The organism is Yersinia fenwicki (assembly GCF_043099325.1).
GTDB lineage: Bacteria > Pseudomonadota > Gammaproteobacteria > Enterobacterales > Enterobacteriaceae > Yersinia.
In genome coordinates this window covers 3,054,373-3,169,715 of the sequence record NZ_CP170755.1, presented here as the reverse complement: position 1 = coordinate 3,169,715, position 115,343 = coordinate 3,054,373, and the positions used below count along the sequence as shown (strand labels likewise).

Genomic DNA, 115,343 nt, shown 5'->3' with positions numbered 1-115,343 from the left:
ACGACGGGTGTAAAACCTGATCAGTTCCACTCTCAAACACGCGAGTATTTCCGTCGCCTGGCGAAGGATCCCTCTCGTTATAACTCATCCATCAGCGATCCTGAAAATGATGCCAAGCAAGTTAAGGTGTTGCAGTTAATCAACGCCTTCCGCTTCCGCGGTCATCAACATGCCAATCTTGATCCACTCGGTTTGTGGAAGCAGGAGTCTGTTCCTGACCTTGACCCTGCCTATCACCATCTGACTGAAGCCGATTTCCAGAACACCTTCAATGTTGGTTCTTTTGCTATCGGCAAAGAAACCATGAAGCTGTCTGACCTATATGCAGCCCTGAAACAAACCTACTGTGGTTCGATTGGCGCTGAATATATGCACATCACCAACACCGAAGAAAAACGTTGGCTTCAGCAGCGTATTGAGTCGGTAGTTGGGAAACCCACTTTCAGCGATGAAGAGAAGCGCCGCTTCCTGAGCGAACTGACTGCCGCTGAAGGTTTGGAACGTTATTTAGGGGCTAAATTCCCTGGTGCCAAGCGTTTCTCACTGGAGGGCGGCGATTCGCTGGTCACCATGTTGAAAGAAATGATTCGCCATGCCGGTAAAAATGGTACACGTGAAGTGGTTCTGGGTATGGCGCACCGTGGCCGCCTGAACGTATTGATAAACGTGTTAGGTAAGAAACCGGAAGATTTGTTCGATGAATTTGCCGGTAAGCATAAAGAGCATTTGGGTACCGGTGACGTTAAATATCACCAAGGTTTCTCTTCTGATGTAGAAACCGAAGGCGGCCTGGTTCACCTGGCGTTAGCCTTTAACCCATCGCATCTGGAAATTGTTAGCCCAGTGGTTATCGGTTCTGTGCGAGCACGTCGTGACCGCCTGGATGAAGCGCGCAGCAATATGGTACTGCCAATCACCATTCATGGTGATGCGGCGATTGCCGGGCAGGGCGTAGTGCAAGAGACGTTGAATATGTCTCAAGCCCGTGGCTATGAAGTGGGCGGGACGGTGCGCATTGTTATCAACAACCAGATTGGTTTCACCACCTCGAACCCACTGGATGCGCGCTCTACCCAATACTGTACTGATATCGCCAAAATGGTACAGGCTCCTATTTTCCACGTGAATGCTGATGATCCGGAGGCTGTGGCGTTTGTAACCCGTCTGGCGTTGGATTTCCGTAACACCTTTAAACGTGACGTGATGATCGATCTGGTTTGCTACCGTCGCCATGGGCATAACGAAGCCGATGAGCCAAGTGCAACACAGCCAGTGATGTATCAGAAGATCAAAAAACACCCGACGCCGCGCAAGATCTATGCTGACAAGCTGACCGAGCAAAATATCGCCAGCCTGGAAGATGCCACGGAAATGGTCAACCTGTATCGCGATGCCTTGGATCGCGGTGACTGTGTGGTGGAAGAGTGGCGTCCGATGAATCTGCAATCCTTTACCTGGTCACCGTATCTGAACCACGAATGGGATGAAGAGTATCCAAGCAAAGTTGATATGAAACGCCTGCAAGACTTAGCGCGCCGTATCAGTCATGCGCCAGATGCCATTGAAATGCAATCCCGTGTAGCCAAGATCTATGGTGATCGTGCCTTGATGGCAAGCGGCGAAAAGCCATTTGACTGGGGCGGCGCTGAGACACTGGCTTATGCCACACTGGTAGATGAAGGAATCCCCATTCGCCTATCAGGTGAAGATGCCGGGCGCGGGACTTTCTTCCATCGTCATGCTGTGATTCATAACCAGAAAAATGGCTCTGTCTATGTGCCACTGGCAAATATTCACAGTGGGCAGGGCGAATTCCAGGTATGGGATTCGGTACTGTCGGAAGAAGCTGTTTTGGCCTTTGAATATGGTTACGCCACTGCAGAACCGCGCACTCTGACTATCTGGGAAGCGCAGTTTGGTGACTTTGCCAACGGTGCTCAAGTGGTTATCGACCAATTCATCAGCTCCGGCGAGCAGAAATGGGGCCGCATGTGTGGTCTGGTTATGCTGCTACCGCACGGTTATGAAGGTCAAGGCCCAGAACACTCCTCCGCTCGGTTGGAGCGCTATCTGCAACTTTGTGCTGAACAAAACATGCAGGTGTGTATTCCGTCAACGCCAGCACAGGTTTACCACATGATTCGCCGTCAGGCATTACGTGGTATGCGCCGCCCTCTGGTGGTGATGTCACCTAAGTCATTGTTGCGTCATCCATTAGCCATATCGTCACTGGATGAATTGGCAAATGGCAGCTTCTTGCCAGCCATTGGTGAAATTGATGAGCTGGACCCGAAAGGCGTCAAACGTGTCGTGATGTGTTCAGGCAAAGTTTATTATGACCTGCTGGAACAGCGTCGCAAAAATGGACAAACCGATGTCGCCATTGTGCGTATCGAGCAGCTTTATCCATTCCCACACCAAGCGGTACAAGCGGTGTTGGAACCATTTGCGCATGTTCATGATTTCGTGTGGTGTCAGGAAGAGCCGCTCAACCAAGGTGCCTGGTATTGCAGCCAACACAACTTCCGTGAAGTGATCCCATTTGGTGCTTCCTTGCGTTACGCAGGCCGCCCAGCTTCAGCTTCACCGGCAGTGGGATACATTTCCGTACACCAGAAACAACAACAAGCTCTGGTTAATGACGCGCTGACTGTTGAATAGCGACCGGTTAACACATAAAGGATAGAGAATGAGTAGCGTAGATATTAATGTTCCTGACCTCCCTGAGTCTGTCGCCGATGGCTCAGTAGCAACCTGGCACAAAAAACCGGGGGATAGCGTCAAACGTGATGAAGTGCTGGTTGAGATTGAAACAGATAAAGTGATTCTGGAAGTTCCGGCCAGCCAAGACGGTATTTTGGATGCCATCTTGGAAGACGAAGGTGCCACTGTGACTTCGCGTCAAGTGTTGGGCCGTATTCGCCCAAGTGACAGCTCTGGCCTGCCGACCGAAGAAAAAAGCCAAAACACCGAGTCCACTCCTGCTCAGCGTCAAACCGCCAGCCTGGAAGAAGAAAGCAACGATACTCTCAGCCCGGCGATCCGTCGTCTGATTGCAGAACACTCTCTTGATGCTTCCGCCATTAAAGGCAGTGGTGTGGGTGGTCGTATTACGCGTGAAGATATTGATAACCATTTGGCAACGCGTAAATCAGCACCTGCAGCCGTGGAAAACAAAGTTGAAGCTGCCGCACCGGTTGCTGCACTTGCTGGCCGCAGCGAAAAACGTGTTCCGATGACTCGCCTGCGCAAACGTGTTGCTGAACGCCTGCTGGAAGCTAAAAACAGCACCGCAATGTTGACTACGTTTAACGAAATCAACATGAAGCCAATCATGGATCTGCGCAAGCAGTACGGTGAGGCTTTTGAGAAGCGTCACGGTGTACGCTTGGGCTTTATGTCCTTCTATATCAAGGCCGTGGTTGAAGCGCTGAAACGCTATCCAGAAGTGAATGCTTCTATCGATGGCGAAGATGTGGTTTACCATAATTACTTTGATGTCAGCATTGCCGTTTCTACCCCACGCGGCCTGGTTACTCCAGTATTACGTGATGTAGATACTATGGGTATGGCTGATATTGAGAAGAAAATCAAAGAACTGGCCGTAAAAGGCCGTGACGGCAAACTGAAGGTTGAAGAACTGACCGGCGGTAATTTCACTATTACCAATGGCGGCGTATTCGGCTCATTGATGTCGACTCCGATCATTAACCCGCCACAAAGCGCGATCCTTGGTATGCATGCTATCAAAGACAGACCAATGGCGGTCAATGGTCAGGTAGTGATTCTGCCAATGATGTATCTGGCACTGTCCTACGACCACCGGTTGATCGATGGCCGCGAATCTGTTGGCTATCTGGTGACGGTAAAAGAGATGCTGGAAGACCCAGCTCGCTTACTGCTGGATGTATAAAAAAGATAAATAACAAGGCCAGCCTGATTGCAAGGTGTTGATAACCTGCCTCCGCGCAATCAGGCTACCTGGTAGGCTTCGGCCCAACTCAGACCTTATATGGATAGAACATCATGAATTTACACGAATATCAGGCAAAACAACTGTTTGCTCGGTATGGCATGCCAGCACCAACTGGCTACGCTTGTACCACACCGCGTGAAGCAGAAGAAGCCGCATCTAAAATCGGTGCTGGCCCGTGGGTGGTTAAATGTCAGGTACATGCTGGTGGTCGCGGTAAAGCGGGTGGCGTGAAACTGGTTAACAGCAAAGAAGATATTCGTGCTTTCGCTGAACAGTGGTTGGGTAAAAAGCTGGTCACTTACCAGACTGATGCGCATGGTCAGCCGGTTCACCAAATTTTGGTTGAAGCAGCGACAGATATCGATAAAGAGCTGTATCTGGGTGCGGTTATTGACCGTAGCTCCCGTCGTGTGGTGTTTATGGCATCCACTGAAGGCGGTGTTGAAATTGAAAAAGTAGCCGAAGAAACACCCGAACTGATCCATAAGGTTGCATTGGATCCATTGACTGGCCCGCAGCCTTATCAAGGCCGCGAGTTGGCATTCAAACTGGGTCTAACTGGCAAGCAAGTAGCTCAGTTCACCAAAATCTTTATGGGCCTGGCGACTCTGTTCTTGGAACGTGATTTGGCGATGGTTGAGATAAACCCGCTGGTTATCACCAAACAGGGTGATCTGGTTTGTTTGGATGGCAAACTGGGTGCCGATGGTAACGCCTTGTTCCGTCAGCCAGAACTGCGTGAAATGCGTGATAAATCTCAGGAAGATGAGCGCGAAGCACAGGCAGCACAATGGGAACTGAACTATGTCGCCTTGGATGGCAATATTGGTTGCATGGTAAACGGTGCTGGTTTGGCAATGGGTACTATGGACATCGTGAAACTGCACGGTGGTGAACCGGCTAACTTCCTTGACGTGGGGGGCGGTGCCACTAAAGAGCGCGTGACTGAAGCCTTCAAAATCATTTTGTCTGATGACAAAGTGAAAGCAGTTTTCGTTAATATCTTCGGCGGGATTGTGCGTTGTGACCTGATTGCTGACGGCATTATTGGTGCAGTTGAAGAAGTGGGTGTCAACGTGCCAGTTGTAGTGCGTCTGGAAGGGAATAACGCCGAGCTGGGTGCCAAGAAACTGGCAGACAGCGGTTTGAATATCATTGCTGCGACCAGTCTGACAGATGCGGCTCAGCAAGTTGTAGCGGCAGTGGGGGCTAAATAATGTCTATTTTAATTGATAAAAACACCAAAGTTATTTGCCAGGGTTTTACCGGTAGCCAAGGGACTTTCCACTCCGAACAAGCTATTGCTTATGGTACCAAAATGGTTGGCGGTGTGACGCCAGGTAAAGGCGGAACCCAGCATTTGGGCCTGCCAGTGTTCAATACCGTGCGCGAAGCAGTAGAAACGACCGGTGCGACCGCGTCTGTTATCTACGTTCCTGCGCCGTTCTGTAAAGACTCAATTCTGGAAGCTATCGACGCAGGTATCAAATTGATTATCTGTATTACCGAAGGCATCCCGACTCTGGATATGCTGGTGGTTAAAGTCAAACTGGAACAGTCTGATGCGCGGATGATCGGTCCGAACTGCCCAGGTGTTATCACCCCAGGTGAGTGCAAGATTGGTATCATGCCAGGTCACATCCACTTGCCTGGCAAAGTGGGTATTGTTTCCCGCTCCGGCACACTGACCTATGAAGCAGTAAAACAAACTACTGATATCGGTTTCGGTCAGTCAACTTGTGTTGGTATAGGTGGTGATCCGATCCCGGGGTCTAACTTTATCGATATCTTGAAGTTGTTCCAGGAAGATCCACAAACTGAAGTCATCGTAATGATCGGTGAGATCGGTGGTAACGCAGAAGAAGAAGCGGCTGCTTATATTAAAGAGCACGTAACCAAACCTGTGGTGGGTTATATCGCCGGTGTAACTGCACCAAAAGGTAAGCGTATGGGCCACGCAGGTGCCATTATTGCCGGTGGTAAAGGAACGGCGGATGATAAATTTGCTGCGCTGGAAGCTGCTGGCGTGAAAACTGTCCGTAGCCTGGCTGAAATTGGTAATGCCGTGAAAGCTGTTTACTAAAGTAATAAATAACATCGAGTGCACTGGTTTCAGTGTTAGTTCGACACCTGAGGCCACCTTGCGGTGGCCTTTTTAATATCTAATCAGAACTTATTTAACGCGGTAATTAATACGATATCAGTCTGAGCCTGTTGTTTGGCCTGTTCACTGTTTGCTGCGGTGACTTGCTGTTGCAATGTTGCTAAAGCGGTCTGGTAGCTGGCTTTATCTTTAAATATCTTATCAGTGACATTGATAGACGCGATGTTGGTATAGCGGCCATCAGCCGTCGCGGGCACAGCAAGGGTGCCGTTATTAATCAGCTGTTTAACAATCTGCCGCTCTTTCTCGTAGCCTTCTAATCCCACTAAATGCCAGCGCTGTTGCGGTTTACCCTCATATTTACCCGCTTTAACATCAGTCAGATAACGAATAGTCAAATTACGGATAGTGCCAGCTTCCTCTCCATATTGAGCTTTACTGTCTGACAGCACTGGGAATGTTTGTCCTTCGAGCACGCCACCTTTTTGCGTCAGATGCCCCATTCGATAGCTGTTCATGCCCAGATGAATAGGCGTGGTATCTGTAACGGGTGTGCCGTCATTGAGGCGCAGATCGGTGATACGTGAGCCGACTGGCTGACGTAAATCAATGGTGTAAGTCACACCGTCAAAGAAATCATTGGTGGAATATTTAGAGGCACGGCGCTGCGGGTTGAAGCTGTAGGTCACATCGCCTGGTTTAACCTGATTAAAGTAATCAGCCGACCATTCCATATATTGCTTCAGTTCTTTGCCCGTCAGTGCATAAACGGTAATTTCCCCACCGGCATATTGATAGTTAAATGCAATGTCTTTAGCCGTGATATTACCTACATCCATTTTGGGCCTGTCATTATCAATTTGTAAGGCAATGATTTGCGCCAGAGGCGCGTAATAATGGGCTGCTTCTTGATACAGTGCGCTGATGCCCGTGTCTTGCACATGGACTTGCGGAATACCTTTAATTTCATCTGGCGGGACTAAATTCGTGCCGCTCAGTGTCGCAATCACACGATTAGCATTGGCGCGTAAAATATCGTGGTAAGGCTGGTAGAGTGCTTCCAGTGACTTATCGGACTCAATACCCTTGATGGGATAGGTGTAACTGTCTTTCTCTATCAGATGATATTTGCCGTCGCGTTGTTCAAATTTCAGGTCAATACGTGACAGTGCGCGGCCATACTTATCTGGTTCAGTGATAATGACACCATTAACCACTGCCTTATCAATCTTCACGTGCATATGACCTGCGACGATGGCGGCAAGCTCGGGATTAGCTTGGGCGATATCACCAACACCGGTTCCAGGGCGCTGATTTTCATTATCGATCCCCATGTGCGCGACCAGAACAATGGCATCGACCTGCGGCTGGATCTGCTGAATGACCTTTTTCACTTCCTGTACCGGATCAGTGAAATGCAGACCATTGATGCGATCCGTACCTTGGGCAAATTCGGCAGTCATGGGCGTGTCCATCCCGATAATGCCGATTTTAACCCCTTGGCGTTCAATAATTTTATAAGAGGGGAGGTAGGGTTTGCCTGAATCCCAGAAGATATTACCTGCCAGCGCAGCACCATCAAATTGTTTGAGCGAGGTAGAAAGGGCTTTTAAGCCAAAATCAAATTCGTGATTACCCATCACCCATGCATCATATTTTAAGGCATTGAAGCCCAGAATCATCGGGCTAATAGGTTCATTTTTGAAAGTTTCGACAAAGTTACCCTGAATGGTATCGCCAGCATCGACTAAAATAATATTCGGCTGTTCGGCGCGGATTTTATGCACTTTGGTGGCAATTTGGCTCAAGCTGCCAGCCAAATTTTCACTGTCACTGGCGTAGTCCCACGGCACAAAAGTGCCGTGCAGATCAGAGGTTCCCAAGATGGTGATATCAACTTGTTGAGAGGCGAGAGTGGGGGTACTGATACAGAGTAAAGTGGTGAGTGCTATTTTTTTCATTGTAGAGGATTCAATCTTTTATAATGTCATAGCACTTCATCATGCAACAAAATGGCAACACTTGCGAACGCTTCCCTCAGGATGAACTACTATATGAATTACTATATTGATATAAAACTTGGAAATGTGATTTAACTCACTCTGAAAATAATAACTTTAAACGTTAACCTAGATCGCATAATAACGATGTAATAAAGCATTAACTAAACCATAAAATTACATTTTATTAACAGCAATGGATTATATAAAAACAATCGAACTTTTAATTAACATGAAAAAGAATTAATTGTTCTAAATCAACTTTTGAATATGGCAATAATGTTCATATGGGCTTAAATTGTTCTGGATCAAATTACGGCATGATAGGTAAATGGCCTATTTATTGACCTGTATCCAGAACTCGAAGCTGGGTCACGTAAAATCCTATTTATTGTGTGGGATTAGAAGCGTACTATTACCGCGGTGTAATACTGGGTAGTTGATATTGTTATTTTTGTTGTGTTTTTTTGGGCATTCACTGCGGGTAATTACTAAACTTCCAATATAGCGGAGGTCGAGTTGCCGCAAGTCGGAGTCTTCCTGCGAGGAGCAAGGAGTCAAGATGTTTGATATTGTCGAACTGTCACGGTTACAGTTTGCCTTAACGGCAATGTACCATTTCTTATTTGTCCCACTAACGCTGGGTATGGCGTTTATGTTGGCAATTATGGAATCGGTTTATGTGCTGTCTGGCAAACAAATCTATAAAGATATGACCAAGTTCTGGGGTAAGTTATTCGCGATTAACTTTGCCCTGGGTGTTGCCACTGGTCTGACTATGGAGTTCCAATTCGGGACTAACTGGTCATATTTCTCTCATTACGTCGGTGATATCTTCGGTGCCCCTCTGGCAATCGAAGGTTTAATGGCGTTCTTCTTAGAATCTACTTTCGTTGGTCTCTTCTTCTTCGGTTGGGATCGTCTGAGTAAACACCAGCATTTGGCCGTAACCTGGCTGGTGGCGTTAGGCTCTAACTTCTCTGCGCTGTGGATCTTGGTTGCGAACGGTTGGATGCAAAACCCAATTGCATCTGACTTCAACTTTGAAACCATGCGTATGGAAATGCTGAGCTTCTCAGAGTTGGTGCTAAACCCAGTTGCTCAGGTGAAATTTGTTCACACAGTAGCAGCAGGTTATGTCACTGGCGCAATGTTTGTTCTGGGTATCAGTTCTTACTATCTGTTGAAAGGCCGTGATATTCCGTTCGCCAAACGTTCCTTTGCTATTGCTGCAAGCTTTGGTTTGGCTGCTGTCTTATCTGTTATCGTGCTGGGTGATGAATCCGGCTATGAAATGGGTGACGTGCAGAAAACGAAACTGGCTGCAATTGAAGCTGAATGGGAAACTCAACCACCTCCAGCCGCATTTACGCTGTTTGCCATCCCAAATCAGGAAACTATGGAGAACCGGTTTGCGGTTCAGATTCCATTCGCTTTGGGAATAATTGCGACGCGTTCACTGGATACACCTGTTACCGGCTTGCGTGACTTAATGTCTCAGCACGAAGTCCGTATCCGTAATGGTATCCAGGCATACAGTCTGCTGGAAAAATTACGTTCAGGTAATACTGATCCAGCCGTGCGCGAAGCATTCAGTAAGACCAAGCAAGATTTGGGCTACGGTCTGTTGTTGAAGCGTTATACGCAAAACGTAACGGATGCTACTGAAGAGCAAATTCAGTTAGCCGCCAAAGACTCTATTCCACGTGTGCTGCCGCTGTATTTCGCCTTCCGCATCATGGTCGCTTGTGGCTTCCTGATGTTACTGATCATCGGCCTGTCGTTCTATAACGTGGTTCGTGGTCGGATTGGTCAGAAGAAATGGCTATTACGCGCTGCCTTGTTCGGTATTCCATTACCGTGGATTGCAGTGGAAGCAGGTTGGTTTGTGGCGGAGTATGGCCGCCAACCATGGGCCATCGGTGAAGTGCTACCAACAGCAATTGCAAACTCATCGGTTACCGCTGGGGATATTCTATTCTCCATGGGGTTGATTTGTGGTTTGTACACGCTGTTCCTGGTGGCAGAAATGTACCTGATGTTCAAATTCGCGCGCCTTGGGCCTAGCAGCCTGAAAACTGGCCGCTATCATTTTGAACAGCCGACTGCACCAGTGCAGGAAGCACGGTAAACAGGAGTCCACTTATGTTTGATTATGAAGTATTACGATTTATCTGGTGGCTGCTGATCGGTGTGCTGCTGATTGGTTTCGCAGTCACCGATGGTTTTGATATGGGTGTCGGTATCCTGCTGCGTATCATCGGTAAGAATGATACAGAACGTCGTATTATGATTAACTCGATTGCCCCCCACTGGGATGGTAATCAGGTTTGGCTGATAACTGCGGGCGGGGCGCTGTTTGCAGCCTGGCCAATGGTGTATGCAGCGGCATTCTCCGGCTTCTATGTTGCGATGATTCTGGTATTGGCTGCGTTGTTCTTCCGCCCGGTCGGTTTCGATTACCGCTCTAAGTTGGAGAACAACCGCTGGCGCAACATGTGGGACTGGGGCATTTTTGTCGGTAGCTTCGTGCCTGCAGTGGTGTTCGGTGTGGCATTCGGTAACTTGTTGCAAGGTGTGCCGTTCCATATGGACAGCTATATGCGCCTGTTCTACACCGGTAATTTCTTCCAGTTGCTGAACCCGTTTGGCTTACTGGCAGGTGTGGTCAGCTTAACCATGCTGGTGACTCAAGGTGCAACTTATCTGCAAATGCGTACCCGCGGTGAGCTGCACTTACGCTCTCGTGCTGCCGCGCAGATTTCTGCTTTGGTGATGGGCGTTGCCTTCCTGCTAGCCGGTATCTGGTTAGTTAAAGGTATTGATGGTTTTGTTGTGACTTCAGTACTGGATACAGCAGCTGAATCTAACCCGATGCGTAAAGAAGTTGCTCATCAGGCAGGTGCATGGTTGATTAATTTCAACAAGTATCCAAGCCTGTGGGCGCTGCCAGCACTTGGCGTGATTCTGCCACTGTTCACCATCTTATTGTCGCGCTTTGAAAAAGGGGCTTGGGCCTTCGTATTCTCATCACTGACTATTGCCTGTGTGATTCTGACTGCTGGTGTAACGATGTTCCCATTCGTCATGCCGTCAAGCACCGTGCCAAATGTCAGCCTGACAATGTGGGATGCGACATCTAGCCTGTTAACGCTGAAAGTGATGACCGTTGTTGCGATAATCTTTGTTCCTCTCATCCTTATTTACACCAGTTGGTGTTACTACAAGATGTTCGGGCGTATTGATAAAGACTTTATCGAAAACAACAAGCACTCACTGTACTAAGGAGCATAAAGCATGTGGTATTTTGCCTGGATTCTAGGGACACTTCTGGCCTGCTCCTTTGGTATCATTACTGCTCTGGCACTGGAGCAGAGTGAAGCCAATGCAGCAGCGAAAGCCGCTAATAATGGCAAAGATGATGTTGTCCGATAAGCTCTACGATCTCATGGACAAGGGCCCGTTACGGGCCCTTTCATTGGTACTCGCATTTGCTGTGGCTTTCTGTGTGTTCTGGGACCCTTCGCGTTTTGCGGCGGCGACCAGCTCACTTGAAGTCTGGCAAGAGGTCTTTATTGTGTGGGCCGTGTGTACCGGTGTGATTCATGGCGTAGGCTTTCGCCCAAAACGGATGTGGTTGCGTGCTTTTTTCTCACCACTTCCAGCAATTGTGATCTTGGGCGCGGGATTATTTTACTTTTTTATCTAATCTGGTCATGTTTCGCCTAATCTGAACACAATCTCTCCTTATGGGCCGCCTGGCCCATAATTATTTTCGTTCTATTCTCGCAAGTGATTCCAAAGCTTAACGCTCTTCAGTATAGTGTGTCCGTTAACTGCATTACTGGGAAGTAGAGTGAGTAATACGTTGTTTCGATGGCCGGTTCGTGTCTACTTTGAAGACACTGATGCAGGTGGCGTGGTTTACCATGCACGCTACGTTGCCTTTTACGAAAGGGCGCGCACTGAAATGTTGCGCCAACGCAATTTTCACCAGCAGCAATTGCTCAGTGAGCATGTCGCTTTCGCTGTCCGCCGCATGACGGTAGAATACCTGGCGCCTGCACGTCTAGATGATATGCTGGAAGTTCAGAGTGAAATTACCGCAATGCGTGGGGCTTCTCTCACGTTTGCTCAACGAATTCTCGACTCACATGGCAATCTTCTGAGTAGTGCAGAAGTATTGATCGCATGTATCGATCCACACCAAATGAAGCCAAGAGCGCTTCCTAAGTCTATTGTCGCGGAGTTTAAGTAGTGGCTGACATGAACATTCTGGATTTATTCCTGCAGGCAAGCCTATTTGTTAAGCTTATCATGCTGGTATTGATGGGCTTTTCTATTGCTTCATGGGCGATCATCATTCAGCGAACGCGTATTCTGAATGCTGCAACCCGCGATGCAGAAGCTTTCGAAGACAAATTTTGGTCCGGCATCGAGCTGTCTCGCCTGTATCAAGAAAGTCAGGCTCGCCGTGATACGCTGGGTGGCTCCGAGCAAATCTTCCATTCTGGGTTTAAAGAGTTTGCACGTTTACATCGCGCAAACAGCCATGCGCCTGAAGCCGTGATTGATGGTGCTTCCCGTGCTATGCGCATCTCTATGAACCGTGAATTAGAAGCGCTGGAAACTCATATTCCTTTCCTTGGTACTGTTGGTTCCATCAGCCCGTATATCGGCTTGTTTGGTACAGTATGGGGGATTATGCATGCCTTCATTTCTCTGGGTGCAGTCAAACAGGCGACATTGCAAATGGTCGCACCGGGTATTGCTGAAGCACTGATTGCCACGGCAATCGGTCTGTTCGCAGCTATCCCTGCTGTTATGGCTTATAACCGCCTGAATCAGCGTGTGAATAAACTTGAACAAAACTATGACAACTTCATGGAAGAGTTCATTGCTATTCTGCATCGCCAGGCTTTTGCCAGCGCCGAGAGCAAATAAGTAGGGGGTTGTATGGCGCGAGTACGTGGTCGTAAACGGCGCGAGCTTAAGTCTGAAATTAATATTGTTCCCTTGCTTGATGTGCTGCTGGTGCTATTGCTGATTTTTATGGCGACAGCGCCGATTATCACGCAAAGCGTTGAGGTGGACTTACCTGACGCGACGGATTCCAAAACGGTTTCCAGCGATGATAATCCTCCGGTGATTGTCGAAGTATCCGGCGTCGGTCAATATTCGTTGGTTATTGACCATCAGCGGATGGAGCAACTGCCTTCAGAACAAGTAGTGGCAGAGGCTCAGGCAAGGTTGAAATCGAATCCGAAAACTGTATTTCTGATCGGCGGCGCGAAAGAGGTTCCTTATGATGAAATCATTAAGGCCCTTAATATGCTGCATCAGGCTGGAGTGACATCGGTGGGCTTAATGACTCAACCGATATAAATTTGCGTTGATATTGGTTGGACTACTAATCAGTCTGGCCAGTAGATACCCTGTTTTTGGCAGTTCCGTTTTTTAGCAATAGATCGCGGACATCGAGTGTGGAAATCGAGCGTGGGTAAGGCAACCGAGCAAAATGATAAGCTGAATCGCGCTGTTATAGTGTCGGTGGTTCTGCACATCGTATTGATTGCCCTGTTGATTTGGGGCTCTCTGACGCAGACGACTGAAATGGGCGGTGGCGGTGCTGGCGGTGAAGTTATTGACGCCGTCATGGTCGATCCGGGCGCAGTGACAGAACAATATAACCGTCAGCAACAGCAGCAGACGGACGCTAAACGCGCGGAGCAGCAACGCCAGAAGAAAGCAGAACAGCAAGCTGAAGAATTACAGCAAAAGCAGGCAGCAGAACAACAACGCTTGAAAGAATTGGAAAAAGAGCGTCTACAAGCACAGGAAGATGCGAAGCAGGCGGCTGAAGAACAGAAAAAACAAGCAGCTGAACAGCAGAAAGAGGCCGCTGAGCAACAGAAAGCTGCCGCTGCCGCCGCTGCAAAAGCGAAAGAAGAGCAGAAGCAGGCCGAGGCTGCTGCAGCACAAGCTAAAGCAGAAGCGGATAAGTTGGTGAAAGCACAGGCAGAAGCACAGAAAAAAGCTGAAGCCGAGGCCAAAAAAGAGGCTGCTGTAGCCGCAGCTGCGAAGAAACAAGCTGATGCAGATGCGAAGAAAGCCGCAGCTGATGCTGAGAAGAAAGCTGCCGCAGAAGCTAAAAAAGCTGCTGCCGCTGAGGCCAAGAAGAAGGCTGCTGCAGAAGCCTCAGCAGCAACAGATGTCGATGATTTATTTGGTGGCTTGGCAAATTCCAAAAATGCACCAAAAAGTGGTTCCGGTGCAGGCGCTGCTGCTGCAGGTAAAGGTGGCGGCAAGAAGAGTGGGGCGTCAGCAGGTGATATCAGCGGCTATTTAGGCCAAGTCACTGCTGCAATCCAAAGTAAATTTTATGATGCCGATCTTTACAAGGGTCGCACCTGTAATCTGCGAATTAAACTGGCACCAGATGGTCTATTAATTGATGTTACACAGGAAGGGGGCGATCCGGCATTGTGCCAGGCGGCTATCGCTGCGGCGAAACTCGCTAAAATACCTAAACCGCCAAGTCAGGACGTGTATGAGGTGTTTAAGAATGCTCCGCTTGTATTTAATCCTCAATAAGGTTTGATTGACAGGGTATAATTCTGTTAATCAACCGTGGATTATGTAGTTTTGTTTGCGTTGGTTTGTTAAAATTCTGCTAATTATCGCGGGCATCCCGCTCGGATAAGGGAGATAAAATGAAGCAGGCATTTCGAGTTGCGCTAGGCTTTTTAGTATTATGGGCTTCTGTTTTACACGCAGAAGTTCGAATTGAGATTACCCAAGGGGTAGACTCTGCTCGTCCAATTGGCGTTGTTCCATTTAAATGGATGGGGCCAGGTACACCACCGGAAGAGATTGGTGCGATCGTTGGAGCAGATTTGCGCAATAGCGGCAAATTTAACCCAATTGATGCGGCGCGTATGCCACAACAACCTTCTACAGCAGCTGAAGTTACTCCTGCAGCCTGGACTGCGCTGGGTATTGATGCCGTGGTGGTGGGTCAGGTTCAGCCGAGTGCTGATGGCAGCTATGTGGTGTCTTACCAGTTAGTTGATACTTCTGGTGCTGCCGGTAGCGTTTTGGCGCAAAATCAGTATAAAGTGACCAAGCAATGGTTACGTTATGCCGCGCATACAGCCAGTGATGAAGTCTTTGAAAAACTGACTGGGATTAAAGGCGCTTTCCGTACCCGAATTGCATATGTTGTGCAAACCAATGGCGGCAAGTTCCCACACGAATTGCGGGTTTCTGATTACGATGGCTATAACCAATTTGTGGTTCATCGTTCTCCAGAGCCTTTGATGTCACCAGCCTGGTCTCCAGATGGCAGCAAAATTGCTTATGTCACTTTTGAGAGTGGCAAATCAGCCCTGGTTATTCAGACGCTGGCAAATGGTGCAATCAGACAAGTGGCTTCATTCCCTCGTCATAACGGTGCACCAGCGTTCTCACCTGACGGTACCAAATTGGCCTTCGCTTTGTCTAAAAGCGGTAGCTTGAACTTGTATGTTATGGACTTAGGTTCTGGTCAAATTAGCCAGGTAACTGATGGTCGTAGCAATAACACTGAACCAAGCTGGTTCCCGGATAGCCAAAATCTGGCCTACACCTCGGATCAGGGCGGTCGTCCACAAGTGTATAAAGTGAATATTAATGGCGGTGCGCCACAGCGAATCACGTGGGAAGGTTCTCAGAACCAGAACGCAGATGTGAGTCCTGATGGTAAATTCCTGGTATTGGTTAGTTCCAATGGTGGAGCACAACACATCGCCAAACAGGATCTGGTAACGGGAGCCGTTCAAGTATTAACGGACACGTTCCTGGATGAAACGCCTAGTATCGCGCCTAACGGCACCATGGTTATCTATAGCTCGACACAAGGGCTGGGAGCCGTGTTACAGCTGGTCTCGACTGATGGGCGTTTCAAAGCGCGTCTTCCGGCAACTGATGGACAGGTCAAATTTCCTGCCTGGTCGCCGTATCTGTGATGCATGTGTAAATACGTATGTATGGCAACTATAAAAAAGGATCAAAGAGATGCAACTGAACAAAGTGCTAAAAGGGCTAATGTTGGCTTTGCCAGTTCTGGCTGTAGCGGCTTGTAGTTCCAACAAAAGCGCAAATAATGACCAATCTGGCATGGGCGCTGGCACTGGTACAGAAAACGGCAGCAACCTGTCTTCCGAAGAGCAAGCGCGTCTTCAGATGCAAGAACTGCAAAAGAACAATATCGTTTACTTCGGCTTCGATAAATACGATATCGGTTCTGACTTCGCTCAAATGCTGGATGCACATGCTGCATTCCTGCGTAGCAACCCATCTTACAAAGTTGTTGTTGAAGGCCACGCGGATGAACGCGGTACGCCAGAATACAACATCGCGTTGGGCGAGCGTCGTGCAAACGCAGTGAAAATGTATCTGCAAGGTAAAGGCGTTTCTGCTGACCAAATCTCTATCGTTTCTTACGGTAAAGAGAAACCAGCAGTATTGGGCCATGACGAAGCCGCATTTGCTAAAAACCGTCGTGCAGTTCTGGTTTACTAAGAGAATCGCATGAACAGTAACTTCAGACGTCACTTAGTGGGTCTGTCGTTACTGGTTGGCGTAGCGGTCCCATGGGCCGCTACTGCCCAAGCGCCAATCAGTAATGTCGGCTCCGGCTCGGTAGAAGATCGAGTCACTCAACTTGAGCGAATTTCCAACGCTCACAGCCAACTATTAACTCAACTTCAGCAACAACTGTCAGATTCGCAACGCGATGTAGATAGTTTACGCGGTCAGATCCAAGAAAATCAGTATCAGCTCAATCAAATTGTTGAGCGGCAAAAACAGATCTACCAGCAGATGGATAGTCTGAGCGGTGGTCAGGGGGCGTCTACTTCAACGCCTGCGGCTGCTGGTGCTGCGACAGATAATGCAGCGACTGGAAGTTCTGATACTGCCGCCGCAGGCGCAGCAGCAGCTACAGCGGCACCTGCAGCCAGTACTGGTGATGAAAACAGCGATTATAATGCGGCCGTTTCTCTGGCTCTTGAAAAAAAGCAATACGATCAAGCGATCACTGCTTTCCAAGGTTTTGTGAAACAGTACCCAAAGTCGACTTACCAACCTAACGCCAATTATTGGTTAGGACAGTTGTATTACAACAAAGGTAAGAAAGACGATGCTGCGTATTATTATGCTGTTGTAGTAAAGAATTATCCAAAGTCTCCAAAAAGTTCAGAAGCAATGTTTAAAGTTGGGGTGATCATGCAGGATAAAGGCCAAAGCGATAAAGCGAAGGCAGTTTATCAACAAGTGATCAAGCAATATCCCAACACTGATGCTGCTAAACAGGCACAGAAACGTTTATCTGCTCTTTAGCCTTTTTCGAGCCCAGGAGTCGGTCTTATTGACTAATTTCTGGGCTTTGGCGAACGAAGAACAAGCAGTTAGACGTCTTTACAGAAATTTAAGTTGCACTGTGAAGAGAAATTAGTAATATATGCCGCCGTTGCCAAGACAACTTGTAAAACGTTAAAGCAACAGGACATTATAGTCCGCGGTAAACATAATGGGTCGTTAGCTCAGTTGGTAGAGCAGTTGACTTTTAATCAATTGGTCGCAGGTTCGAATCCCGCACGACCCACCATTATGTCTAGTTAGCAGGGTATCAAATCGTAGCGATGAGAACCGCAAAAGGTTCGAGCGAAGCGAGACAGCAACGCGGTAGCGTTGACCCTAAGGGCGAGTCCGCAGGACGCGTCATCCCGCACGACGCACCAGTATGTTTTACAGTAAAGAGTAAGTAGTTCCGCATGACAGCGGGTCGTTAGCTCAGTTGGTAGAGCAGTTGACTTTTAATCAATTGGTCGCAGGTTCGAATCCCGCACGACCCACCATTATGTCTAGTTAGCAGGGTACCAAATCGTAGGAATGAGAACCGCAAAAGGTTCGAGCCAAGCGAAGCGAGACAGCAACGCGATAGCGTTGACCCGCAGGACGCGTCATCCCGCACGACGCATCAGTATGTTTTACAGTAAAGAGTAAGTAGTGCCGCATGACAGCGGGTCGTTAGCTCAGTTGGTAGAGCAGTTGACTTTTAATCAATTGGTCGCAGGTTCGAATCCCGCACGACCCACCATTATGTCTAGTTAGCAGGGTATCAAATCGTAGGGATGAGAACCGTAAAAGGTTCGAGCCGAGCGAAGCGAGACAGCAACGCGGCAGCGTTGACCCGAAGGGCGAGTCATCCCGCACGACCCTACAGTAAAGAGTAAGTAGTGCCGCATGACAGCGGGTCGTTAGCTCAGTTGGTAGAGCAGTTGACTTTTAATCAATTGGTCGCAGGTTCGAGCCGAGCGAAGCGAGACAGCAACGCGGTAGCGTTGACCCGAAGGGCGAGTCCGCAAGACGAGTCATCCCGCACGACCCACCATTATCTTCTTCTCCTTCTTCCTGTTACACCTTCCAGGCAATATCATTTATACTTCTCATACCATAACCCCAAACAGATCTCTATAATTCACTACTGCCCTTTCTATCACTCAATTCCGTCCTATATTTAACTCTATTAAACATTTTTGCCATTTTGAGACAATATTTGACGACTTTTCGCAAAATATTGAGTATTTTGTTTAGGATAAAAAACAAATCAATCTGACTGGCAGCCTGAGAGATACTGTGGCTCCGGAATCACTGGCAATAGAGATGTGAGCGATGAGCGAAACTTTTGATGTAAATGCTGCGATTTATCCTTTCCCTGCGCGGCCTGTCCCGCTGGATGTGGACCAAAAAGCCTTTTATCGTGAGAAAATTAAAACACTACTGAAGCAACGTGATGCCGTGTTAGTCGCTCACTATTATACCGACCCCGAAATTCAGGCCTTGGCCGAAGAGACCGGCGGTTGTGTTGCTGATTCCCTGGAGATGGCGAGATTTGGTAACAACCATCCTGCGTCAACTTTGCTGGTCGCCGGTGTTCGTTTTATGGGTGAAACGGCTAAAATACTCAATCCCGAAAAGCAAGTATTAATGCCAACCCTCAATGCGGAATGTTCGCTGGATTTAGGCTGTCCGGCTGATGAATTTGCCGCATTCTGCGATAGCCATCCCGACCGTACAGTCGTGGTATATGCCAATACCTCAGCGGCGGTCAAAGCCCGGGCTGATTGGGTGGTCACTTCCAGTATCGCCGTTGAGTTAATCGAACACCTCGATAGCCTGGGCGAGAAAATAATCTGGGCACCGGATAAGCATCTTGGAAACTACGTACAAAAAAAGAGTGGTGCAGATGTGCTGTGTTGGCAGGGGGCTTGTATCGTCCATGACGAGTTTAAAACTCAGGCACTGTCCCAGATGAAAGCATTACATCCCGATGCCGCGGTGTTAGTTCACCCGGAGTCACCACAAGCTGTTGTCGATATGGCGGATGCGGTAGGTTCAACCAGCCAATTGATCATGGCGGCAAAAACACTGCCCCAGAAAAAACTGATTGTCGCAACGGACCGGGGTATTTTCTATAAAATGCAGCAGGCTTGTCCGGATAAAGAGCTATTCGAAGCGCCCACTGCTGGTGAAGGTGCAACATGCAGAAGCTGTGCGCATTGTCCGTGGATGGCGATGAATGGTCTTAAAGCGATTGCTGAGGGGCTGGAGCAAGGGGGAGTGATGCATGAGATACATGTCGATGAGCAATTGCGTCAGCAGGCGCTGATACCGCTAAATCGTATGTTGGATTTTGCTAATCAGTTGAAGTTACAGATCAAAGGCAACGCCTAAACATTTTATACTGACGACAAAGCCAAATGAAGGGGAATCGTGCCGTTCGGGTCGTAGCGACGTTAGTCGCCGGAGTGCCCGTAGGTGCGGTAACCCCTTCACTCCACAAGCTAGAAAACAGATATATTAACAGCAAAAGGATAGCCAGATGGATTTCTTTAGTACCAGTAACATATTGGTTCATATTCCGCTGGGTACAGGCGGGTATGATCTTTCATGGATTGAAGCAATAGGTACGCTGTTTGGGTTGCTGTGCATCTGGTTTGCCAGCAAAGAGAAAATCATTAACTACTTGTTTGGGTTGATAAACGTAACGTTGTTCGCGGTGATTTTATTCCAGATCCAACTCTATGCCAGCTTGTTGCTACAGCTGTTCTTCTTTGTAGCCAATATTTATGGTTGGTATGCCTGGAGCAAACAAACTCCTGATAACCAAGCAGAATTGAAAATTCGTTGGCTATCTTTGCCCAAAGCATTGGCTTGGGGCGTGGCTTGTGTGGCGGGTATTGCGTTGATGACGTTGCATATTGATACAGTATTTGCCTGGCTGACCCGCGCGGCAGTTACTGTTATGCAAGGCTTGGGGGCGAATGTCCAAATGCCTGAGTTGCAGCCAGACGCTTTCCCATTCTGGGACTCCACTATGATGGTCTTATCCATTGTGGCGATGATCTTGATGACCCGGAAGTATGTTGAAAACTGGCTGATTTGGGTGGTTATTGATGTCATCAGTGTAGCAATTTTCGCCTACCAGGGCGTTTACGCCATGGCGCTGGAATACGTGATACTGACGTTGATTGCATTAAATGGGTCTTGGCTGTGGATTAAGAGTGCGGCACGAAACCATTCGCGCCCACTGTCTACCCAGAGAGATTAATATTTCGGTCCATGACTGCTGCTGGAAATGTCAGTCAGGCGGGGTGCCCTGAGCCTTCGCCTGACTGATGGCATCAATGATGGTGATGATGGTGCTCTTCTGCACTGGCGGCTTGATTAATATCGCAATCTGGCGCCTTACAGTGCTGGTACTCCATCTGAATGGTGGCATGACCAATATGGTAATGATGCAGTAAATGCTGCTGAATTCGTTGCAGTAATTCATCATTATCTTGCGGTGGGATCACTTGAACATGCAGTGTCATCAGGCGTTGGTCACCGACTTGCCATAAGTGAACGTGATGGACGTCCCGCACTTCATAGATGCTGGCACAGAGATCTTTGCGTAACTTATTGATATCAATCTCCTGCGGTGCGCCCTCCAATAGTTCGTGAAAACTTTCTTTCAGCAACCGCCAGGCACTGCGTAACACCAATACAGAGACCAATACCGACAAAATGGGATCTATGGGTGTCCAGCCAGTGGTCAGGATCACTACGGCTGCCACGATAGCCCCGACGGAGCCTAATAAGTCACCCATAACATGCAAGGCTGCGGCCCGCACATTGATATTCTTTTCTTCCTCGCCACGATGAAGTATCCAGAAGCAGAAAATATTCGCACATAATCCCGCTATGGCGATGATTAACATCGGTACTCCCATCACCTCATGTGGGGTAAAGAAACGCCGAACCGCTTCCCAAAAAATCAGTACGACAATCAACAATAAAGCTGCGGCGTTAACAAAAGCGGCCAGCGTGGTGAGACGTAGATAGCCAAAGGTATGGCGAGAATCCGGCTTCCTCCGTGAGAAATGTACTGCCATTAGTGCGATAAATAATGCGGCAGAATCGGTCAGCATATGCCCGGCATCAGCCAGCAGTGCCAGCGAGCCAGATAACCACCCGCCAATTGCTTCTACCACCATAAACAGAGTGGTCACAGCGAAAGCTATCAACAGGCGCTTGCTGTTGCCGTCTTGTGGAAAAAATGATGATGCAGACATATTTATCCTTCAATGGTAAAAACTGAGCATAGAACGAGAGCTATCTATGTTATCTCTGATAGGATTTCATTCAATAATTGATGCTTATTATAGATAATAGCGATGTTGTTGTTTATCTGTACTGCTCTTCTAATGCGATAAAGTAGATTTACAGCATCTAATTCACCAGTTAGATTGGTTCAACTAGATTAATACAGACAGATGTTGTGCGATGATCGTCACAAGACTTAATGGAAGAGCTATGAATTACCTGAATGATGACTTACGGATTAAAGAAATTAAGGAACTCCTACCTCCAGTCGCCCTACTAGAGAAGTTTCCGGCCAGCGCTAATGCAGCAGAAATTGTCGCTAAGACCCGCACTGCGATTCACAACATTTTGCGCGCTCAGGACGATCGCTTGTTGGTAGTGATTGGCCCGTGCTCCATTCACGATACTCAGGCGGCGAAAGAATATGCGGCCCGCTTACTGACATTGCGTGAAGAGCTGCAAGGTGAGCTTGAAGTGGTGATGCGGGTGTATTTTGAAAAACCGCGTACTACGGTAGGTTGGAAAGGTCTGATTAACGATCCGCATATGGATGGTAGCTACAACATCAATGATGGTCTGCGTATCGCACGTAAGTTGCTATTGGATATTAATGAGAGCGGCTTACCGGCTGCCGGTGAGTTTTTGGATATGATTACCCCGCAATACCTGGCTGATCTGATGAGCTGGGGGGCGATTGGTGCTCGTACCACGGAATCTCAGGTTCACCGTGAGCTGGCTTCTGGCCTGTCTTGTCCGGTTGGTTTCAAAAATGGCACCGATGGTACTATCAAAGTTGCTATTGATGCTATCAATGCAGCCAGTGCGCCACATTGTTTCCTCTCGGTAACTAAATGGGGTCACTCAGCGATTGTAAATACTGCCGGAAACGATGATTGCCATATCATTCTGCGTGGCGGAAAAGAGCCGAATTACAGCAGCGCCCATGTTGCTGCGGTGAAAGAGGGGCTAAGCAAAGCTGGCCTGGAACCACAAATCATGATTGATTTCAGCCATGCTAACAGCTGTAAGCAATTCAAAAAGCAAATGGAAGTAGGAACGGATGTTTGCCGTCAGATTGCTCAGGGCGAAAAATCCATCATGGGCGTGATGATTGAAAGCCATTTGGTTGAAGGTAGTCAGAGTCTGGAAAGTGGCGAACCCTTAACTTACGGCAAAAGTGTCACCGATGCCTGTATTGGTTGGGAAGATACAGAAGCGTTGCTGCGTCAGTTATCAAATGCAGTCAAAGCTCGCCGCCAGTAGGCTATCGTACTTGCCATTTTGAATTTGGGCAGTGCTCACAATCCTCACGTACTTGTGTACGTTCCGGTTGTTGCGCGCTGTCCGCGTCCAAACTGCCTGCGATGATAACGCCGACTGGTAAAATATGGCTATCGTACTTGTCATTTTGCATTCGGGCCAATAGCTGATCAATAAAAACCCCCGCCATCTGAGATGTACGGGGGTTTTTTAATGCGACTAATCAGGAATGATTACTTCGCTTTACCCTGATTGGCAACCGCAGCAGCTTTAGCCGCGATTTCATCAGCGTTGCCCAGATAGTAGTGTTTGATTGGTTTAAAGTTTTCGTCAAACTCATACACCAATGGCACACCTGTTGGGATATTCAGCTCAAGAATTTCTTCTTCGTTCAGATTATCCAGATATTTAACCAGTGCACGCAGAGAGTTACCGTGAGCGGCGATGATAACGCGTTCGCCACTGGCGATACGTGGTTTGATCACTTCTTCCCAGTAAGGGATAACGCGATCGATAGTCAGAGCCAAGCTTTCAGTCGTTGGCAGTTCGGCATCGGTTAATTTTGCATAACGTGGGTCATGGCCAGGGAAGCGCTCATCACTTTTATCCAGTGCTGGAGGGGTGATAGCAAAGCCGCGACGCCACAGTTTAACTTGATCATCACCGTATTTAGCCGCAGTTTCAGATTTATCCAGACCTTGCAATGCGCCGTAATGACGCTCATTCAGTTTCCAGGTTTTTTCCGTTGGAAGCCAAGCCTGATCCAGTTCGTCCAGGATGCTCCACAAGGTATGGATAGCGCGTTTTAATACTGAGGTGTAGGCGAAATCAAAAGTAAAACCTTCATCTTTCAACAGCTTGCCAGCTGCTTTTGCTTCGGTACGGCCTTTCTCAGACAAATCAACGTCATACCAACCGGTAAAGCGGTTTTCGTTGTTCCATTGACTTTCGCCGTGACGTACCAGAACCAGCTTTGTTACTGCCATAGTTCGAACTCCTCAGATGACTAATTTATACCGATTACAACTTCAAGCTGCATATATGTTAACTGCCTTGCTGCAACTCGAATTATTCAGGGTATATTCAATGATAACTATTATCATTATATTGCGGGATGACCGCAGACAGCAATCGATAGTGTTTAACCATAACCAATTTTTTATCAGAAGGTAAGGCCGCAGGTTGAATCGATTCCGCTGTATCTATAATCAATTAATCTATGGGGTATTAAATACCCCATAGGACTGAGGAGATTAAGCGGCTTTCTTCAGGCAGGTGCTCATAAAGGTTTTACGCGCGTCACCTTTTAACTCTTTAGTTGCTGCCTCGGCATTACAGCTTTTCATTTTCTGCTGTTGTGGAGTCAGGGCTTTTTCATCAGGATGAACTTGTGCTTTTAGACACTGACTCATAAATTTCTTCCGATCATCACCTTTCAGTGATTGGGTTGTCGCTTGTTGGTTACAATCGGTCATTTTTTTCTGCTGCGCGGCTTGAGCCGGTGAGGGGGTTTTTGCTGTTTCCGCCGCCATCGCATTCACACTGAGTAGTAATCCGGCTGAAAGTAACCATAGTGTAGTTAGACGCATAAGAGTTCCCTTTATTTGAGCACTGTTTATTCAGTAACGTTAGGGTCTGAAAGGGCGAGCAAGGTGCCAGTATAGCCGCCTGACAGATGTCTTAAGCGTAGATGCTGTTTATCAATAAGGGTAGGTTTCGGTTATATCTTATGTCATTAGCATTGCCGCCGTAGCGGCAATCCGCTATAGAGCGATAAAGTGATAAACGGTGGTTGCTCGGTAGGTTTTCCCCGGTTTTAGCCAGCAATCAGGTTGTGGCCATTCAGGGTGGTTAGGGCTATCAGGCATAAATTCACTCTCCAGAGCGACGCCAGTGTAGCTGGCATAGGTTCCGCCATTGCGCGCAGGTGTTCCACCGAGGAAATTACCGCTGTAAAGCTGCAATGCGGGTGCTGTGGTATAAACGCTCATTTGAACTTGATTATCAGAAGACCACAGGTGCGCCGCAGGGCTTTCGGTAGCGCCACAAGTGCGATGCAGAAGATAGGCATGGTCATAACCTTTCACGCGTTGTTGACCACGGTCTTGCAGGAAGTCGCGTGCCAGTGTTTTCGCTTGACGGAAATCCATGCCAGTTTTTTCAACACTTTCGAGTCCACCGGTGGGTATCCCATCACTACCGATAGGCAAATAGCGGTCAGCAAACAGCTGTAACCGATGCGCCCGTACGTCTTTCCCTTCGCCATCGAGATTAAAGTAAGCATGATTGGTCAGATTTACCGGGCAGGTTTTATCAACCTGCGCCTGATAGTGAATCTCCAGCCGATTATCCTCGGTCAGCAGATACTGCACCTCGGCGGTTAGATTACCGGGAAAGCCCTGATCACCGTCAGGAGAGTGTAACTGATAAGTGACCTGCTTCTCATCTTGCTTAACCTTTTTCCAGCGCCGGTTATGGAACCCTTCCGGCCCACCATGCAGTTGGTTCTCGCCTTGATTGGGTATCAGATGGAGGATTTCGCCCTCTACTGTGATTTGCGCTTTCGCAATGCGGTTGGCGTAGCGACCTACTGTCGCGCCGAGATAAGCTGCTTGATGCAGATAATCAGCCGGAGTTTGGCAGCCCAGCAGCAACTCGCGTTTTTCACCCCCTTTTAGTGGCAATATTGCTGATAACCAGGTAGCGCCCCAATCCATCAGCGTCACGCTCATGCCGGTTTTATTATGTAACTCGGTCAATTCAAAGGGGTGACCATCCGGTGCTAACTGGTCAACACTGCTTGATGATGCAGCGTCGTTTTTCAGCATAAACCCGCTCCTTGTGAAGCCTGACAAACGTAAAAGGTTTCAGTTCTGCCGCCACTGTATGCCGGATATTGCTGCGCTACAGCCGTACGAACTTGCTCGACGAGCGAGGTTGGCATTAGCGCGACAATACAGCCGCCAAAACCACCGCCAGTCATACGAACACCACCTTGCTCCCCAATAACGGATTTCACAATATCTACCAGGCTGTCGATGGGCGGAACTGTGATCTCGAAATCATCGCGCATTGAAATATGAGACTCGTGCATCAATTGCCCCATCAATTTCAAATCGCCAGCCGCCAATGCATCAGCCGCTGCCAAGGTGCGCTCATTTTCAGTAATCACATGGCGAGCGCGCTTAGCAACCACCGGATCTAACTCATCCTGAATAGAGAAGAATAGGTTAGGGTCGACATCGCGCAGGGCCTTAACCCCAAAGAAACGCGCAGCGGTTTCACATTGCTGGCGACGAGTGTTGTATTCGCTATCAACTAAGCCCCGTTTCACGTTGGAATTGATTATCACCACCGCGACATTTTCTGGCATGGGGACGGCGCGAGTTTCAAGTGTGCGGCAGTCGATCAGTAGCGCTTGGTCTTGCTGGCCGAGTGCTGAAATCAGCTGATCCATGATGCCGCAGTTACAACCGACAAACTGGTTTTCAGCTTCCTGGCCATTGAGTGCCAGTTCTATCCCACTCAGAGGTAACTGATAGAGTGATTGTAGCGCCTGGCCGACGGCGACTTCTAAAGAAGCCGAAGAGCTCAAGCCCGCGCCTTGTGGGACATTGCCGCTGATAACCAGTGAGGCACCGCCAAAATCGGCATGACGCAGTTGTAAGTGTTTTATCACACCGCGCACATAGTCGGCCCAACGGTATTGCGCATGTGGAACAATTGGTTCATCCAGAGAGAATATATCTTGCTGATTGTCATAATCAGCCGCAATAACATGTATCTGGCGATCATCACGTTTACTGCAACTGATGACGGTTTCATAATCAATGGCGCAGGGCAGCACAAAGCCATCGTTATAATCCGTATGCTCGCCGATAAGATTGACGCGGCCCGGAGCTTTGATAGTGATGTCAGGTTCTTGGCTAAATTGTTGGTGGAAAATGGCCTGGGTATGCTGTTTTAAACTCATTATTTGACTCCGGCTTCTCGATAATGGACATCACTTACTGCCCGCAGGTGTTCAGCCGCCTGTTCCGCTGTAAGGTCTCGCTGGGTTTCGGCTAGCATTTCATAACCCACCATAAATTTACGTACAGATGCAGAGCGCAGTAATGGCGGATAAAAATGTGCATGTAACTGCCAGTGTGTGTTGTCATCCGCGTTATAAGGCGCGCCGTGCCATCCCATTGAATAAGGGAAAGAACATGAGAATAAATTGTCGTAGCGGCTGGTCAGTTTTTTCAGTGCAATAGCCAGATCGCGGCGCTGTTCATCCGATAAATCTTCTAAGCGCAAAACATGAGCTTTTGGCAGCAGCAAGGTTTCAAACGGCCACGCCGCCCAGTAGGGCACCACGGCTAGCCAGTGCTCAGTTTCAACCACTGTTCTGCTGCCATCACGCTGTTCGCGTCCGGCATAATCGAGCAGCATCGGCGATTGATGCTGTTGAAAATATTGCTGTTGCAGGCGGTCTTCCCGTGCGGCTTCATTGGGCAGGAAGCTATTAGCCCAAATTTGCCCATGTGGATGGGGGTTCGAGCAGCCCATAGCCGCGCCTTTATTCTCAAACACTTGTACCCAAGGGTATGTTTTGCCCAACTCGGCACTTTGCTGTTGCCAGGTCTGGATGACATCTTCCAGCGCTGCCAGTGTTAGCTGAGGCAATGTCTTACTGTGATCCGGTGAGAAGCAAATAACCCTGCTGGTGCCGCGTGCGCTCTGGCTGCGCATCAAGGGATCATCACTTTGAGGCGCATCGGGGGTATCTGGCATCAGCGCGGCAAAGTCATTGGTAAACACATAGGTTGACTGATAGGCAGAGTTGACGTCACCCGTTACCCGGGTATTGCCAGGGCATAAGAAGCAATCCGGATCGTGCGCCGGTAAATTCTCGGTCGAAGGCGACTCCTGCTGACCTTGCCAGGGGCGCTTGGCCCGATGAGGTGATACCAATACCCACTGACCACTTAATGGGTTATATCTGCGATGTGGATGATCCACAGGGTTAAAATCGTTCATAACAATACCTTAATCGGGATAGCCCTGAGGATTCTGTGATTGCCAGCACCAGGTGTCAGCCGCCATTTCGTCCAGCGAGCGGCAGACTCGCCAGCCCAGTTGTTCCGCTGCTTTGGTGGGGTCAGCCCAATAAGCCGGAAGATCACCTTCACGACGTGGCGCAAAATGGTAGGCTAGGGGTTTGCCACAAGCTTTGCTGAATGCTTCGACCACCTGTAAAACACTGTGGCCAACACCGGCACCCAAATTAAAAATATGTACACCCGGTTGATTGTGTAACTTTTTCATTGCGGCAACATGGCCGTCAGCTAAATCGACCACATGAATATAGTCGCGAACCCCAGTGCCATCAGGGGTTGGATAGTCATTGCCGAATATCGCCAATGATTCACGGCGGCCTACTGCAACTTGGGCAATAAACGGCATCAAGTTGTTAGGGATACCTTGTGGATCTTCTCCCATCAGCCCAGATGAATGGGCCCCAACCGGATTGAAATAACGCAGGATAGTCATGTTCCATTGTGGATCAGCCCGTTGTACATCTTGCAGGATTTGCTCAACCATCAATTTGCTGCGGCCATACGGACTGGAAGGTGAACCGGTCGGGAAGCTTTCAACATAAGGAATTTGCGGCTGATCACCATACACGGTGGCAGATGAACTGAAGATAAGGTTTTTGACCTGAGCCGCTCGCATCGCCTCTAGCAAGACTAGGGTGCCGAAAACATTATTATTGTAATATTCCAATGGCTTACTGACGGATTCGCCGACAGCTTTCAAGCCAGCAAAATGAATGACCGCGTGAATAGGATGAGCGGCGAATATCTTATCGAGCAGGGCGCGGTCACGAATGTCCCCCTGATAAAGTTCAGGAGTGTAGCCAGTCAATTGATGTATCCGGGCTAATACGCTGGATTTGCTATTACAAAGATTGTCGAGGATAACTGGCTGATAACCAGCTTCAATCAATTGCACACAGGTATGGCTACCAATGTAACCGCTACCACCCGTTACCAGTACGTACATAAAACACTCCTCGAATGACTTTTGTCTAAGAAAGATAGCATGCCATTATGTGAGAAAAGGTGATCTGGGCTCAATAATGGAATCGTTTACATTTAATTTTAAGCTAGCTTAATCTTTGTGAGGGTATAAATACAGGGGAATGAACAAGGATAGGCTAAAAAATCAAGAAAACTCGGACATAACAAAGATAACCAATGTGGTAGCGTTCTCATCCATTCATTCAGCAGGAATGTCCTGCTAATGACGCTATGACCCGATACCGGAGAATAAAATGGTATCGGGTGTTGCCTGTAAAAATCAGTGGGTGGAGTAAAGCGGGTAGGTAAAGAACAGCAAATGCATTAAGTTCAGGCCGAAATGAAAAGCCACTGCAACCCACAAACGGCCACTCCACAGCCATGCTAAACCATAAATGACCCCAGCCAGAGCAGCGAACACCATTAATAGCGCGCCACCAGCAAAATGTGCGGCACCGAACAACAGCGCGGTAAGCAGCAGTGCAGGATAGTTACCGATGCACTGGCTTAGACGTTGCTGCAAATAACCACGGAATAGCGCTTCTTCGGCCAGGCAAACAAAAAATATATTGGCCATAACAAACGAGCCAATCCATACCGGGGTATGCATTTCAACTTTCAAACCGCCTAGCGCGACCGCCAACAGTAACAATACAGGGATACTGGCAATTAAACTTAACCAACCGAGCCGGCTAACTGAGAGATGTTTTTTGGCAACAAATAAGGTGGGGAGGCAGGCGAGTAAAATAAAGGGAACCAGTGTCTTATCAAGATTGTAATACATACTAAAGGCAGCGCTCAGTGGCCCCACTTTTACGTTATCTAACACTTTTAAGTTGTTAAAGCCCGGAATCAAGTGCAGGAATAAGGCAATGGCAGCAAGCACCAAGAGCAATTCTAATCCGGCGGCCAACCATTTCTGTTGACGATATTTTTTTAGTAGTAGCGCAGCGGCCAGTGTCAGCAACAGAAATGCCGCTGAGGGTAACGTTAGAACACCGTGATAAAGGGCAATAGATAAGGATAAAGCCAACAAAAACAGGGAAAGTACCCGGTTAATTGATAAGAAAAGCAGTGATGCAGCAAGTACGCCCCACATAGGTCATCCCTTTGTTATTCAATCTTAAAAATATTATAAAATGAATAAGCTATAAACATTATCCACCGTCAACCTGAATGATGGCTGACGGTGGCGATAGTAGCATAAGTGATTGGGGATAAAACTCACGTCAGTTGAGAAAAGTTCTCATTATTTGATAAGCCAAATATTATAATATAACTATGCTGTTCTCATTTGGCTGGGCAATTTTTCCTGTTGATATTGATAAATATCGCCATCAGGAATAAAGGTTAGCCGGTGGGTAATGCATTGCGGTGCATCTTCTGCGTGGTGAGAAACGAACAACAATTGTGTCTCACCTTCACTGATCATCACATCAATAAAACGGCGCACTAACAATCGGTTAAGTGGATCTAACCCTTGTAATGGCTCATCGAGAATCAGTAGAGCAGGGTGTTTTACCAGCGCTCTGGCGATCAGGGCTAAGCGCTGTTGCCCCCACGATAAGCTATGGAAAGGCTGTTCGGCCGTCATTGCAGATAACCCCAGTAACGCCAGCCATTCATCGGTAAGTTGCTGCTGCCGGTCTGATACAGCCTGATAAATACCAATTGAATCGAAAAAGCCCGATAAAATCACCGTGCGCAGATTGGTACTGACCCGATAGTCCAAATGCAAGCTACTGCTGACATAACCGATATGACGTTTAATATCCCAGATGGTTTCCCCACTGCCACGACGGCGGCCAAACAGGGTTAAATCATTACTGTAACCTTGTGGATGGTCACCTGTGATTAAGCTGAGTAAGGTTGATTTCCCGGCGCCATTCTGGCCGATAATTTGCCAATGCTCGCCTGGATTCACCTGCCAGTTCAGGTTATGCAAAATAGGGCGGTCATTATATTTCACCACTCCATTTTTCAATATAATCAGTGGATTGTCTTGCGATAAATGAATTTGCTGCTGTGGGTTTTCCGTTTCTGGCAGTAATAATCCCTCAAGGTTTTCGCTGTGTGCCAGTTGAGCAATCAGCGCCTGGGAAAGGATCTGCTGGCGTGGGCCGGTATGAGTCAACTGGCAATCCGCCAGTACGCCGACGTATTGTACAAAATCGGGAATATCGTCAAAGCGGTTAAGCACTAAAACCAGCGTGACGCCTTGCGCTGAAAGTGTGGACAACATGCTGGCCAACTGCGCACGGGCAGCTACATCCAAACCATCAAAGGGCTCATCCAGAATCAACAGGTCGGGTTGTGGCATCAGTGCCCGGCATAACAATGTTTTGCGAGTTTCACCGGTCGAAAGATACTTAAAACGACGTGAGAGTAAGTGGCTAATGCCAAATTGTTCTGCCAGTTGCTGACAGCGCTGCGGATCGCTGAATGCTTCCTGGATGATTTCGGCCGTAGTGCGCCCGGTATCATCTTCATCGGCGCTTAGTAAATCGGTATTATTACGCTGCCATTCTTCACTAACTAACTGTTGCAGTTGCTCGAAAGACAAACGGACAATATGGTTGAAATTGCTCTGGCGACTGCCACTTAGCAGGATAAGTTCTCCTGCTAAGGCTTTGGCAAGCGACGATTTACCACTGCCATTGGCACCAACAAATGCCCAGCTATCGCTTGTCTGCTGCTTATCACCAGACGAGATACGTAACTCTGGCAAGATGAGTGTCCGGGTGTCGCTTAGACGAAAACAACCTTGCGCTATTTGCAATTCAGACATCATCTTTCCCATATTCTGCAACACAATAATATGTGTAGGAATAGGCGGGAAGGGACAAAATGTCAACAGGTAAATGCTTACCTGTGATTGATAACTAACATGAATTACTCAACATAGTGTGGCGATGATGACACGATCAGCATTGAACTGGGCAATAACATCACTTCCCACGCGCAAATTCAGTTTGTGCAATTCGCTGTTATTTTGTGTCGAGCAGAGAGTGGCTCCTCCGGCTAACGTCACGATAACTTCACTGTGTTCATTACCCGGCTCAATACTGCTAACGGTGCCTGGCAGAGAGTTATCCGCCGCCCCCGCGAGCGCTTGATCAGTGATAAGTTTTATCCAGGGCGCTTTAATCAATGCCAACACTTCTTTACCCGCCACAAGTTGTAGCCGATCAGCACTTTGCTGGGTGATTGCGGCAGATAAACGGGTTTTCCCATCGGATAACAGAATATTGACGTGTTGCTGAACCTGCTGATGGTCACGCTCTATCACCGTACCGAAGAACTGGTTACGGGCGCTGGTTTGCAGAGAGAAACGAGAAATGGCGGCCAGCAAGCTATCCAGTGGCATCGAATCGTCTTTTAAAGCATCAAATGCTTTTTGTTGAATTTGCGCCAGCAAATCATAGAGCTGAATTAAACGCTCACCATAGCGAGTCAGGGAAGCGCCACCGCCACCTTTGCCGCCGGTTGCCCGCTCGACCAGTGTTTCTTCAGCTAATGTATTCATTTCATTGATGGCATCCCAGGCGCTTTTATAGCTAATACCCGCGAGTTTCGCGCCCTGACTGATTGAACCGGTATTTTGTATTTGTTTGAGTAATGAGATACGTCGTGGATCGGCAAACAGTCGCTGCTGAAGTTTTAAAGTGAGTAGGATTTCGGCCTGCATGATTTTTAGCTCCAGCGGGAAACGCGTATTGTGACTCAACAGTCGGTATGTATCTAATAAACATCAAGTGCGTAGCGCTAACGCCCAATCGCACGTTTGGCAGGTTACATTCTTTTCGTGTGGGTTAGAATAACCGCATTCATTCATTGCTTATATAATTTACACAGAATGATATCTATTGGTTATTGTGATAACGTAGGTTATCGCTCTATAAAGTAGTCATGAGAGGTTAGTATGTTAGATCTTTTGAAAAGCCTGCTTTTTGCTGTGGTCATGGTACCCGTAGTGATGGCAGTGATTTTGGGCATGATCTATGGCCTGGGTGAGGTGTTTAACATCATCTCTAAAACGGGTCACACGAAAGAACGCTCTTAATTAGATAGTTGCTGTTTCTAACGCAATTGTCTCTATTTCATAAATGCCTGGCGTATTGACGCTGGGCATTTTCGTTTTTATCTTTTGCTTCATTATCTTCACTTCTCTTGTAGCAACTCAAGATACCTCACATCTTGCCGATAAATTGCATGACCTGCCCATGATGTTACGTTATATTTCAAAGTATACAGCGGTATAACTCATGCGGAGAACAAGATGAAGAATCAATACGGTAAAGTGAATAAATGGGTTGCGAGTGCAGCGTTGCTGGCAGCATTTTCCAGTTCTGCCATGGCGGCGGATATTACAGTTTTTGCAGCTGCCTCTTTGACTAATGCGCTGCAAGATATCGCGGTACAATATAAAAAAGAGAAGCAAGTTGATGTGGTGGCTTCTTACGCTTCATCCTCTACTCTGGCACGCCAGATTGAGCAGGGTGCTCCGGCTGACTTGTTTATCTCAGCTGATCAGCAATGGATGGATTATGCCATTGATAAGCAACAAATGGTTGCTAACACCCGCTATACCCTGTTAGGTAATGAGTTAGTATTGATTGCGCCAAAAGACAGCAAAATTACCAAAGTTGAGATTGATAAAAAAACAGATTGGAAGAAATTGTTAGAGGGGGGGCGTCTGGCTGTTGGCGATCCTGATCATGTTCCTGCTGGGATTTATGCCAAAGAGTCATTGGAGAATTTAGGTGCCTGGACAACTTTAGCCCCAGAAATGGCTCGCGCCAATAACGTGCGCAGTGCTATGGCACTGGTTGAACGGGCAGAGGCGCCACTGGGTATCGTCTACGGCTCAGATGCTATAGCCAGCGATAAAGTGAAAGTTGTAGGGGTATTCCCGGAAGCTAGTCATAAGCCGGTTGAATACCCAATGGCGATTGTTAAGGGTCATGAAAATCCTACCGTTACTGCTTTTTATGATTACCTGAAAAGCCCGGCAGCGGCTATTATTTTCGAAAAATATGGATTTACTACACGCTAATGATATTGAGTGAGTATGAGTGGCAGGCCATTATTCTGAGCCTGAAGGTTTCCGGTGTGGCGGTAGTGTGCAGTTTGCCGTTAGGTATTTTGATGGCATGGATTTTAGTGCGCTGCCGTTTCCCCGGTAAGTCTTTGTTAGATAGCATTATTCACTTACCACTGGTGCTGCCGCCAGTGGTTATTGGTTATTTGCTGCTGATAAGCATGGGCCGCCGCGGTTTTATTGGTGAGTGGCTTTATAGCTGGTTTGGCATTAATTTCAGTTTCAGTTGGCGCGGCGCGGCATTGGCCTCGGCGGTGGTGGCTTTCCCATTGATGGTCAGGGCTATCCGTCTGGCGTTGGAAGCGGTCGATACCCGTCTGGAGCTAGCTGCACGTACTCTCGGAGCAAACCCGTGGCGGGTGTTTTTCACCATCACGTTACCGCTTTCTTTACCGGGTGTGATTGCCGGTACGGTACTTTCTTTTGCCCGTTCGCTAGGGGAATTTGGTGCTACCATCACTTTCGTTTCCAATATTCCCGGCGAAACCCGCACCATTCCATTAGCCATGTACACCTTGATTGAAACGCCCGGCGCTGAAGCAGCGGCGGCGCGGCTGTGTATTATCGCCATTATTCTGTCGCTGGTTTCTCTGTTGTTATCTGAATGGCTGGCTCGTTGGGGTAAAAAGCGCATGGGGGTATCATGCTAGAACTGGATTTCAGCCAACAACTGGGTGATTTGCATTTACAAGTGAGCACTAATTTACCCGCCCAAGGCATCACCGCTATTTTTGGTTTGTCAGGAGCCGGTAAGACCTCGCTGATCAATGTGATTGGTGGCCTGACTCGCCCGCAGCAAGGCAAAGTTGTACTTAATGGTCGGGTGCTGGTGGATGCAGAACAGAATATTTATCTGCCACCGGAAAAACGGCGGGTAGGTTATGTCTTTCAGGATGCGCGTTTGTTCCCCCATTATCGCGTAATGGGTAACCTGCAATATGGTATGAACCCGTCAATGCGTAGGCAGTTTGATACCATTGTGGGGTTATTGGGCATCGAGGCGTTATTAGAGCGCTTCCCGCTAACCCTCTCTGGTGGCGAAAAGCAGCGGGTAGCGATTGGCCGTGCTTTGCTCACAGCTCCTGAGCTGTTGTTGATGGATGAGCCTTTAGCCTCACTGGATTTACCGCGTAAGCGTGAGCTGTTGCCGTATCTGGAGCGGTTGGCGCAAGACGTCAATACACCGATATTGTATGTCAGCCACAGCATGGATGAGATTTTACGTTTGGCAGATCAAGTGGTGGTGATGGATGCAGGTAAAGTCCGTGCTGTTGGTGGCTTGGAAGAGGTGTGGGCCAGTAGTGCATTGCGTCCGTGGCTGCAACGTGAAGAGCCGAGCAGCATATTGCGAGTGAGTGTCATTGGTCATCATGATCGTTACGCGATGACGGCACTGGCATTAAACGACCAGCGGTTATGGGTCGGAAAGCTGGAGGCGCAAGAGGGTGAACTAATGCGCATCCGGATAAATGCGGCCGATGTCTCATTGGTATTACAGCCACCGCAAAACAGCAGTATTCGCAATATTTTGCCAGTCAAAATAGCCGAATGCCTCGAAGTTGATGGGCAGATTGATGTCAAACTGGCTGTTGGCGACCAATGGTTATGGGCAAGAATTACGCCGTGGGCGCGGGATGAACTGGGGCTGAAACCCGGTCAGTGGGTGTATGCACAGATAAAAAGTGTATCGTTTAATCGTAAGAATTGAGTGTGTGAAACGTTCTGCCACTAACTTCTGCTAGTCAAGGGTCGACCACTCCTAGGGGCGCTCCGACGGCTTACGCCGTTACGACCCCAACAGAGTGTTTCCCCTTGATTCAGCTTTATGAGTTGTCTGAAGCTGGTCTAACAGAGTAATTGTACTCTTTTGACTAAACTATCAAGCCAACACATGCTGGCGGATAACCGCCGCAATGCCCGGTTGTTCGTTATCGGCAATCACCAGGTCGGCCCGTTGTTTGATGGCATCAGCGCTGTTGCCCATCGCTACACCTAAACCGGCGCTCTCAAGCATGCTCAGGTCATTAAAATTGTCACCAAAAGCGACCACGTCTTTCATACTCAAACCTTGAGATTCGACCCATTGTTGTAGGCGCATCCCTTTACTATTTCCGGCTTGAGCGATATCCACCTGATCATGCCACGACCATTCACATGCCAGCCCCATTTCATCTTCTACTTTGGTTGCAAATGCTTTTAGCTGGTCGATATCAGCATGGGAAGTGGCAAATTTCCAAATAGCATTAGCACTGTGGGCGGCATCTAACAAGCTATCGACCTGAAGCAGGGTCGGACGTTGGGCCACCGGCAATGACTCGGCCCAACTTAGCGAGCGAACGACATGCCCGCTACTCTGTTGATAAAGCATCGCATCGTCGACATACATTAGCCCGTGGATATCACTTTGCTCCAGCAACTGTAATACCTGAACGGCCTGCTGAGGTTCTAATGGGTTGGAATCTAAAACTTTTTTGGCTTGATAATCATATATGTAAGTACCATTACAGCAAATCGCTGGCGTGTCGAGTTCAAGCGCTTGATAAAACGGATGAATCGCCACATGATGGCGACCTGTGACGACCACAACCTTGACGCCTTCAGCGCGGGCTTGCGCCAGTGCGGACAAAGAGTCAGGCAAAATACGTTTCTTGCTGTCCAGCAGCGTTCCATCCAAATCCAATGCAATAATACGGTATGTCATAGTGATGCTAATCCCAGGCGAGAAATAATATGTTTGCATAGTATTTTCTGATGGTACACCGGATAAGCAGTTGATTAAACCTGACTGGGTAAGCACCCGCATCAACGGCTAAAAATAAGCAGAATAAGTTTTGATCTTCACGATGGTGGGCTGTTGTTATGTCTGCTCAGTCAGGTAAGCTAGGCTAAATTATTCGCAATTTTGCAATTGTGTTAAGTGCTGGGTTTGTTTGGAAAGACAAATTCGGCCAATGAAAGTTGCCTATATTCTAAATAATTCGAGTTGCAATAAGGCGGCAAGCAAGTGAGTCCCGGCCAGTCAATGAGTCGGGTGATCGAACGAAGCCAACACACATGCAGCTTGAAGTATGACGAGTATAATGGGCTCGACTAAGGAGTAAAGATGAAGCAAGTGGTTTACGTGGCAAGCCCAGACAGTCAGCAGATCCATGTCTGGCAATTAGGTTCCACCGGTGAATTAACCTTACTGCAAACGGTGGAAGTACCGGGCCAGGTGCAGCCGATGACAATCAACCCGAACCAGCGCCATTTGTATGTTGGCGTTCGCCCTGATTTTGGCATCGTTAGCTATAATATTGCCGATGATGGCACCTTGACTGCTGCGGGTATGGCACCATTGCCAGGTAGTCCAACTCATATAGGGACGGATCTGCAAGGCCGTTTCTTGTTCTCTGCTTCTTACAGTTTCAATTGTGTCAGTATCAGCCCTATTGATGAACATGGTGTGGTACAAGCGCCTATTCAGCAACTTGAGGATCTACCCGCACCCCACTCAGCAAATATTGACCCAACCAATCAAATCCTGCTGGTGCCTTGTCTGAAAGAAGACAAAGTGCGCTTATTTGATTTGAGTACCGAGGGCAAATTGACGCCACATGCGCAGTCTGATGTGACGGTTGCCGCCGGTGCTGGCCCACGCCATATGGCTTTCCACCCTAATCAGCAGGTCGCTTATTGTGTCAATGAGCTGAATAGCTCGGTTGATGTATACCAAATCAGCGATAACGGCCAGGAATATAAGATCATTCAAACATTGGATGCCATGCCTGCCGACTTTACTGACACCCGTTGGGCAGCTGATATCCACATCACGCCAAATGGCCGCCATTTGTACATTAGCGATCGTACTGCCAGTCTGTTGGGTATTTTTAGTGTTTCTGAAGATGGTCGTGAGATTGCGTTGGTGGGGCATCATCAGACTGAAGCCCAGCCGCGTGGCTTTAATATTGACCACAGCGGCCAGTTCCTGATCTCTTCCGGCCAGAAATCCGATCATATCGAAGTATATCGTATCGATCAGACTAGCGGTGAGTTGACAACCCTCAAGCGCTATCCGGTTGGGAAAGGCCCAATGTGGGTCAGCATTTTGGCGAAATAGGCTATTTTACTTGCCATTTTGAATTTGGGCAGTGCTCGTAATCCTCACGTACTTTTTGTACGCTCCGGTTACTGTGCGCTGTCCGCATCCAAACTGACTGCGACAATGACGCCAATAAGGTCATTTTTCTAATTGGCGCTGTTCACGGCAGAAGCCACTGCATCTGTCAGTCGGGTTAATGCTTCTGGCGAAACAATATAAGGTGGCATCAGGTAAATAAGCTTGCCAAAAGGCCTGATCCACACCCCTTGTTCGACAAAACCGCGTTGCAGTCGAGCGACGTTAACTGGCTCCTTCATTTCCACTACTCCGATAGCCCCTAATACCCGCACATCAGCGACTGTTTTATGCTCTGCCAATGGTAAAAGCACTTGTTTCAATTGAATTTCGATGGAAGCCACTTGCTGTTGCCAGCGATTCTCTGCCAATAGACTCAGGCTGGCCGAAGCCACCGCGCAAGCCAACGGATTTGCCATAAATGTCGGCCCATGCATAAAGCACCCAGCATCACCGTTACTGATGGTTTCTGCCACTTTTCGGGTGGTTAGTGTGGCGGATAAAGTCAAATAGCCCCCCGTCAGTGCCTTACCTAAACAGAGAATATCCGGCACGATTTGCGCGTGTTCACAGGCAAAAAGTTTACCGGTGCGGCCAAATCCTGTGGCGATTTCATCAGCGATCAATAAAATATTATATTGATCGCACAAGGCCCTTACCTCACGCAGATAGGCGGGGTGATAGATACGCATCCCGCCCGCGCCTTGCACTATGGGCTCCAAAATCACCGCTGCAATCTCACCGGCGTGTTTTGCCATCATTGCAGCAAAATCGGTGATGTCTTCCGGGTTCCATGTCTCATCAAAGCGGCTTTGTGGTGCGGTGGCGAACAGATTTTCGGCTAAATAACCTTGATACAAACTGTGCATGGAGTTCTGCGGATCACACACTGACATCGCGCCGAAGGTATCGCCATGATAGCCGTGGCGCAGGGTCAAAATCCGCTGCCGCCGTTCCCCTTTTGCCTGCCAGTATTGTAATGCCATTTTCAGCGCAACCTCGACCGCCACCGAGCCAGAATCAGCAAGAAACACACATTCCAGCGCTGGCGGGGTAATGGCGACCAACTGTTGGCAAAGCTTCACCGCTGGCGGGTGGGTGATACCGCCAAACATCACATGTGACATCTTATCCAACTGCTGATGTGCCGCCTGATTCAGTGCCGGATGGTTGTATCCGTGGATCGCCGCCCACCATGACGACATACCATCAATTAGCCGTCGGCCATCGGCCAGTTGCAGCTCAACACCTTCGGCGGCAACTACCGGATAACAGGGCAATGGGTCGGTCATTGAAGTGTAGGGATGCCAGATGTGGCGTTGATCAAAAGCCAGGTCAGAATGTGTCATGAGAATTTATTGTAAACCAAAATGATGCAAGAATGGTTGACAGTATATCGTGTTTATTTACACTGACGACACTTTTTCTCTTCTTTGGAGAAGCCGTAATGGCAAATTATCTTCGCTGGACAGTCGGGCAAGCCCAGGCCCTGTTTGAAAAACCGTTGCTGGATTTATTATTTGAAGCTCAGCAGATTCATCGTCAGCATTTTGATCCACGCCAGGTTCAAGTCAGTACTTTGTTGTCGATTAAAACCGGCGCTTGCCCGGAAGATTGCAAATATTGTCCACAAAGCTCGCGTTACAAGACCGGGCTGGAAAGTGAGCGGTTAATGCAGGTTGAGCAAGTGCTGGAATCTGCGAAAAAAGCCAAAGCTGCGGGTTCAACCCGTTTTTGTATGGGAGCGGCCTGGAAAAACCCGCATGAGCGCGATATGCCTTATCTGGAAAAAATGGTCGAAGGCGTTAAGGCGATGGGCATGGAAACCTGCATGACCTTGGGGACTTTGGATAAGCAGCAAGCTCACCGTTTGGCAGACGCCGGACTAGATTATTACAACCACAATCTGGATACCTCGCCGGAATTCTACGGCAGCATCATCACCACCCGCAGTTATCAGGAGCGGCTTGATACCTTAAGCGAAGTGCGCGATGCGGGGATAAAAGTCTGTTCCGGCGGAATTGTTGGGCTAGGCGAAACCGTTCGTGACCGTGCCGGCTTGCTGGTGCAACTGGCTAATTTGCCGAAACCACCAGAAAGCGTGCCGATCAACATGCTGGTCAAAGTGAAAGGTACACCGCTGGAAAATAACGACGATGTGGATGCTTTCGAGTTTATTCGCACCATCGCGGTCGCCCGCATTATGATGCCCACTTCCTATGTGCGGCTCTCTGCTGGCCGTGAGCAGATGAATGAACAAACGCAGGCTATGTGCTTTATGGCTGGAGCTAATTCCATTTTCTACGGCTGTAAATTACTCACCACACCGAATCCGGAAGAAGATAAAGATTTACAGCTATTCCGTAAATTGGGGCTGAACCCGCAGCAAACCGCAACACAGCACGGTGATCGCGAACAGCAACAGGCTTTGACCGAGCAATTATTGCATAGTGATTCCTTGCCCGAAGACTCCGTTCAATTTTATAACGCGGCCCACTGATGAGCTGGCAGAACAAAATAGATCTCGGCCTGCAACAGCGGCACGAGGCGGCCGCTTATCGTTGCCGTCAAGTCAATAATGGGGCGAATGGGCGCTGGTTACAGACTGGCGCGCAGCAATATCTCAACTTTTCCAGCAATGACTATTTAGGGTTGAGTCAGGATGCTGCGGTTATTGCGGCTTGGCAACAGGGGGCGCAGCGCTATGGCGTGGGGAGCGGCGGTTCAGGTCATGTTACGGGCTATAGCTTGCCTCATGCTCAATTGGAACAACAATTGGCTGACTGGTTGGGTTATCCGCGTGCCTTGTTGTTTATCTCTGGTTTTGCCGCCAATCAGGCTGTATTGACGGCGTTGACCGCTGCGGATGACCGAATTTTGGCCGATAAACTCAGCCATGCCTCTTTGCTGGAAGCCGCTACGCACTCTCCGGCGCAACTTCGGCGTTTTGCTCACAATCAACCTGATTCACTGCATAAACTGCTTAATAAGCCGTGTTCAGGTCAAACTTTGGTGGTGACAGAAGGCGTTTTTAGCATGGATGGTGACAGCGCACCGCTAGTAGCTATACAGCAACATACGGCGGCGGCGAGGGGCTGGTTATTGGTAGACGACGCTCATGGTATCGGCGTGCGAGGGGCTGCAGGGCGGGGAAGTTGTGAGTTGCAAGGTGTGAAACCTGAACTGCTGGTGGTGACTTTTGGTAAAGCGTTTGGCTTGAGTGGTGCGGCGGTGTTATGTCAGGAGCCGGTAGCCGAATACTTGCTGCAATATGCTCGTCACCTGATTTACAGCACAGCAATGCCACCGGCGCAGGCCTGTGCTCTGCAAGCCGCGCTACTACGTATTCAGCAAGGTGATGATTTGCGCCAACGCCTCCAGCAACGCATTACACAATTTCGCTGCGGTGCGGCAGCTTTACCGCTGCAATTAGGGGCATCTGAAACGGCCATTCAGCCACTATTGGTCGGCGACAATCAACAAACAGTGGCATTGGCAGAACAGCTACGCGCTGCGGGCTTGTGGGTCACCGCCATTCGTCCTCCGACAGTTCCTCCCGGTGGCGCAAGATTGCGTATTACCCTAAGTGCCGCTCATGAGAGTGAAGATATTGAGCGTCTGTTGGAGGTGCTGCATGGCGTTTGTCACTGAAAATTTACCACCAGCAAGAGCCAGTAAACCCGCAGTAAATCAGCCAACAGTGAATAAATCAGCAATTGCAGCGGCTTTTAGTCGAGCGGCAGGCAGTTACGATATCGCTGCCGATTTGCAACGGGAAACCGGTGATGTTCTGTTGGCCCTTGGGGGGCAACATCCGGGGATGTCAGTATTGGATGCTGGCTGTGGTACTGGGCATTTCAGCCGCCTTTGGCGCGAGCGCGGTAAGCAGGTTATTGCATTGGATCTGGCTGCGGGCATGTTGGAGCACGCCCGCCAACATAAAGCTGCTGATGACTACCTTCTAGGCGATATAGAGAGTATTCCACTGTCAGATCAATCGGTTGATATCTGTTTTAGCAACTTAGCTGTGCAGTGGTGCACCGATTTATCTGCGGCGCTGGCTGAACTGTATCGGGTCACTCGCCCTGGCGGGATCATCCTGTTTTCCACTCTGGCCGACGGCTCGCTGGATGAATTGGGGCAGGCGTGGCAACAGGTTGATGGTAAGCGGCATGTGAACGATTTCCTCCCATTTAAGCATATCAGCGCGGCTTGTCAGGAATATCGCCATACCCTGACACCGCAGATATATCGGCAACAGTTTCCGAATGTCATCGCCCTTATGCGATCGCTACAGGGCATTGGTGCCACGCATTTACATCAAGGGCGCAAGGCTGGGTTGAATGGCCGCAAGCGCTTCATGGCCTTGCAGCAGGCTTATAGCATGCAATCGGGTTACTACCCGCTGAGTTACCATTTAGTTTATGGGGTTATTTATCGTGATTAGACGTTGGTTTATCACTGGCACAGATACCGATGTCGGTAAGACTGTTGCCAGTTGTGCATTGTTGCAAGCCGCAGCCCTCCAAGGCTTCCAGACCGCCGGTTATAAACCGGTAGCATCTGGCAGCCAGATGACGGCCGATGGCTTGCGTAACAGTGACGCTCTGGCATTACAGGCGAACAGTACTCAAATATTATCTTATACACAGGTGAATCCGCTGACACTGCTAGAAGCGACCTCGCCGCATATTGCCAGTGTCAGTGAAGGGCAGGAGATTCATTTGCCGGTCTTATCACAAGGCTTGCGCCAACTTGAGCAATCATCTGACTGGATATTAGTCGAAGGGGCAGGGGGCTGGTTTACGCCCCTTTCGTCACAGGCAACTTTTGCCGATTGGGTGCAGCAGGAACAATTGCCCGTGATAATGGTTGTTGGGGTAAAACTTGGCTGCATCAATCATGCACTATTGACGGCTTTGGCGATTGAGCAAGCGGGGGTACCTTTGGCCGGCTGGGTGGCGAATGAGGTGATACCAGCAGGGCGGCGGCAAACTGAATACCTGGTAACACTGAAACGGATGATAAACGCACCGTTACTAGGAGTGGTTCCCCATATCACGGATTTCGCCACTTCTCCGGTAACAGAGCGACGTGATCTTGGCCGCTATCTGGATCTGAGCTTATTAGCAGTGCAAAGGTAAATATGTATTTTTAGCCATGTTGTGGCTAAAAGGGCTAATAACAGGTATTAGCCCACTATTTCGTCTGGCATAACTTGAGTGTGCGCATAGCTGTGTTGAGTCATCTCAACTGGCCAAATGCTCAATAATCATATTTTCATCCAATTGATCTAACGTCCCTTGCGCCACATTTCGCCCACCTGCCATCAAACAAAATCTATCTGCAACATGTTGAATAAACGGTAATCTATGTTCGACTAGCAATACCGTCATGCCAAAGCTACGGCTAAGTTGGTGCAGGATATTGCCAATATCCTCACTCAGTGGCGGCAATGTACCGTTTCCTGGCTCATCCAGAATAAGCAATTCAGGTTCGGCGACTAGCGCGCGGGCAATCGCCAACTGTTGTTGCTGATTACGGGTAAGTTCTCCACCCCGTTGATGACGTTTATCATATAACAGAGGGAACAGCTCAAAAACCCAGCCGGGGATATGGCGTGATTTATGCCCAGCGAGCACAGCTATCAACATATTCTCCTCAACACTCATTTGGGAGAATATCTGTTGCCCTTGCGGAACATAGCCGATGCCCAGCGCAGTACGTCCCTCAACAGGTTGCTGTAACAAATTCTGCGGCGGTTCATGGTTCGGCTGCCAAGTCATGGTGCCACTCATAACGGGAAGATGGCCCATGATGCAATTAATTAATGTGGTTTTCCCTACGCCATTACGCCCAATAAGGCAGGTGCATTGGCCGCGGGGAATCTCTAAATTGATATCCCAAAGAATATGGTTCTGGCCATAGTATTGATTCACAGCGGTTAAACTCAGCATCAGTGCTTCTCCTCAGTCGATCTCAGTTGCTCACAGGTATCCCGGTGTTCTGTAACGGCTAGTGAAGGATTAACCAGCAAATCTGCATACTTGGTAGCGGCAGCACTGCATAAAACACCACATTTCTAGCGGGTGGTTGCGAGTGTCTTTTGTTCCTCAAACAAGTAAGCAACTCTTGGGCCAAGTTGCGATAAAATACGTATGTTAACGAACTGTAAATGGTTTTGGCGTGCACGGGGAAACTAAAACGACTAAAACAGCTAGAGGACCAGTGGTGAGTGGGGTTTTATTGCACTCAAGCAGTGCTATAAAGAAAATAATGGTGCAACAAAAATACAGCACTTATGACACTGCTGAGTGGTCTCGCGGCGAGGACTAAAATTATAGAATTAGCAAATAGATTTGTTAGCACTAATTGAAATATGCGGTGAAATAAAAATGTAAAAAAAACACTAAAAAAGTCAGTTTGTCACTATTACATCGTCAAGATTAGCTTTTCGCTAACACGCGGCCCTTATGGGGTTGAATGAGTTATCCACCATTCCTGTGGATAACCTTGTGCATTAGCCATAGAAAACTGATGGCAGACGAGAGCGGACGCGGCTTCCGCTCCTGTTGTCCGGATTCTCGACTTTTTGATAAAGTTTTTTATTTTCAATGAGTTAATTAAAATCAAGCGTTAGAAAAATATAGCCGACACACATGGATAATCTTTAATCAATTAACTATCAATAATGTGTCAATGTTCATGGCTGGGGATAAAAATACTTTTAGGGTGAAAATGCTATCCACGTATCACTGTAATAATGCGTGCAATACTACATTGAGATAAATTTCGGCATTTTGGTGCTTGAAGCTGGTTTTATATCCAGTATCATAGCAGTGGCAAAAATCTATGGGGCTTTCATAATTAGCCTCCTGACAGTTTGTATTTCTCCAGCGGGTAGCTAATTCATGAGTAAATCATTCAAACTACATTCTGAGTTTAAGCCAGCAGGTGATCAGCCTGAGGCCATCCGGAAACTGGAGGAGGGGCTGGAAAATGGTCTGGCTCATCAGACGCTGTTGGGGGTAACCGGCTCGGGCAAAACCTTTACGGTAGCCAATGTTATTGCTGACCTGAATCGGCCCACCATGGTGTTAGCGCCCAATAAGACCTTGGCCGCACAGCTTTATGGTGAGATGAAAGAGTTCTTTCCCGAGAATGCGGTGGAATATTTTGTCTCCTATTATGACTATTATCAACCCGAAGCTTATGTACCAAGTTCAGACACCTTTATCGAGAAAGACGCCTCGGTAAACGAACATATCGAACAAATGCGGCTATCAGCCACCAAGGCATTGCTGGAGCGGCGCGACGTGATAGTGGTCGCCTCGGTCTCTGCCATTTATGGTCTGGGTGATCCTGATTTATACCTGAAAATGATGCTGCATTTGACCAAAGGTATGATAATCGACCAACGCTCTATTTTGCGGCGCTTATCAGAATTGCAATACAGTCGCAACGACCAGGTGTTTCAGCGCGGCACTTTCCGGGTACGTGGCGAGGTTATCGATATCTTCCCGGCAGAGTCTGATGAATGGGCACTGCGCGTAGAGTTGTTTGATGAGGAAGTGGAGCGGCTGTCTATATTTGATCCACTAACCGGCCAGCTACAACATGAGGTTCCACGTTTTACTGTTTATCCTAAAACGCACTACGTTACTCCACGGGAGCGTATTTTACAGGCGATGGAAGACATCAAGGTTGAGCTCGCTGAGCGGCGTAAGGTACTGCTAGCTAACAACAAATTGATTGAAGAACAGCGTATTACCCAGCGAACCCAATTTGACCTCGAAATGATGAATGAGCTGGGTTATTGCTCCGGTATAGAAAACTATTCCCGCTATCTTTCGGGGCGTGGGCCGGGAGAGCCGCCACCAACGCTATTCGATTATCTGCCATCAGATGGTTTGCTGATTGTCGATGAATCCCACGTTACCATCCCGCAAATCGGCGGTATGTACAAAGGTGACCGCTCACGTAAAGAAACATTGGTGGAGTATGGCTTCCGGCTACCCTCAGCGCTGGATAACCGCCCAATGCGTTTTGAAGAGTTCGAAGCGCTGGCACCACAAACTATCTATGTTTCGGCCACTCCCGGTAAATATGAGCTGGAAAAATCCGGCGGTGATGTTATCGATCAAGTAGTGCGTCCAACCGGCTTGCTGGATCCATTGATTGAGGTGCGGCCTGTAGCAACGCAGGTGGATGACTTGCTATCAGAGATCCGCATTCGCGCTGCGATTAATGAGCGGGTGCTGGTCACTACACTGACCAAACGCATGGCTGAGGACTTAACCGAGTATCTGATAGAGCATGGCGCGCGGGTGCGTTACCTGCATTCGGATATTGATACCGTGGAACGCGTAGAGATTATCCGTGATTTGCGTTTGGGTGAGTTTGATGTGCTGGTGGGGATCAACTTATTACGAGAAGGACTAGATATGCCGGAGGTTTCTCTCGTCGCCATCCTTGATGCTGATAAAGAAGGTTTCCTGCGCTCTGAGCGCTCCTTGATCCAGACCATTGGCCGTGCAGCACGTAACCTTAATGGTAAAGCCATTCTTTATGGTGACAGAATTACGGCTTCAATGGAAAAAGCCATTGGTGAAACAGAGCGACGCCGAGCCAAACAGCAAGCTTACAATGAAGAGCGCGGTATTATCCCACAAGGGCTAAACAAGAAGATCGGCGATATTCTGCAATTGGGTCAACCCTCTACCCGTGGCAAAGGGAAGGGACGGGGTGGCAAAGTTGCTGATACCAACAACTACCAATCTCTGGCACCAAAAGCACTTGATCAGAAAATCCGTGAATTGGAAGCGAAGATGTACATCCACGCGCAAAATCTTGAGTTTGAGCAGGCGGCAGAATTACGCGATCAGGTGCACCAGTTACGCCAGCAGTTCATCGCTATATCTTAATTTCTTGCGGCATAGCTCGATTCCTCGTAAGGTGTGCCGCTAAAATTAGGGTTAATAGATAAATAAAAGGGCAAATGATGAGTGACCATGTATCAAAAGATCCGTTACACGGTATTACTCTTGAACAACTGTTGACCAAATTGGTTGAGCATTATGGTTGGGAAGAGTTGGCGTACCGCATTCGCATCAACTGTTTTACCAGCTCACCCAGTATCAAATCTAGCCTGAAGTTTTTGCGACGTACGCCGTGGGCACGAACTAAAGTGGAAGAGCTTTATATCCACATGAATGAGACCGCTGCTTTGGAAGAAAAATCTCGCAAGTAACCTTGTTCGCCCATTTATACCGAGCCTGCGCCACCTAATTGTTGCAAGGTGGCTTCCAGCGCCTGACGCAGTAACTCGCGGTCATGGCGATAGGGAATATCTTTGGCCTCCAAAGGCTGCTGGATAATGATTCTGTCCGTAACGCCGCTGATATCGATGTGCGGACTTACAATTGCTGCATCGATAATTTTTCTGCCAATCTTACTTTCCATTATTTCTAGCTTTTCGTGTAATGACAGTTCAGCGGCTGCAACACTTAGCTCACGCCCCAAATTGCCAATATAAATCATGCTGGCAGAGCTGCGTCGCAGGGCTTGAGTGAGGTCATCGAGTAATAACAGCGGCATCAGGCTGGTTAAGAAACTACCCGGCCCGATTAAAATGACATCGGCCTTACCAATAGCTTCAACCGCTTCTTTAGTCGCGTGGACATGGGGGGATAGCAGCAAATCTTTCGGCATATGCGTAAGTTGGTCAATGTTCACTTCGCCGTAAACCGGGTGCCCCTCATTATCGATAGCGAGCAAGTCGACGGGGTGTTCTGACATAGGAATCAACCAAGCATCGACTTTCAGCAAACTGCGTACCAGATTAATGGCTTCAATGGGGCGGATGCTGAGATGGTCCAGTGCTTTTAGCATTAAATTGCCCAGATTATGGCCTGCCAGTTCGCCATTACCGGTAAATCGGTATTCGAACATTGCGGAAGCCACACTGGGTTCTGTTATCAATTGATTCAGACAGTTACGCGTGTCACCCCAGGCAATCCCCCCCTCTGAACGACGTATACGTCCAGTTGAACCGCCATTATCTGTAGTAGTAACAATACCAGTCAGGCGTGAACCTAAAGGGGACAGGGCTGACATTACTCGTCCCAGCCCATGGCCTCCCCCTAAAGCAACCACCCGATCGAGGTCCGCTAATGTGCGATTTCGCATATTTTTCCTGCCTAAATATTGTAATAAGCATAGCTAATGGTGAAATTGCTGCATAAGTTAACGGATTTGCCACCAAAACGCGATATAAGCCAAGATTTTCGTGATTTTAAACAAAGTATTAGCCCCTCAATAAAATAAGCTCAATAACGATAAGTTTTGTTATATAAGTCGTTGTATATAAATATATATAGCGAAAAACAGCAATTGGCTATCTTAGGGTTTTAGCGTTAGAATCTGTAGGAGAAGTGGGGTTTTTAGCGATTAGCGGCTATACCCAAATGACTTTTTAACCATGGTTCAGTTAGCAGTGAGCACAGTGACTGAGCACAAACTCCTAGCCTTAGTGTCTACGTTGTTGCGTTTATGGACAATATGATGCTCTGGCCGTGGCTTTAAGCCACCAGGGTGCGAGGTAGAAATGCCTGCATCTCCCGTATTTGGAAAGGTGTTATGGTACAACTTACAGACGCATTTGCGCGCAAGTTCTATTACTTGCGCCTATCGATTACCGATGTGTGTAATTTTCGCTGCACATATTGCCTGCCAGATGGTTACCGGCCGGACGGATTAAAAAGTTTTCTCAGCCTTGACGAAATAAGCCGCGTCAGCCGGGCATTTGCCCTATTGGGAACAGAAAAAATCCGTTTGACGGGGGGCGAACCCTCTATGCGTCGCGATTTTACCGATATCATCGCCACTATTCGTCAAAATCCTGCAATCCGCACCTTAGCAGTGACCACCAATGGTTACCGTTTAGCGCGTGATGCCACCCAGTGGCGTGAGGCGGGGTTGACGGCAATTAATGTCAGTGTTGATAGCCTCGACCCACGGCAGTTTCATGCCATCACCGGGCAAGATAAATTTCATCAAGTGATGCAAGGCATTGATGCCGCTTTTGATGCGGGTTTTGAGAAAGTCAAAATCAATGCCGTGCTGATGCGAGATGTCAATGACAAGAATCTCGGTGCATTCCTTAACTGGATAAAATCTCGTCCGATTCAACTGCGATTTATCGAGCTGATGGAGACCGGTGAAGGCGGTAATTTGTTTCGCAAACACCATGTTTCCGGTAGCGTCATCCGCCAGCAATTGCTCCAGCAGGGTTGGCAACAGCAAGAGCGCGCGCGTAGCGATGGCCCGGCTCAGGTGTTCCATCATCCGGACTACTTAGGGGAGATTGGGCTTATCATGCCATATGAGAAAGACTTCTGTGCGAGTTGTAATCGCCTGCGTGTTTCAGCGCTGGGAAACTTGCACTTATGCTTATTTGGCGAGCAGGGCATTACGCTGCGTGATTTGTTGGCCAGTGATGACCAGCAACATGAGTTAATGGCGAGGATTCAAAGCGCATTGCAAACCAAAAAGCAAACTCATTTCTTGCATCAAGGCAACAGCGGTATTACACAGAATTTATCGTTTATTGGTGGCTGATTAGCTGCAATATCAAGAACAGAGGTTATCTATGACCCAACTGACTCATATTAATGCCGCTGGCGAAGCCCATATGGTGGATGTTTCCGCCAAAGCTGACACTGTACGTGAAGCTCGAGCGGAAGCGTTTGTTGAAATGCAGGCCACGACATTGGCGATGATTATCGAGGGTAGCCATCATAAAGGTGATGTGTTTGCCACCGCACGAATTGCTGGCATCCAAGCGGCCAAAAAAACCTGGGAATTAATTCCCCTGTGCCATCCGCTGCTGCTTACCAAAGTGGAAGTCCAGCTGGAAGCGCAACCGGAACACAATAGAGTTCGCATCGAATCCAGCTGCCGCTTGACTGGTAAAACCGGGGTGGAAATGGAAGCCCTCACTGCGGCTTCCGTTGCGGCCCTGACTATTTACGACATGTGTAAAGCCGTACAAAAAGACATGATAATTGGCCCGGTTCGCTTGTTGGCAAAAAGTGGCGGAAAATCCGGTGATTTCAAGGTGAGCCCATGATTCAGATTCTGTTTTTTGCTCAGGTTCGTGAGCTGGTGGGAACTGACTGCTTGCAACTGGCAGCTGAATTTCCAACGGTAGAAGCTTTGCGTCAATCCCTATGTCAGCGGGGTGAGCGTTGGCAGATAGCACTTGAAGAAGGTAAATTGCTTACTGCGGTGAATCAATCGCTAGTTAACATGCAGCACCCTTTGGTCGCGGGAGATGAAGTGGCTTTCTTCCCACCAGTGACGGGAGGCTGATGATGGACAACACGCGTATTCGTGTCGGGCCGGAAGCATTTAATGTCGGTGAGGAGTACATCTGGTTGTCACAGTGTGATGAAGATGGCGCTGTGGTGACCTTTACCGGCAAAGTCCGAAACCATAATTTAGGGGCTAATGTCAGTGCATTAACGTTGGAGCATTATCCAGGGATGACAGAAAAAGCGCTGGAAGAAATTATTGCCCAAGCGCGCAGCCGCTGGCCCTTACAGCGTATATCTGTTATTCATCGGGTTGGGCCGCTGTTTCCTGGCGATGAAATTGTTTTTGTCGGTGTGACCAGTGCTCATCGCAGTATGGCGTTTGAGTCGGCTGAGTTTATTATGGATTATCTGAAAACACGGGCACCCTTCTGGAAACGCGAAGCAACCACTGATGGTGAACGTTGGGTCGAATCACGAGACAGTGATCATGCTGCCGCTAAGCGTTGGTAAACTGTACGTAAACCCGTGTAAAGATCAGCCCTAAACATCTATTTTTACTCCTTTGTTTGCCCTATTTCTGTGGTACCCTTAAAGGGTCGGTGGGCTGTCAGTTGATAGCCTGTATCATTATTTATATGCATAAGGTAACTACCATGGATCGCTATCCACGCTCTAATGGTTCAATTGTCGAACGTGCCAACTCTGGCATTCAGGCATATATGGCGCAGGTATACGGCTGGATGACCTGTGGTCTGTTATTAACAGCAGTAGTCGCTTGGTACGCAGCGAACACGCCTGCGGTAATGAATTTTATCTTCTCCAGCCAGATCACCTTTTTCGGACTAATTATTGTTCAGCTAGGTCTGGTGTTTGTTATTTCTGGCATGGTTAATCGCCTAAGCGGTTCAATGGCAACCAGCCTATTTATGCTTTATTCGGCGCTGACGGGCCTGACACTTTCTAGCATTCTTATCATGTACACTGGCGCTTCCATTGCCAGCACGTTTATTATTTGTGCCGGGATGTTTGGTGCGATGAGTGTGTATGGCTATACCACTAAACGTGATTTGAGTGGTATGGGTAGCATGCTGTTTATGGGCTTGATCGGTATTGTGTTGGCTTCTATCGTTAATATCTGGCTGAAAAGCACGGCATTGATGTGGGCTGTCACTTATATCGGTGTGTTAGTGTTTGTTGGCCTGACTGCTTACGATACACAGAAACTGAAAAATATGGGCGCGCAGTTGGATTCGAATGATAGAGATAATTTCCGTAAATATTCTATCGTCGGCGCATTGACTCTGTATCTTGATTTCATCAACTTGTTCCTGATGCTACTGCGGATTTTCGGTAACCGCCGCTAAGTAAGTTGATCAAGGGTTGCGACTCGGCAAATTTGCCTGGCGTACACTGCTCAATATTTGAAAGGACACCAGATTGGTGTCCTTTTTGCTTTTGGGTGACCGTATCGACAGTACTAACGATTAAACTCGCTACGCGATTTTACGTCTAAACATTCCATATGCCACACTCCCAGTAGAGGCCGTTATCACCAACAGTGGCCACAAGCTGTGCCAGATAATATCGAAGCTGGCATCTTTGAGATAAATCTGTTTGGTGATGTCAGTAAAGTGGCGGATAGGATTGATCCATGTGATGTTTTGCAGCCAAATGGGCATGTTTTCCACTGGGGAGACATAACCAGAAAGCAGGATTGCCGGCATCATAAAGACAAATACGCCGATAAATGCTTGCTGCTGAGTGGAGCATAGCGATGAAATCAATAAGCCAAAACCGACCAGTGACAGGCCGTAGAGCAACATAGTGCCGTAGAAAAGTGCCAGTGACCCCGCAAAAGGAATTTGGTAGAAAAATATCCCGATAAACAACACAATAGTGGCCTGGAATGTGGCCACTATTAGCGCCGGAACCGCTTTGCCGATAAAAATCTGCCAAGTTGTCAGTGGCGAAACCAAAAGTTGCTCCAACGTACCTTGTTCTCGTTCTCGCGCCACTGATAGCGACGTCACAATCAGTACGCCGATAGTTGTAATCATCGCAATTAATGAAGGTACTACAAACCATTTGTAATCCAAGTTCGGGTTATACCAGTTTCGGATGACTAACTCGCTGTTATTGGGCTTAACTTGTCCCTTAGTCAATTCTAATTGGTACTCTTGCACGATTTGCTGAATGTAATTTGCCGCTATCTGAGCACTGTTGGAATTGCGCCCATCTAATACGAGTTGGAGCTGAGTCATTTTGCCATTGGCCAAATCTGCACTGAACTGTTCAGGGAAGCGAATCAACAGCAGCGCTTTCTGATTATCAATGACAGGTTGAATCTCTTGTGGACTGTGCAGCAGCAAGACGTGAGAAAAGGCTTCGGCTTTAGCAAAGCGCTGTGTGAGTTCGACCGAGGCCTTACCGCTGTCTTCGCTGTAAATGGCGATAGTGGCATTGGTCACTTCTAATGTGGCGGCGAATGGGAATAAGAGCACTTGCAATATCACTGGCATGATTAATATCGCACGGGTTTGTGGTTCACGAAGTAGCGACTGCAACTCTTTAATAATCAATGTGTAGAGGCGATGAAACATTGCCAACTCCCTTCTGCTAATCGAGTCGACGATTCAATCTAATCGACGATGAGTTTTCCATGCTGTCAGGCCAATAAAGACCACGGCTGATGCGATCAGGAACAATAGGTTAATCACCAAAACGGTACCGATATTCCCTGCTAAAAATAGAGTTTGCAGGCTACTGACAAAATAGCGGGCAGGAATGATATAAGTCACGGCGCGGACAACGGCTGGCATACTGTCGATTTGGAAAATAAATCCTGACAGCATAACCGCGGGCAGAAATGCTGCATTCAACGCCACCATAGCCGCATTGAACTGGTTGCGGGTGATAGTCGAAATCAATAACCCCATGCCCAGTGTGCTGGCTAAGAACAAGCTGGTCATGACAAACAATATCCACAGTGAGCCACGATAAGGCACACCGAGGATAAACACCGCGACCACCATACACAGCGTCATAGCGACCATGCCGAGTACGTAATAGGGGATAAGTTTCGACAACAACAATTCACTGCGCGTGACCTGAGTCGACAATAACGCCTCCATGGTGCCGCGTTCCCATTCGCGGGCGATCACCAGCGATGTCAGGATCGCACCAATCACTGTCATGATGATGGTGATAGCACCTGGAATAATAAAATGTCGGCTGATGGCCGCAGGGTTAAACCAATAACGCACCTGAATATCTATCAATGGATCATTTTTTTGCCCTAGATTTTGCGCCTGCTGCTGTTGCCATATTTGCCATACACCTTGAGCATAGCCTTGCACAAAGTTGGCAGTATTTGGCTCACTGCCATCAGTAATCACCTGAATTGGGGCTTTACTCTCAGGCCGTGCAAGTTGCTCGGCAAAGTCATTGGGAATCACAATAAGCCCACGAATTTTACCGGCCTGCATCGCCTGAATCAGTGCCTGACGGTTATCACTGATTTGCGGCGAGATATAAGGCGAACTGGCGAAGGCGTTAACCAAATCTTGAGCGGGTTGACTCTGTTGCTCCATTAAAATACCAATATGCAGCTTGCTCGAATCCAGATTGATGCCATAGCCAAAAATAAACAGTAATAACAGGGGGATGACAAAAGCAATCAGTCCACTGCTTGGATCACGCAGGATTTGCCGGGTTTCTTTATTGCACAGCGCCCGTAAGCGACGCCAGGAGAATCCGGTGTCTTGATAAGTTTCACTCTCATTTACCGGCGATTTATTTACATGGAGATCATGGGGCTCGGTCATGATTGCTGCTCCTTATCGTTTTGCTGGTCATAGCGCAGGACCAATCCGATAAACGCCTCTTCCATTGATGGATTCGGATTTTCATCAGTCGCAACTTGCTGCTTTAGTTCATCAGGTGTCCCTGCGGCGATGATTTTGCCGCGATAAACCAGGCCGATGCGATCACAATACTCCGCTTCATCCATAAAATGAGTGGTGACCATGACCGTCACACCTTTATCTACCATCCCATTGATATGCAGCCAAAATTCACGGCGAGTGAGGGGATCAACACCGGAAGTTGGTTCGTCCAGGAACAGGATGTCGGGTTCATGCATCAGGGCGCATGCCAGCGCCAGGCGCTGTTTGAACCCAAGCGGCAGTGAATCGGGTGTTTGTTTGAGAATCGGCGTGAAATTAAACGCTGACGTCATATCGGCCATTTTATCGCGCTGGATTTTTCCCTGTAGGCCATAAACACCTGAGAAAAATTTCAGGTTTTGCTCCACTGTTAGGTTGCCATACAGTGAAAATTTCTGCGCCATATAACCCAAATGTTGGCGTGCTTTACCTGAGCTGGTTTTCAGATCCATGCCCAGCACCAATGCCTTGCCACTGCTGGGAACCAGCAAACCACACATCATCTTAAATGTGGTCGATTTACCCGCGCCGTTCGGCCCGAGTAAGCCAAAAATCTCGCCGCGTTTTACCTGAAAACTCACATGGTCGGTGGCGGCGAAATCACCAAATTTCTTGGTTAACTCTTGAGCTTCAATCACCGTTTCGTTATGGCTGCCTTCGACTTTGGGCATGATTTTTGCCAAAGCTGATTCGCTGGCGGGGCCACCGCCCAGCAAGTCAATAAAGGCATCCTCGAAGCGCGGTTCTGCCTCCATGATTTCGCCATTAGGTTGATTTAGCGAGGATAATACCTGTCCGTGGTCTACTTCCGGCTTGAGGATCAGCCGTACATATTTTCCCTGAATAACCCCATCACTGACCTGCGGTAACATCAAGGCGTGCTGTAATAATTTGCGATTAGTCCCTGTTTGGGCTGCGACCAAAATAGTTCGGCCACTCATCCGCTGGGTAAGTTCCTGTGGCGCACCGCTATAAAGCAACTTCCCTTCATTGAGCAGTAGAACTTCGCGGCATTGCTCGGCTTCATCCAGATAGGAGGTACTCCACAAGATAAGCATGCCATCATTCGCCAACTCATGAACCATGCGCCATAACTCGCGGCGTGAGATGGGGTCGACACCGACACCTGGCTCATCAAGCAACAAAACTTTCGGTTGACCGACCAAGGTACAAGCCAGCCCCAGTTTTTGCTTCATTCCGCCAGAAAGCTTGCCCGCCAGCCGTTCAGTAAAGCGAGTCAAATCGGTAAAAGTTAGCAGGCGCTCAAATGTCTGGCGGCGCTGTTCACCGGTCACTCCGCGTAAATCGGCATACAGTGTCAGGTTCTCCATCACCGTCAAATCTTCATACAAACCAAATTTTTGCGGCATATAGCCGAGGATTGAATGTAATTGGCGATCATTTTCCACAGGATCGAGGCCCACAACTGTCAGCTTGCCATGACTGGGTTTGAGTAACCCAGCTAACATCCGTAGCAGAGTGGTCTTACCGGCACCATCAGGCCCGACCAAACCGGTGACAGCCCCGCTGCGAATTTCAGTGGTCAGGCTGGCAACGGCAGGGTTCTCCAATCCGGGGAAAGATTTTTCGACACCTTCCAAAGTAATAAGATGCTGGATGCCATTCATAGCTCACACCACCTTAAGGTTGTACAAAGTGCACGGTGACCGGCATACCCTGGCGCAGCGACTCATCGGCATCGGTGATGATAATACGTAAGCGATAAACCAGGTCGGTGCGTAAATCCGGCGTTTCTACACTCTTAGGGGTAAATTCGGCGGTCGGCGAAACAAAACCGATTTTGCCGTGATAAGGCTTATCTGGGCGACCATCGGTAAAGACTTCGACCTCAGTCCCAGGAATCGCTTCACCCAAATGACGCTCGCTGACATAGGCCCGCACCCAAACCGGATCAGTCAGAGAGAGTGTAAAGACGGTATTGCTGGCAGATAGAATGGTGCCTGGCTCAACTGCGCGTGTCAGTACTGTCCCGCCAGACGGAGAGAGCAGGGTAGTATCTTGTAAGTTGAGCTGGGCTTGTGCCAATTCCGCTTCACTTTGCGCCAGTTTGGCTTCGGCTTGCGCAATTTCTTGTGGGCGGTTACCGCTTAAGTATTGAGCCAGCTTATCTTTTGATGCTTGCAGATTGGCTTGAGCCTGATTACGCGCGGTACGGGCATTTTCTAATTCATTAGCTGAAGTGGCTTTATTGGCCCACAACCCTTGTTGGCGTTTGAGGAAACTGTCAGCGTAACTGAATGCAGCCTCGCGTTGGGAAACCTCAGACCTGACCTGGGCAATCTCCTCCTCCCGATAGCCCGCTTTGAGTAACGCTAACTGAGCCTGTGCACTTTGTACATTCGCCTGCGCTTGTTTGAGGGCGTTGACATAAGGGCCGTCATCCAGTTTTCCTAACACTTCACCTGGCTGAATCTTATCGCCTTCATCGACGGCGAGAGAGGCTAACCGGCCACTGACTCTAAAGCCTAGATTCACGGTACGAATATCGACATTGCCGTATAACGTCAATGTGGCATCTTGTTGTTGGCGATAATAACTCCATCCGTAACCTATTGCCGCCAACAGAGCGACAATAACGACGGCCACTATAATCTTCTTGCGATTCATAATGCTCCCTATCTGTTACTGATTTTTATGACAACAAGGTCAGTGATTTCACCCTAATGTTTTAGCCCGCAGCCCATTAAGTAGCAGGTCAATATGTTCAATAAGCACTTGATTAATCATCTCACTTTCCGACTCGCCGATTTCCAGCCACCCGGCTTGTCGACGGATAGTCTCCCGCGCCATACGGAAAGCCAGCACCTCACCAATCAATGCATGAGTATGAAGAATGGTTTTTGTAGCACTTGCATCTGCACCAATGAATGCTGCCAGCAATAAATTCATTTTTTGATGTAAGGGAGAAATAGCCTGAGCATGAATCAGCGGGTATGCATCTGTGGGGGAAAGTTGCTCTCGCGCCATGATTTTGCTGATATTCAGTATTTCTGGTTGTGTCATTAAATGGCTGAATTCTAATAAGCCGCGGCGGATATAATGCAACTGCTGTTCTGGGGGCTGCTCTTGGCTCGGTAGCAGCAGAAACTGGTCAATTTCCAACGCCAATGGCGCGAAAGCCTGTTGGATAAAATCTGCAATTTGCTGCGCCACTGCCAGATACAGACCTTCTTTAGAATTGAAATAGTAGGTGATCGCGGCAATATTCTGGCCGGCTCGCTGAGCAATCTCTCGGGTGGTAGCCCCTTTCAAACCCTGTTCGCCGAACAACTCGGTCGCCGCTTGTATCAGTTGCTGACGGGCTTGTTCACCGCGAGAGGTGACAGGTATTGCTGGTGTCAGATTGTGAGGTGTGGAATGGGACATAGGCTCCAAGCTCAATATATCCTGCGTACTTGAAGCCGCAGGGGGGTTAGCTGCGCTCACTCGCCCGAATCACTTACATGTGTAATCTCATCGGAACTCATTTGCTTGCTGCCTACCTGCGACTCCAATTACTTTGGGTACATAAGGGTAAAATTTGTGCTAATAATAGTAATAGCTAAATAATAAATCAATCGTATGATTAACTTTAGGCCGCTACTGAGAATATGTAAAGTTATGGCCGCAATTTGCCCGGCTTTTGTGATCGCAAGCGGGTTAATCGACAGAAATAAATCAATTTTCTTGATGTTTTAGCTAACAAAAATCTTAAGAAATGTGTAAATATCCCTTTTCCTGCTAAACATCTGTTATAATCAGCCGCAATGGTGCACTGCAGTTTGTGCCAATCCTCGTGGTAATGCCTCAATTCATGCCTCGTCTGATAATCTTCCCTTGAAACTGCACCTGACGATATCGCCGGGATTGGGAAGATCTGGAGCTTCTCGTAATATGTCATTTGATTCTCTCGGTTTAAACGCCGACATCCTGCGTGCTGTTGAAGAGCAGGGCTATCTTGTGCCGACGCCAATTCAACGTCAGGCAATCCCTGTGGTACTGGAAGGCCGTGATTTAATGGCTAGCGCACAAACCGGTACCGGTAAAACCGCTGGTTTCACCTTGCCATTGTTGCAACTGCTGAGTCAGGACCAACAGCCAATTAAAGGCCGTCGCCCAGTGCGCGCGTTGATTTTGACGCCGACTCGCGAATTAGCTGCGCAGATTGACGAAAACGTCCAGAGTTACAGTAAATACCTGAAGCTGCGTTCGCTGGTGGTATTTGGTGGCGTTAGCATTAACCCACAGATGATGAAATTGCGCGGTGGTGTTGATATTTTGGTCGCCACTCCAGGCCGTTTACTGGATCTGGAACATCAGAACGCTGTTGATTTGTCCAAGATTGAGATTTTGGTACTGGACGAAGCTGACCGCATGCTGGATATGGGCTTTATTCACGATATCCGCCGTGTTTTGGCAAAACTGCCAGCCAAGCGGCAGAACTTGCTGTTCTCCGCCACCTTCTCTGATGAGATCAAAGGTTTGGCTAGTAAGTTGTTGCATAACCCCGCTTCTGTTGAAGTGGCGCGTCGCAACACTGCTTCTGAACAAATTGCACAAAGCGTTCATTTTGTTGACAAAAACCGCAAGCGCGAGCTGTTGTCTCAGATGATTGGCGAAGGTAACTGGCAGCAAGTATTGGTGTTCAACCGCACCAAACATGGTGCTAACCATTTGGCTGAACAATTGAATAAAGACGGCATTACTGCCGCCGCTATTCACGGTAACAAGAGTCAGGGCGCACGTACTCGTGCATTGGCTGATTTTAAAGACGGCAAAATCCGTGTACTGGTCGCGACTGATATCGCCGCTCGTGGTTTGGATATTGATCAGTTACCTCATGTGGTTAACTATGAACTGCCAAACGTACCGGAAGATTACGTGCACCGCATTGGCCGTACTGGCCGCGCGGAACGGACTGGTGAAGCGATTTCTTTAGTTTGTGTTGATGAACATAAACTGTTGCGTGATATCGAGCGCTTACTGAAACGTGAAATCCCACGCATTGCGCTGGATGGTTATGAGCCGGACCCGAGCATTAAAGCTGATCCGATTCAAAATGGCCGCCAAGGCCGCGGAGCACAACGTCCTGGTATGGGGCGTGGTAGCAGTGCAGGCCGCCCACAAAATGGTGGCGCAGCAGCAGGCCGTGGCGATAGCCGTACCAGCCGGCCACGTAGCCAGGCTGATGGTCAACGCCGCCCGGCAGGCCCGTCTTCACGTGGACGTAGCCGTAAACCAGGCGAATAAACCGTTGGAAACTACCTTATTGCTATTATTCATAGGGTGCGGCTAAGTCTTCATGGTATTGTAAAAAACCGAAAACATATTCTGTTTTCGGTTTTTTTTGTTTTCATTATATTCAGATATTTCTCTATCAGACTGCTTTGATAAGGTAATTGTATGGCTACCAATCTCTCGTTAGTGTTATTTAGAGTGATTGTGGCAGATGATTCCTTTGACAATAACATCCCATATTGAAATTTTCAGTTAACTAAATCTCTTTATCGGTTACGGTTATATAAGATAAAAAACACCTTCCTCAGTAAATCATTCTGCTGAATTAAAATTAAAGTGTATCTCTTTTCTGAGATTGCACTACATACCACTCGCCTTAAAAACCTAATACTAACAGTTAGTTATATGGGTTATTCCAATGTATTCCGCTCGATTCCAATAGATTGAAATCTATTCTTTTATATTCCAATAATTAATTCTCTTAAAGTACAAGATAGTAATGCCTTTTCCATTGAGGGAGTTAATTATGAATGTTTTAATTACTTCCATAAATAACACGTATTTATAACTGACAAGTAAATAACAATAAAAATGATAAACGTGATTTCATATTATATATGTCATTTTTATACGCCCTAAAACATAGAGTTAATGGAGAATGTATGGAGGATGAAAGTAACCCGTGGCCAAGTTTTGTTGATACCTTTTCGACCGTACTTTGCATTTTTATCTTTCTGATGTTGGTTTTTGCGCTAAACAATATGTTGGTTGTATATGACAACTCAATTAAAGCATACAAAAATGCGGTAGTCGAAGAAGATCCTACCAAGAAACAAGATGGTGCTACTAAAGACAAACTAGATGTTTTGGAGCCATCTAAAGATACCTCATTTGGAAAGGATACTGGGACTTTTGATATTGCATCTGGAGATAGTCTCGAAATCACAGCTTCAGATAAAGAGTTAACAATAATTTACCCTGGAAAAGTCAGTGGCTATTCAATGACAGACATTGAAAAAGTCGTCTCCTGGGTAAATGAAAATAAAAGTGAGCAATTTAATATTGAAGTCTATGTACCTCAGTTAAACATGTCCTACTCCGATACATTGCGCGTGGGTTATGAACAAGGGATTATTCTGATGAAGGAGATTAAATCTTCTAACCCATCATTAAATTTTAAGCTGAGCGTCAATACTGAATTAGCAGACTCTGTAAACAAAGCTGTTATAACAAAAGAAAACTAATAAGGTGTTTTAGTGAAAAATATAATCAATTACCGATATTTTATGATCAATCTTGCGATAGTGCTGATCCCTGTCGCAGTTTTATTCTCTCCGGCAATTAGGAGCTATGTTCAGAATTATTATTCTGTCTCAGCGGTATACAACACTATTATCGTCGTACTCTATATAGTTGGTAGTTTTTGTGCATTGTCATCTAGTTGGGTAGCCGCTAAAACGGAAAGTATTCTTAAACATAAAAATGCAGAGCAAGAAAGTAGCTTATTATTAAATATGAATAAGGTTCTGTTCTCAAAAGACAAAACTGAAATTGATGTTGAATTATTAAATGATCTTACTGATGGGGTGGTAAAAACACGCTCACAGCGTATGTCTTTTATTAGCAGTTGTAGCAATATTGCAACTCTTATCGGTCTCCTTGGTACTTTTGCTGGGTTATCTTTAACCATTGGGTCTATAGGCAATTTACTCAATAGTTCAACAATCTCTGGTAATGCCAACTCGACAGATACATTATCAATGATTGTAGGTATGGTTTCATCTCTTTCAGAGCCATTAAAGGGAATGAACACAGCATTTGTTTCTTCAATTTATGGCGTTGTTTGTGCAATCTTATTAACACTGCAAAATATTGCTGTCAGAGATTCGTTTTCTAAAGTATTAGATGGCTTAATAAAAATACGATTTAACAATACGTTGAAATCGAAATCTAAAGTGAGAAATGTACGTTTTGAATCTCAAGATGTAGCTGAAATTAAAGAACTTTTCATTAATTTTATTGGGCAATATGAAAATAACGAAGATAGCCAAAAAGAATATTCTACTTCGAATGATAACTTATTGAGAGAGAGTAATAAGTTACTGGCATGTATGTTGCAATCCAACAATGAAAAACTGGCTGAGTTATCAAGTCACAGCCAAAAGATATTAGATAACTCAGGTAATATTTATCAGTTATTAACTATGGTCAAGCAGAGTAGTGAGGAGTTCAGAACAGTAAAAATATCAAAATTTGAGAAAATAGAAAATGATCTAAATGTAGGGATTAAACTTATATTAGATAATGATAATAAAATTATATCTCAGGCTAAGCATATTGATGCTGAAATAGTGAGTTATAAAGACAGTTTCATTCCATTGTTGGGTAAAATCACCTCTATGTACCAGTCCTTGTCAAAAGACAATGCATCAAATAAAGGAATTTGAGATGAAAAGTAAACTATTAGCTTTTTCATTCATTTGTTTATGCACATCCGCGCAAGCAGAAGTAATAAATAAGTACCCATTACAGGTATTAATTAAGTCAGCTCTGGAACATCAACCTTCGGTTGCTATTTCATATTATGAAACAGAAAAAGCATTGAGTCATCTGCAAACAACTCAGGCAGACCTCTATCCTAAATTGGACCACTCAACTTCTGCTACCAATGACCGTAAGAAATCAGGTCGTAATGATTTTAACGTAGAGAATAAAATCAACCTATCTTACAGATTAGCGGATTTTGGTGTCAGAGATTCTAATATTAAAAAATCAGAATATGAAAAAAACAGCACTGACATTGAATTTTTAAAATCAAAATCTATTGTTGCAAAAGAAGTCAGCTCTTCCTATCTTAATATAAATAAATGGAAGGAGATTTTGAATGGAATAAAAAAGGAGAAGATTTTCTACAAGAAAATGTTAGAGAGTTTCTCATTGTTAGTTTCTTCTGGTGTCGCTATGGAGTCTGATCTGCGAAAGGTTCAGATATCAATAGATAGTCTCAATACGCGAGAAATAAATTATCAATCGTTATTGGATACTGAGGTATTTAAACTAAGAAATATGGCAGGTATCGATTTGCGGCCAGAGCAAATCGAAAAAACGTCGCCATTATTTATTAATTATAACTTCATAAAAGATCGAGAAAGAATATTAGATGAGGTGACCAATGGAAATTACGATTATAAAATGTTAGTCGCTGCTCATCAGGCTTCTAAACAGGGGGTTAAAGCAGCTAAATCATCATATTATCCAACTGTAGATATCAATACTGGTTATTCTAAAAATAATCCTGGTGGAAGTACTAATAAATCTGATTATGAAGATCAACTGAGTATTGGACTAAATATTAACTTTAATATTTTTGATGGGTTCAGAAATTCGGCGCAAGACTTGAAAGCTGCATCGATCTATGCTCAGTCTCAGTTGCATCTTGACGACTTTATTCTTCAAACTAAATATAATATTGATTCATTAATATCAAGATATAATGCTTCAAATCAAACTTATACTGTAAATAAACGTTCTTATGAAAATGCATTGGGATTATCTGCGCTTTATGAACAAGAGTTTCAATTAGGACAAAAAAGTTTGCTGGATCTTATATCAAGTCGTAATGAGTCTTTCCAAGCATATATTAGTATGGTTGATGGCCAATATAATGTGTACGATGTAAAACTACAGCAATTAGTAATGGTGTCTCGATTAAATAATTACCTTGGAATTGACAAAACGCCAACTAAAATTACCAGTCATAAAAAATGAATAGAAAACAAAGTGACTATTTAATGACCATTGTCATTCTGATGACTTTGGCTATTATCATTTCAGCCTCAATAGTGAAGATTCACTCGGTGGTACATGGGCCTGGTGTCATCATTACTAAGGATAATGCTCAGCTAATATCTTTATCTAAAGGTGGCACTATTGATGGGATCTATGTAACAGAGGGCGCTGCCGTAAAAAGAAATGATTTACTTGCTAAAGTAGTTAATTTGGATTTACAGAAGGAATATGAAAGGGCAAAAGCTCAGAAGGACTTTCTATATAAAGATATTCGTGAACTTTCCACCATTTTAGATCTGGGTGAGTCAGAAGGTGCTATCTCTAAACAGGGATTAAATTACCTTTCAAATAAAGAAGTTATAGCAAACATAGAGTTAATAGCGAGTCAAACCAAAGCTAAATATCTGAAAATATCATCTCTTGAGTCTGAGGCAGATGGGTTGAATGGAAAGTTACTAGGAAAAAATGAAGAGAAATCTCTTCTTGCTGAAGAAATTAATATTTTAGTGCCACTAGTAAAAAAAGGGATAAGCTCGTACACCAATTTATTAAATAAAAAACAAGCCTATGTCAGACTTAAATCGGAAACTCACGATATAGATAGTAATATTCTATTAAAGAAAAATGAAATAGGTATGGTTAGTAATGAGATCAAAGCAATTGATAATGAACTTAGATTTTCGCTATCAAAGCAGCTTTCAAAGAATCAGCAAGAGTTGGATGTTTTAAATTCTACCCTTAATGTTCTTAATCAACAACTCGATGAAGGTAAGGTGCGGTCTCCGATCGATGGGGTTATTTATAAAATTAATAAAAGCGCATCTACTCACGGTGGTGTTATTCAAGCAGCAGATCTGCTTTTTGAGATAAAACCTTTGCTAGATACTATGCTTGCAGAGGTGAAAATTAATCCTATGTATAGGGATCAACTCTATATTGGTGAGACGGTAAAGGTAGATATTTCATCAATTGTACAAAAGAAGGGAAAAATCTATGACGCTGTTATTGATAAAATAAGTCCTGACTCCTATGAAGAGCAGAACGGCGGAAAAATACAAAGATATTACAAGGTTATTATTTCCTTTAAAGTTAATGCTGAAGATGCCAATTGGTTAAAACCTGATATGACTGTCGATGCTAATGTAGTAACTGGTAGGCACAGCATCATGGAATATCTAATATCACCTTTAATCAAAGGTGTTGGCACTGCTTTATCTGAACCCGTTAATACACATAAAAAGACTATTAACATTTAACATTCAAAATAATTAAATTTTTTCCAACTGAAAATTAATTTAGGTACTGAAATGAACACAACCAAAATATTCGCCAATGAAGACTCTATTATTGACCTTTCATCGTTGGGATCTAAAAACGAAGTTAAAATAGTCATATCTGGCCCAGATATGAATGTGGTTACGCCGAAGGGAACGACAGTTATCATCAACGGTGCTCTTTATTCCAGTATTAAAGGAAACAAACTCTCAGTTAAATTTAATGATGGGACTGTACCTGGTAATCAATTGGTTAGTAATATCGATCTGAAAAATATTAAATTAGATAGAATTGATTCCACAATAGTGGACTCGAATGATAATAACTATAAAAATGACCATGATATAAAAAGTAAAAATGAAGCTGAAAAAGAACAAGCAAAGCTGAAACAAAAAATAGAAGAGGCTAAAAAAACCGAAGAAGCTGCTGACAAAGCTAAAAATGAGGCCAATAAAGCTATCAGTGAAATGGTCGAAGCACAAAATGCTTCAAAAGAAATTGAAAATGTACTTAATAACTTTTTGGGTGATATCGCATCTAAAGAGAATATGGCGCAATCTCCTGACAATCAAGAAGTTGAAGAACAAAAATATATAAAATCCGTTCAGGAAAATGATCAGGTGTTAATAAAACCGATTAATGTTAATACGGGAAAAGGACGTTCAAATAGTAGTAGTAAACCAGTCCATATATCCGATGAACCTATTTTGCCAGAAAATATTTCTGTTAGTTTAAAATTAGATAATAGCAGTAATAGTGGTAGCAAAAGTGACACGCTCACCAATATCGGCATACCAGCTTTTATTGGAACTACTGGGCCGAACACCGCGATAATAATCAAGTTAGATGATATTTCTATTAGTAGTTTGGTTTCAGACAGTTTAGGTAATTTCGTATTTACTTCACCTATCGAGTTAGATGAAGGCAATTATGTATTTTCTGTTGACGCGACAGATGAGAGTGGTGCAACTGGCACTACTCAGTTAACGATCACGGTGGATAAAACCACAATGCTGCCTACTTTTGAACTTTCAGTAGATGATAAGGCTGCGGCAGGAAACAACTTAACTGCAAAATTAACGCCTACTATAAAAGGAATGGCCGAGAAAGACGCAGTAGTTGAAATCTATATTGGCAGTAAGTTATTAACAACGGTCAGTGTGAACAATAGTGGTGAGTGGGAATACCGGTTCAAGAATAGTGAATTAGCAGAAGGCAATAATACAATTCGACTGGTCGCTATCGACAAGGCGGATAACCGTGCAACAAATACTGGCATTATTGATGTTGATAGTATTCCGCCAGAAAAACCGACAATCACGTTAGAGTCGGATAGTAATTCCGGTCTTAAAAATGACAATGTTACTCAGGTAAAACAACCAACCTTTTTAGGCAAGAGTGAACCTGGTGCTAAAGTTGAATTGTTTTTAGGTTCTGAACATTTAAAAGATGTGGTTGCGGATAAAAATGGAAATTGGAGTTTTACCCATTTATCTCAATTAACTGATGGTAAATATACATTACGCGCCATCGCCAGTGATCTGGCTGGTAACAAATCTGAAGCAAACTCTCTGCATTTCGAGATTGATACCGTAATCAGTAAATTTAGTGCAGGTATCATCGATGAAGATGACAGTGGTATTACAAAAGATAACATAACGAATGTGCTGAGCCCTAGATTAGCTGGGCTCACTGAGCCTGATTGTGCAATAGAGGTCACCAATGAAAGTACTGGAAAAATTGTAAATATCTCTTCAAATAAAAATGGTGCCTGGAGCTTTACATTTTTAAATAACTCTGTCGAAGGCAATAATAAAATAAGCTTCAAGGTGACTGATAAAGCGGATAATAGTGAAGAGTACTTCTTTAATTATCATGTTGATACCGTCGCCCCTATCGTCCCAACGGCAGCATTGAATAATTTTGTCACTTTACCTAATGATCATGTAGTTACTAAAGAGGAATTACCTGTTTTTGTCGGTACTGCTGAACCAGGTTCAACCGTTAAGGTTATGTTAGCGGGGCGTGCAGAAGCCTCTGTTAATGTAGGCTCAAATGGTCAATGGGAATACAGTTTTCCAGATAAATTATTAGACGGAAACTATCAAATCGATTTCCTTGCTCAGGATGTTGCGGGTAATAAATCAACTAAGTTAAATTATTCATTTATAGTTCAGACTGATACTGCAGTACCTACAGCTGTATTGGATCCGACTGACGATTCAGGCATTAAGGGTGATTGGATTACCAGTAATCAGAGTGGCCTAACATTGGCAGGCACCGCACAACAATATGCGACTGTGAAAGTATATATTGGTGAGAAGTTAATCGGGACACAAGTTGCTGATGAAGCTGGCGTGTGGGGATTAGATATTCGTCAAAACTTACCGGATGATAAATATAATATAAAAGTTGTTGCCACAGATAAATTGAGTTTGACTTCTACTCAGGACTATCAGCTTATTATTGATAGTTTCATTAGTCAGCCTTCTATTAAACTGCATGACAGCTCAGATACGGGTATTAAATCTGATAATATTACAAAAGTCACCACGCCATCTTTTACCTGTCAGGCTGAAGCTAATTCAACGCTGACTTTATATGTAAATGGCAAACTGGAAGGTGAAGTCATTGTTGGAGCGGATGGTGTTTGGAATATCAGCACGAAATCTATTTTGAATGATAGTATTCATCATGCTGTTGTTGAATCTAAAGATGCTGCGGATAATAGTAGCAAATCTATAGAATATAAATTTGAAGTCATTAGCTCAACCATTAAACCAACGTTAAAACTGCTTAATGATACTGGTTTGGATACTAATGATAGTATTACCAATGAAAATAAACCCAATCTAATCGGGACATCTGCAGCTTATGCCAGGGTTAATATTTTATTGGGCACTAAACCTGTTGGTAATGTATTAGCTAATGAAAAAGGAGAATGGGAATATAAGTTTAGTGATGCCCAAAAGTTAGATGATGGTAAATATACCTTATCCGCCTGGGTTGAAGATGTTGCAGGAAACACTGAGTTCTCTACTAATCTTCTCATTGAAGTCGATACAAATCTGTCGATTCCCGCCATTGAACTCAGTTCTGTAACTGATTCCGGTGCACAAGACGATAAACTGACTCATTTTTCAAAACCAGTATTACTTATTAAAAATGTAGATGCAGACGTAAGAGAAGTTCAGGTTTGGGATAAATCATCCAATATGAAAATTGGGTTAGCAACTAATTTAACTAAGGGCGTTTGGTCTTATACCTTTATTGATGTTTTACCTGATGGTGAGTATCAATTTTACGTCAAAGCAGAAGACATTGCGGGCAACTCGGCTGATAGTCAGCCATTTACTTTGAATATTGATACTGAACTGACTGAGCCAACCATCACACTGGCTGCGGGTGAGGATACCGGCCATTCGGTTAGTGACGGCTTAACCAACAAGAAGCGGCCCATATTTGATTTGAGCAATATTGATTCAGATGTGAATAAGGTGACGGTTGAAGTGATCCATGATGGCAAAACACTCACGCCTTTAGTCGCCACGAAATCCAACGATCAATGGGGCTTCACACTGCCAACTGACTGGGCAGATGGGAAATATCAGCTCACCGTGAGTGTAACGGATGAGGCGGGTAACGATAAGAAATCAGCTCCACTGGAGGTGACGGTTGATACCGAACTGGCTGAGCCCACCATCGTCCTGGCTGTGGGGCAGGATACTGGCAGCGACCAGCACGATAATCTGACCCATATTGCCACGCCGAAATTCGTTATCAATACAGACAAAGATGTGGAGATCTTACAGGTCAGAATAGACGGCGGTCAGTGGGTCGAGGTGACGGCGGGCAGCGCTGGGGTGTGGAGTTATACCCCATCGGCTTCACTGTCAGATGCTGAGCACAAGTTAGAAGCAAAAGCTATTGATAAAGCAGGTAATGAAACCCTCTCATCACTGACGTTTACGACGGATACCGAACTTAACGTGCCAGTTATTGCCCTGGCTGCGGGCGAGGATACCGGCCATTCGGGTAGTGACGGCTTAACCAACCAAAAGCGGCCAACATTTGCTTTGAGCGATATTGATTCTGATGTGAATGATGTGACGGTTGAAGTGACCCATGATGGCAAAAAGCTCACGCCTTTGGTCGCCACGAAATCTAATGATCAATGGGGCTTCACACTGCCAACTGACTGGGTTGACGGAAATTATCAACTCACGGTGAGTGTAACGGACGAGGCGGGTAACCATAAGAAATCAGCCCCATTAGTTGTACAGGTCGATACCAAACTGAGGGAGCCCACCATCGCCCTGGCTGCGGGTGAGGATACCGGCAGTTCAGCGAGTGACGGCTTAACCAATAAGAATCGGCCAAAATTTGCTTTGAGTAATATTGATCCAGATGTGAATGAGGTGATGGTTGAAGTGACCCATGATGGCAACACACTCACGCCTTTGGTCGCCACGAAATCCAACGATCAATGGGGTTTCACGTTGCCAACTGACTGGATTGACGGAAATTATCAACTCACGGTGAGTGTAACGGATGAGGCCGGTAATCATAAGAAATCAGAGCCACTGACGGTGCAGGTCGATACCGAACTGACTAAGCCCACCATCGCCCTGGCTGCGGATGAGGATACTGGTCATTCTGTTAGCGACGGCTTAACCAACAAGAAGCGGCCGACATTTGCTTTGAGTAACATTGATCCGGACGTGAATGTAGTGACGGTCGAGGTCACTCAAAATGGCAAAAAGCCCGAGGTTGTGACTGCGACGAAAACGGGGAACCAGTGGGGCTTTACGCCATCAACTGATTGGGTTGATGGGGAATACCAGTTGACAGTGAGTGTGACGGATAAGGCGGGCAACAAAGAGACGTCTCCCGCAGTGACGGTACAGGTTGATAGTACTGCGCCCGTACTCGCCATCGCCCTGGCTGCGGGACAGGATACCGGTAGCGACCAGCACGATAATCTGACTCATATTGCCACACCGAAATTCCTTATCAATACAGACAAAGATGTGCAGATCTTACAGGTCAGAATAGATGGCGGTCAGTGGGTCGAGGTGACGGAGGGCAGCGCTGGGGCGTGGAGTTATACCCCAACGGCTTCACTGTCAGATGCTGAGCACAAGTTAGAAGCAAAAGCCATTGATAAAGCGGGCAATGAAACCTTTTCATCACTGATGTTTACGACGGATACCGAACTTAACGTGCCCACGATTATCCTTAAGGTCACCGCGACGGATACTACAGGTAACATTGATAGTACCGACATCGTATTTACTATCGACACCACGACAATTGATCCGACGATAGCGTTGGCTGAACATTCTCCAAATGATAATTTGGAGGCGCTCAACCTTTTTCCTGAGTTCAAAGGTGTTGCCGAAGCATTGTCATCTATCTCGCTGCTCATTGATGGTGTGATCGTGGATTCTACTACGGCTGATGCCAATGGAGCATGGAGTTGGAAGCCGAAAACTGCGATGAAGATGGGTGACCATACCGTCAGCGTGATTGCAACAGATATTGCCGAAAACACATCGGCAGAGAAAGCTATCATCGTCAAAATTCCCTATTTCGATATTATAAATCCGACCATTAAATTGGATGAGATATCGGATTCTGGGGTTTTGGGCGATTTTATCACCTCAGAACTACAACCAACGATCACGGGATTGACGCTGCCGAATGCCAAGGTGGTTATTTATCTTAATAACCATAACATTGACAGCGTTTCTTCAGACTCATCAGGGTATTACAGCTATACATTGCCGAAACAATCTGAAGGAGCTTATTCTCTTAAAGTGGGTATTGAAGATCCGCGAGATGCTCAGGAAATTTTGTCGGAGGAAATGAATCTTGTCATTGATGCCCAGGTAGAAGATATATCCTGGTCGGTGGCAAACGAGAAGAACGGCTATATCAGCACCGCCACGCCTGTCGTGACAGGGACAAGTGAGCCAAATAGTAAAATAACTATCTTAGTTAACGGCGTAAAGCACGAAGAAGTGACTGCATCAGAAACAGGAGACTGGAGTCGCTTATTACCACATTTGGGGGCAGATGGTAAATATACTGTTGCGATTCAGGTTAAGGATATTGCTGGGAATGAAAAGACTTTCGATTCGAAAATATTAACTGTTGATACCGAGAACAACATTTTGTCGGTTGCGTTGAAGGCAACAGATGATACGGGTGCTAAAGGTAACGATAATCTCACCAATAAAAGCGATGTCACTCTGGAAGGGCAAGCGGAACCAGGGGCCAAGTTAATGATTCACGATGAAAATGGCGACTTTATCAATGAATTTATAGTCGACAGCAGCGGTAATTGGAGTTCTGACGTTAAGTTGTCAAATGGGAGTAATAAATTCACAGTGAGGTCGTGGGATAAAGCAGGTAATTCCGCGAGCAAAGATATTGCCATTGAGCTAGATAATTCTATCGATATTTCTGATATCACGTTGCACAAGGACAGTAATACGGGCGATAAATTTGATTTAGTGACCCAAGAAAGATCCCCGATTTTACAGGCTTCGACCGATCCACATGCTTTGGTTGAAGTCATGATTAACGGTAAAAGTCAGGGAACCGTGACAGCTGATGGTACAGGGCGGGTTCAATTCACCCTGCCTGATAATAGCCGTGACGGTGAGTATCAGGTTAAGTTTATCGCGACGGATCTTGCTGGAAATGAAAAATCATCGAGTACTGCGACAGTAACAATTGATTCAGAAATCAGTCATTTTGAAGTTGATAATATCCCAGAGATAACAAACCAAAGCGCATTACCTATCAGCGGGCAAGGTGAACCTGGTGCTACGGTTGATATATTAGTTGATGGTATTTTAGCCAACTCTGTCACTGTAGAGCAAGATGGAACCTGGAGCACCTCAGCCTCTCTAAAGAAAGAGGGCCATCATCGTGTTAAAGTGAAGATTAGTGATGCTGCTGGCAACGTCAAAGAAAGCGACGATTTTGCGGTAGAACTCGATTCTGAAACAATTCGTCCTACCCTTCAGTTGGCTGTTGCTACCAATTCGGCAGCGACTGATGATGTTCTGACAAATTTCAAAAAACCAATATTAACAGGGACAGCGGAGGCTGGTTCAACAATCTCTCTCTCCAGGGATGACACCGTATTTGCAGAAGTAAAAGTGGATCATACAGGCAACTGGTCTTATCAATACGAAGATGAATTGATAGATGGTGAATACTATCTTCGAGCGACAGCAAAAGATTTAGCGGGTAATACAGAGAGTTCCAAAAGCCTGACAATGATTATTGACTCTAAAACAAATATTAGCAAACCATACATACTAACTGGGAAATATAATGGCATTGACTCTGATATAACAGTTGCCAATACAGACAAACCGGGTTTTTATCTATATGGTGAGTCGGGACAAAATGTTAAGGTATTTGTTGATGGTAAGTATATTGACACAACAAAAACAACATTTGATCATAGAACTTATAAATTACCAGTAGATTTGGAAGATGGTCATCATACTATTTATTTTACGATTGAGGATAAGGCTGGGAATACGGAGACTTCCGGAGAATACAAGTTTGTGGTTGATACATCCAATACAACACCCGTTACAATGGATACGATTGACGGCGTTACCTTAGAAAGTTTTATTGCCAAAAATGGTAAATATTATATTCGGGAGAAAAGCCAGAATATGATGTTCAGCGGTAAAGCTGAAGCAGATACCCAAATTCAGATTAAGGTTAATGGGCTTATGTTACCTCAGAACTGGGTTGATAATAGTGGGGTTGTGCGAGACAAAACCTGGACTGATGAAAACGGGATGTGGTTGCGGTCGATAAATACTGCCAACTTTAGTGAAGGTGAACTGACTATCGAAATTACCTCTACTGACCGTGGCGGGCACATCAATTCGAACACATATTTCCTAAATATTGATACTGGCATTAGTGAATTTACCAGTCTTCTTGAAGATAATCGCGCGTCTGATGGAATTAGCTGGGGGAGTGATAAAGACGTTACGGTGATGCACGGTAAAGGGGAAGTTGGGGCGAAAGTATCGCTGATGTTAGATGGTCAGCTAATTGAAGACGTTGATGTCGGCACTGATGGAAATTGGAAAATCAGCACCGACAAACTCCCTACAGGAGAATCAAAAATCATCCTTACTATTAAGGATCCGGCTGGGCATTCAAAGAGTGAAAGTAAAACAATATTTATTGAACGAGGTATTCTTGCAGCCGTAGAAATTACGAAATCTAATATAGTGCTAAATGATGAAATTGCTTTAAGTGGTACAGCTATTGGAGCTTCCTGGGTTTATATTGAAGATATGAATGGCAAACGTGTCGATACGGTAATTGTTAATGCAACTACCGGGGAGTGGAGTGCTTATATTCCCTATCAGGTAGAGGGAAAGGTTAATATTTACAGTAAATCAAAGATAGGTCGATTCAGTGAAAGCAAACAACTAGATCTTCTTAAAGAACAAGGAGTTATTACACTGGACACCGACTCAGATAAGGGGGCTTTGGGCGATAATATAACCAGCAACGCTAAACCAAAATTCGTTATTAGCGATATAGATAATGATGTGATTAGTGTTGTGCTAAATATTAATGGCAATCAGTTCAATGCAAGCAAGATAGGCAAGGGCCAATGGACATATACACCGGATGGCGAACTGAGTCATGGTGACTATAAAATAACAGCCACATTGACTGATAATGCGAATACTACAACGTCTAAGTCATATGATTTTAGCATTGATACCGAACTTACTCAGCCAACTATTGAGCTGGATGTTGTCGAGGGTCAGAATATAGTTACTGATGGTAATGACACTCTAATCCGCCCATCGCAGCCAGGCTTTATTATTCGCAATATTGATGAAGACGTATCTGAGGTTACGGTTTTAATATTGCATAATAATATTCCCCTTAGCCCGGAGAGTTTAAAACAAGATATTAATGGAGATTGGCGTTTTACCGCGCCGGAGGAATGGCAAGATGGCAGTTACCAACTCTCTGTTCAGGTTACCGATAAAGCGGGCAACACCAAAACTTCAGATTCACTCTCAATGGTGATTGTTCCTGTGGCATCTGTTACTCAAGTTGAATTAATCAATAAGACGGGCAACGATGAAACGGATAACTTAACGAATGATAAACTTCCTCAGTTTAGTATTAAGGTATCGGAGGGTGTAAATAAAGTTCTTGTGAGTACCGATAACGGAATAAACTGGATAAACGCGACATCTACCGGTAGCGCCAGTATCTGGGGTTATATCCCTTCCTCCGAATTACCACACGGACAATACCAGTTGATGGTAAAAGTTGTCGACAAGATGAACGGTCAGGATGAAAAATCGTTGGCGTTTAGCATTGATACCGAACTCACTCAGCCAAGTATTGAATTAGCTGTTGGTGAGGATAATGGAAGTAATGCGACTGATAATATAACTAATAAATCTCAGCCAAGATTTGATTTGCATAGCATTGACTCTGATATTGCTAGCGTCAAGATCAATGTTATGACTGGCACTAGTAGTCAAGGTTATGACATAGAGGCAACATATGATCACGGAACGAATAAGTGGAGTTTTACCCCATCAACACCTTGGGAAGATGACACTTATAAACTCACCGTCAATGTGGAAGATAGGGCCGGTAATAAAAAATCCTCTGCACCATTTACGGTGAATATTGATACTCAGCCAGTTCAGCCGGAAATCCTAATAAATCCGGAAGACACGACTCAGTCTTCAGCCGATGGTCTGGTGGTAGAAAACAGTACAGAAAGCCAGTTTGCGGAACTGAGTATTAAACCGCTGAGTCATGATAATCAGGAAGATGAATACCGCATTACCTTACTTGAGTCATCAGAAGATGGCACTGTAACTCAGCTGCAAAAACCAGAGTTTGAAATTTCGGTTCCAAAAGATGTCACGAGTGTTGTCGCAGTATTAGATGGCCGTGAATATGAACTTCCAGTTGTTGATCAGAAAGCACTATTCCAGGCATACATGCCCTCGGTGGATGGTAAATACACTTTGGAAGTTAAATTCACCGCTGAAGATGCTGGTTTCATCATTAAGGAGAAAGAGTTCACAATCGATCACTCATCAGATGAAATTGTTAACTCTATGGCTGGAAATGGGAAAGATGCGAAAGAGATAGAAGCCTCAGGTTTGGCCACTGGTCAACAGGGTAATATTATTTCCGAAATTTTCACTAACAGTTCAGTCAATTATATTGCTCCAATTGATGAAATTAACGATTACTATTAATAATTATGCGAGGCCCCCATCTGATGGTGGGGGAGTTTAATATGGAAGTAAAATTAGAACACTACTTTTTAAGTGTTGAAAGCGCATTGTCTTTTGCATCTAAAGGATTTGATTTAAAAATTAATGTCTCAGAGAATGACATAAATAATAGATTTCAATACTATGATAGAAAAAATAGTAATGATGTGGTGAAGATGAAAAACTTCTTTTTATCTTTGGGGTTATCTTTGCAAGATGTTTTCTTTACAACATCTGAAGATTTACTTAATGAAGCAATGCCAATTATACTTATTACACCAGAAATGAAATGGATGGTATGTGTCGGCGGTGGGGAAGGCTTCAAATTAGTAAACGAACAGGGGGAAATATCTGAAGTTCAAATGACACCAGATGTTATAGCAACCATTTCAGCGTTTAGCTTACAGCCTTTGAAAAATGTTGTTGAAAGTATACGTGCAAAAAATATCTTAAAAAATGCACTGTCGGCTAATAAAATATTCTATAGTAAGTACTTTATCACATCGTTGTTTATGGCAGTGTTTGCTCTGACTATACCAGTATTCAGTAACCTTTATTATGATAAATTGGTTCCTAGTACATCTATTTCTTCTTTATTTGGTGTTGCTTTTATTGCTGCATTGTTCATTATATTCGAGTTTATGCTTCGAACATCGAAAGATATTTATCAGTCGATCACGTCAAGGAAAGACGATGTTGATATCGATGTGACTTTTTTAGAGGCTGTACTTTATAATAAAAAGAAAAGTAGTAGATCAATGTCTTCGGCTTTTGTCTTGTGGAATGAATTTCAGAAAGTTAAACCTGTGTTGATTAACTCAATATTTCAACGGATTGCGGATATACCTATACTCATTATTTTTATTGCTGTTATTTATATTAACTTAGGCGCGGCAGTCGTTATTCCTATCGTTATGTTTATTTTTGCTATCGCGATTTCTATCGGCAACCATTATTATACTCAGGGCTTGATGAACCAGCAAAAAGAAGGACAGAAAAATAGAAATGTCTTTATGACAGAAGTTTTTTACTCTATTAAAATGATCCATACATTAAATAATCAAAATCTTCTCCTTGATTGGGTTAATAGCTCTAATGATCAATCTTATCTTAATCTAAAATTAAGACAGGTAAGTGTGTTGTATCAATCTACTTTAGGTAGTATTTCATCCATAACACAGATCACACTAATGGTGGTCGCATTCTTCATGGTGATTAATGGTAGCATTACTACGGGTGCTATTATCTCTTCAGTTATTGTTTCAGGTAGATTGTCGGGTATTATTTCTAACTTCTCATCAACTATCATCTCAGTGCTTTCAGCCGAGAAAACAGCGAAAGATTTAGTCGCATTTTTTGAAGAGGAATCGAAAGAAGAAACGCAGGTACTTCAATCAATTAGCCATTGTGTAGGAAACATTTCTGTTATGGGCGTTAGCTGCCAATATGATACAAAATCTCCTGCAGTAATAAATAACTTATCTGTAGATATCCCCGCAGGTCAAAGAGTTGCTATTATTGGCGACTGTGGCGCAGGAAAGAGTACATTGTTATCTTTATTGTCTGGTTATATATCAGCTACTGAAGGCGCCATACTTTATGATGGATATAATGTAAATCATCTGTCGCAAAATTTCTTTTCGCAACAACTGAGCGTTGTCACTACACATGATACGTTGTTCACCGGTTCGGTAGAGAGTAACTTCGCACTAAAACCACAAAATGATCGAAACCGTATTGTAAAAGCGCTTAACGCGACAAACTGTGACTTTGTTTTACAGCATCCTATGGGGTTAAAATTCCCAGTCAGTTTTATGGCGAGAAATTTATCCTCTGGTCAACAGCAGCAACTTCTTATTGCGAGGAGTTTAAGTAGTAATGCTAACGTTTTTCTGTGGGATGAGCCAACTTCTAATATCTCTGAAAATGCAGAGAGGAAGATATTCGATAATCTAGACAATCTTATCACAGGGAAAACATTAATCATGGTGACTCATAAACGTTATTTGGTGAATTACTTTGACCGTGTGCTGGTCATCAAAAATGGTAAAATCATTCGTGATTGTTCACCGGATAAACTAGGTTAATAGACACTTTATTATAGTTATACAGCACTGACTTTTACTATTATAAGCCACCCTTGGTAAAAGGGGGGGGGCATTTCATGAAGGTCAGTATGGAAATTTAAAGAATAACTTTCTTGCTGCACTCACAGAAACGGATACTTTGGATTTTATATTGATAAAACATAGAACTTAACAGTAACATACTGTGCTTATTTCCCGATGAGTGAAGTTATGCGTGTTTTGCTGGCACCTATGGAAGGCGTTCTCGACTCATTAGTCCGAGAACTCCTTTCTGAAGTGAATGACTACGATTTATGTATCACTGAGTTTCTCCGTGTAGTTGATCAGCTATTGCCTGCAAAATCTTTCTATCGTTTATGCCCTGAACTTCATCAACAGAGCCGAACCTCTTCTGGTACTCAGGTGCGTATCCAATTGTTGGGCCAATATCCGCAATGGCTGGCAGAAAACGCCGCTCGTGCTGTTGAGTTGGGGTCTTACGGTGTGGATTTAAACTGCGGCTGTCCTTCAAAATTGGTTAACGGCAGTGGCGGTGGAGCCACTTTATTAAAAGATCCTGAGCTGATTTATCAGGGTGCCAAAGCGATGCGTGAAGCTGTGCCAGCCCATCTACCTGTAACGGTAAAGATTCGTTTAGGTTGGGATTCGGGTGATCGTCAGTTTGAAATTGCCGATGCGGTGCAACAAGCGGGCGCAACGGAATTAGCGGTACATGGCCGTACTAAGGAAGATGGTTATCAAGCGGAACGCATTAACTGGCAGGCAATAGGTGAAATTCGCCAGCGCCTGACGATACCCGTGATTGCTAATGGCGAAATTTGGGATTACCAGAGTGCGCAAGAGTGCATGAAAGTTACGGGTTGCGATGCGGTTATGTTAGGCCGTGGCGCACTGAATGTGCCAAATTTAAGCCGAGTGGTGAAGTATAACGAACCGCGTATGCCGTGGCCGGACGTGGTCAAACTGCTGCAAAAGTATGTGCAATTAGAGAAGCAGGGCGATACAGGACTTTATCATGTTGCCCGAATCAAACAGTGGCTGGGATATCTGCGCAAAGAATATACTGAAGCTACGGATTTATTCAGCGAAATCCGCGCATTAAAAACCTCAAAAGATATTGCATTAGCTATTCTGCGGGTTTGATTTTCTGCTGTTTTTTCATTACTTATATGAATATTAATCTTAAATATAACCTAAACAAGAATGATTGTTCTTTTGATCTCCTTTAAGTATCACGTCTATAGTGTGCGGGCATTTTAAATGCAGTATCTCGTTAGGCGAGGCTCCTATACAAACACAGGTTACTGATCTGACGACGTCCAGAGACGCCCAAGGTTAGGACAGGCTATATCGGATTAAGGTATAGCCCAAAGTAACTTCTGAGGAATCAGATACGTTGTATAGTGCTAAAACTTAGACACGGAGATAGCCATAGAGCACTCTCTAATCTGGTTACGCCCCTATTTGAGTACTGTTTAGTTGATGAATAACAGTAATAGGGTGATTTATGAGTTCACATTTCGACTTAGCATTGCAAAAGCAAGACCAATTTAATTCAGGCGAAGATAAAGGATCCACCTTAGGCGCTTATATGAGCGATGCCTATATTGCGGTATCGGCTGATATGTCAGTCGCTGAAGCTAAAGCCTATTTCTTGCAGAACATCTCCGATAATGAAATACCGACCCAGTTATTGGTGACCAATGGTCATCGGCATTTACTCGGATTACTTTCAGTTAAAAAATTATTGACGGAAGAGCAACAAGATCTAAAAATTTTCCAAATTATTAATCAGAGTTATTTCTCAGTATCGCCAGATCAGGATCGGCATGAGTCGGTAGGCCTGTTGTCAAAAAGCGGTTTAGATCTTGTTCCCGTATTAAGCCACGGTAAATTAATGGGGGTATTACGGGCTCAAGATATTGCTGAGCTGATCGAAGATGAAAATACTGAGGATGCTCAGCGGCAAGGAGCCAGCTTACCGCTGGATGAACCTTACTTAGAAACCAGCCCGATAACATTATGGCGTAAACGTGTTATTTGGTTATTACTGTTATTTGTAGCAGAAGCCTACACTGGCACAGTATTAAAAGCATTTGAGGAGCAACTAGAGGCTGCTATTGCGTTGGCATTCTTTATTCCATTATTAATTGGTACCGGGGGTAACAGTGGGACGCAAATTACCTCGACGTTAGTCCGCGCGATGGCGTTAGGCGAGGTCAGTTTACGTAATATTGGTGCAGTATTACGTAAAGAGGTTTCTACTTCGTTAATGGTGGCAACGACTATTGGTCTGGCTGCCTGGATTCGTGCCTGGTTTCTCGGGGTCGGAATGGAAGTCACAATTGTTGTAAGCTTGACAGTTGTCGCCATCACCGTATGGAGCGCGATTGTTTCTTCCATTATTCCGATGGTGTTAAAACGGTTATCGATAGACCCTGCTGTGGTATCAGCCCCCTTTATTGCGACTTTTATTGATGGAACTGGTCTGATTATTTACTTTGAAATAGCTCAGTTGGTCATGACAGAGTTGGCATAAAATTAATGAGGGAAAAGGCGCTTTAAGCGCCTTTATTGAGGTCAGCCAAAAGGCTATTTTTTCTTGCGACCAATAAATTTTGCTATACCTAATAGAAATACGGCCCCAACAAAAATCAGCAACGCATCTACCCAGAATGTCAGCGACGCCAGATTTTCATCATGAATATCCGCTAACCCAGCTGCGATTAGAAATACCCCAAAGAGAATACCAAAAATTGTTGTACCCATATAAACACCTGTAAATTAGGTTTATCTAAAAATTTCTGTTGGAATTATAGGATAATATTTAAGCTAGAATATGTTTTTTTTCATACTATTGACACTTTGTTAAGGCTACCTTGATTAATTAAAAGGCAGGCGATGAATTTGCTGAAATGGAATGAGTACCCCCGAATCCGATCAACTCTATGTTGTTGATTGTTTTGTGTACAAAAACTATCTTTCAATATAATAATTATTAAGGGTTAATCTTTACCTTCTTTAAAAAATGTTTATTGCTGAGCAGCGATTAGGCAGCTTTAATCTTTGTAACAATCATTCTTAGAATGTGTGGTGCGCACGGCATTACTGTAATTTATAATGCGCCGGATAAACCACAATGGCTCCAGACAACCTATTTAAGCTGACGAACATGCATGTGAAAATCCGTTTTGCACTATTAAGTTTCTTGCTTTTATCTACCAGTATTAGTGTTGTTCCGGCAGCGATAGCGAGTGGTGGAGCCAGTGAAGTGAAAGGTAAAGCACCTCTTGAGCTGGCCTCGGGGAGCTCCATGGTGGTTGATTTACAAACGAACAAAGTAATTTATGCTAACAATGCAGATGAAGTTGTTCCGATCGCATCCATCACCAAACTGATGACGGCAATGGTGGTATTAGATGCTAAATTACCGCTTGATGAGATTATTTCAGTCGATATCCATCAAACCAAAGAAATGAAAGGCGTATTTTCACGGGTTAGAGTGAACAGTGAAATTAGCCGCAAAGATATGTTGTTGCTGGCGCTTATGTCGTCGGAAAATCGCGCTGCAGCAAGCCTGGCTCATCACTATCCGGGCGGTTATAACGCCTTTATTAAGGCGATGAATGCAAAAGCTAAATCACTAGGAATGACTAAAACGCGCTATGTCGAACCCACCGGTCTCTCGATAAATAATGTTTCGACAGCGCGTGACCTCACTAAATTATTGGTAGCGACCAAGCAATATCCACTCATTGGTCAGTTAAGCACCACAACCGAGAAAATGGCAACATTCCGCGAGCCAAATTACACGTTGCCGTTCCGAAATACTAACCATTTAGTTTATAACGATAAATGGAATATCCAGCTAACTAAAACCGGCTTTACTAATCAGGCTGGGCACTGTTTGGCAATGCGTACCGTTATTGGTAATCGCCCTGTTGCACTGGTTGTTTTGGATGCTTTTGGTAAATATACCCACTTTGCAGATGCAAACCGTCTGCGCAGTTGGATGGAAACGGGTAAGGCCGCACCGATCCCCGGTGCTGCAAAAAGCTATCGCCAGCAAAAAGATGCTCAAGGCCGATTAGCTCAGGTATCCGAATAAATACCACAATTGATAATTGAAAGGCAGAGTTTGCGAGTGACTGGCAAATTCTGCCTAGAATATTGAGTTAATAGCTCCCATATTACTGATAAAACTAGAAAATTAGTTTAAATACGCCAGTAATGGTCAGTAAGCCTACAATAAAAATGATCGCAACAATCCACAGTATTATTTTCATTTGTTCTCCCAATCATCAAGATGAAAAAATAACGTTTACTAGTTATACCAACCTTAATTGGTATCAGACTATGACTATAGTTTGTCTGGCAGAATCGATCCGCTATATTGCTGCAATTCGGATAATGCTTAATTTTTTCTGATTCAAGCCATACTCATTATTGGTAGCATTATTTTGTCTGCCAATATTTAAGTTTCGAAGCTTTGCCAATCCCTGGGTTAAAGCTGTTGGTTGGGTCTATCTGCTGATAAAAAGCCTTTAATCCGGGCTTGGCGATATAGAGGTGCCCGACATTATGTTCGGCTGGATATTCAGCCCCTTTATCATTTAGAAGAGATAACATTTTTTGTTTTAAGACGTGCGTATCGACTCCTTTCTTCACAATATAATCTTGGTGAAAAACATGGCACAAAAAATGGCCATAGTAGAGTTTGGCAACCAGACATTGGTCTATTTCAGGTGGTAAAGTTTCAAACCACTGCTCTTCATTACGTGGTAGAGCAATATCCAGCGCTAGAATGTCTTCAACTTTATCGGCGTGGACTGCATGATAGCGAACGGCGGCCCCAGCCGCAGCAAAACGATGTAAAAAAGCTTTTTTACCTTCATCGGCAGTACAGGTAATAAAATTACCTTCTGCAGTAGCAAAAAACTCCTTTAAAAATTGCTGGGCTTCAGTAATACCTTGACCTGACATCTTTAACATCAAGTGATGCTCATATCTATTACGATAACTCTTAAGTCGCTTTGGCAAATGGTTGGGAAGTACTTGGCTAAAACCTTGCATGATCCGGTCAGTTAAGTGATCAACCAGAAACGGAACTTTACTCAGACGCGCATCAATTTTGCCCTTTAAGGTGAAGAAACGCGGCATATTATTGGTACCCATACTGTTGATCATGACAAATGTATCTTTACCATACACCTCTGCGATATCGAAAATGTCACGATGCATGTATTCACCAGCAATTGGCAAGTGCTTGAAATTGCGTAAAATAGCACGCCGCAGTTCTGTTAATACTTGCGTCTGGTTGGTGCCAATATAAAAAACTTGCTGCTGTTTTTCACTGGGGAATGTATCCAGGCGAACAGCAAACACAGCCAATTTACCCGCGCACCCGGACGCTTCAAATAGGCGTCTTGGGTCAGCATTAAAACGAGATGGGGTGGGGGCATCAATATCTCTCACTCGTGTAGCATATTCATGATCAGATGCTTGCTGTGTTCCTTGATCAATATCGCTGGCCCGATATTTGCCCCGCTCTAAACGCTGTAAAATCTCCTCTGGTGTATTGCCTAAATTAATTCCTAGATGATTAATTAATTGCAACTCACCTTGAGCATCGATCTGCGCAAATAGTGCCATTTCGGTGTAGGCAGGGCCTCTTTGAACCAAAGAGCCTCCTGAGTTATTACAAATACCCCCAATAACAGAAGCCCCAATACAGGAAGAACCAATGACTGAATGGGGTTCACGGTCATAAGGTTTTAAGCGTTTTTCCAGTTGATTCAAAGTACTACCGGGAAAGCCAATAACCTGCTTACCATCATTGAGTAACTGAATTTGATTGAGGCGTAATGTATTCAAAATAACAATAGGGCGGTCGTAATCATCACCACTAGGAGTTGAACCCTCGGTCAGTCCAGTATTCGCTGCTTGCATGATAACGATAGTGTCGGCTGCTACGCAGACCTGCAATAACTGCCATTGTTGCAACAATGTAGAAGGAAATACGACCGCGAGGGCAGAACCCGCGCCTGATCGAAAACCGGTACGATAACGTTCAGTTTGTCGTTCGCCAGTCAATAAGTAGCGCGCGCCAACAATATGCTGCAACTGAGTTAACAAGGTTTCAGTTTTTTTATCATTAGATTGTTTCATACAAGCATATCCCTATCATTGTATTAATTTTGTGAAACTTTCTACGTCACTAGCGATTATATTGTTATTTGTGCAGCTTGCGGCTTAGCATGGCGAGTATGGACGCTAATTTGATGACTATCACAATAATAATTTTTGACCATCAGACTATGAAGTATAGGATCTAATTTGATTATGGCACGGATTAATAAGGCATTTTATGAGTGAGCATTTTGTTGGTAAATATGAGGTTGAGTTGAAGTTCCAGGTATCGGATATCGCTCAATTGCATAAACAGTTAGTTATGTATAAAGCAATTGCATTTACCGTGGATAATCATGAAAAAGATATCTATCTGGAAGCAAATAGTGGTGATTTAGCGGCTAAGCAAATAAGTATGGTTTTACGAGAAATGAATCCATCGGGTATTCGTTTGTGGATAGTTAAAGGGCCGGGTAGCGAACGTTGCGAAGCGACTAATATTGAAGATATCGACAAAGTGCAGAGTATGTTGTCAACATTAGGTTATCAGCCAGCGTTTACATTGGAGAAACGACGTAGCATCTATTTTGTTGGAAAATTTCATGTCACGGTTGATAACCTGGCGAGATTGGGTGATTTTGCTGAAATAGCTATTATGACTGATGATGCCTCGTCGCTTGATAATCTCAAGGCTGAATGCCGAGATTTAGCTGATAGATTAGGATTATTGGCAGAACAACAAGAAAGTCGGTCATACCGACAGCTATTGGGTTTCTAGCGAGCACCTGAAGAACCCTTATAATGTAGTATTGGCCGTTTTCGCTGTCACGGCCAAATAGCCCTATTTTTTCATCAAAGACTTCAAATTAGCGAATGGATTATGGGTGGCAACCCCCTGATCGTTTTGTGCATCATCGCCAGCGATGACAGTCGAACCATAGAGGTCTGCTTCGGTATATTTGGAGTGTTCATGGTCATGGCAAAAAAGGCATAACATCTCCCAATTGCTGCCATCTTCGGGATTATTACTGTGATCATGGTCGATATGGTGAACTGTTAGCTCGCGCAGATTGGAATAAACGAATTCTCGTGAACATTTACCGCAAACCCACGGAAAAATCTTCAACGCTTTTTCTCTATACCCACTTTCCAAACGCGCGTAGTTCTTCGGTATAAATGCCATATCATCCTTCTATTCTACGAAAAAATAATGGTTCTATTTTAGCGTGAAAGCTGGCGGTAGACTATCTACTATTGGTTATTAATCTTTAGGTCATACTCTATCATTAGAGCCAGTTTCCATAGGAAGATATTGAATCAATTATAAAAATATCTGTCTAGATATTCATGTTGATATCGAGAGCTTTTGAGACTTTTGCTGATGATTTAAAGAGATAAGTCGTTTTACACTATTACTGAGTTTTGCAGTCACTTTTTACATTTTTCAGTACAGAGTTATTAGCATAAGATTATTCGTATCTCGCTAATAGATTTATTTTACGGCAGGCAATATAGCGTGTTTAGCCTGAAATCCTTTGCCGATATAGTTGAGGCGATATGAAAGAATCTGAGGTGCTGGCCGAAGTCAGTAATGACAACCAGACATTAGTAGCCGTGGTACAACAAGACCACCGGGTAGTGTATTTCTATATTTATCCGCAAGAGGCGTTTGAAGAGCGTTTCCCTGTTCGTGCATGTTGGGTGAGAAATTTGGTTGCAGCGCCAATATCGACTGATAATGCCGCTCTTGAACAAGGATTAGCTCCACGATTAGCTGCTGAGTTTTGCCGCAATGTGGCTGGTGAGGCTGAACTTGATGCGCAGTTTATTTCAATTATCTGGTCAGAAAGTGATGATGGTGCTGCATTATGGTATCAGGGGCAATTATTGGCGATTATTCCCGGTTGGAGTTTATATATTGATCACTCGGTTTGTTATTCTGCCAGTTGTATTAAAGACAACCCACTAACATTATCACTGGGTTCAGCTTCCACTAATACTCAATATGCTCGAGCCCAAAATACACGCCAATTTTGGCGAACCTGGCAGCAGGAAGAAGGGAACCCTTGGCCCGCGTTACAGGCTGAATACATTCAGTGTTATGAACAACATTTCGGCTCTGCGATGAAATATTATGCCATCGACCAAGGCAAGTGGCCGCCTATGGCTATTTCACAGCACGAAAAAGAGGGAATATATTATTTTCTGACATTGGGGGTTAGTATTCGTCCTCAACCATGGGTTGAAATATTATTCAATGACGATGCGACTCAATACCGGCGTTTCGAAATGGCTATAGCAATTGATAGCCAATTTGTTAATGAGGATAATGCTATTCATATGGCTAGCGCACTAGCTGGTTTTTCTCATGTACCTTGGGGCAAAATAACTTGGCTGGGGGAAGGGCATACCTTGGAGTCAGAAGTTGCTCCTCAAGGGTATGAAGGCTATATTTTATCATCAAAGCTTTATGACAATGCTGAGAGCCTAATATTGCCTCTTCAGCAAGATGATTCGGTTAATATATACTGGGCCAGTCCTGTTTTTGCCAGTGAAAGAGAGTTTGCTCATAGTGTACCGAATGGTGGGCATGATTTGTTGGAAAAGCTACAACAACAGGGAGTTAACCATGTTTTTTCACCGCGTGAACCTGTCATTTAATTTCACCTGGATATGGCGGATTTGATTTGCAGATTTTGCTATTCGGGTCTTAACTTAACAATGACGACAGCAGTTTGATGCTGTAATGTTTCATTTGTAATGAATGAAATAGGTAAATCTTCTATCAGTAATTTTTAATTTTATGGAGGTACTTGTGGGCATACTATCTTGGATTATTTTTGGTCTTATCGCCGGTATTTTGGCTAAGTGGATTATGCCAGGAGAGGATGGTGGTGGTTTTATTATGACTATAATCCTCGGCGTAGTGGGTGCGCTGGTTGGTGGCTATATCAGTACTTTCTTTGGGATGGGCAAGGTTGATGGGTTTAACTTTGGCAGCTTTGTGGTGGCAGTTATCGGCTCGCTGGTCGTGCTATTTGTCTACCGAAAGTTGAGAAGTTAGAGGCTATTTAAGTGCTTTTACAGTAATTTTAAATACTTATTAGCTGACGAAATCAGCATTAATTAAGAAATATAGACTGATCAAAATATAGGAAGGTGGCCAAATTCTGTCACCTTCCTCTCATAAAACTATCATCAATATGCAATAGAAATATTCGTTAATGGCTCATGACTACAGGCAATCTGAGAGACATGACATGGGCCAGGCGTTGCGTAAATTCACTGTTGCTGATTATCCAGCTGTGGTGTCAGAATCGCGTAAAAAGGTACTTGCTGTTAAAGGTTTAGTTAAGGCGTATAAGTCACAGCATCGAGTTCTGGATGATATTAATTTTGAGCTTCACGCGGGTGAGTTTGTCGCAATAATTGGTCGTTCTGGTGCCGGAAAATCGACATTATTGCATGTTTTAAATGGTACTATTCCCAGCAGTGCTGGTGAAATTATTAATTATCATGACAATGGTGAAACCCAAAATATCGCTGCACTGACAACCAAGCAGATGAGAAAGTGGCGAGCCAAATGTGGCATGATTTTTCAAGATTTCTGTTTGGTTCCGCGCCTTGATGTTATGACCAATGTTTTATTAGGCCGCCTCAGTTATACCTCCACCCTAAAATCATTTTTTAAAATTTTTGCAGACCAGGATCGCGCCAGGGCAATTGAGTTGTTGCACTGGCTTAATATGTTACCTCATGCTTTGCAACGTGCAGAAAATCTCTCGGGTGGGCAAATGCAGCGAGTGGCTATTTGCCGAGCCATGATGCAAAACCCTAAAATATTATTGGCTGATGAACCCGTTGCTTCTTTGGATCCCAAAAACACCACGCGCATTATGAATACATTACAGAAAATAAGTGAAGACGATATTGCAGTCGTCGTTAACTTACACTCTGTCGATTTAGTCAAAGAGTATTGTACAAGAGTCATTGGTATTGCTCATGGACGAATCATTTTTGACGGACATCCCTCTATGCTGAATGACACTATTATTCAGGATATATATAGCGATGAGTCAATCGAGCTTTTGCATTAATTCCCACTTATCCCTTTATCAGAATAGGTTATTTTAATGAAAAAAGTACTTTGTCTTACCTCATTATTGGCAAGCATGATGGTATTTAATGCCACTGCAGCGGATGCACCAAAAGAAATTAATCTGGGTATTCTGGGCGGGCAGAATGCGACACAGCAAATTGGCGATAATATGTGTGTCAAAGAATTCTTGGATAAAGAATTAAACGTTAAAACTAATTTGCATAACGCATCTGACTATTCGGGGGTGATTCAAGATTTACTGGGTGGGAAGATTGACTTGGTATTAAGTATGTCTCCCTCCTCTTTTGCCTCTGTTTATATTAAAGATCCTAAAGCCGTCGATATCGTGGGTATTGCTATTGATGATACTGACAAGTCGCGCGGTTATCACTCAGTTGTAGTCGTTAAAGCTGATAGCCCTTATCAGAAAATTGAAGATTTAAAGGGCAAAGCATTTGGTTTTGCTGATCCAGACTCAACTTCAGGCTTCTTGATCCCTAACCAAGTTTTTAAACATAAATTAGGCGGGACAGCAGATAATAAATATAATAATTTCTTCTCTAGCGTGACATTCTCTGGTGGCCATGAGCAGGATATTTTGGGTGTTATTAATGGTCAATTTGACGGCGCAGTAACATGGGCATCAATGATCGGCGACTACAATACCGGTTATACCAGTGGCGCATTTACTCGCATGATTAGAATGGATCACCCGGATTTAATGAAACAGATCCGTATCATCTGGGAATCTCCACTGATTCCTAATGGCCCGATTTTAGTGCGTGGCGCATTGCCACCTGAACTTAAAGCACAACTCGTAGCGGCGGTTAAAAAACTGGATAAAGAAAATCACGCCTGCTTTATCAAAGCAATGGGCGGCAAACAGCATATTGGTGAGACATCACTAAGTGAATATCAAACAATCATTGATATGAAGCGCGAATTAACCAAAGGCGACCGCTAAGTCGGCTCTGCGGATAAAAATAGTTTAGCTCTGGCTTGCCGGAGCTATTTTTTAGGTGGTAGCTAATTTTGAATACGGACTTCAACCACTACTATCAGCGGGTTCGCGCTAAACAGAAACGTGAAACGTTGATTTGGTCATTGACGCTGGTCATTATATATCTTGGTGCGGGAAGTGTTGCTGAGTTTAATTTACATACTGTTTTTATTTCTATTCCGCATTTTTTTGATTATCTGGTTGAAACTATCCCCGTACTCCATTGGCATAAAATATTGGCGGATGGTCATACGGAAGGCTCGTTAGCTTATTGGGGCTATCGTCTGCCGATTCAGTTACCGCTAATCTGGGAAACACTGCAATTGGCTGTGGCGTCCACAATTTTGTCGGTAATGGTTGCCATTATTCTGGCTTTTTTGGCGGCGAATAATACTCAAAGTCCATCATGGTTGAGATTATCTATCCGGACCTTTGTCGCCTTTTTACGCACGATGCCAGAATTAGCATGGGCAGTAATGTTTGTCATGGCTTTTGGAATTGGGGCTATTCCCGGTTTTTTAGCGCTGGCCTTACACACTATTGGCAGCTTAACCAAGTTGTTTTACGAATCATTGGAAACCGCATCTGATAAACCTGTTCGCGGCCTCGCTGCTTGTGGGGCAGGTAAATTGCAACGGATGCGCTTTGCACTTTGGCCGCAAGTAAAACCCATATTTCTTTCTTATAGTTTTATGCGGCTGGAAATTAATTTTCGTCAATCGACTATTTTGGGTTTGGTGGGCGCGGGGGGTATCGGTCAGGAGTTAATGACCTCAATAAAATTGGACCGCTATGATCAGGTGAGTATGACACTACTGCTGATTATTATCGTGGTTTCGCTGTTAGATTACACATCCGGCAAATTACGCAAGCGAGTTGTGGAAGGGGGGTCATAATGCTAAATAATAATTTAACCGCAGAGCAGCTTTTTACACTGAAGCAACAGCATCCGCAGATTTTCTTACAACAAAAACGCTACATCAGATGGGTTACTATCATTGGGGTAGCTATTTTTTTATATTACCTTTTTTTCTTTAAAACCTTTGGCATTCCCTGGCCGGCATTTGTTAATGGTAGCCAGCAAATAAGTCGATATTTTTTGCGCATGTTTGTTTGGCATGACTTCGTCAATTGGCCATTTAGATATTACTTTGGTCAGATTTTTATTACCTTAGCTATTGTGTTTGCCGGAACACTTACTGCCACTCTGATTGCTTTACCCCTGTCATTTCTGGCGGCGCGAAATGTAATGTCGACACCAAGTTTACGCCTTATTTCATTTATCGTACGACGTTTCTTGGATATTTTTCGTGGTATAGATATGGCGATTTGGGGGCTGATTTTTGTGCGCGCTGTCGGTATGGGGCCACTTGCTGGGGGGTTGGCTATTATTATGCAAGATATGGGCTTGCTCGGTAAACTTTATGCCGAAGGGCATGAAGCGGTAGATAAATTACCTAATCGTGGTTTGACTGCTATGGGAGCTAATGCTTTGCAAAAACAGCGTTTTGGTATTTTCACTCAGTCTTTCCCCACTTTTTTAGCGTTAAGCCTCTATCAGATTGAATCCAATACCCGGTCGGCCGCAGTGTTAGGTTTTGTCGGGGCAGGAGGGATCGGTTTAGTTTATGCCGAGAATATGCGTTTATGGAATTGGGATGTCGTGATGTTTATTACATTAATCATGGTGGTTATTGTCATGATTATGGATAAAATCTCAGCTACTTTACGGAAGAAATATATTATTGGTGAGGAAGTCGCACTTTATCAATCAACCAATAATATTAAATCTAAAGTTTAATATCTATTCTAGTTATTAAGATAAGTGTTTGTTTATGTCTTACCTTAATTTATTTTCTATTGAATAATTACACTTTATGATTCTTTTATTTCTGCTGTGTTTTTATCATCAATCAGATTTACATTGAGAAAATTGACATGGATCTATACAATACTGCCCGCTAGACGTTAAAGAAGATTTTTGTTTTTCTTGCGATATTCGCGCACGTCTAATCTAAATAATAGGAATAGGGCAGTAATATGATCAACAACGATGTGCTCCGCAGTGTTCGCTATATGCTTAACGTAAACGATACCAAGATAACTGAAATCATTAAGCTGGCTGACTTTGACGTGGACAATGCGGATGTCGTTAATTTTCTTAAAAAAGAAGATGAAGCCGGTTATCAGGATTGCCCTGATCTGGTGATGGCACATTTCCTCAATGGCCTGATTTTCTTTAGGCGTGGTAAAGATGACAAGTTCCCGGCACCTGCGGTAGAGCCAGTTATCACTAACAATATCGTGCTAAAAAAACTGCGTGTGGCGTTTGAATTGAAAGACACCGATATGCATGACGTGTTCAACGCTGTCGAGTTTCCAGTATCCAAACCTGAGTTAAATGCTTTGTTCCGTAAAGAAGGCAGTAAAAACTTCCGGCCATGTGGTGATCAGGTATTGCGCTATTTCCTTAAGGGTTTGACATTACGTATACGTGGTCCTAAAAAATAGAAATAATCACGTCGATATAAAAACCTGATGTTGATTACCAGTGAAAAAACAGGAGCGGCAATTTGCTATTCCTGTTTTTTTGTTAATTAACAAGCTAACTTCACTCTATTTTTAAATTAGCACATCTCAGTTAGTCTTTTCTTTATATCTCTCACCTTCTTGCATTGCACTATATGTGCTCGTTTGTTGCGCGTTAATGGTGCAGATAATCGGCTGTATATCAGGCTATTTGGTCGAAATATTTAAAATATTGAATTAAATCATCAAGATATAAAGCTGGCACGGCGATTGCGCAGAGTCATTCAATCTTGTGTGTTTTTACTCAACGACCAGAGGTTAACGCTATGCAACATCGTAACTTAATTAAGGTTTTTGCGCTTTCAGCTTCGGTTGTCAGTTTGGGGGTGGCTTTTGGCACACTGGCCGCTGATACCATTAAAGTAGGTATTTTGCACTCGTTGTCCGGTACGATGGCTATTTCTGAAACTCCCCTGAAAGATATGGCGTTAATGAGTATTGATGATATCAATGCGCACGGTGGAGTATTAGGTAAACAACTTGAACCGGTTATTGTTGACCCAGCATCTAACTGGCCGTTATTTGCTGAAAAAGCACGGCAATTATTAACACAAGATAAAGTCGCTGTTGTTTTCGGGGCCTGGACTTCGGTCTCTCGTAAATCAGTTCTGCCCGTATTTGAAGAGCTTAATGGTTTACTGTTTTACCCGGTACAGTATGAAGGTGAGGAAATGTCACCGAATGTTTTCTATACCGGCGCGGCACCAAATCAGCAAGCTATCCCCGCAGTGGAATATTTATTGAGTGACGATGGTGGTGCAGCGAAGCGCTTTATTCTGTTAGGTACTGATTATGTTTATCCGCGAACAACCAATAAAATTTTACGGGCGTTCCTGCACAGTAAAGGTATTCAGGATAAAGATATCGAGGAGGTTTATACCCCGTTCGGCTATAGCGATTACCAAACGATCGTGAGTAATATTAAAAAGTTCTCAGCCGATGGCAAAACAGCAGTTATCTCCACCATAAATGGTGATTCCAATGTTCCTTTCTACAAAGAATTAGCCAATCAGGGCATTAAAGCCACTGATGTGCCAGTCATTGCTTTCTCCGTGGGTGAAGAAGAACTTCGCGGTATTGATACTAAACCATTAGTGGGTAATCTCGCGGCGTGGAACTACTTCCAATCGGTAGATAACCCAACTAACAAAAAGTTTGTTGAGCAATGGAAAGCTTATGCCAAAGCTCACAAGTTACCGAATGCTGATACCGCTGTTACCAATGATCCGATGGAAGCAACCTGGGTTGGCATGCATATGTGGGCGCAGGCGGTGGAGAAGGCCAAATCAACTGATGTGGATAAAGTGCGTACAGCCATGGCTGGTCAAACCTATCCGGCACCATCCGGTTTTACCTTAACTATGGATAAGACGAATCACCACTTACATAAACCTGTAATGATTGGCGAAATCGAAGCTGATGGGCAGTTCAATGTGGTGTGGCAGACGGATGCCCCTATCCGCGCTCAACCGTGGAGCCCATTTATCGCCGGAAATGACAAAAAACCGGACCATCCAGTGAAAAGCACCCAGTAGTACCGACTTTCCGGAGTCAGTCAGATGTTGCTGCCTCCGGCTCTTTTTTGCCACATATCCGTGATGAGTGGGCCTATGAAATCGTTAATTCCTGTTTGGAGTAGAAAGGCCAATGATTTGCTTAAGGTGATGCTGTGCTTGCTATTAGGCATGTCGACATTTGCAATGGCAGGGCCTGCCCATGATTTTGCTGCGGCTAATCGTTCGCAACAGGCCACGATGTTGCAGCAATGGGCGACAGAACCGGATGCGAGTCGTTTAGCATTATTACAAGCGCTTAAACAAGAAACGTTAGTGATAGACAGTGCTGGGCAGGTTTTCGTCCAGAATCATCAGGTTTTCATCCCCCTTGAGGGGGGGCTGCAACCTACCGGCGTACCGAAGAAGATATGGCTCAACAATCGGTTACGTATTTTGATTGCCAATGCTTTGGCAGCTCAACGGCTGGTGAGTGACGATGCATCTGTGCGCTTAAAAGCGGCAAAGGAATTACAGCAACAGGCGCAAAGTGATCAACTGCCGCTACTTAATCAGCGTTTGAAATTAGAAACTGACAGTAAAGTCAAAGAAGCGTTGAACATTGCACTCGCAAATTTACAACTGACCGACAGCAACCCACAAATACGGTTAAACGCCGTACAACTGTTAGGGCAATCTGGCTCACCGCAGACTCAATCACGGCTGCAAAACTTAACTGATGCCACGGTTGAGCCTGATGCACAAGTGCGTGCGGCAGCGGCCAGTAGTTTAAAGCAGGTGCAAAACCGATTGATGGTGGGAGATGTGATCGGGCAGGTATTTAGCGGGCTGTCGCTGGGATCTATCTTACTGTTGGCCGCGCTGGGATTAGCCATCACTTATGGGTTATTGGGCGTTATTAATATGGCTCATGGCGAGATGCTGATGTTGGGCGCTTACTCCGCCTATTTAGTGCAATCCTTGTTTCAACAACTTGCGCCACATTGGTTGGCACTCTATCCATTGGTCGCTTTGCCGGTTGCTTTCTTTATTACCGCCGGAATTGGCATGGCTTTAGAGCGAACCGTGATTCGACATCTGTACGGCCGCCCACTAGAAACCCTGCTAGCAACCTGGGGGATCAGCTTGATGCTTATTCAGGGGGTACGGATGGTTTTTGGCGCGCAAAATTTGGAAGTGGCTAACCCTGCCTGGCTATCGGGTGGAGTACAACTTTTACCTAATCTGGTTCTACCGTGGAATCGTATTGCCGTTATTGCTTTCGTTGTGATTGTTTTGCTACTCACTTGGTTATTGCTGAATAAAACTCGCCTTGGATTGCAGGTGCGAGCAGTGACACAAAACCGTGCAATGGCCGCGTGTTGCGGGGTAGCAACTGGGAAAGTCGATATGTTGGCCTTTGGGTTAGGGTCTGGTATTGCTGGCTTAGGTGGTGTTGCGCTATCACAGCTTGGGAATGTCGGCCCGGAATTAGGGCAGGGTTATATCATCGACTCTTTCTTAGTGGTGGTACTTGGCGGGGTTGGGCAACTAGCCGGCAGTGTTGTGGCCGCCTTGGGGCTGGGCATGCTCAATAAAATTCTGGAGCCGCAGATTGGTGCAGTGCTAGGCAAGATATTGATTTTAGTGCTGATCATTTTGTTTATTCAAAAACGACCACAAGGTCTGTTTGCCCTCAAGGGCAGGGTGAGTGACTAATGAATCAACCTTTGGCGATAACCTTGGTGAGTAGAGCCCCAACTCTTAGTCTGTCATTAGCCGTTATAGTCACTATTTTACTGATTATTCTTCCTTTTTTGGCATTATTGCCTGCGGATAACCCACTGGCTATCTCGATATATACCTTAACCGTTGTTGGTAAGATTCTGTGTTATGCGGTGGTTGCCATTGCATTAGATCTGGTGTGGGGATATGCCGGATTATTATCCCTCGGTCATGGCTTATTCTTTGCCCTAGGGGGGTATGCCATGGGAATGTACCTGATGCGGCAAGCTTCTGGTGATGGTTTGCCCGCTTTCATGTCTTTTCTCTCATGGTCTGAATTACCGTGGTTTTGGAGTGGTAGCCAATATTTTATTTGGACGTTGTGCTTGATTGTACTGGTACCCGGTTTATTGGCTTTTATTTTTGGTTACTTTGCCTTTCGCTCCAAAATAAAAGGTGTCTACTTTTCCATTATGACTCAGGCATTAACCTACGCTGGCATGTTGTTGTTTTTCCGGAATGAAACTGGTTTTGGTGGGAATAATGGTTTCACCGGTTTTACAACTATGTTGGGTTTTTCGGTATCAGCAACCTCGACACGTATTGCCCTATTTCTGGCAACACTCGCACTACTTATTGCCAGTTTGGCTCTCGGGTTTGCCGTGGCGCGGACCAAATTTGGCCGGATACTGACGGCGGTGCGCGATGCTGAAAATCGCCTGACATTCTGTGGTTATGACCCTAAAGGTTTCAAGCTGTTTATCTGGACATTATCAGCCGTATTGTGTGCTCTGGCGGGGGCGTTATATGTACCGCAGGTTGGCATTATCAATCCCAGTGAAATGTCACCCACGAACTCTATTGAAGCTGCAATTTGGGTTGCGTTAGGTGGTCGCGGTACCTTGATCGGACCGGTGCTCGGGGCTGGCATTGTCAATGGTGCAAAAAGCTGGTTCACCATGGCTATGCCTGAATACTGGCAATTCTTCCTCGGTTTGATCTTTATTTTGGTCACTCTGTTCTTACCTCAAGGGGTCATTGGCTTGCTGAGACGGGGGAAAGACAAATGAGTCGGTTTCAAATTACAGAACAACTGATTTACCCTGAAATGATTACTCAGGAGCCCGGTGCGGTACAACATGCTGCGGATAAGTACCGTCAGCAGCGCGACCCCGTGCTGACTCTGGAAGATATCAACGTCAGTTTTGATGGTTTTCAGGTGTTGAGGAACCTTTCGCTGCAAATAGGCGTAGGGGAACTGCGTTGTATTATCGGCCCAAACGGCGCAGGCAAAACAACACTGATGGATGTCATTACCGGTAAAACTCGCCCGCAGAGTGGCAAGATGATGTACGACCAACACCATGACCTCTCTGTTATGAATACAATTGAAATTGCTCAGGCGGGTATTGGGCGAAAATTCCAAAAACCGACAGTATTTGAAGCGTTGAGCGTGTTCGAAAATCTTGAACTAGCCCAAAAAAGTACCAAAACTGTTTGGGCCAGTTTGCGCGCTAAGTTAAACAGTGAACAGCGGGATCAAATTGATGAAACATTAACCATGCTGCGCCTAAGTAATATGCGTCAGCGGCGCGCAGGTTTGTTATCTCACGGGCAGAAACAGTTTCTTGAAATCGGGATGTTATTAGTACAAGACCCACATTTGCTGTTATTGGATGAGCCAGCCGCAGGGATGACCGATGCTGAAACAGCTTATACCGCCGAGCTGTTTAACCAATTAGCAGGGAAGCATTCATTGATGGTAGTGGAGCACGATATGGGGTTTGTGGAGACCATTGCTGACCATGTTACCGTATTACATCAGGGACAAGTGTTAGCTGAGGGAACACTGACCGAGGTGCAGGCAAATGAGCAGGTGATAGAGGTGTATTTAGGGCGCTGAACCGTTTTTACTTTGCGTTGCATTCCCTCTCATTGGGTTAGCCAAACTTCGGGGATCGCGCTTGATTCACAGCGCTAAGCCGCTTTCTTCTCATATCTCGTTATCTGAGTATTTAAGGATAAAATATGCTGCAAGTGAATGAACTTGATCAATATTATGGTGGAAGCCATATCTTGCGCGGCTTGTCATTCGAGGCTGCCATAGGTGAGGTAACCTGCTTATTGGGCCGTAATGGCGTGGGTAAAACAACATTACTGAAATGCCTGATGGGGCTAGTACCAGCCAAGAACGGTACCATTACCTGGGAGGGTAACGATATTAGCCATCAATCCCCCCATCAGCGCGTCAAAGGAGGGATTGCTTATGTGCCACAAGGGCGGGAAATTTTCCCCCGATTAACAGTAGAAGAGAACATCCTGTTAGGTCTTTCCCGCTTTTCCGGATCACAAAGTCAGGTTGTACCAGAACATATTTATCAACTCTTCCCAGTTTTGCAGGAAATGAAACATCGCCGTGGCGGTGATTTATCGGGCGGACAGCAACAACAACTGGCCATTGGGCGGGCGCTCGCTTGCCAACCTCGGTTGCTCATTCTTGACGAACCCACCGAAGGCATTCAGCCCTCGATTATTAAGGAAATAGGTTTAGTTATCAAGACACTGGCAGCTCAAGGGGATATGGCTATTTTGCTGGTTGAGCAATTTTATGATTTTGCCGCAGAGCTGGCGGATAACTATCTGGTGATGTCCCGCGGCAAAATTGTCCAGCGAGGTCACGGCACCGATATGGAGCTTGAGGGTGTCCGTAGCCTGGTCGCTATTTAAGTCATGTTATGACAGTTGAGTGCTATCGATTGGGAGCGAATCAGAAGCACCCCATTCAGCCCAAGAACCGTCATACAGTGCTACCGAGGGTGCATTGACAGCAGCTAATCCCAGAGCAACCACCGCAGCTGTAACACCTGAGCCACAGCTGGTAATAACAGGTTTGGTTAAATCCACCCCTTGGTCGGCGAAAACAGCTTCCAGTTCTTGTGGTGATTTCAGATTACCATTCTCAACCATACTCCCCCAAGGCACATTAATACTGCCGGGGATGCGACCAAGACGCAATCCAGGACGCGGTTCTGGTTCCTGAGCTTTGAATCTGCCGGCTGGACGAGCATCTAAAATCTGTATTTCATTATTTCCCAGTGCGGCTAAAACCTCATGAACATTTTTGACGGCAGTATCGTTGAATGTTGCGTTGAAGGTTTGAGGTGTTGGGAATGTTGGGCCGCTTTCTAATGCAAAACCTGCCTGTTGCCATCCACTAAAACCACCGGCCAGTATATATACGTTTTTGGCACCGAAGATACGGAGTGTCCACCAGACCCGTGGTGCTGAAAATAGGTTGCCATCATCATAAATGACCAAAGTATGCCGCTCACTAACTCCTAATTGGCCGACCATCTCACTGAATAATTGTGGAGATGGCAACATATGAGGTAAATCGGTGCTGTTATCTGCAATTGCATCAATATCAAAGTAAACAGCTCCGGGAATATGCCCTTGGTCAAACTCGGCCTGAATATCTCTTTTAGGGATTAATCCTGGCGGTGACATTCTGGCATCCAGAATAACGATGTTGGTATCATCAATATGTTCTGCCAGCCATTGTGGTGTAACTAAAAAAGATGAGTTCATAGCAAGTTACCTGTCGAAATTATATAGAAGCAACCTGGTGAGTGCTTCATCGTGGTATTCACTATATAACGAAATCATCGTATTGAAACCCAGAGTTCTCAGTAATGCATATTACTCCGCAAATTTTAAATTTATAGTTTCATTTGCTTCATAAAAAGAATAAATAATTCATTTTATTTTTTTATGATTTCTTTTTGTGAGCTAAGTGTCTTGGTTTACTATTTGTTAATGCAAGATTTCATTGGGATTAGAAAATTAAATGAGTTGCTTCGCAAAAAAAGGCTTTTATTCCAATTTAATCTTGAGTGCGAAATTTTAATTTCGTATAACCGTTAGCAAGTAGAGGCCCTCGTGGGGCCTTAATCATAAATAAGCGAGGGGAGTAGAATGCAAAAAGTTCGAATTGGCCTGATTGGTACCGGTTATATTGGTCGCTGTCATGCTATTGCTTATGCGCAGGTTGCGACTGTCTTTCCTTTAAAGGGTTTGCCTGTATTAGAAATGGTGGCAGAGATCACGCCTGAGTTGGCTCAACAACGGGCTGAAGAATTTGGTTTTTCCCGTTCGACTGCAAATTGGCAAGAATTAGTCTCTGACCCAGCAATTGATGTCGTAGATATTTGTGCGCCAAATTTCTTACACAAAGAAATAGCTCTTGCAGCTATAAGCCACGGTAAGCATGTTTATTCCGAAAAACCGCTGGCTCTTAATGCCGCAGATGCTAAAGAAATGGCCGAGGCAGCACGCGCTAAAGGGGTGAAAACGTTGGTGGGGTTCAACTATATGAAGAACCCAACTAGCCAGCTAGCCCGCGAGATCATTGCCAATGGCGAGATTGGCGATATCGTGCATTTTTATGGCACTCATAATGAAGATTATCTGGCAGATCCGCAAACGCCGTTAGATTGGCACTGCACTAAGGTACAGGCGGGGCTAGGAGCCCTAGGTGATTTAGCCGCACACATTATCAATATGGCCCATTATCTGGTGGGTGATATCACTAATGTATGTGGTGATATGCAGACGGTGATTAAACAGCGGCCTGATCCAAAAAATCCCTCATTGTTACGTGACGTAGAAAATGAAGATCAGGCAAGTGCGCTAGTTCGTTTTGCTAATGGAGCAATGGGGACGATTGAGACTTCACGTATTGCTTGTGGCCGCAAAATGGGTTTGACCTATGTGGTCACCGGAACCAAAGGCACAATCAGTTATTCCCAAGAGCGAATGGCTGAATTGCAACTCTATCGCCACGATGAACCTCAGTCCAGACAAGGGTTTAAAACACTGCTTACAGGGCCACTGCACCCCGACTATGCAGCATTTTGTGTAAGTGCTGGGCATGGTATAGGATTTAACGACCAAAAAACGGTCGAGATCCGTGATTTGATTAACGGAATTGCTGCCGGTGATCGTATGTGGCCAGATTTCGAAGAAGGCTGGAAAGTCTCCAGAGTACTCGATGCTATTGCTGCTTCAGCGGAGGAGCTGTGCTGGATTAATGTAGTTGAAAATTGATATGGCACGTCATAGCTCAACGCTTTTTGAGTTTAGTCAGATCAAAACAGAAGGCGATTATCACATTCTCATATTTACATAGTATTTTAAGTTAGTTAGCAGCAGGGATCATTAAGCTGATACTGGTGAGAATTATGCCAAGTATGAGTCCTCAATATGCCTGCTGCTGATACCAAATCTAATCACCGTGGAGCCGGTGCTGCTTATTATCTTAGCGAGCAACAACGGGCCAGAATAAAACTATTGTCTCGCTCTTGGGTATGGCGGCTGGAATTGCCTACCTGGATATTGATAGGTGTTATTTATACTGGTTGGTTTGTCTGTGTTATTTATTGGCAGCAATTAGGCACAGTGCTGGGAAGCATACTGCTAATATTATTTACCGCGTGGTATATGTCACTACAACATGAGCTGATTCATGGTCATCCAACTCGCTGGCGAGGGGTAAATCAGCTGTTAGGTACTTTGCCACTGGCAGTATGGTATCCCTATGGTCTTTATCGTGACTCCCATATTCAACACCATAAAGATGAAGATCTGACTCATCCTGAAAAAGATCCAGAGTGCTATTATTACACCGCAAAGCAATGGCAACATTTTCCACAATTATTCAAAGGTATTATCCGTATTAGCAATACCTTTTCTGGCCGATTAATTTTGGGACCCGCGTTAGATATCATCACCACCATTCGTAGTGCGATCCGTGCTTTTATTACCGGCGATCGTCCGGCCATCGCAATGTGGTTGATTCATTTTGGTTTACTTGGCTTATTGTTTTACTGGATGGCTGGCTATGGTATTTCGGCTGTCTTTTATATTTTGGTAATTAGCTATCCAGCCCTTAGTTTGACTAAGGTAAGATCCTTTTTTGAGCATCGCGCAGCTGAAAACAGCGCAGCACGTTCTACTCTGAATGAGGCTGCATGGCCATGGCGTCTACTCTTTTTAAACCTCAATTATCATTTGGTTCACCACGATTTACCGGCTATACCCTGGTATGGATTGCGCCGGATTTATCTGGAAAGTCGGGTTCAATATCTGCATCGCAGCGAGCAATTTGTGGTGAATGGCTATACTGAATGGTTAGAAGCATTTGTTTTTACAGCTTTGGAGATAGAAATTCATCCTTTTTACGATAGTGAAATGAAAACTCCGGCTGAGAAAAGGCTGCACACTGTAATTGACAGGGGTGATGGGCATACTGAGTCAGTCTAAAGTGATTTATCAAAGTGAAAATGAAGACATCAAGCCACCAACAACATCGGAGATATTGTTTCCACGCTTCGATATTTTACTGTTGTTATATACAGCTATTTATGTAATCTTAGCAGTCATCCTTTTCGGTAAAGCGCATTTATATACTTAGCTATCATACTGTTATCTATGGAAGTGGCAGGTCAGTTAGGTTAGTCTAACGTCAATAATATATTTAATATCAACTGGTTATTTGGTTTATTTTCGACTAAATCTAATATGGTTGCTGATTTGTTAATGGTTTGGTTTTTCAGCCTTACTGATATGGGTATTTTGCTGACATTAACGAATGAACTTTCATTAACCCTTGAGCACATAGAGGTAAAGCATGGCAAAGACCTTAACCCGTCGTCGGATTTTTGCGTTAGCCACAGTAATGTTGGCTGTTTCAGGTGGTGCGTCACAGGCTGCTGATACTGTCCGTGTTGGCTCAAAAATTGATACTGAAGGCTCATTGTTGGGCAATATTATTGTGCAGGTTCTTGATGCTAATGGGATTAAAACCACCAATAAATCCCAGTTGGGTACCACCAAAGTAGTTCGTGGGGCTATCACTGCAGGGGAGATTGATATTTACCCTGAATACACGGGTAATGGTGCCTTTTTCTTCTCTGATGAAAAAGATCCTGCCTGGAAAGATGCGAAAGCAGGTTATGAAAAAGTAAAAGCACTAGATTATGAGAAAAATAAGCTGGTGTGGCTTTCACCCGCGCCAGCGAACAATACCTGGACCATTGCTGTTCGCCAGGATTTGGTGAGCGCGAATAATTTGAAAACTTTGGATGATTTAGGTAAATGGATTAATGCGGGAGGTAAATTTAAATTAGCGGCCTCAGCTGAGTTTATTGAAAGACCTGATGCCCTGCCTGCTTTCCAACAAGCATATGGCTTCAAATTGAACCAAGACCAACTCTTATCGTTGGCTGGTGGTGACACTGCGGTAACAATTAAAGCCGCCGCTGAGCAAACCTCAGGAGTGAATGCCGCCATGGCGTATGGCACCGATGGCCCGGTAGCGGCACTCGGTTTACAAACATTGGAAGATACTAAAGGTGTACAACCTATCTATGCGCCAACCCCAATAATCCGTGAAACCACACTGAAAGCGCATCCTAATATCCCTGCTTTGCTTGATCCCGTATTTGCCACGCTTGATAGTGCAACCTTGCAAAAACTGAATGCTCGTATTGCGGTTGAAGGTCAGGATGCTAAGAAAGTCGCAGCCAATTATCTGAAAGAAAAAGGGTTTGTGAAAGGATAGTCATGTGTATCAGGGAGGGTGCTATAGCAATCAATATAAATAGCATTCCTCAATAAACAGATAATCCATTGTTTCGTCGGGGATTATCTGTCATGGAGATGGATTTTTATGTCTGTAAAAAACCGAGTCCTGTTGGCGCTGGTTATTCTGATGATTTTATCAGGAGCCGGGCTTTCTTTTGTCAGCCATGCACCGAATCGGTTGATATCAGGGCAGGGAATTTCATTAATGTCGTTGATAGTAGGGTCAGTTTGGTGGTTGTTAGTACCGATATTGATGCTGGCAAGCTTCGCTTTCTTTAAACAAACTGCTGCGCTGTATTGGGCCATAATTTTGATAGCCGAACTGCTGCTGTTCGGATTGCTATTACTGGCAGGTAAAACCGCTACACAACTTGCTGGCGGCGAAGAAAGCCTGGTTCGCACATCTCTTGGCGGTGGGTTCTGGCTGATGAGCGGGATGAGCATTTTGATTGCTATCGATAGCATGTCTCGCGTGGTTGTAAATCCTATTTTGCGCAGCGCAGCTAATGTTTTGCTGATTCTGCCCGTCGTAATATTGTTGGCTACCGGGCAACTCGATCAATTGTCACTGATGAAAGAATACGCTAATCGGCAAGATGTGTTTAATGATGCTTTATGGCAACACCTTCAAATCCTGTTTGCAACGTTAGTGCCAGCGGTACTTCTGGGTATTCCCCTTGGTCTATTCTGCTTCCGCTCTCCTCGCTTTCAAGGTGCTGTTTTTTCAACATTAAATATTATTCAAACTATTCCGTCCATTGCTTTATTTGGCCTGCTGATTGTACCTTTGGCTGGGCTAGCTGCGGCTATTCCCTGGCTGGCAGAGCATGGAGTAAGTGGTATTGGGTTAGCGCCAGCGATTGTCGCACTGGTACTTTATGCCTTATTGCCCTTAGTACGTAATGTAGTTGCCGGGTTAGATGCTGTATCAGACAGTGTTGTTGAATCGGCACGAGGAATGGGCATGACCCGCAGCCAGTTGTTCTTTCGGGTACAGATACCCATTGCCATGCCACTTATTTTATCTGGCGTTCGGATTATTGCCGTGCAGACAGTTGGGTTGGCTGTTGTCGCTGCGCTAATTGGTGCGGGTGGCTTGGGCGCGATTGTATTTCAAGGTTTGCTCAGCAGTGCATTGGACTTAGTGCTGTTGGGTGTCATCCCCGTAGTAGTGATGGCGGTAGTAGTTGATTCGCTGTTTAAATTCATCGTTATTTTTATGGATACTTCGCATCGATGATTCATTTCCATCAAGTAAGTAAATATTTTGCCGGTAAACGGGCAGTCGATAATCTAACGCTACAGATCGCGAAAGGGGAATTTACAGTATTGATAGGTACCTCGGGTTCTGGTAAGTCGACCACACTAAAAATGATTAACCGACTTATTGAACATGATGAAGGGGTAATCCATTTTGCTGGAGAGGAAATTCGTAATTATAAGCCTGAAGATATACGCCGTCGCATGGGTTATGCCATCCAATCAATAGGGCTATTCCCCCATTGGACTGTGGAGCGCAATATTGGCACCGTACCACAATTGCTCAAATGGCCCCAGGAGCGTATTCGACAGAGGGTGATTGAATTGCTTGAGTTATTGCATCTCGATCCAGAACAATTTCTTCATCGCTATCCTCATCAATTATCAGGCGGCCAGCAACAAAGGGTTGGTGTTGCTCGAGCTTTGGCCGCAGATCCAGAAGTATTGTTGATGGACGAACCCTTTGGGGCATTAGACCCAGTGACACGTTCGGCATTGCAATTCGAAATTACCCGTATTCATCAGTTATCGGGGCGGACTATTGTGCTGGTTACCCATGATATTGATGAAGCTTTGGCTTTGGCTGACCGAATAGTGTTGATGGATGGTGGGCGAGTTATCCAACAAGGGACACCTCTGGAAATGTTAACTCAGCCCGCGAATGACTTTGTTCGTGATTTCTTTGGCCGCAGTGATTTAGGGATTAAGCTGTTGTCCCTCGGGCGAGCCGAACAACGTATCAGGCGCGGTGAAACTATGCTAGGGCAACCCATACTGGGTACAACGAGTTTGCGAGAAGCACTTTCTCTATTTGTGTCACGACAGACAGATAAATTACTGGTAGCCGATGAGCAGGGGCAGCCATTGGGGGTGCTCTATTTTGCTGATTTGATTGCGGATGCAGATAAGGGCGGAGTATGAAATCGACTTCCGTCAAGATTCGTGAGGATAAGAAACACCTGATAGAGCGGCTTAAGTCAGGGCTACTTTGCGGGTTAACCGACCCTCTTTGTTGGGCATTGCTCTTATTGGCCGGTTTGGTTTTTGGTATGACCTCCTTGGGGAGCCTTTTTTCGGCGTTATTCCCTGATCTCGACAGGCCAATATATGTGCAAGATACATTTTGGTCACTGGTCGTCGCCCATGTTTTCCTGGTGCTGATTTCCAGCATTATCGCTGTTTTTATTGGGGTGAGCGCTGGTATTGCGGTGACGCGTCCAGCAGGGAAAGAGTTTCGTTCGGTGGTCGAAACTATTGTTGCGATGGGGCAGACATTCCCCCCTGTGGCGGTGCTTGCTATTGCCGTGCCGGTAATGGGTTTTAGCGAAAAGCCCGCGATTATTGCTTTAGTGCTTTATGGTTTATTACCTATTTTACAAGGGACTATCACAGGTGTTGAATCTGTTTCCCGGGATATCCGTGAGGTTGCTGAAGGTGTAGGGATGAGCACCAGGCAGATCTTGTGGCGAGTCGAATTACCGTTGGCTGCACCGGTTATTGTCGCGGGGATCCGAACGTCCGTCATTATTAATATTGGTACTGCTGCTATTGCTTCCACAGTAGGGACGAAAACCTTGGGATCGCCAATTATTATTGGGCTGAGCGGCTTTAATACCGCCTATGTTATCCAGGGGGCTATTGTGGTTGCCTTATTGGCGATTATTACAGATATGATCTTTACACGGTGGAATCGGCGTTTATCTCGCTGGAGAGAATTACAGTTTCTTCCTGTAGCAAAAAAACACTGATACTTCGGTTTTTACTGATCTTCTTATGTAGGTGCTAATATTGATTTCACTGCCGATGTACGGAGTTAGGCCACTGCAAGATGTGCAACCTTTTTTGCAATTATTGTTGCAGCAATTGTACAAGCATGGCGTCACAGCAGTCCCCGAACAATTATGTTGGCCCTCAGATTTACTGCAACATTGGCGTGATCCTACACTGCTTTTGAGTCAGACCTGTGGTTTTCCTCTCATGACTTTATTACAACAGCAAGTTCAATTGGTCGGCGCATTCAGCTATCAATCACCTTATTGCTCAGAGGAGTATTACCGCAGTTTAGTGGTGGTTCGCGCAGATGAAGAAGGTCAACAATTGTCTGACTTTCGCCATCGTGCCGTAGCCTTCAACAGCACCGACTCCCAGTCAGGATATAATGCTTTGCGTGCTTTGATTGCGCCACTGGCGATCAATGGGAAGTTCTTTTCTCGTGCAGTAGCTTCGGGTGGGCACAATCGTTCCATCGAAATGATTCAACAGCGGCAAGCCGATATTGCCGCGATAGATTGCGTAAGTTTTGCATTATTACAGCGTGATAGCCCATCAGCCGTTGTCGGATTAAAAATTATCGCGCAAACCGATCTCGCCCCAGGTTTGCCATTGATTACCTCGTTAGCGACATCCAAAGAGCAGTTAACCCAGTTGCGTCAGGCCATAACAGCCACTGTAAACTCTCCCGAGGCAAGCTCTGCTAAGAATAAGTTATTGATAAAAGGATTTAGTACATTGCCATGGTCGGCTTATAGCGTGATTAAGCAGATGGAAAAAAAGGCTGCGGCATTAGGTGTAATAACGCTTTAAAACAAGGAATATTGAAGCCCTGACTCTTGATGAAATATGTTGAGGTACAGAGCTAAGACGGCAGTAAAATGCCGTGCTGGTAGGAAGAGGTTTACCCTTAAATTTATTATGCCCCCACCGCTCACAGGTGTCTTAATGGGTCAGGGGCTTGCTAACCTTTTTGCAGCAGCGATGCCGCGAATGGATGAGGCCTTAGGGTGATTCCTGACCGTTGTTGGACAACCCGGCAGGGCCAATATCAGACAATGAACTGGACTGCGTGGTTTCAGTTACATGTGGGGTGGTTGAACGGGTATAAATGTTCAGTCCAGCCAGAAAAACGCCACCTAATGAACTCAGAGCCATTACCGCAATCAGGATAATGAGTGCTTTTCTCAGCATAATTATTTTCACTTTTTATCTAAACAGCGTGAATTATAGCCCGTTGGCGAAATGAAACAACCATGTTGCATTCTCGGGCTATTAGCGTGGTTTGAACAAAAATTTCCCCAGAGTCACCAAAACCACAGCAGAAACAATGACAGCTAACGCGCACCATTCCGTGGTGGATAAACTTTCACCGGCAAAACCAATGCCCAACAATACCGCAACTACCGGATTTACATAGGCATAGCTGGTTGCAACCGCTGGGCGGACATTTTTCAGCAAGAACATGTAAGCACTGATAGCCAGCATGGAACCAAAAACAATCAAATAGAGTAGTGAGAGGATTCCTCCCATAGAGGGCATTTGATTGAGTTCTTCGCCGCTGAATGCACTGGCAAGTAACAGAACAACGCCAGCAACCAGCATTTGTGCTGCACCAGACATCGCCCCACTGGGCAGGGCCAGCCGTGAGCTCCAGACCGAGCCGAATGCCCAGCTGGCAGACGCCAGTAATATCAACATTGCACCCAGCGGGTTACCTAATAAGTTACTACCGGTATTGAGCAATATAATGCCCACTAATCCGAGAGCAATGCCCGACCATTCCAGTTTAGTATTACGCATTCCCCATAACATACTGAAACACAGAGTAAATAATGGAACAGTCGCGACCATCACGGCAGCAATACCGGAGGGGACATGTTGGTGTTCTGCAATGGTGACCAACCCATTCCCGATAGCTAATAATAAAATACCAATTGCGCTGGCACCCATCCATTGGCGCAAAGTCGGCAGAGCATGGCCGCGAATAGCCAGGAAGCTGAACAATAAGACCCCGGCAATCAGATAGCGTAATCCTGCCATCATTAACGGTGGCCAGCTTTCGACCCCGATTCGAATGACCAGATACGTAGAACCCCAGACGAAGTATAAGGTGAACAGTGAACCGACTAGCAACCACATATTACGGTTATTTTGCTTCAGCATAGTTATTCAGTAGGAAAGGAACAGTAAAACAGAGATGTATCAGTAAACATGAGAATAGTGATCGTTACCAAAGGTTTTTATTATTTTTTTACGTTTCAATTTTTCGTCTAAAATTTTCTTTAAAACAGAGAGTTATTCTTATAGTTAACAACTATCTTGTTAATAGACAGTGACAAAAGCTACTCTTCTCAAGAAAGTAAAAATGGCCTCAGGCATGATGCATAAAATCAGGTAGCTCAACTGAGTTTATATGACAATTATCAGACAAGGTGAGTGATTTATGAGGCCGATAGGGAGTCAGATTAAAATACGCATTACTAATCTTATACGTGCTTATTCCGGTCTGGTGGCACTGTTGTCACTGTTTATGATGCCCGTAGCCGAGGCGGAACAGAGTGAATATGCTTTTTTAACTCCCAGCGCGTTACAGCATAACCAACGGGCTATCGCGCAAAATAACGAGAAAGGGCAAGAACAGATCCCTGTAGTAACACAGGAGGCTTATCGCCAGTTATTGCAGCAAGCAGACAAAATACTGAACCAACCCAACCCCAGTGTCATGGATAAAAATAGAGTTCCACCCAGCGGTTCTAAGCATGATTATCTGAGCCTCAGTGCGTATTGGTGGCCAGATAGTCAAAAAAGTGATGGTTTACCTTGGATACGCAAAGACGGGCAGATTAATCCCGCCAGTAAAAATGAAGACAGTGATGGTGTACGTTTGGCTGATTTTACTGCAAGGGTACAGGCATTGACGTTGGCCTGGTATTTTTCCGGTGAACAGAAATATGCGGATAAAGCCATTAGCCTGATTCGAACCTGGTTTATTAACCCGGATACTCGCATGAATCCTAATTTGGATTTCGCTCAGGGAGTACCGGGAATTGCCGCAGGGCGCGGAACTGGGGTTTTGGATGGGCGTTATTTTGCCACTCGCATTGTCGATTCGTTGATTATGCTACAGCAGAATAAAAACTGGACGGCGCAAGATGAAAAGCAGATTCGCCACTGGATGACAGAGTATCTACAGTGGTTACGCTACAGTGCGGCAGGTCAAAAAGAAGCTGCGGCGCAGAATAATCACGGTAATTGGTATGCTGTACAAGTGGCGGGTATCGCCTGGTATTTGCAACAACCGACTATTATCGTTGAGATGGCTGAGTTGCTGAAAACCAAACTGAATACCCAATTAGCAGCTGATGGTTCGCAACCGCTGGAGCTGGCACGAACGCGCTCATTCCATTATAGCTATTTCAGTTTGCAAGCGGCCATACTGATGGCCCAATTGGCAGATAAAGTTCATGTCGACCTGTGGCATTACCACACTCCGAATGGCAGTGGTCTAATTAAAGCGCTTGATTTTATGGCCCCTTTTTCTGACGAGCAAAACAAATGGCCCTACCATAGTCTTGATCATATGGGGGTGCGACTCGTGCCTCTGATGGTTCAGGCAGACAACGCGTTGGGTGAAAATCGCTATCAACAATGGATACAGCAAGCTGATTTTTCCGCTAAGAATAACAAGCGAAGAGGTACAGTAACTGAAGCCTTGCGTGAGATTGGTTTATTATCTGTATCGATTAACAAATAGTAGATAATAAAAAACCGGGAGTGACCTCCCGGCAAAATGTGATGACTGCTAATAAAATAAATTCACAAAACACGATGAAGCATTCAAACAATAAAGCAATGAGGGTAATGCTTACATACTCTAAATAATTCGAGCTGCATGAAGGCGGCAACTGAGCGAGTCCCTAGGAGCTTACATAAGTAAGTGACTGGGGTGAACGAAAGCAGCCAACGCATATGCAGTTTGAAGTATGACGAGTATTAATAACGATTAGAACTGATAGACTAAACCAACAGCCAGAACGTTATCAGTGTTCAGTTTCAGCTTATTATCATCGTTCAGTTGGTTGATTTTATAATCAACATAGGTAGACATGTTTTTATTGAAGTAATAGTAAGCACCGATATCAACATATTTAACTAAATCGGCATCACCAATCCCTTCGATATCTTTTCCTTTAGACTGAATATAGGCCAAAGAAGGTTTTAATCCGAAATCAAACAGATATTGCGCAACTAATTCAACGTTTTGTGTTTTATTTGCAAAACCACTGACGCTGGTTGAGACATTATTAATAACGGCGGTGCCGGAAATAGGCGTCATATTACGTGTTTCGGCGTAAGTTGCACCCAGGTAAACACCGTTATCGTCATATTTCAGGCCGGTAGTCCAGGCATCTGCTTTATCGCCTTTGCCAAATCGCCCTTCTTTCTGCGCGGTGGTGCGGTTAGATGAGGCATAGGCCGCTCCTACACTGACACCTGCGCCAATTTCATAGCTGGAAGACAAACCGAAGCCGTCACCATTCTGTTTAGCGGCATCTGCGCGACCATTGGTATTGTCAGTTTCGCTGCCGTTTTTGCCCTGATATTGCAGGGAGAACTTCAGGCCATCAACCAGGCCGAAGAAGTCAGTGTTACGGTAAGTGGCAACACCTGTTGTACGGCCAGTCATGAAGTTGTCGGTTCTGGTGTAGCTGTCATTGCCGAATTCTGGCAGCATATCGGTCCAGGCGGCGATGTCATATAATACGCCGTAGTTACGGCCATAATCGATTGAGCCTAATTTCCCATAACGTAAACCGGCAAACGCTAAACGTGTTTTGTTATCTTTTGTTTCCTGGCTTTCAGCATAGTTAGCTGCAATGTTATATTCCCACTGACCATAACCTGTCAGTTGGTCGGTAATCTGGGTGGCACCTTTAAAACCAAAGCGGACATAAGACTTGTCGCCATCACTTTTATTATTATCAGAGAAGTAGTGCAGTGCTTTTACTTTTCCGTATAAATCGAGTTTATTGCCATCTTTATTATAGATTTCTGCTGCATGTGAAGTTGTGGCAACTAATAAGGCTGGTACCAGGATTGCCAGAATATTACGTTTCATATTTTTGCCCTGTTTCTCTTATTTAAAAAGACGCGAGTAGTAGAATTTTTTTGCTGTATCCAATATCTGTCTGAATTCATCCAGCGCAGAATTTTTACCGCATCTGTGTGATACATTTATGACAAAACATAAATAACTGCGACATTGCGTAAATATTGTTCATTTTTATTGGCAATAAACTGACACTCCATCTGTAGCCTAAATAATTCGAGTGGCAGGAAGGCGGCCAGCGAGATAATCCCGATGAGCTTACATTAGTAAGTGATTCGGGTTATTGAGTGTAGCCAGCGCACATGCAGCTTGAAGTATGACGGGTATGGTGCTTTCGGGCTGACGTGAGCGTTGTGGTGTGGGACAATAGGGCAACATTCAGTTTAGATAAGATATGCATGGCGTTGTCCCCGGCAGTAAAAGAACAAATAAGTCAGTGGTATAAGGCTCTTTCGCAGCAGATTCCGGATTTTATTTCCCGTATGCCGCAGCGGCAAATGATCGCCGAAGTGGCGAAAACGCTGGCGGGTGATGCTGGTCGACATTTGGCTATTGAGGCCCCGACGGGGGTCGGAAAAACCCTGTCTTACCTGATCCCTGGTATTGCCGTCGGTCGGGCAGAAAGTAAGCCGCTGGTGGTCAGTACTGCAAATGTGGCGTTACAGGATCAGATTTACAGCAAAGATTTGCCGCTGTTGAAGAAGATTATTCCCGACCTTAAGTTCACCGGTGCCTTTGGGCGTGGGCGGTATGTCTGTCCGCGCAATCTGGCTGCGATGTGCACCGATGTTTCTGGGCAAGGGGATTTATCACTCTTTCTCGGCGATGAGTTGGCACCTGCCAATGGTGAGGAGCAGGCAACCTGTTTAGCGCTGTCCAAATCATTGAACAGCCATGTCTGGGATGGGCTGCGTGATCATCATCAGTTATCGCTCAGTGACAGTTTGTGGGCTAAATTAAGTACAGATAAAGCTAATTGCTTGGGACGTAATTGTCATTATTTTCGTGAATGTCCGTTCTTTATTGCCCGCAAGGAAATTGAGAGTGCCGATGTGGTGGTTGCCAATCATGCGTTGGTCATGGCGGCACTGGAAACCGAATCTGTGCTGCCCAATCCAAAAGAGCTGCTGCTAGTATTAGATGAAGGCCATCATCTGCCAGATGTAGCCCGTGATGCACTTGAGATTGAAGGTGAAATCACCGCCGTTTTTGCCAATATGCAGTTGGATATGATTGTTCGGCTGGTGGATCAATGCATGGTGCAATATCGGCCTAAAAACCCCCCCGGTTTAGCTCATTCCGAACGCTTAAAAGACCATTGTGAACAACTGCGTGAACTGATGTTGAGTGTCGAGCAGCAAGTTAACCAATTGCTGCCTACCGATGGTAGTCCGGCAGTATATCGTTTTGAAATGGGTGAGCTACCTGGTAGTTTGACGGAAGATTGCGCCAAATTATTCAAGTTAACCGATGCGTTACGTGGTCTGGCTGAGTTTGTTCTCAATGACCTAAGCGAACAAACTGGCAAGCACGATATCGTGCGGTTACATCGTGCCATTTTGCAAATGAGCCGGACATTGGGTTATCTGGAGGCCATGAGCAAACTTTGGCGCTTGGCAGCGATGGAAAAAGCATCGAATGCCCCGATTTCCAAGTGGATTACCCGAGATTATCGTGAGAACCAAACGCATCTCTATTTCCACTGTGTAGGAATTCGCGTTAGCGATCAGTTGGATAAAATGCTGTGGCGCAAAGTGCCGCACGTTATTGTCACTTCGGCCACTTTACGTTCGCTAAATAGTTTTTCGCGTTTACAGGAACTTAGTGGGTTGAGCGAGAAGGCCGGAGACCGATTTGAAACCTTGTCATCGCCGTTTAATCATATCGAGCAAGGAAAGCTGATTATTCCCAAAATGCGCTTTGAACCAACCATGGCCCATGAAGCTGAGCATCTGGCTGAAATGGCACAATTTTTCCGCTCGCAACACGCCAGCGGGCAGCATAAGGGCATGCTTATCCTATTTAGCAGCCACCGGGCGATGCAAACTTTTCTCAGTCATGTCACAGATCTGCGCTTGATGTTGTTAGTTCAGGGTGATCAACCGCGCTATCGGCTGGTAGAAGAGCATCGCAAGCGAGTGAAAAAGGGCACAGCCAGTGTATTAATAGGTTTGCAATCCTTTGCTGAAGGATTGGATTTGAAAGGTGAATTATTGACTCAGGTTCATATCCACAAAATTTCATTTCCCCCTATCGACAGCCCGGTTATTTTGACCGAAGGGGAATGGCTTAAGTCGTTGAAGCGCTACCCGTTTGAGGTGCAAAGTTTGCCAAGTGCTTCATTTAACTTGATTCAGCAGGTTGGACGTTTGATTCGCAGTAACCAATGCCACGGTGAAATTGTTATTTATGACCGACGTTTATTAACCAAGGGTTATGGTTCGCGATTGTTGGCGGCGCTACCTGTTTTCCCTATTGAACAGCCAGATATGCCGGAGGGCAAAGTTGTTCCTACTCCCATGGTAAAGCCGGCTGCTAAGGCCTCAGGGAAGAAAGCACGAAGCAAGCGAACTGCCTTATAGTGGCCGCTGAGCTGGTTTGGTTATGAAGCGGAGTGAGTAATTGTTCTGATTGATAATTGGCCAGCTTACATTTCTATTTTACTTAAATTTCATGGTAAATCTCATTCCTCAAATTAATGATTTCTGAAAAAAACCATTTGATCTGAAATCTTTTCTGATAGGCATACATCCAGTGACTAAGCTTATATCAGCCGCTGGTGAGCTGATCCTAACAAGTCAAGCCCGGCTGTACCTCCGGTGAAAATTGCTGGTTATTGGTTAGCGGCAATGCTAACTGCTATCGACTATTTGGCGGGTAGAGGTAGAGCAGAATGAAACAGCTAATGGCAGAGTTTATTGGCACTTTCTGGCTGGTGTTAGGCGGGTGTGGCAGTGCAGTATTGGCGGCAATGTTCCCGGTGGCGGGTATCGGATTTCTTGGTGTGGCGTTGGCTTTTGGGCTGACTGTTGTCACGATGGCTTATGCATTAGGGCATGTCTCTGGTGCGCATTTTAACCCTGCGGTATCGCTTGGTTTATGGGTAGGAGGTCGTTTTTCTGGTGCGCAATTGATTCCTTATATCATTGCACAAGTGCTGGGGGGACTAGCCGGGGCAGCAGTTTTATATTTAATCGCCAGTGGCAAGGCTGGTTTCGATGTGACTGCCGGATTCGCCAGTAACGGATTTGGGGTCCGCTCACCGGGGGGTTATAGCTTACAAGCGGTATTGGTCGCTGAAGTGATTCTAACGATGGGGTTCGTGATGGTTATTATGGGGGCGACGGATATACGTTCTCCGGCAGTAGCCGCTCCGCTGGCGATCGGTCTGTGTCTTACACTGATTCACTTAATCAGCATTCCGGTAGATAACACTTCAGTTAATCCAGCTCGTAGCACCGGGGTGGCTATTTTTGCCGGTGGAATTGCATTGCAGCAATTATGGGTATTTTGGTTAGCACCTTTAGTGGGTGGGGCCTTAGGGGGCGCTATCTACCGTGCGCTATTTAGCCCACCGGAAGAGTTGAATAATATATAGAGAGATATAAGGTCACTGCAGCGCTTCATCCTCAGTAGTGGCCTGTTTCCCCGCAAACTGACCGCTATTAACTCTGTGAGTGATATTGTTACCCGCAGTCTTTATCCCCCACTTAACCTGATAACTATTTCGGGTATATCCATCCCTATCGATGATAGAGTTTCAGTAATATCTATATTTTCGAAACATTGATAGGGGAAATGCCGCATCATGGATTACAGCAAAATTATCAAAGAGATTGGGCGCGGTAAAAATCATGCCCGCGATTTGGATAAGGATACCGCTTGTGAACTGTATAAAGCGATGCTGGCCGGGCGAGTGCCCGCGTTGGAATTGGGTGCCATTCTGATTGCATTTCGTATCAAAGGTGAGTCTGAACAGGAAATCCTGGGATTTTATCAGGCAATGCAAGAACGCGTTATGTCCCTGCGCGCACCATCTGGCCGTCCGTTACCGGTCGTCATTCCAAGCTACAATGGAGCGCGTAAACAAGCTAATCTCACCCCCTTATTGGCATTATTGCTTTCACGTCTTGGGCTACCCGTGGTGGTTCACGGGGTGACAGAGGATAGCAGTCGGGTGACCAGTGCCGAGATTTTCCAGCAGTTAGATATCCCTTGGTCACACAACGCAACCGAGGCTCAACAGCGCCTGGATAATGGACTGCCGGTGTTTATTCCCGTTTCAGCGCTGTCCGCTCAATTGGATGAGCAATTACAACAACGCTGGCGTATGGGGGTCAGAAACAGTAGTCACACCTTGGCAAAGTTGGCAACGCCCTTTATCCACGAACCCCACCTGCGCCTGGCCAGTGTTTCCCATCCAGAATATATGCAAAAAGTCGGCAGTTTTTTCCAGGCGATTAATGCCCCCGCCTTGTTGCAGCAAGGAACTGAGGGGGAAGTCTATGCAAACCCGTTACGTTGCCCACCAATTCACTATATCAATGACGGTGAACAGCAAATATTACTGGATCGCCAACCAGAATCTGGCGGGCTTGAATTACCCTCGTCGAAGGATGCAACTATAACAGCACGCTGGATTGAGCGTTGTTTGGTCGGTACTTTGCCTATTCCTGATTCAATCCAAAAACAGCTTGCATGCTGTTTGATGGCTGCAGGGCAAGTGAATAGTGTTGAGCTTGCCCTGCAACAGATTAGTGACCCGGATGGAATCAACATCATTCGTTAGGTGCTTATCACTAATATTTATCTTTTAAGGTTTTAGAATAGCATTATATTTACAGTGCAAATTTTTTGTTATTTCTTTATTTATACATTGAATTATATGGTTTTTTATTTTGAATTGGCTCAATCTTGTTGTTTACTTTTAGAGGGGTGAGTAGCGAATTTTTTCGTTTCACCCATCTAACTGACTATTAATAAATCATTGCTAAAAAGGAACACCATGCAACAAGCTTTGAACTATTTTATTGCTCTAAATAAGGATTATCTGGCGGTCCATCAGGCCAAAGAAGCACTTTTTTGGCAGAATTATATGGGGCTGGGTGGGGAGGATATTGCACAGCAATTCTCTGCTGCCGAGACTGTTTATAAGCGTTTTATCGCACAAAGCCATCGTTTAAAAGAGTTACGTGATTTGA

The 115,343-nt window shown here is 45.4% G+C and carries 96 protein-coding genes, 4 tRNA genes, 3 other RNA genes and 2 riboswitches (2 of these 105 only partly in view); of the genes, 76 read left to right on the top strand and 27 right to left on the bottom strand.

Features of this window, described 5'->3' with window-relative positions; translation table 11 throughout:
* The 4 genes from sucA to sucD all read left to right on the top strand — a co-directional run.
* Nucleotides 1-2,661, top strand: partial view of a 2-oxoglutarate dehydrogenase E1 component gene (gene sucA, locus ACF3VQ_RS14495; protein WP_392435600.1) — the 3' portion only. The gene continues 147 nt to the left of window position 1, outside the view; the window shows 2,661 of its 2,808 coding nt (coding positions 148-2,808); its start codon lies beyond the left edge, outside the window; its stop codon occupies nucleotides 2,659-2,661.
* A gap of 28 nt (nucleotides 2,662-2,689) precedes the next feature.
* Entirely contained in the window at nucleotides 2,690-3,913 is a 1,224-nt protein-coding gene (gene odhB, locus ACF3VQ_RS14490) for a 2-oxoglutarate dehydrogenase complex dihydrolipoyllysine-residue succinyltransferase (protein WP_392431826.1), read from the top strand.
* Nucleotides 3,914-4,026: 113 nt separating this feature from the next.
* Nucleotides 4,027-5,193, top strand: a complete 1,167-nt coding sequence (gene sucC / locus ACF3VQ_RS14485; RefSeq protein ID WP_005165485.1) for an ADP-forming succinate--CoA ligase subunit beta — start codon at nucleotides 4,027-4,029, stop codon at nucleotides 5,191-5,193.
* On the top strand, nucleotides 5,193-6,059 hold the full coding sequence (gene sucD / locus ACF3VQ_RS14480; RefSeq protein ID WP_392431824.1) for a succinate--CoA ligase subunit alpha: 867 nt from the start codon (nucleotides 5,193-5,195) through the stop codon (nucleotides 6,057-6,059). The genes sucC and sucD overlap by 1 nt, the downstream gene beginning before the upstream one ends.
* A gap of 83 nt (nucleotides 6,060-6,142) precedes the next feature.
* Here the strand turns inward: sucD and ACF3VQ_RS14475 are convergent, their stop codons facing one another.
* A complete protein-coding gene (locus tag ACF3VQ_RS14475) occupies nucleotides 6,143-8,041 on the bottom strand; it encodes a bifunctional metallophosphatase/5'-nucleotidase (protein ID WP_392431822.1) in 1,899 nt (632 codons plus the stop codon).
* Between the two features lie 601 nt (nucleotides 8,042-8,642).
* Between ACF3VQ_RS14475 and cydA the strand changes: the two genes are divergently transcribed.
* The 20 genes from cydA (at nucleotide 8,643) to pnuC (ending at nucleotide 20,735) form a co-directional block, all read left to right on the top strand.
* Complete coding sequence (gene cydA, locus ACF3VQ_RS14470) at nucleotides 8,643-10,211, top strand: cytochrome ubiquinol oxidase subunit I (RefSeq protein WP_392431820.1); 1,569 nt, start codon at nucleotides 8,643-8,645, stop codon at nucleotides 10,209-10,211.
* A 14-nt stretch (nucleotides 10,212-10,225) separates the two neighbouring features.
* A complete protein-coding gene (gene cydB, locus ACF3VQ_RS14465) occupies nucleotides 10,226-11,365 on the top strand; it encodes a cytochrome d ubiquinol oxidase subunit II (RefSeq protein WP_392431818.1) in 1,140 nt (379 codons plus the stop codon).
* 12 nt (nucleotides 11,366-11,377) lie between these two features.
* Nucleotides 11,378-11,515, top strand: a complete 138-nt coding sequence (gene cydX / locus ACF3VQ_RS14460) for a cytochrome bd-I oxidase subunit CydX (RefSeq protein WP_005165495.1) — start codon at nucleotides 11,378-11,380, stop codon at nucleotides 11,513-11,515.
* On the top strand, nucleotides 11,502-11,789 hold the full coding sequence (gene ybgE, locus ACF3VQ_RS14455; protein WP_392435599.1) for a cyd operon protein YbgE: 288 nt from the start codon (nucleotides 11,502-11,504) through the stop codon (nucleotides 11,787-11,789). The genes cydX and ybgE overlap by 14 nt, the downstream gene beginning before the upstream one ends.
* Before the next feature lie 147 nt (nucleotides 11,790-11,936).
* On the top strand, nucleotides 11,937-12,338 hold the full coding sequence (gene ybgC, locus ACF3VQ_RS14450; RefSeq protein WP_005165498.1) for a tol-pal system-associated acyl-CoA thioesterase: 402 nt from the start codon (nucleotides 11,937-11,939) through the stop codon (nucleotides 12,336-12,338).
* Entirely contained in the window at nucleotides 12,338-13,024 is a 687-nt protein-coding gene (gene tolQ, locus ACF3VQ_RS14445) for a Tol-Pal system protein TolQ (protein ID WP_004393307.1), read from the top strand. Before ybgC ends, tolQ begins: the two co-directional genes overlap by 1 nt.
* A gap of 12 nt (nucleotides 13,025-13,036) precedes the next feature.
* Complete coding sequence (gene tolR, locus ACF3VQ_RS14440; protein ID WP_004393306.1) at nucleotides 13,037-13,465, top strand: colicin uptake protein TolR; 429 nt, start codon at nucleotides 13,037-13,039, stop codon at nucleotides 13,463-13,465.
* Nucleotides 13,466-13,576: 111 nt separating this feature from the next.
* Entirely contained in the window at nucleotides 13,577-14,674 is a 1,098-nt protein-coding gene (gene tolA, locus ACF3VQ_RS14435) for a cell envelope integrity protein TolA (RefSeq protein WP_392431814.1), read from the top strand.
* Nucleotides 14,675-14,793: 119 nt separating this feature from the next.
* Complete coding sequence (tolB, locus tag ACF3VQ_RS14430) at nucleotides 14,794-16,086, top strand: Tol-Pal system beta propeller repeat protein TolB (RefSeq protein ID WP_005165502.1); 1,293 nt, start codon at nucleotides 14,794-14,796, stop codon at nucleotides 16,084-16,086.
* Nucleotides 16,087-16,135: 49 nt separating this feature from the next.
* The gene (gene pal / locus ACF3VQ_RS14425) at nucleotides 16,136-16,642 is read left to right on the top strand and encodes a peptidoglycan-associated lipoprotein Pal (RefSeq protein ID WP_005278500.1); all 507 of its coding nucleotides are present in this window, start codon (nucleotides 16,136-16,138) and stop codon (nucleotides 16,640-16,642) included.
* A 9-nt stretch (nucleotides 16,643-16,651) separates the two neighbouring features.
* Complete coding sequence (gene cpoB / locus ACF3VQ_RS14420; RefSeq protein WP_005165506.1) at nucleotides 16,652-17,461, top strand: cell division protein CpoB; 810 nt, start codon at nucleotides 16,652-16,654, stop codon at nucleotides 17,459-17,461.
* A 192-nt stretch (nucleotides 17,462-17,653) separates the two neighbouring features.
* Nucleotides 17,654-17,729: transfer RNA gene (locus ACF3VQ_RS14415), tRNA-Lys, on the top strand.
* Between the two features lie 14 nt (nucleotides 17,730-17,743).
* Nucleotides 17,744-17,862, top strand: a non-coding RNA gene (locus ACF3VQ_RS14410) — RtT sRNA.
* 41 nt (nucleotides 17,863-17,903) lie between these two features.
* Nucleotides 17,904-17,979 (top strand) — tRNA-Lys (locus tag ACF3VQ_RS14405).
* Between the two features lie 14 nt (nucleotides 17,980-17,993).
* Nucleotides 17,994-18,104, top strand: a non-coding RNA gene (locus ACF3VQ_RS14400) — RtT sRNA.
* A 41-nt stretch (nucleotides 18,105-18,145) separates the two neighbouring features.
* Nucleotides 18,146-18,221: transfer RNA gene (locus ACF3VQ_RS14395), tRNA-Lys, on the top strand.
* 14 nt (nucleotides 18,222-18,235) lie between these two features.
* A non-coding RNA gene (locus tag ACF3VQ_RS14390) (RtT sRNA) lies at nucleotides 18,236-18,346 on the top strand.
* Between the two features lie 29 nt (nucleotides 18,347-18,375).
* Nucleotides 18,376-18,515 (top strand) — tRNA-Lys (locus ACF3VQ_RS14385).
* 281 nt (nucleotides 18,516-18,796) lie between these two features.
* Nucleotides 18,797-19,858 (top strand): quinolinate synthase NadA, encoded by a 1,062-nt coding sequence (nadA, locus tag ACF3VQ_RS14380; RefSeq protein ID WP_392431811.1) that lies wholly within the window; start codon nucleotides 18,797-18,799, stop codon nucleotides 19,856-19,858.
* Nucleotides 19,859-20,006: 148 nt separating this feature from the next.
* Nucleotides 20,007-20,735 (top strand): nicotinamide riboside transporter PnuC, encoded by a 729-nt coding sequence (gene pnuC, locus ACF3VQ_RS14375; RefSeq protein ID WP_392431809.1) that lies wholly within the window; start codon nucleotides 20,007-20,009, stop codon nucleotides 20,733-20,735.
* A 73-nt stretch (nucleotides 20,736-20,808) separates the two neighbouring features.
* Here the strand turns inward: pnuC and zitB are convergent, their stop codons facing one another.
* Nucleotides 20,809-21,741, bottom strand: a complete 933-nt coding sequence (gene zitB / locus ACF3VQ_RS14370; protein WP_392431807.1) for a CDF family zinc transporter ZitB — start codon at nucleotides 21,739-21,741, stop codon at nucleotides 20,809-20,811.
* A 241-nt stretch (nucleotides 21,742-21,982) separates the two neighbouring features.
* On the opposite strand from zitB, the gene aroG reads away from it, so the two are divergent.
* Nucleotides 21,983-23,035 carry a 3-deoxy-7-phosphoheptulonate synthase AroG gene (gene aroG, locus ACF3VQ_RS14365; protein WP_392431805.1) on the top strand — a complete coding sequence of 351 codons (1,053 nt, stop codon included), beginning with the start codon at nucleotides 21,983-21,985 and terminating at the stop codon, nucleotides 23,033-23,035.
* 230 nt (nucleotides 23,036-23,265) lie between these two features.
* Here aroG and gpmA read toward each other — a convergent pair whose 3' ends face one another.
* The 9 genes from gpmA to modE all read right to left on the bottom strand — a co-directional run bounded on the left by gpmA (nucleotide 23,266) and on the right by modE (nucleotide 32,785).
* Nucleotides 23,266-24,018, bottom strand: coding sequence for a 2,3-diphosphoglycerate-dependent phosphoglycerate mutase (gpmA, locus tag ACF3VQ_RS14360; protein ID WP_019081130.1), 753 nt, complete (start codon nucleotides 24,016-24,018; stop codon nucleotides 23,266-23,268).
* A gap of 267 nt (nucleotides 24,019-24,285) precedes the next feature.
* Nucleotides 24,286-24,621 (bottom strand): PsiF family protein, encoded by a 336-nt coding sequence (locus ACF3VQ_RS14355; RefSeq protein WP_392431803.1) that lies wholly within the window; start codon nucleotides 24,619-24,621, stop codon nucleotides 24,286-24,288.
* 174 nt (nucleotides 24,622-24,795) lie between these two features.
* Nucleotides 24,796-25,860, bottom strand: a complete 1,065-nt coding sequence (gene galM, locus ACF3VQ_RS14350) for a galactose-1-epimerase (RefSeq protein ID WP_392431801.1) — start codon at nucleotides 25,858-25,860, stop codon at nucleotides 24,796-24,798.
* The gene (galK, locus tag ACF3VQ_RS14345; RefSeq protein WP_392431799.1) at nucleotides 25,854-27,005 is read right to left on the bottom strand and encodes a galactokinase; all 1,152 of its coding nucleotides are present in this window, start codon (nucleotides 27,003-27,005) and stop codon (nucleotides 25,854-25,856) included. The genes galM and galK overlap by 7 nt, the downstream gene beginning before the upstream one ends.
* Nucleotides 27,005-28,054: a galactose-1-phosphate uridylyltransferase gene (galT, locus tag ACF3VQ_RS14340; protein WP_392431797.1), complete on the bottom strand. Its 1,050-nt coding sequence runs from the start codon at nucleotides 28,052-28,054 to the stop codon at nucleotides 27,005-27,007. Before galT ends, galK begins: the two co-directional genes overlap by 1 nt.
* Nucleotides 28,055-28,063: 9 nt before the next feature.
* Nucleotides 28,064-29,080 carry a UDP-glucose 4-epimerase GalE gene (gene galE / locus ACF3VQ_RS14335; protein WP_392431795.1) on the bottom strand — a complete coding sequence of 339 codons (1,017 nt, stop codon included), beginning with the start codon at nucleotides 29,078-29,080 and terminating at the stop codon, nucleotides 28,064-28,066.
* Between the two features lie 297 nt (nucleotides 29,081-29,377).
* Nucleotides 29,378-30,196, bottom strand: coding sequence for a CPBP family intramembrane glutamic endopeptidase (locus ACF3VQ_RS14330; protein ID WP_392431793.1), 819 nt, complete (start codon nucleotides 30,194-30,196; stop codon nucleotides 29,378-29,380).
* Nucleotides 30,197-30,376: 180 nt separating this feature from the next.
* The gene (gene modF / locus ACF3VQ_RS14325) at nucleotides 30,377-31,885 is read right to left on the bottom strand and encodes a molybdate ABC transporter ATP-binding protein ModF (protein WP_392435598.1); all 1,509 of its coding nucleotides are present in this window, start codon (nucleotides 31,883-31,885) and stop codon (nucleotides 30,377-30,379) included.
* Nucleotides 31,886-31,993: 108 nt separating this feature from the next.
* Entirely contained in the window at nucleotides 31,994-32,785 is a 792-nt protein-coding gene (gene modE / locus ACF3VQ_RS14320; RefSeq protein ID WP_392431791.1) for a molybdenum-dependent transcriptional regulator, read from the bottom strand.
* Between the two features lie 234 nt (nucleotides 32,786-33,019).
* Here modE and ACF3VQ_RS14315 point away from each other — a divergent pair, with 234 nt between their 5' ends.
* The 4 genes from ACF3VQ_RS14315 (at nucleotide 33,020) to modC (ending at nucleotide 35,906) form a co-directional block, all read left to right on the top strand.
* Complete coding sequence (locus ACF3VQ_RS14315; protein WP_005158974.1) at nucleotides 33,020-33,160, top strand: AcrZ family multidrug efflux pump-associated protein; 141 nt, start codon at nucleotides 33,020-33,022, stop codon at nucleotides 33,158-33,160.
* 216 nt (nucleotides 33,161-33,376) lie between these two features.
* Nucleotides 33,377-34,153, top strand: a complete 777-nt coding sequence (gene modA, locus ACF3VQ_RS14310) for a molybdate ABC transporter substrate-binding protein (protein WP_392431789.1) — start codon at nucleotides 33,377-33,379, stop codon at nucleotides 34,151-34,153.
* Entirely contained in the window at nucleotides 34,153-34,848 is a 696-nt protein-coding gene (gene modB, locus ACF3VQ_RS14305) for a molybdate ABC transporter permease subunit (protein ID WP_392431787.1), read from the top strand. The genes modA and modB overlap by 1 nt, the downstream gene beginning before the upstream one ends.
* Nucleotides 34,842-35,906, top strand: coding sequence for a molybdenum ABC transporter ATP-binding protein ModC (gene modC / locus ACF3VQ_RS14300; RefSeq protein ID WP_392431785.1), 1,065 nt, complete (start codon nucleotides 34,842-34,844; stop codon nucleotides 35,904-35,906). Before modB ends, modC begins: the two co-directional genes overlap by 7 nt.
* A 171-nt stretch (nucleotides 35,907-36,077) precedes the next feature.
* Here the strand turns inward: modC and ACF3VQ_RS14295 are convergent, their stop codons facing one another.
* On the bottom strand, nucleotides 36,078-36,899 hold the full coding sequence (locus tag ACF3VQ_RS14295) for a pyridoxal phosphatase (RefSeq protein WP_392431783.1): 822 nt from the start codon (nucleotides 36,897-36,899) through the stop codon (nucleotides 36,078-36,080).
* A 402-nt stretch (nucleotides 36,900-37,301) separates the two neighbouring features.
* On the opposite strand from ACF3VQ_RS14295, the gene pgl reads away from it, so the two are divergent.
* On the top strand, nucleotides 37,302-38,297 hold the full coding sequence (pgl, locus tag ACF3VQ_RS14290) for a 6-phosphogluconolactonase (RefSeq protein ID WP_392431781.1): 996 nt from the start codon (nucleotides 37,302-37,304) through the stop codon (nucleotides 38,295-38,297).
* Nucleotides 38,298-38,425: 128 nt separating this feature from the next.
* Here the strand turns inward: pgl and bioA are convergent, their stop codons facing one another.
* Nucleotides 38,426-39,703 carry an adenosylmethionine--8-amino-7-oxononanoate transaminase gene (bioA, locus tag ACF3VQ_RS14285; RefSeq protein ID WP_392431780.1) on the bottom strand — a complete coding sequence of 426 codons (1,278 nt, stop codon included), beginning with the start codon at nucleotides 39,701-39,703 and terminating at the stop codon, nucleotides 38,426-38,428.
* 98 nt (nucleotides 39,704-39,801) lie between these two features.
* Between bioA and bioB the strand changes: the two genes are divergently transcribed.
* From bioB to bioD, 4 genes are read left to right on the top strand one after another with little or no spacing between them, the layout of a single operon-like run.
* Nucleotides 39,802-40,854, top strand: coding sequence for a biotin synthase BioB (gene bioB / locus ACF3VQ_RS14280; protein ID WP_392431778.1), 1,053 nt, complete (start codon nucleotides 39,802-39,804; stop codon nucleotides 40,852-40,854).
* Complete coding sequence (bioF, locus tag ACF3VQ_RS14275; RefSeq protein ID WP_392431776.1) at nucleotides 40,854-42,005, top strand: 8-amino-7-oxononanoate synthase; 1,152 nt, start codon at nucleotides 40,854-40,856, stop codon at nucleotides 42,003-42,005. The genes bioB and bioF overlap by 1 nt, the downstream gene beginning before the upstream one ends.
* On the top strand, nucleotides 41,989-42,801 hold the full coding sequence (gene bioC / locus ACF3VQ_RS14270) for a malonyl-ACP O-methyltransferase BioC (protein WP_392431774.1): 813 nt from the start codon (nucleotides 41,989-41,991) through the stop codon (nucleotides 42,799-42,801). The genes bioF and bioC overlap by 17 nt, the downstream gene beginning before the upstream one ends.
* On the top strand, nucleotides 42,794-43,498 hold the full coding sequence (gene bioD, locus ACF3VQ_RS14265) for a dethiobiotin synthase (protein ID WP_392431772.1): 705 nt from the start codon (nucleotides 42,794-42,796) through the stop codon (nucleotides 43,496-43,498). Before bioC ends, bioD begins: the two co-directional genes overlap by 8 nt.
* A 105-nt stretch (nucleotides 43,499-43,603) precedes the next feature.
* Here bioD and ACF3VQ_RS14260 read toward each other — a convergent pair whose 3' ends face one another.
* The gene (locus ACF3VQ_RS14260; RefSeq protein ID WP_392431770.1) at nucleotides 43,604-44,311 is read right to left on the bottom strand and encodes an ABC transporter ATP-binding protein; all 708 of its coding nucleotides are present in this window, start codon (nucleotides 44,309-44,311) and stop codon (nucleotides 43,604-43,606) included.
* Between the two features lie 954 nt (nucleotides 44,312-45,265).
* Between ACF3VQ_RS14260 and uvrB the strand changes: the two genes are divergently transcribed.
* Both uvrB and ACF3VQ_RS14250 read left to right on the top strand, forming a co-directional pair.
* A complete protein-coding gene (uvrB, locus tag ACF3VQ_RS14255) occupies nucleotides 45,266-47,278 on the top strand; it encodes an excinuclease ABC subunit UvrB (protein WP_392431768.1) in 2,013 nt (670 codons plus the stop codon).
* A 77-nt stretch (nucleotides 47,279-47,355) separates the two neighbouring features.
* Nucleotides 47,356-47,604, top strand: a complete 249-nt coding sequence (locus tag ACF3VQ_RS14250) for a VF530 family DNA-binding protein (protein WP_005158944.1) — start codon at nucleotides 47,356-47,358, stop codon at nucleotides 47,602-47,604.
* 14 nt (nucleotides 47,605-47,618) lie between these two features.
* Here ACF3VQ_RS14250 and yvcK read toward each other — a convergent pair whose 3' ends face one another.
* A complete protein-coding gene (yvcK, locus tag ACF3VQ_RS14245; protein WP_392431765.1) occupies nucleotides 47,619-48,542 on the bottom strand; it encodes a uridine diphosphate-N-acetylglucosamine-binding protein YvcK in 924 nt (307 codons plus the stop codon).
* A gap of 319 nt (nucleotides 48,543-48,861) precedes the next feature.
* Nucleotides 48,862-49,006, top strand: a riboswitch (molybdenum cofactor riboswitch).
* On the opposite strand from yvcK, the gene moaA reads away from it, so the two are divergent.
* From moaA to ACF3VQ_RS14220, 5 genes are all read left to right on the top strand, one after another.
* Nucleotides 48,993-49,973: a GTP 3',8-cyclase MoaA gene (moaA, locus tag ACF3VQ_RS14240; RefSeq protein WP_392431763.1), complete on the top strand. Its 981-nt coding sequence runs from the start codon at nucleotides 48,993-48,995 to the stop codon at nucleotides 49,971-49,973. Its footprint overlaps the riboswitch before it by 14 nt.
* A 31-nt stretch (nucleotides 49,974-50,004) precedes the next feature.
* Nucleotides 50,005-50,484 carry a cyclic pyranopterin monophosphate synthase MoaC gene (gene moaC, locus ACF3VQ_RS14235; protein ID WP_392431762.1) on the top strand — a complete coding sequence of 160 codons (480 nt, stop codon included), beginning with the start codon at nucleotides 50,005-50,007 and terminating at the stop codon, nucleotides 50,482-50,484.
* Entirely contained in the window at nucleotides 50,481-50,726 is a 246-nt protein-coding gene (gene moaD, locus ACF3VQ_RS14230) for a molybdopterin synthase sulfur carrier subunit (protein WP_392431760.1), read from the top strand. Before moaC ends, moaD begins: the two co-directional genes overlap by 4 nt.
* Before the next feature lie 2 nt (nucleotides 50,727-50,728).
* Nucleotides 50,729-51,181 carry a molybdopterin synthase catalytic subunit MoaE gene (gene moaE / locus ACF3VQ_RS14225; RefSeq protein ID WP_392435596.1) on the top strand — a complete coding sequence of 151 codons (453 nt, stop codon included), beginning with the start codon at nucleotides 50,729-50,731 and terminating at the stop codon, nucleotides 51,179-51,181.
* Nucleotides 51,182-51,324: 143 nt separating this feature from the next.
* Nucleotides 51,325-52,035, top strand: coding sequence for a Bax inhibitor-1 family protein (locus ACF3VQ_RS14220; protein WP_392431758.1), 711 nt, complete (start codon nucleotides 51,325-51,327; stop codon nucleotides 52,033-52,035).
* Nucleotides 52,036-52,164: 129 nt separating this feature from the next.
* On the opposite strand, the gene ACF3VQ_RS14215 is transcribed toward ACF3VQ_RS14220, so the two are convergent.
* Genes ACF3VQ_RS14215 through cecR form a run of 5 tightly spaced genes read right to left on the bottom strand, consistent with a single transcriptional unit; the run spans nucleotide 52,165 to nucleotide 58,002 of the window.
* Nucleotides 52,165-53,271, bottom strand: a complete 1,107-nt coding sequence (locus ACF3VQ_RS14215; protein WP_392431756.1) for an ABC transporter permease — start codon at nucleotides 53,269-53,271, stop codon at nucleotides 52,165-52,167.
* Nucleotides 53,272-53,304: 33 nt separating this feature from the next.
* A complete protein-coding gene (locus ACF3VQ_RS14210) occupies nucleotides 53,305-54,495 on the bottom strand; it encodes an ABC transporter permease (protein ID WP_392431754.1) in 1,191 nt (396 codons plus the stop codon).
* A complete protein-coding gene (locus ACF3VQ_RS14205) occupies nucleotides 54,492-56,243 on the bottom strand; it encodes an ATP-binding cassette domain-containing protein (RefSeq protein ID WP_392431752.1) in 1,752 nt (583 codons plus the stop codon). The genes ACF3VQ_RS14210 and ACF3VQ_RS14205 overlap by 4 nt, the downstream gene beginning before the upstream one ends.
* A gap of 13 nt (nucleotides 56,244-56,256) precedes the next feature.
* The gene (hlyD, locus tag ACF3VQ_RS14200; protein ID WP_392431750.1) at nucleotides 56,257-57,243 is read right to left on the bottom strand and encodes a secretion protein HlyD; all 987 of its coding nucleotides are present in this window, start codon (nucleotides 57,241-57,243) and stop codon (nucleotides 56,257-56,259) included.
* Nucleotides 57,244-57,291: 48 nt separating this feature from the next.
* Nucleotides 57,292-58,002, bottom strand: a complete 711-nt coding sequence (gene cecR, locus ACF3VQ_RS14195; RefSeq protein ID WP_392431748.1) for a transcriptional regulator CecR — start codon at nucleotides 58,000-58,002, stop codon at nucleotides 57,292-57,294.
* A gap of 507 nt (nucleotides 58,003-58,509) precedes the next feature.
* On the opposite strand from cecR, the gene rhlE reads away from it, so the two are divergent.
* The 9 genes from rhlE (at nucleotide 58,510) to ACF3VQ_RS14150 (ending at nucleotide 79,859) form a co-directional block, all read left to right on the top strand.
* Complete coding sequence (rhlE, locus tag ACF3VQ_RS14190) at nucleotides 58,510-59,865, top strand: ATP-dependent RNA helicase RhlE (protein WP_005158906.1); 1,356 nt, start codon at nucleotides 58,510-58,512, stop codon at nucleotides 59,863-59,865.
* A 650-nt stretch (nucleotides 59,866-60,515) separates the two neighbouring features.
* Complete coding sequence (locus tag ACF3VQ_RS14185) at nucleotides 60,516-61,097, top strand: hypothetical protein (protein WP_392431746.1); 582 nt, start codon at nucleotides 60,516-60,518, stop codon at nucleotides 61,095-61,097.
* A gap of 12 nt (nucleotides 61,098-61,109) precedes the next feature.
* The gene (locus tag ACF3VQ_RS14180) at nucleotides 61,110-62,300 is read left to right on the top strand and encodes a MotA/TolQ/ExbB proton channel family protein (RefSeq protein ID WP_392431744.1); all 1,191 of its coding nucleotides are present in this window, start codon (nucleotides 61,110-61,112) and stop codon (nucleotides 62,298-62,300) included.
* Between the two features lies 1 nt (nucleotide 62,301).
* A complete protein-coding gene (locus ACF3VQ_RS14175) occupies nucleotides 62,302-63,621 on the top strand; it encodes a TolC family protein (RefSeq protein WP_392431742.1) in 1,320 nt (439 codons plus the stop codon).
* Nucleotides 63,618-64,898 carry an HlyD family efflux transporter periplasmic adaptor subunit gene (locus tag ACF3VQ_RS14170; protein WP_392431740.1) on the top strand — a complete coding sequence of 427 codons (1,281 nt, stop codon included), beginning with the start codon at nucleotides 63,618-63,620 and terminating at the stop codon, nucleotides 64,896-64,898. Before ACF3VQ_RS14175 ends, ACF3VQ_RS14170 begins: the two co-directional genes overlap by 4 nt.
* 51 nt (nucleotides 64,899-64,949) lie before the next feature.
* A complete protein-coding gene (locus ACF3VQ_RS14165) occupies nucleotides 64,950-75,215 on the top strand; it encodes an Ig-like domain-containing protein (RefSeq protein WP_392431738.1) in 10,266 nt (3,421 codons plus the stop codon).
* Between the two features lie 41 nt (nucleotides 75,216-75,256).
* On the top strand, nucleotides 75,257-77,320 hold the full coding sequence (locus ACF3VQ_RS14160; protein WP_392431736.1) for an ATP-binding cassette domain-containing protein: 2,064 nt from the start codon (nucleotides 75,257-75,259) through the stop codon (nucleotides 77,318-77,320).
* Nucleotides 77,321-77,530: 210 nt separating this feature from the next.
* Nucleotides 77,531-78,463 carry a tRNA dihydrouridine(16) synthase DusC gene (gene dusC / locus ACF3VQ_RS14155; RefSeq protein WP_392435594.1) on the top strand — a complete coding sequence of 311 codons (933 nt, stop codon included), beginning with the start codon at nucleotides 77,531-77,533 and terminating at the stop codon, nucleotides 78,461-78,463.
* A gap of 119 nt (nucleotides 78,464-78,582) precedes the next feature.
* Nucleotides 78,583-78,752, top strand: a riboswitch (M-box (ykoK) riboswitch).
* A 75-nt stretch (nucleotides 78,753-78,827) separates the two neighbouring features.
* A complete protein-coding gene (locus ACF3VQ_RS14150) occupies nucleotides 78,828-79,859 on the top strand; it encodes a magnesium transporter (protein WP_392431734.1) in 1,032 nt (343 codons plus the stop codon).
* Between the two features lie 53 nt (nucleotides 79,860-79,912).
* On the opposite strand, the gene ACF3VQ_RS14145 is transcribed toward ACF3VQ_RS14150, so the two are convergent.
* Nucleotides 79,913-80,089, bottom strand: a complete 177-nt coding sequence (locus ACF3VQ_RS14145; protein ID WP_004391528.1) for a hypothetical protein — start codon at nucleotides 80,087-80,089, stop codon at nucleotides 79,913-79,915.
* A gap of 403 nt (nucleotides 80,090-80,492) precedes the next feature.
* Here ACF3VQ_RS14145 and pbpG point away from each other — a divergent pair, with 403 nt between their 5' ends.
* Nucleotides 80,493-81,428 carry a D-alanyl-D-alanine endopeptidase gene (gene pbpG / locus ACF3VQ_RS14140; RefSeq protein ID WP_392431732.1) on the top strand — a complete coding sequence of 312 codons (936 nt, stop codon included), beginning with the start codon at nucleotides 80,493-80,495 and terminating at the stop codon, nucleotides 81,426-81,428.
* A gap of 347 nt (nucleotides 81,429-81,775) precedes the next feature.
* Here the strand turns inward: pbpG and dld are convergent, their stop codons facing one another.
* Nucleotides 81,776-83,488 (bottom strand): D-lactate dehydrogenase, encoded by a 1,713-nt coding sequence (dld, locus tag ACF3VQ_RS14135; protein ID WP_392431730.1) that lies wholly within the window; start codon nucleotides 83,486-83,488, stop codon nucleotides 81,776-81,778.
* A 199-nt stretch (nucleotides 83,489-83,687) separates the two neighbouring features.
* Here dld and cyaB point away from each other — a divergent pair, with 199 nt between their 5' ends.
* Nucleotides 83,688-84,227, top strand: coding sequence for a class IV adenylate cyclase (cyaB, locus tag ACF3VQ_RS14130; RefSeq protein ID WP_392431728.1), 540 nt, complete (start codon nucleotides 83,688-83,690; stop codon nucleotides 84,225-84,227).
* A 63-nt stretch (nucleotides 84,228-84,290) separates the two neighbouring features.
* Here cyaB and yajD read toward each other — a convergent pair whose 3' ends face one another.
* Nucleotides 84,291-84,632 (bottom strand): HNH nuclease YajD, encoded by a 342-nt coding sequence (gene yajD, locus ACF3VQ_RS14125; protein ID WP_392431726.1) that lies wholly within the window; start codon nucleotides 84,630-84,632, stop codon nucleotides 84,291-84,293.
* A 374-nt stretch (nucleotides 84,633-85,006) separates the two neighbouring features.
* Here yajD and ACF3VQ_RS14120 point away from each other — a divergent pair, with 374 nt between their 5' ends.
* The 12 genes from ACF3VQ_RS14120 (at nucleotide 85,007) to urtE (ending at nucleotide 97,082) form a co-directional block, all read left to right on the top strand.
* Nucleotides 85,007-86,110 carry a suppressor of fused domain protein gene (locus tag ACF3VQ_RS14120; protein ID WP_392431724.1) on the top strand — a complete coding sequence of 368 codons (1,104 nt, stop codon included), beginning with the start codon at nucleotides 85,007-85,009 and terminating at the stop codon, nucleotides 86,108-86,110.
* A 154-nt stretch (nucleotides 86,111-86,264) separates the two neighbouring features.
* Nucleotides 86,265-86,513: a GlsB/YeaQ/YmgE family stress response membrane protein gene (locus ACF3VQ_RS14115; protein WP_005158887.1), complete on the top strand. Its 249-nt coding sequence runs from the start codon at nucleotides 86,265-86,267 to the stop codon at nucleotides 86,511-86,513.
* Nucleotides 86,514-86,709: 196 nt separating this feature from the next.
* Nucleotides 86,710-87,546, top strand: coding sequence for a phosphonate ABC transporter ATP-binding protein (phnC, locus tag ACF3VQ_RS14110; protein WP_392431721.1), 837 nt, complete (start codon nucleotides 86,710-86,712; stop codon nucleotides 87,544-87,546).
* Nucleotides 87,547-87,582: 36 nt separating this feature from the next.
* Nucleotides 87,583-88,512: a phosphonate ABC transporter substrate-binding protein gene (gene phnD / locus ACF3VQ_RS14105; protein ID WP_392431719.1), complete on the top strand. Its 930-nt coding sequence runs from the start codon at nucleotides 87,583-87,585 to the stop codon at nucleotides 88,510-88,512.
* Between the two features lie 68 nt (nucleotides 88,513-88,580).
* Nucleotides 88,581-89,444 (top strand): phosphonate ABC transporter, permease protein PhnE, encoded by an 864-nt coding sequence (gene phnE, locus ACF3VQ_RS14100; protein WP_392431717.1) that lies wholly within the window; start codon nucleotides 88,581-88,583, stop codon nucleotides 89,442-89,444.
* On the top strand, nucleotides 89,444-90,349 hold the full coding sequence (phnE, locus tag ACF3VQ_RS14095; RefSeq protein ID WP_392431715.1) for a phosphonate ABC transporter, permease protein PhnE: 906 nt from the start codon (nucleotides 89,444-89,446) through the stop codon (nucleotides 90,347-90,349). The genes phnE (ACF3VQ_RS14100) and phnE (ACF3VQ_RS14095) overlap by 1 nt, the downstream gene beginning before the upstream one ends.
* A gap of 239 nt (nucleotides 90,350-90,588) precedes the next feature.
* Nucleotides 90,589-91,059: a DUF1456 family protein gene (locus ACF3VQ_RS14090; RefSeq protein ID WP_032820273.1), complete on the top strand. Its 471-nt coding sequence runs from the start codon at nucleotides 90,589-90,591 to the stop codon at nucleotides 91,057-91,059.
* Nucleotides 91,060-91,403: 344 nt separating this feature from the next.
* Entirely contained in the window at nucleotides 91,404-92,672 is a 1,269-nt protein-coding gene (gene urtA, locus ACF3VQ_RS14085) for an urea ABC transporter substrate-binding protein (protein WP_392431713.1), read from the top strand.
* A 75-nt stretch (nucleotides 92,673-92,747) separates the two neighbouring features.
* Nucleotides 92,748-94,349, top strand: coding sequence for an urea ABC transporter permease subunit UrtB (urtB, locus tag ACF3VQ_RS14080; protein WP_392431711.1), 1,602 nt, complete (start codon nucleotides 92,748-92,750; stop codon nucleotides 94,347-94,349).
* On the top strand, nucleotides 94,349-95,425 hold the full coding sequence (urtC, locus tag ACF3VQ_RS14075) for an urea ABC transporter permease subunit UrtC (RefSeq protein ID WP_392431709.1): 1,077 nt from the start codon (nucleotides 94,349-94,351) through the stop codon (nucleotides 95,423-95,425). The genes urtB and urtC overlap by 1 nt, the downstream gene beginning before the upstream one ends.
* Entirely contained in the window at nucleotides 95,422-96,258 is an 837-nt protein-coding gene (gene urtD / locus ACF3VQ_RS14070; RefSeq protein WP_392431707.1) for an urea ABC transporter ATP-binding protein UrtD, read from the top strand. Before urtC ends, urtD begins: the two co-directional genes overlap by 4 nt.
* A 125-nt stretch (nucleotides 96,259-96,383) precedes the next feature.
* Nucleotides 96,384-97,082, top strand: coding sequence for an urea ABC transporter ATP-binding subunit UrtE (urtE, locus tag ACF3VQ_RS14065; protein WP_392431705.1), 699 nt, complete (start codon nucleotides 96,384-96,386; stop codon nucleotides 97,080-97,082).
* Nucleotides 97,083-97,088: 6 nt separating this feature from the next.
* On the opposite strand, the gene sseA is transcribed toward urtE, so the two are convergent.
* Nucleotides 97,089-97,943 (bottom strand): 3-mercaptopyruvate sulfurtransferase, encoded by an 855-nt coding sequence (sseA, locus tag ACF3VQ_RS14060; protein ID WP_392431703.1) that lies wholly within the window; start codon nucleotides 97,941-97,943, stop codon nucleotides 97,089-97,091.
* Between the two features lie 387 nt (nucleotides 97,944-98,330).
* Between sseA and ACF3VQ_RS14055 the strand changes: the two genes are divergently transcribed.
* From ACF3VQ_RS14055 to ACF3VQ_RS14025, 7 genes are all read left to right on the top strand, one after another.
* On the top strand, nucleotides 98,331-99,461 hold the full coding sequence (locus ACF3VQ_RS14055; RefSeq protein WP_392431701.1) for a Gfo/Idh/MocA family protein: 1,131 nt from the start codon (nucleotides 98,331-98,333) through the stop codon (nucleotides 99,459-99,461).
* Between the two features lie 156 nt (nucleotides 99,462-99,617).
* A complete protein-coding gene (locus tag ACF3VQ_RS14050; RefSeq protein ID WP_392431699.1) occupies nucleotides 99,618-100,676 on the top strand; it encodes a fatty acid desaturase in 1,059 nt (352 codons plus the stop codon).
* Nucleotides 100,677-101,043: 367 nt separating this feature from the next.
* Nucleotides 101,044-101,976: an ABC transporter substrate-binding protein gene (locus ACF3VQ_RS14045; protein WP_392431697.1), complete on the top strand. Its 933-nt coding sequence runs from the start codon at nucleotides 101,044-101,046 to the stop codon at nucleotides 101,974-101,976.
* Between the two features lie 108 nt (nucleotides 101,977-102,084).
* Nucleotides 102,085-103,239: an ABC transporter permease gene (locus ACF3VQ_RS14040; protein ID WP_392431695.1), complete on the top strand. Its 1,155-nt coding sequence runs from the start codon at nucleotides 102,085-102,087 to the stop codon at nucleotides 103,237-103,239.
* A complete protein-coding gene (locus tag ACF3VQ_RS14035) occupies nucleotides 103,236-104,180 on the top strand; it encodes an ABC transporter ATP-binding protein (RefSeq protein WP_392431693.1) in 945 nt (314 codons plus the stop codon). Before ACF3VQ_RS14040 ends, ACF3VQ_RS14035 begins: the two co-directional genes overlap by 4 nt.
* A 128-nt stretch (nucleotides 104,181-104,308) precedes the next feature.
* Nucleotides 104,309-105,007: an ABC transporter permease gene (locus tag ACF3VQ_RS14030; RefSeq protein ID WP_392435592.1), complete on the top strand. Its 699-nt coding sequence runs from the start codon at nucleotides 104,309-104,311 to the stop codon at nucleotides 105,005-105,007.
* 55 nt (nucleotides 105,008-105,062) lie between these two features.
* Entirely contained in the window at nucleotides 105,063-105,842 is a 780-nt protein-coding gene (locus ACF3VQ_RS14025; protein WP_392435591.1) for a phosphate/phosphite/phosphonate ABC transporter substrate-binding protein, read from the top strand.
* Nucleotides 105,843-106,034: 192 nt separating this feature from the next.
* On the opposite strand, the gene ACF3VQ_RS14020 is transcribed toward ACF3VQ_RS14025, so the two are convergent.
* The gene (locus tag ACF3VQ_RS14020; RefSeq protein ID WP_392431691.1) at nucleotides 106,035-106,223 is read right to left on the bottom strand and encodes a hypothetical protein; all 189 of its coding nucleotides are present in this window, start codon (nucleotides 106,221-106,223) and stop codon (nucleotides 106,035-106,037) included.
* Nucleotides 106,224-106,304: 81 nt separating this feature from the next.
* Nucleotides 106,305-107,195 carry a drug/metabolite exporter YedA gene (gene yedA / locus ACF3VQ_RS14015; protein WP_392431689.1) on the bottom strand — a complete coding sequence of 297 codons (891 nt, stop codon included), beginning with the start codon at nucleotides 107,193-107,195 and terminating at the stop codon, nucleotides 106,305-106,307.
* 280 nt (nucleotides 107,196-107,475) lie between these two features.
* On the opposite strand from yedA, the gene ACF3VQ_RS14010 reads away from it, so the two are divergent.
* Complete coding sequence (locus tag ACF3VQ_RS14010; RefSeq protein ID WP_392431688.1) at nucleotides 107,476-108,786, top strand: alginate lyase family protein; 1,311 nt, start codon at nucleotides 107,476-107,478, stop codon at nucleotides 108,784-108,786.
* Nucleotides 108,787-109,035: 249 nt separating this feature from the next.
* Here ACF3VQ_RS14010 and ompF2 read toward each other — a convergent pair whose 3' ends face one another.
* On the bottom strand, nucleotides 109,036-110,151 hold the full coding sequence (ompF2, locus tag ACF3VQ_RS14005) for a porin OmpF2 (protein ID WP_392431686.1): 1,116 nt from the start codon (nucleotides 110,149-110,151) through the stop codon (nucleotides 109,036-109,038).
* 389 nt (nucleotides 110,152-110,540) lie between these two features.
* Between ompF2 and dinG the strand changes: the two genes are divergently transcribed.
* From dinG to ACF3VQ_RS13985, 4 genes are all read left to right on the top strand, one after another.
* Complete coding sequence (dinG, locus tag ACF3VQ_RS14000) at nucleotides 110,541-112,724, top strand: ATP-dependent DNA helicase DinG (protein ID WP_392431684.1); 2,184 nt, start codon at nucleotides 110,541-110,543, stop codon at nucleotides 112,722-112,724.
* Between the two features lie 311 nt (nucleotides 112,725-113,035).
* Nucleotides 113,036-113,740, top strand: a complete 705-nt coding sequence (gene aqpZ / locus ACF3VQ_RS13995) for an aquaporin Z (protein ID WP_392431682.1) — start codon at nucleotides 113,036-113,038, stop codon at nucleotides 113,738-113,740.
* A gap of 210 nt (nucleotides 113,741-113,950) precedes the next feature.
* Nucleotides 113,951-114,931, top strand: a complete 981-nt coding sequence (ybiB, locus tag ACF3VQ_RS13990; RefSeq protein ID WP_392431680.1) for a DNA-binding protein YbiB — start codon at nucleotides 113,951-113,953, stop codon at nucleotides 114,929-114,931.
* Nucleotides 114,932-115,147: 216 nt separating this feature from the next.
* Nucleotides 115,148-115,343 carry the 5' end (the start) of a M3 family metallopeptidase gene (locus tag ACF3VQ_RS13985; protein WP_392431678.1) on the top strand. Its footprint extends 1,667 nt past the window's final position, so the window shows 196 of its 1,863 coding nt (coding positions 1-196); the start codon lies at nucleotides 115,148-115,150; its stop codon lies beyond the right edge, outside the window.

Excerpts from the sequence above, each read along its gene's own strand:
- ACF3VQ_RS14050 (WP_392431699.1), top strand. The coding sequence starts at position 99,618 with ATGCCTGCTGCTGATACCAAATCTAATCACCGTGGAGCCGGTGCTGCT.
- cecR (WP_392431748.1), bottom strand. The coding sequence starts at position 58,002 with ATGTCCCATTCCACACCTCACAATCTGACACCAGCAATACCTGTCACC.
- modA (WP_392431789.1), top strand. The coding sequence starts at position 33,377 with ATGAAGAATCAATACGGTAAAGTGAATAAATGGGTTGCGAGTGCAGCG.
- urtB (WP_392431711.1), top strand. The coding sequence starts at position 92,748 with ATGAAATCGTTAATTCCTGTTTGGAGTAGAAAGGCCAATGATTTGCTT.
- tolB (WP_005165502.1), top strand. The coding sequence starts at position 14,794 with ATGAAGCAGGCATTTCGAGTTGCGCTAGGCTTTTTAGTATTATGGGCT.
- ybiB (WP_392431680.1), top strand. The coding sequence starts at position 113,951 with ATGGATTACAGCAAAATTATCAAAGAGATTGGGCGCGGTAAAAATCAT.
- ACF3VQ_RS14260 (WP_392431770.1), bottom strand. The coding sequence starts at position 44,311 with ATGCTGAGTTTAACCGCTGTGAATCAATACTATGGCCAGAACCATATT.
- ACF3VQ_RS14175 (WP_392431742.1), top strand. The coding sequence starts at position 62,302 with ATGAAAAGTAAACTATTAGCTTTTTCATTCATTTGTTTATGCACATCC.
- cyaB (WP_392431728.1), top strand. The coding sequence starts at position 83,688 with ATGAGTGAGCATTTTGTTGGTAAATATGAGGTTGAGTTGAAGTTCCAG.
- cpoB (WP_005165506.1), top strand. The coding sequence starts at position 16,652 with ATGAACAGTAACTTCAGACGTCACTTAGTGGGTCTGTCGTTACTGGTT.
- modE (WP_392431791.1), bottom strand. The coding sequence starts at position 32,785 with ATGCAGGCCGAAATCCTACTCACTTTAAAACTTCAGCAGCGACTGTTT.
- moaD (WP_392431760.1), top strand. The coding sequence starts at position 50,481 with ATGATTCAGATTCTGTTTTTTGCTCAGGTTCGTGAGCTGGTGGGAACT.
- pbpG (WP_392431732.1), top strand. The coding sequence starts at position 80,493 with ATGCATGTGAAAATCCGTTTTGCACTATTAAGTTTCTTGCTTTTATCT.
- ACF3VQ_RS14170 (WP_392431740.1), top strand. The coding sequence starts at position 63,618 with ATGAATAGAAAACAAAGTGACTATTTAATGACCATTGTCATTCTGATG.
- moaA (WP_392431763.1), top strand. The coding sequence starts at position 48,993 with ATGGTACAACTTACAGACGCATTTGCGCGCAAGTTCTATTACTTGCGC.
- galK (WP_392431799.1), bottom strand. The coding sequence starts at position 27,005 with ATGAGTTTAAAACAGCATACCCAGGCCATTTTCCACCAACAATTTAGC.
- yvcK (WP_392431765.1), bottom strand. The coding sequence starts at position 48,542 with ATGCGAAATCGCACATTAGCGGACCTCGATCGGGTGGTTGCTTTAGGG.
- ACF3VQ_RS14025 (WP_392435591.1), top strand. The coding sequence starts at position 105,063 with ATGTACGGAGTTAGGCCACTGCAAGATGTGCAACCTTTTTTGCAATTA.
- dusC (WP_392435594.1), top strand. The coding sequence starts at position 77,531 with ATGCGTGTTTTGCTGGCACCTATGGAAGGCGTTCTCGACTCATTAGTC.
- ybgE (WP_392435599.1), top strand. The coding sequence starts at position 11,502 with ATGTTGTCCGATAAGCTCTACGATCTCATGGACAAGGGCCCGTTACGG.
- yedA (WP_392431689.1), bottom strand. The coding sequence starts at position 107,195 with ATGCTGAAGCAAAATAACCGTAATATGTGGTTGCTAGTCGGTTCACTG.
- ACF3VQ_RS14160 (WP_392431736.1), top strand. The coding sequence starts at position 75,257 with ATGGAAGTAAAATTAGAACACTACTTTTTAAGTGTTGAAAGCGCATTG.
- pal (WP_005278500.1), top strand. The coding sequence starts at position 16,136 with ATGCAACTGAACAAAGTGCTAAAAGGGCTAATGTTGGCTTTGCCAGTT.
- cydA (WP_392431820.1), top strand. The coding sequence starts at position 8,643 with ATGTTTGATATTGTCGAACTGTCACGGTTACAGTTTGCCTTAACGGCA.
- dinG (WP_392431684.1), top strand. The coding sequence starts at position 110,541 with ATGGCGTTGTCCCCGGCAGTAAAAGAACAAATAAGTCAGTGGTATAAG.
- urtE (WP_392431705.1), top strand. The coding sequence starts at position 96,384 with ATGCTGCAAGTGAATGAACTTGATCAATATTATGGTGGAAGCCATATC.
- sucD (WP_392431824.1), top strand. The coding sequence starts at position 5,193 with ATGTCTATTTTAATTGATAAAAACACCAAAGTTATTTGCCAGGGTTTT.
- phnC (WP_392431721.1), top strand. The coding sequence starts at position 86,710 with ATGGGCCAGGCGTTGCGTAAATTCACTGTTGCTGATTATCCAGCTGTG.
- bioF (WP_392431776.1), top strand. The coding sequence starts at position 40,854 with ATGAGCTGGCAGAACAAAATAGATCTCGGCCTGCAACAGCGGCACGAG.
- ACF3VQ_RS14220 (WP_392431758.1), top strand. The coding sequence starts at position 51,325 with ATGGATCGCTATCCACGCTCTAATGGTTCAATTGTCGAACGTGCCAAC.
- ACF3VQ_RS14010 (WP_392431688.1), top strand. The coding sequence starts at position 107,476 with ATGAGGCCGATAGGGAGTCAGATTAAAATACGCATTACTAATCTTATA.
- ACF3VQ_RS14045 (WP_392431697.1), top strand. The coding sequence starts at position 101,044 with ATGGCAAAGACCTTAACCCGTCGTCGGATTTTTGCGTTAGCCACAGTA.
- ACF3VQ_RS14185 (WP_392431746.1), top strand. The coding sequence starts at position 60,516 with ATGGAGGATGAAAGTAACCCGTGGCCAAGTTTTGTTGATACCTTTTCG.
- ACF3VQ_RS14215 (WP_392431756.1), bottom strand. The coding sequence starts at position 53,271 with ATGTTTCATCGCCTCTACACATTGATTATTAAAGAGTTGCAGTCGCTA.
- gpmA (WP_019081130.1), bottom strand. The coding sequence starts at position 24,018 with ATGGCAGTAACAAAGCTGGTTCTGGTACGTCACGGCGAAAGTCAATGG.
- odhB (WP_392431826.1), top strand. The coding sequence starts at position 2,690 with ATGAGTAGCGTAGATATTAATGTTCCTGACCTCCCTGAGTCTGTCGCC.
- sucC (WP_005165485.1), top strand. The coding sequence starts at position 4,027 with ATGAATTTACACGAATATCAGGCAAAACAACTGTTTGCTCGGTATGGC.
- ACF3VQ_RS14165 (WP_392431738.1), top strand. The coding sequence starts at position 64,950 with ATGAACACAACCAAAATATTCGCCAATGAAGACTCTATTATTGACCTT.
- moaC (WP_392431762.1), top strand. The coding sequence starts at position 50,005 with ATGACCCAACTGACTCATATTAATGCCGCTGGCGAAGCCCATATGGTG.
- ACF3VQ_RS14205 (WP_392431752.1), bottom strand. The coding sequence starts at position 56,243 with ATGAATGGCATCCAGCATCTTATTACTTTGGAAGGTGTCGAAAAATCT.
- ACF3VQ_RS14030 (WP_392435592.1), top strand. The coding sequence starts at position 104,309 with ATGACCTCCTTGGGGAGCCTTTTTTCGGCGTTATTCCCTGATCTCGAC.
- ACF3VQ_RS14250 (WP_005158944.1), top strand. The coding sequence starts at position 47,356 with ATGAGTGACCATGTATCAAAAGATCCGTTACACGGTATTACTCTTGAA.
- ACF3VQ_RS14120 (WP_392431724.1), top strand. The coding sequence starts at position 85,007 with ATGAAAGAATCTGAGGTGCTGGCCGAAGTCAGTAATGACAACCAGACA.
- urtD (WP_392431707.1), top strand. The coding sequence starts at position 95,422 with ATGAGTCGGTTTCAAATTACAGAACAACTGATTTACCCTGAAATGATT.
- galM (WP_392431801.1), bottom strand. The coding sequence starts at position 25,860 with ATGCTGAAAAACGACGCTGCATCATCAAGCAGTGTTGACCAGTTAGCA.
- modF (WP_392435598.1), bottom strand. The coding sequence starts at position 31,885 with ATGTCTGAATTGCAAATAGCGCAAGGTTGTTTTCGTCTAAGCGACACC.
- yajD (WP_392431726.1), bottom strand. The coding sequence starts at position 84,632 with ATGGCATTTATACCGAAGAACTACGCGCGTTTGGAAAGTGGGTATAGA.
- moaE (WP_392435596.1), top strand. The coding sequence starts at position 50,729 with ATGGACAACACGCGTATTCGTGTCGGGCCGGAAGCATTTAATGTCGGT.
- hlyD (WP_392431750.1), bottom strand. The coding sequence starts at position 57,243 with ATGAATCGCAAGAAGATTATAGTGGCCGTCGTTATTGTCGCTCTGTTG.
- uvrB (WP_392431768.1), top strand. The coding sequence starts at position 45,266 with ATGAGTAAATCATTCAAACTACATTCTGAGTTTAAGCCAGCAGGTGAT.
- ACF3VQ_RS14040 (WP_392431695.1), top strand. The coding sequence starts at position 102,085 with ATGTCTGTAAAAAACCGAGTCCTGTTGGCGCTGGTTATTCTGATGATT.
- urtC (WP_392431709.1), top strand. The coding sequence starts at position 94,349 with ATGAATCAACCTTTGGCGATAACCTTGGTGAGTAGAGCCCCAACTCTT.
- nadA (WP_392431811.1), top strand. The coding sequence starts at position 18,797 with ATGAGCGAAACTTTTGATGTAAATGCTGCGATTTATCCTTTCCCTGCG.
- aqpZ (WP_392431682.1), top strand. The coding sequence starts at position 113,036 with ATGAAACAGCTAATGGCAGAGTTTATTGGCACTTTCTGGCTGGTGTTA.
- ompF2 (WP_392431686.1), bottom strand. The coding sequence starts at position 110,151 with ATGAAACGTAATATTCTGGCAATCCTGGTACCAGCCTTATTAGTTGCC.
- pnuC (WP_392431809.1), top strand. The coding sequence starts at position 20,007 with ATGGATTTCTTTAGTACCAGTAACATATTGGTTCATATTCCGCTGGGT.
- ACF3VQ_RS14090 (WP_032820273.1), top strand. The coding sequence starts at position 90,589 with ATGATCAACAACGATGTGCTCCGCAGTGTTCGCTATATGCTTAACGTA.
- aroG (WP_392431805.1), top strand. The coding sequence starts at position 21,983 with ATGAATTACCTGAATGATGACTTACGGATTAAAGAAATTAAGGAACTC.
- cydX (WP_005165495.1), top strand. The coding sequence starts at position 11,378 with ATGTGGTATTTTGCCTGGATTCTAGGGACACTTCTGGCCTGCTCCTTT.
- bioA (WP_392431780.1), bottom strand. The coding sequence starts at position 39,703 with ATGACACATTCTGACCTGGCTTTTGATCAACGCCACATCTGGCATCCC.
- cydB (WP_392431818.1), top strand. The coding sequence starts at position 10,226 with ATGTTTGATTATGAAGTATTACGATTTATCTGGTGGCTGCTGATCGGT.
- bioC (WP_392431774.1), top strand. The coding sequence starts at position 41,989 with ATGGCGTTTGTCACTGAAAATTTACCACCAGCAAGAGCCAGTAAACCC.
- ACF3VQ_RS14020 (WP_392431691.1), bottom strand. The coding sequence starts at position 106,223 with ATGCTGAGAAAAGCACTCATTATCCTGATTGCGGTAATGGCTCTGAGT.
- modC (WP_392431785.1), top strand. The coding sequence starts at position 34,842 with ATGCTAGAACTGGATTTCAGCCAACAACTGGGTGATTTGCATTTACAA.
- galT (WP_392431797.1), bottom strand. The coding sequence starts at position 28,054 with ATGAACGATTTTAACCCTGTGGATCATCCACATCGCAGATATAACCCA.
- dld (WP_392431730.1), bottom strand. The coding sequence starts at position 83,488 with ATGAAACAATCTAATGATAAAAAAACTGAAACCTTGTTAACTCAGTTG.
- ACF3VQ_RS14315 (WP_005158974.1), top strand. The coding sequence starts at position 33,020 with ATGTTAGATCTTTTGAAAAGCCTGCTTTTTGCTGTGGTCATGGTACCC.
- ACF3VQ_RS14035 (WP_392431693.1), top strand. The coding sequence starts at position 103,236 with ATGATTCATTTCCATCAAGTAAGTAAATATTTTGCCGGTAAACGGGCA.
- phnD (WP_392431719.1), top strand. The coding sequence starts at position 87,583 with ATGAAAAAAGTACTTTGTCTTACCTCATTATTGGCAAGCATGATGGTA.
- ACF3VQ_RS14055 (WP_392431701.1), top strand. The coding sequence starts at position 98,331 with ATGCAAAAAGTTCGAATTGGCCTGATTGGTACCGGTTATATTGGTCGC.
- pgl (WP_392431781.1), top strand. The coding sequence starts at position 37,302 with ATGAAGCAAGTGGTTTACGTGGCAAGCCCAGACAGTCAGCAGATCCAT.
- modB (WP_392431787.1), top strand. The coding sequence starts at position 34,153 with ATGATATTGAGTGAGTATGAGTGGCAGGCCATTATTCTGAGCCTGAAG.
- sseA (WP_392431703.1), bottom strand. The coding sequence starts at position 97,943 with ATGAACTCATCTTTTTTAGTTACACCACAATGGCTGGCAGAACATATT.
- urtA (WP_392431713.1), top strand. The coding sequence starts at position 91,404 with ATGCAACATCGTAACTTAATTAAGGTTTTTGCGCTTTCAGCTTCGGTT.
- phnE (WP_392431715.1), top strand. The coding sequence starts at position 89,444 with ATGCTAAATAATAATTTAACCGCAGAGCAGCTTTTTACACTGAAGCAA.
- ACF3VQ_RS14330 (WP_392431793.1), bottom strand. The coding sequence starts at position 30,196 with ATGTGGGGCGTACTTGCTGCATCACTGCTTTTCTTATCAATTAACCGG.
- ACF3VQ_RS14475 (WP_392431822.1), bottom strand. The coding sequence starts at position 8,041 with ATGAAAAAAATAGCACTCACCACTTTACTCTGTATCAGTACCCCCACT.
- zitB (WP_392431807.1), bottom strand. The coding sequence starts at position 21,741 with ATGTCTGCATCATCATTTTTTCCACAAGACGGCAACAGCAAGCGCCTG.
- galE (WP_392431795.1), bottom strand. The coding sequence starts at position 29,080 with ATGTACGTACTGGTAACGGGTGGTAGCGGTTACATTGGTAGCCATACC.
- rhlE (WP_005158906.1), top strand. The coding sequence starts at position 58,510 with ATGTCATTTGATTCTCTCGGTTTAAACGCCGACATCCTGCGTGCTGTT.
- ACF3VQ_RS14145 (WP_004391528.1), bottom strand. The coding sequence starts at position 80,089 with ATGGGTACAACAATTTTTGGTATTCTCTTTGGGGTATTTCTAATCGCA.
- tolR (WP_004393306.1), top strand. The coding sequence starts at position 13,037 with ATGGCGCGAGTACGTGGTCGTAAACGGCGCGAGCTTAAGTCTGAAATT.
- ACF3VQ_RS14295 (WP_392431783.1), bottom strand. The coding sequence starts at position 36,899 with ATGACATACCGTATTATTGCATTGGATTTGGATGGAACGCTGCTGGAC.
- ACF3VQ_RS14210 (WP_392431754.1), bottom strand. The coding sequence starts at position 54,495 with ATGACCGAGCCCCATGATCTCCATGTAAATAAATCGCCGGTAAATGAG.
- bioB (WP_392431778.1), top strand. The coding sequence starts at position 39,802 with ATGGCAAATTATCTTCGCTGGACAGTCGGGCAAGCCCAGGCCCTGTTT.
- ACF3VQ_RS14150 (WP_392431734.1), top strand. The coding sequence starts at position 78,828 with ATGAGTTCACATTTCGACTTAGCATTGCAAAAGCAAGACCAATTTAAT.
- ACF3VQ_RS14355 (WP_392431803.1), bottom strand. The coding sequence starts at position 24,621 with ATGCGTCTAACTACACTATGGTTACTTTCAGCCGGATTACTACTCAGT.